The 111,753-nt window shown below is 66.6% G+C and carries 110 protein-coding genes and 1 tRNA gene (1 of these 111 cut by a window edge); 50 read left to right on the forward strand and 61 right to left on the reverse strand.

Annotated features, from left to right (window positions below; genetic code table 11):
• Positions 1–869, reverse strand: partial view of a tyrosine--tRNA ligase gene (gene tyrS, locus D573_RS0100410; protein WP_018937260.1) — the 5' portion only. It extends 337 nt beyond the left edge of the window; the window shows 869 of its 1,206 coding nt (coding positions 1–869); the start codon lies at positions 867–869; its stop codon lies beyond the left edge, outside the window.
• 139 nt (positions 870–1,008) lie between these two features.
• Between tyrS and D573_RS0100415 the strand changes: the two genes are divergently transcribed.
• Positions 1,009–2,145: an anhydro-N-acetylmuramic acid kinase gene (locus tag D573_RS0100415; protein ID WP_018937261.1), complete on the forward strand. Its 1,137-nt coding sequence runs from the start codon at positions 1,009–1,011 to the stop codon at positions 2,143–2,145.
• 89 nt (positions 2,146–2,234) lie between these two features.
• On the opposite strand, the gene erpA is transcribed toward D573_RS0100415, so the two are convergent.
• The 4 genes from erpA to argC all read right to left on the reverse strand — a co-directional run bounded on the left by erpA (position 2,235) and on the right by argC (position 4,940).
• Positions 2,235–2,609, reverse strand: a complete 375-nt coding sequence (gene erpA / locus D573_RS0100420) for an iron-sulfur cluster insertion protein ErpA (protein WP_018145294.1) — start codon at positions 2,607–2,609, stop codon at positions 2,235–2,237.
• 57 nt (positions 2,610–2,666) lie between these two features.
• Positions 2,667–3,101: a polymer-forming cytoskeletal protein gene (locus tag D573_RS0100425; RefSeq protein ID WP_018937262.1), complete on the reverse strand. Its 435-nt coding sequence runs from the start codon at positions 3,099–3,101 to the stop codon at positions 2,667–2,669.
• The gene (locus tag D573_RS0100430) at positions 3,098–3,760 is read right to left on the reverse strand and encodes a DUF6776 family protein (RefSeq protein WP_018937263.1); all 663 of its coding nucleotides are present in this window, start codon (positions 3,758–3,760) and stop codon (positions 3,098–3,100) included. The genes D573_RS0100425 and D573_RS0100430 overlap by 4 nt, the downstream gene beginning before the upstream one ends.
• Positions 3,761–3,884: 124 nt before the next feature.
• Positions 3,885–4,940: an N-acetyl-gamma-glutamyl-phosphate reductase gene (gene argC, locus D573_RS0100435; protein ID WP_018175876.1), complete on the reverse strand. Its 1,056-nt coding sequence runs from the start codon at positions 4,938–4,940 to the stop codon at positions 3,885–3,887.
• Between the two features lie 96 nt (positions 4,941–5,036).
• On the opposite strand from argC, the gene D573_RS0100440 reads away from it, so the two are divergent.
• Together D573_RS0100440 and D573_RS0100445 are read left to right on the forward strand one after the other, a co-directional pair.
• Positions 5,037–5,552, forward strand: coding sequence for a peroxiredoxin (locus D573_RS0100440; protein WP_018145290.1), 516 nt, complete (start codon positions 5,037–5,039; stop codon positions 5,550–5,552).
• Between the two features lie 46 nt (positions 5,553–5,598).
• Positions 5,599–6,111 carry a CopD family protein gene (locus tag D573_RS0100445; protein WP_018937265.1) on the forward strand — a complete coding sequence of 171 codons (513 nt, stop codon included), beginning with the start codon at positions 5,599–5,601 and terminating at the stop codon, positions 6,109–6,111.
• 46 nt (positions 6,112–6,157) lie between these two features.
• Here D573_RS0100445 and ptsP read toward each other — a convergent pair whose 3' ends face one another.
• Together ptsP and D573_RS0100455 are read right to left on the reverse strand one after the other, a co-directional pair.
• Positions 6,158–8,425: a phosphoenolpyruvate--protein phosphotransferase gene (gene ptsP / locus D573_RS0100450; RefSeq protein WP_018145288.1), complete on the reverse strand. Its 2,268-nt coding sequence runs from the start codon at positions 8,423–8,425 to the stop codon at positions 6,158–6,160.
• A gap of 20 nt (positions 8,426–8,445) precedes the next feature.
• On the reverse strand, positions 8,446–9,006 hold the full coding sequence (locus D573_RS0100455) for an RNA pyrophosphohydrolase (RefSeq protein ID WP_018937266.1): 561 nt from the start codon (positions 9,004–9,006) through the stop codon (positions 8,446–8,448).
• A 164-nt stretch (positions 9,007–9,170) separates the two neighbouring features.
• Here D573_RS0100455 and D573_RS0100460 point away from each other — a divergent pair, with 164 nt between their 5' ends.
• The gene (locus D573_RS0100460; RefSeq protein WP_018937267.1) at positions 9,171–9,836 is read left to right on the forward strand and encodes an HAD family phosphatase; all 666 of its coding nucleotides are present in this window, start codon (positions 9,171–9,173) and stop codon (positions 9,834–9,836) included.
• Between the two features lie 295 nt (positions 9,837–10,131).
• Here D573_RS0100460 and D573_RS0100465 read toward each other — a convergent pair whose 3' ends face one another.
• Positions 10,132–10,578 carry a hypothetical protein gene (locus tag D573_RS0100465; protein WP_018937268.1) on the reverse strand — a complete coding sequence of 149 codons (447 nt, stop codon included), beginning with the start codon at positions 10,576–10,578 and terminating at the stop codon, positions 10,132–10,134.
• A gap of 83 nt (positions 10,579–10,661) precedes the next feature.
• On the opposite strand from D573_RS0100465, the gene thiD reads away from it, so the two are divergent.
• The 5 genes from thiD to D573_RS14740 all read left to right on the forward strand — a co-directional run bounded on the left by thiD (position 10,662) and on the right by D573_RS14740 (position 15,043).
• Positions 10,662–11,450: a bifunctional hydroxymethylpyrimidine kinase/phosphomethylpyrimidine kinase gene (gene thiD, locus D573_RS0100470; RefSeq protein ID WP_018169057.1), complete on the forward strand. Its 789-nt coding sequence runs from the start codon at positions 10,662–10,664 to the stop codon at positions 11,448–11,450.
• Entirely contained in the window at positions 11,440–12,084 is a 645-nt protein-coding gene (gene thiE, locus D573_RS0100475; protein ID WP_018937269.1) for a thiamine phosphate synthase, read from the forward strand. Before thiD ends, thiE begins: the two co-directional genes overlap by 11 nt.
• An 87-nt stretch (positions 12,085–12,171) precedes the next feature.
• On the forward strand, positions 12,172–13,449 hold the full coding sequence (gene hemL / locus D573_RS0100480; RefSeq protein ID WP_018175881.1) for a glutamate-1-semialdehyde 2,1-aminomutase: 1,278 nt from the start codon (positions 12,172–12,174) through the stop codon (positions 13,447–13,449).
• A gap of 92 nt (positions 13,450–13,541) precedes the next feature.
• Positions 13,542–14,360, forward strand: a complete 819-nt coding sequence (locus D573_RS0100485) for a sulfite exporter TauE/SafE family protein (RefSeq protein ID WP_018175882.1) — start codon at positions 13,542–13,544, stop codon at positions 14,358–14,360.
• Positions 14,361–14,836: 476 nt separating this feature from the next.
• The gene (locus tag D573_RS14740; protein ID WP_155984851.1) at positions 14,837–15,043 is read left to right on the forward strand and encodes a hypothetical protein; all 207 of its coding nucleotides are present in this window, start codon (positions 14,837–14,839) and stop codon (positions 15,041–15,043) included.
• A gap of 237 nt (positions 15,044–15,280) precedes the next feature.
• Here D573_RS14740 and D573_RS0100490 read toward each other — a convergent pair whose 3' ends face one another.
• From D573_RS0100490 to aceE, 13 genes are all read right to left on the reverse strand, one after another.
• Positions 15,281–16,222 (reverse strand): AEC family transporter, encoded by a 942-nt coding sequence (locus tag D573_RS0100490; protein WP_018937270.1) that lies wholly within the window; start codon positions 16,220–16,222, stop codon positions 15,281–15,283.
• 184 nt (positions 16,223–16,406) lie between these two features.
• Positions 16,407–16,793, reverse strand: coding sequence for a thioredoxin (trxA, locus tag D573_RS0100495; protein ID WP_018145279.1), 387 nt, complete (start codon positions 16,791–16,793; stop codon positions 16,407–16,409).
• Positions 16,794–16,849: 56 nt separating this feature from the next.
• Positions 16,850–17,452, reverse strand: coding sequence for an LON peptidase substrate-binding domain-containing protein (locus D573_RS0100500; RefSeq protein ID WP_018937271.1), 603 nt, complete (start codon positions 17,450–17,452; stop codon positions 16,850–16,852).
• Positions 17,449–18,084 (reverse strand): flavin prenyltransferase UbiX, encoded by a 636-nt coding sequence (locus D573_RS0100505; protein ID WP_018937272.1) that lies wholly within the window; start codon positions 18,082–18,084, stop codon positions 17,449–17,451. Before D573_RS0100505 ends, D573_RS0100500 begins: the two co-directional genes overlap by 4 nt.
• Complete coding sequence (mpl, locus tag D573_RS0100510; protein ID WP_018937273.1) at positions 18,081–19,478, reverse strand: UDP-N-acetylmuramate:L-alanyl-gamma-D-glutamyl-meso-diaminopimelate ligase; 1,398 nt, start codon at positions 19,476–19,478, stop codon at positions 18,081–18,083. The genes D573_RS0100505 and mpl overlap by 4 nt, the downstream gene beginning before the upstream one ends.
• Complete coding sequence (locus D573_RS0100515; RefSeq protein ID WP_018937274.1) at positions 19,475–19,999, reverse strand: hypothetical protein; 525 nt, start codon at positions 19,997–19,999, stop codon at positions 19,475–19,477. The genes mpl and D573_RS0100515 overlap by 4 nt, the downstream gene beginning before the upstream one ends.
• A complete protein-coding gene (locus D573_RS0100520) occupies positions 19,996–20,787 on the reverse strand; it encodes a VacJ family lipoprotein (RefSeq protein WP_038039514.1) in 792 nt (263 codons plus the stop codon). Before D573_RS0100520 ends, D573_RS0100515 begins: the two co-directional genes overlap by 4 nt.
• A gap of 42 nt (positions 20,788–20,829) precedes the next feature.
• Positions 20,830–22,785 carry a diguanylate cyclase gene (locus D573_RS0100525; protein ID WP_018937276.1) on the reverse strand — a complete coding sequence of 652 codons (1,956 nt, stop codon included), beginning with the start codon at positions 22,783–22,785 and terminating at the stop codon, positions 20,830–20,832.
• A gap of 70 nt (positions 22,786–22,855) precedes the next feature.
• Positions 22,856–24,079, reverse strand: coding sequence for an argininosuccinate synthase (locus D573_RS0100530; RefSeq protein ID WP_018937277.1), 1,224 nt, complete (start codon positions 24,077–24,079; stop codon positions 22,856–22,858).
• A gap of 57 nt (positions 24,080–24,136) precedes the next feature.
• Positions 24,137–25,102, reverse strand: coding sequence for an OmpA family protein (locus D573_RS0100535; RefSeq protein WP_018937278.1), 966 nt, complete (start codon positions 25,100–25,102; stop codon positions 24,137–24,139).
• Positions 25,103–25,108: 6 nt separating this feature from the next.
• A complete protein-coding gene (gene lpdA / locus D573_RS0100540) occupies positions 25,109–26,896 on the reverse strand; it encodes a dihydrolipoyl dehydrogenase (protein WP_018937279.1) in 1,788 nt (595 codons plus the stop codon).
• A gap of 24 nt (positions 26,897–26,920) precedes the next feature.
• Positions 26,921–28,360 carry a dihydrolipoyllysine-residue acetyltransferase gene (gene aceF / locus D573_RS0100545; protein WP_081618712.1) on the reverse strand — a complete coding sequence of 480 codons (1,440 nt, stop codon included), beginning with the start codon at positions 28,358–28,360 and terminating at the stop codon, positions 26,921–26,923.
• Positions 28,272–30,935 (reverse strand): pyruvate dehydrogenase (acetyl-transferring), homodimeric type, encoded by a 2,664-nt coding sequence (gene aceE / locus D573_RS0100550; protein ID WP_018937281.1) that lies wholly within the window; start codon positions 30,933–30,935, stop codon positions 28,272–28,274. The genes aceF and aceE overlap by 89 nt, the downstream gene beginning before the upstream one ends.
• Before the next feature lie 297 nt (positions 30,936–31,232).
• On the opposite strand from aceE, the gene rnt reads away from it, so the two are divergent.
• Entirely contained in the window at positions 31,233–31,919 is a 687-nt protein-coding gene (gene rnt, locus D573_RS0100555) for a ribonuclease T (RefSeq protein WP_018145268.1), read from the forward strand.
• Positions 31,920–32,012: 93 nt separating this feature from the next.
• Here rnt and grxD read toward each other — a convergent pair whose 3' ends face one another.
• The 9 genes from grxD to D573_RS0100600 form a co-directional block, all read right to left on the reverse strand.
• Complete coding sequence (grxD, locus tag D573_RS0100560; protein ID WP_018145267.1) at positions 32,013–32,342, reverse strand: Grx4 family monothiol glutaredoxin; 330 nt, start codon at positions 32,340–32,342, stop codon at positions 32,013–32,015.
• 83 nt (positions 32,343–32,425) lie between these two features.
• Positions 32,426–33,520 carry a redox-regulated ATPase YchF gene (ychF, locus tag D573_RS0100565; RefSeq protein WP_018937282.1) on the reverse strand — a complete coding sequence of 365 codons (1,095 nt, stop codon included), beginning with the start codon at positions 33,518–33,520 and terminating at the stop codon, positions 32,426–32,428.
• Positions 33,517–34,146: an aminoacyl-tRNA hydrolase gene (gene pth / locus D573_RS0100570; RefSeq protein WP_018937283.1), complete on the reverse strand. Its 630-nt coding sequence runs from the start codon at positions 34,144–34,146 to the stop codon at positions 33,517–33,519. Before pth ends, ychF begins: the two co-directional genes overlap by 4 nt.
• 24 nt (positions 34,147–34,170) lie before the next feature.
• Positions 34,171–34,872, reverse strand: coding sequence for a 50S ribosomal protein L25/general stress protein Ctc (locus D573_RS0100575; protein ID WP_018937284.1), 702 nt, complete (start codon positions 34,870–34,872; stop codon positions 34,171–34,173).
• 139 nt (positions 34,873–35,011) lie between these two features.
• Positions 35,012–35,950 (reverse strand): ribose-phosphate diphosphokinase, encoded by a 939-nt coding sequence (locus D573_RS0100580; protein WP_196799408.1) that lies wholly within the window; start codon positions 35,948–35,950, stop codon positions 35,012–35,014.
• Positions 35,951–36,095: 145 nt separating this feature from the next.
• Positions 36,096–36,170: transfer RNA gene (locus D573_RS0100585), tRNA-Gln, on the reverse strand.
• A 119-nt stretch (positions 36,171–36,289) separates the two neighbouring features.
• Positions 36,290–37,177, reverse strand: coding sequence for a 4-(cytidine 5'-diphospho)-2-C-methyl-D-erythritol kinase (ispE, locus tag D573_RS0100590; protein ID WP_026287875.1), 888 nt, complete (start codon positions 37,175–37,177; stop codon positions 36,290–36,292).
• A complete protein-coding gene (gene lolB / locus D573_RS0100595) occupies positions 37,171–37,836 on the reverse strand; it encodes a lipoprotein insertase outer membrane protein LolB (protein WP_018937286.1) in 666 nt (221 codons plus the stop codon). Before lolB ends, ispE begins: the two co-directional genes overlap by 7 nt.
• The gene (locus tag D573_RS0100600; RefSeq protein WP_018937287.1) at positions 37,833–39,578 is read right to left on the reverse strand and encodes a tetratricopeptide repeat protein; all 1,746 of its coding nucleotides are present in this window, start codon (positions 39,576–39,578) and stop codon (positions 37,833–37,835) included. Before D573_RS0100600 ends, lolB begins: the two co-directional genes overlap by 4 nt.
• Positions 39,579–39,748: 170 nt before the next feature.
• Here D573_RS0100600 and hemA point away from each other — a divergent pair, with 170 nt between their 5' ends.
• Genes hemA through prmC form a run of 3 tightly spaced genes read left to right on the forward strand, consistent with a single transcriptional unit; the run spans position 39,749 to position 42,983 of the window.
• Positions 39,749–41,047 carry a glutamyl-tRNA reductase gene (gene hemA, locus D573_RS0100605; protein WP_018145259.1) on the forward strand — a complete coding sequence of 433 codons (1,299 nt, stop codon included), beginning with the start codon at positions 39,749–39,751 and terminating at the stop codon, positions 41,045–41,047.
• Complete coding sequence (gene prfA, locus D573_RS0100610) at positions 41,044–42,129, forward strand: peptide chain release factor 1 (RefSeq protein ID WP_018937288.1); 1,086 nt, start codon at positions 41,044–41,046, stop codon at positions 42,127–42,129. Before hemA ends, prfA begins: the two co-directional genes overlap by 4 nt.
• The gene (gene prmC / locus D573_RS0100615) at positions 42,129–42,983 is read left to right on the forward strand and encodes a peptide chain release factor N(5)-glutamine methyltransferase (protein ID WP_018937289.1); all 855 of its coding nucleotides are present in this window, start codon (positions 42,129–42,131) and stop codon (positions 42,981–42,983) included. Before prfA ends, prmC begins: the two co-directional genes overlap by 1 nt.
• Before the next feature lie 87 nt (positions 42,984–43,070).
• Here prmC and D573_RS0100620 read toward each other — a convergent pair whose 3' ends face one another.
• Complete coding sequence (locus tag D573_RS0100620; RefSeq protein ID WP_018175609.1) at positions 43,071–43,421, reverse strand: hypothetical protein; 351 nt, start codon at positions 43,419–43,421, stop codon at positions 43,071–43,073.
• A gap of 169 nt (positions 43,422–43,590) precedes the next feature.
• On the opposite strand from D573_RS0100620, the gene D573_RS0100625 reads away from it, so the two are divergent.
• Complete coding sequence (locus tag D573_RS0100625) at positions 43,591–44,346, forward strand: molybdopterin-synthase adenylyltransferase MoeB (protein WP_018937290.1); 756 nt, start codon at positions 43,591–43,593, stop codon at positions 44,344–44,346.
• A gap of 20 nt (positions 44,347–44,366) precedes the next feature.
• Here the strand turns inward: D573_RS0100625 and D573_RS0100630 are convergent, their stop codons facing one another.
• The 5 genes from D573_RS0100630 to gatC all read right to left on the reverse strand — a co-directional run bounded on the left by D573_RS0100630 (position 44,367) and on the right by gatC (position 49,125).
• Positions 44,367–44,783, reverse strand: a complete 417-nt coding sequence (locus tag D573_RS0100630) for a hypothetical protein (protein ID WP_018937291.1) — start codon at positions 44,781–44,783, stop codon at positions 44,367–44,369.
• Positions 44,784–44,948: 165 nt separating this feature from the next.
• Complete coding sequence (hslO, locus tag D573_RS0100635) at positions 44,949–45,845, reverse strand: Hsp33 family molecular chaperone HslO (RefSeq protein WP_018145251.1); 897 nt, start codon at positions 45,843–45,845, stop codon at positions 44,949–44,951.
• A gap of 30 nt (positions 45,846–45,875) precedes the next feature.
• Positions 45,876–47,309, reverse strand: coding sequence for an Asp-tRNA(Asn)/Glu-tRNA(Gln) amidotransferase subunit GatB (gatB, locus tag D573_RS0100640; protein WP_018937292.1), 1,434 nt, complete (start codon positions 47,307–47,309; stop codon positions 45,876–45,878).
• 11 nt (positions 47,310–47,320) lie between these two features.
• The gene (gatA, locus tag D573_RS0100645) at positions 47,321–48,775 is read right to left on the reverse strand and encodes an Asp-tRNA(Asn)/Glu-tRNA(Gln) amidotransferase subunit GatA (RefSeq protein WP_018169028.1); all 1,455 of its coding nucleotides are present in this window, start codon (positions 48,773–48,775) and stop codon (positions 47,321–47,323) included.
• A 62-nt stretch (positions 48,776–48,837) separates the two neighbouring features.
• Entirely contained in the window at positions 48,838–49,125 is a 288-nt protein-coding gene (gatC, locus tag D573_RS0100650; RefSeq protein ID WP_018169027.1) for an Asp-tRNA(Asn)/Glu-tRNA(Gln) amidotransferase subunit GatC, read from the reverse strand.
• Between the two features lie 141 nt (positions 49,126–49,266).
• On the opposite strand from gatC, the gene D573_RS0100655 reads away from it, so the two are divergent.
• The 5 genes from D573_RS0100655 (at position 49,267) to rnd (ending at position 53,388) form a co-directional block, all read left to right on the forward strand.
• The gene (locus D573_RS0100655) at positions 49,267–50,313 is read left to right on the forward strand and encodes a rod shape-determining protein (RefSeq protein ID WP_018142132.1); all 1,047 of its coding nucleotides are present in this window, start codon (positions 49,267–49,269) and stop codon (positions 50,311–50,313) included.
• 111 nt (positions 50,314–50,424) lie between these two features.
• Positions 50,425–51,375, forward strand: coding sequence for a rod shape-determining protein MreC (mreC, locus tag D573_RS0100660; protein WP_018937293.1), 951 nt, complete (start codon positions 50,425–50,427; stop codon positions 51,373–51,375).
• Positions 51,372–51,863 carry a rod shape-determining protein MreD gene (gene mreD, locus D573_RS0100665; protein ID WP_018169025.1) on the forward strand — a complete coding sequence of 164 codons (492 nt, stop codon included), beginning with the start codon at positions 51,372–51,374 and terminating at the stop codon, positions 51,861–51,863. The genes mreC and mreD overlap by 4 nt, the downstream gene beginning before the upstream one ends.
• An 81-nt stretch (positions 51,864–51,944) precedes the next feature.
• Positions 51,945–52,247: a DUF1244 domain-containing protein gene (locus D573_RS0100670; RefSeq protein WP_018937294.1), complete on the forward strand. Its 303-nt coding sequence runs from the start codon at positions 51,945–51,947 to the stop codon at positions 52,245–52,247.
• A complete protein-coding gene (gene rnd / locus D573_RS0100675) occupies positions 52,240–53,388 on the forward strand; it encodes a ribonuclease D (protein WP_018937295.1) in 1,149 nt (382 codons plus the stop codon). The genes D573_RS0100670 and rnd overlap by 8 nt, the downstream gene beginning before the upstream one ends.
• Before the next feature lie 28 nt (positions 53,389–53,416).
• Here the strand turns inward: rnd and D573_RS0100680 are convergent, their stop codons facing one another.
• Positions 53,417–53,857, reverse strand: a complete 441-nt coding sequence (locus tag D573_RS0100680; RefSeq protein WP_018145243.1) for a hypothetical protein — start codon at positions 53,855–53,857, stop codon at positions 53,417–53,419.
• A 110-nt stretch (positions 53,858–53,967) separates the two neighbouring features.
• Here D573_RS0100680 and D573_RS14005 point away from each other — a divergent pair, with 110 nt between their 5' ends.
• Complete coding sequence (locus D573_RS14005; RefSeq protein ID WP_081618713.1) at positions 53,968–54,531, forward strand: SprT-like domain-containing protein; 564 nt, start codon at positions 53,968–53,970, stop codon at positions 54,529–54,531.
• Here the strand turns inward: D573_RS14005 and D573_RS0100690 are convergent.
• Entirely contained in the window at positions 54,502–55,800 is a 1,299-nt protein-coding gene (locus D573_RS0100690; RefSeq protein WP_018937297.1) for a 3-deoxy-D-manno-octulosonic acid transferase, read from the reverse strand. The two genes, D573_RS14005 and D573_RS0100690, sit on opposite strands and share 30 nt — an antisense overlap.
• A gap of 20 nt (positions 55,801–55,820) precedes the next feature.
• On the opposite strand from D573_RS0100690, the gene lpxL reads away from it, so the two are divergent.
• Complete coding sequence (gene lpxL / locus D573_RS0100695) at positions 55,821–56,750, forward strand: LpxL/LpxP family Kdo(2)-lipid IV(A) lauroyl/palmitoleoyl acyltransferase (RefSeq protein WP_018937298.1); 930 nt, start codon at positions 55,821–55,823, stop codon at positions 56,748–56,750.
• A gap of 170 nt (positions 56,751–56,920) precedes the next feature.
• Complete coding sequence (locus D573_RS0100700) at positions 56,921–57,682, forward strand: FkbM family methyltransferase (protein ID WP_231362658.1); 762 nt, start codon at positions 56,921–56,923, stop codon at positions 57,680–57,682.
• Between the two features lie 162 nt (positions 57,683–57,844).
• Here the strand turns inward: D573_RS0100700 and D573_RS0100705 are convergent, their stop codons facing one another.
• Entirely contained in the window at positions 57,845–58,837 is a 993-nt protein-coding gene (locus D573_RS0100705) for a mitochondrial fission ELM1 family protein (RefSeq protein WP_018939156.1), read from the reverse strand.
• 28 nt (positions 58,838–58,865) lie between these two features.
• A complete protein-coding gene (locus D573_RS0100710) occupies positions 58,866–59,537 on the reverse strand; it encodes a 2OG-Fe(II) oxygenase (RefSeq protein ID WP_018937301.1) in 672 nt (223 codons plus the stop codon).
• Positions 59,538–59,804: 267 nt separating this feature from the next.
• Between D573_RS0100710 and D573_RS0100715 the strand changes: the two genes are divergently transcribed.
• Together D573_RS0100715 and D573_RS0100720 are read left to right on the forward strand one after the other, a co-directional pair.
• Positions 59,805–60,515, forward strand: a complete 711-nt coding sequence (locus D573_RS0100715; RefSeq protein WP_018937302.1) for an FkbM family methyltransferase — start codon at positions 59,805–59,807, stop codon at positions 60,513–60,515.
• A gap of 66 nt (positions 60,516–60,581) precedes the next feature.
• Complete coding sequence (locus tag D573_RS0100720) at positions 60,582–61,688, forward strand: glycosyltransferase family 4 protein (RefSeq protein ID WP_018937303.1); 1,107 nt, start codon at positions 60,582–60,584, stop codon at positions 61,686–61,688.
• A gap of 64 nt (positions 61,689–61,752) precedes the next feature.
• Here D573_RS0100720 and D573_RS0100725 read toward each other — a convergent pair whose 3' ends face one another.
• Positions 61,753–63,087: an O-antigen ligase gene (locus tag D573_RS0100725; protein ID WP_018937304.1), complete on the reverse strand. Its 1,335-nt coding sequence runs from the start codon at positions 63,085–63,087 to the stop codon at positions 61,753–61,755.
• Positions 63,088–63,225: 138 nt separating this feature from the next.
• Here D573_RS0100725 and D573_RS0100730 point away from each other — a divergent pair, with 138 nt between their 5' ends.
• Positions 63,226–63,633, forward strand: coding sequence for a DUF6165 family protein (locus D573_RS0100730; protein ID WP_026287876.1), 408 nt, complete (start codon positions 63,226–63,228; stop codon positions 63,631–63,633).
• On the opposite strand, the gene D573_RS0100735 is transcribed toward D573_RS0100730, so the two are convergent.
• From D573_RS0100735 to glnE, 4 genes are all read right to left on the reverse strand, one after another.
• Entirely contained in the window at positions 63,630–64,541 is a 912-nt protein-coding gene (locus D573_RS0100735) for a glycosyltransferase family 9 protein (RefSeq protein ID WP_018937305.1), read from the reverse strand. The genes D573_RS0100730 and D573_RS0100735 overlap by 4 nt on opposite strands.
• 74 nt (positions 64,542–64,615) lie before the next feature.
• Positions 64,616–64,840 carry a zinc-finger domain-containing protein gene (locus D573_RS0100740; protein WP_018145221.1) on the reverse strand — a complete coding sequence of 75 codons (225 nt, stop codon included), beginning with the start codon at positions 64,838–64,840 and terminating at the stop codon, positions 64,616–64,618.
• Between the two features lie 39 nt (positions 64,841–64,879).
• Positions 64,880–65,800 (reverse strand): branched-chain amino acid transaminase, encoded by a 921-nt coding sequence (locus D573_RS0100745; protein ID WP_018168999.1) that lies wholly within the window; start codon positions 65,798–65,800, stop codon positions 64,880–64,882.
• 12 nt (positions 65,801–65,812) lie between these two features.
• Positions 65,813–68,740 carry a bifunctional [glutamate--ammonia ligase]-adenylyl-L-tyrosine phosphorylase/[glutamate--ammonia-ligase] adenylyltransferase gene (gene glnE / locus D573_RS0100750; protein ID WP_018937306.1) on the reverse strand — a complete coding sequence of 976 codons (2,928 nt, stop codon included), beginning with the start codon at positions 68,738–68,740 and terminating at the stop codon, positions 65,813–65,815.
• A gap of 148 nt (positions 68,741–68,888) precedes the next feature.
• Here glnE and D573_RS0100755 point away from each other — a divergent pair, with 148 nt between their 5' ends.
• The 5 genes from D573_RS0100755 (at position 68,889) to D573_RS0100775 (ending at position 79,049) form a co-directional block, all read left to right on the forward strand.
• A complete protein-coding gene (locus tag D573_RS0100755; RefSeq protein ID WP_018937307.1) occupies positions 68,889–69,926 on the forward strand; it encodes a Fe(3+) ABC transporter substrate-binding protein in 1,038 nt (345 codons plus the stop codon).
• 203 nt (positions 69,927–70,129) lie between these two features.
• Positions 70,130–71,896, forward strand: a complete 1,767-nt coding sequence (locus D573_RS0100760; protein WP_018937308.1) for an iron ABC transporter permease — start codon at positions 70,130–70,132, stop codon at positions 71,894–71,896.
• Complete coding sequence (locus D573_RS0100765; protein ID WP_018649635.1) at positions 71,893–73,002, forward strand: ABC transporter ATP-binding protein; 1,110 nt, start codon at positions 71,893–71,895, stop codon at positions 73,000–73,002. The genes D573_RS0100760 and D573_RS0100765 overlap by 4 nt, the downstream gene beginning before the upstream one ends.
• 75 nt (positions 73,003–73,077) lie before the next feature.
• Positions 73,078–74,901 (forward strand): autotransporter assembly complex family protein, encoded by a 1,824-nt coding sequence (locus D573_RS0100770; protein WP_018937309.1) that lies wholly within the window; start codon positions 73,078–73,080, stop codon positions 74,899–74,901.
• An 8-nt stretch (positions 74,902–74,909) separates the two neighbouring features.
• Positions 74,910–79,049 carry a translocation/assembly module TamB domain-containing protein gene (locus D573_RS0100775; RefSeq protein ID WP_018937310.1) on the forward strand — a complete coding sequence of 1,380 codons (4,140 nt, stop codon included), beginning with the start codon at positions 74,910–74,912 and terminating at the stop codon, positions 79,047–79,049.
• Between the two features lie 300 nt (positions 79,050–79,349).
• Here the strand turns inward: D573_RS0100775 and D573_RS0100780 are convergent, their stop codons facing one another.
• From D573_RS0100780 to D573_RS0100800, 5 genes are all read right to left on the reverse strand, one after another.
• Positions 79,350–79,859 (reverse strand): thioredoxin fold domain-containing protein, encoded by a 510-nt coding sequence (locus tag D573_RS0100780; protein ID WP_018937311.1) that lies wholly within the window; start codon positions 79,857–79,859, stop codon positions 79,350–79,352.
• A 201-nt stretch (positions 79,860–80,060) separates the two neighbouring features.
• Positions 80,061–80,702: an OmpA family protein gene (locus tag D573_RS0100785; RefSeq protein ID WP_018937312.1), complete on the reverse strand. Its 642-nt coding sequence runs from the start codon at positions 80,700–80,702 to the stop codon at positions 80,061–80,063.
• Between the two features lie 449 nt (positions 80,703–81,151).
• The gene (gene groL, locus D573_RS0100790; protein WP_018175630.1) at positions 81,152–82,816 is read right to left on the reverse strand and encodes a chaperonin GroEL; all 1,665 of its coding nucleotides are present in this window, start codon (positions 82,814–82,816) and stop codon (positions 81,152–81,154) included.
• Between the two features lie 51 nt (positions 82,817–82,867).
• Complete coding sequence (groES, locus tag D573_RS0100795) at positions 82,868–83,158, reverse strand: co-chaperone GroES (protein ID WP_018937313.1); 291 nt, start codon at positions 83,156–83,158, stop codon at positions 82,868–82,870.
• Positions 83,159–83,310: 152 nt separating this feature from the next.
• Entirely contained in the window at positions 83,311–83,793 is a 483-nt protein-coding gene (locus D573_RS0100800) for an FxsA family protein (RefSeq protein WP_018937314.1), read from the reverse strand.
• Positions 83,794–83,999: 206 nt separating this feature from the next.
• On the opposite strand from D573_RS0100800, the gene D573_RS0100805 reads away from it, so the two are divergent.
• From D573_RS0100805 to ubiA, 7 genes are all read left to right on the forward strand, one after another.
• Positions 84,000–84,539 carry a thioredoxin family protein gene (locus D573_RS0100805; RefSeq protein WP_018937315.1) on the forward strand — a complete coding sequence of 180 codons (540 nt, stop codon included), beginning with the start codon at positions 84,000–84,002 and terminating at the stop codon, positions 84,537–84,539.
• Between the two features lie 36 nt (positions 84,540–84,575).
• Positions 84,576–85,952, forward strand: a complete 1,377-nt coding sequence (locus D573_RS0100810; RefSeq protein ID WP_018937316.1) for a TolC family protein — start codon at positions 84,576–84,578, stop codon at positions 85,950–85,952.
• Between the two features lie 38 nt (positions 85,953–85,990).
• Positions 85,991–86,788, forward strand: a complete 798-nt coding sequence (locus tag D573_RS0100815) for an efflux RND transporter periplasmic adaptor subunit (protein ID WP_018937317.1) — start codon at positions 85,991–85,993, stop codon at positions 86,786–86,788.
• Positions 86,789–86,791: 3 nt separating this feature from the next.
• Positions 86,792–87,133 carry a divalent-cation tolerance protein CutA gene (gene cutA / locus D573_RS0100820; protein ID WP_018937318.1) on the forward strand — a complete coding sequence of 114 codons (342 nt, stop codon included), beginning with the start codon at positions 86,792–86,794 and terminating at the stop codon, positions 87,131–87,133.
• Entirely contained in the window at positions 87,121–89,439 is a 2,319-nt protein-coding gene (gene dsbD / locus D573_RS0100825) for a protein-disulfide reductase DsbD (RefSeq protein WP_018937319.1), read from the forward strand. Before cutA ends, dsbD begins: the two co-directional genes overlap by 13 nt.
• A complete protein-coding gene (locus D573_RS0100830) occupies positions 89,436–90,002 on the forward strand; it encodes a TlpA disulfide reductase family protein (protein WP_038039521.1) in 567 nt (188 codons plus the stop codon). The genes dsbD and D573_RS0100830 overlap by 4 nt, the downstream gene beginning before the upstream one ends.
• A gap of 87 nt (positions 90,003–90,089) precedes the next feature.
• On the forward strand, positions 90,090–90,959 hold the full coding sequence (gene ubiA, locus D573_RS0100835; RefSeq protein ID WP_018937321.1) for a 4-hydroxybenzoate octaprenyltransferase: 870 nt from the start codon (positions 90,090–90,092) through the stop codon (positions 90,957–90,959).
• 19 nt (positions 90,960–90,978) lie between these two features.
• On the opposite strand, the gene D573_RS0100840 is transcribed toward ubiA, so the two are convergent.
• Positions 90,979–91,533, reverse strand: a complete 555-nt coding sequence (locus D573_RS0100840; RefSeq protein WP_018937322.1) for a ComF family protein — start codon at positions 91,531–91,533, stop codon at positions 90,979–90,981.
• A gap of 240 nt (positions 91,534–91,773) precedes the next feature.
• On the opposite strand from D573_RS0100840, the gene D573_RS0100845 reads away from it, so the two are divergent.
• Genes D573_RS0100845 through bioF form a run of 4 tightly spaced genes read left to right on the forward strand, consistent with a single transcriptional unit; the run spans position 91,774 to position 95,161 of the window.
• Complete coding sequence (locus D573_RS0100845; RefSeq protein WP_024327561.1) at positions 91,774–92,232, forward strand: hypothetical protein; 459 nt, start codon at positions 91,774–91,776, stop codon at positions 92,230–92,232.
• Complete coding sequence (bioB, locus tag D573_RS0100850; RefSeq protein ID WP_018937323.1) at positions 92,229–93,224, forward strand: biotin synthase BioB; 996 nt, start codon at positions 92,229–92,231, stop codon at positions 93,222–93,224. The genes D573_RS0100845 and bioB overlap by 4 nt, the downstream gene beginning before the upstream one ends.
• Before the next feature lie 12 nt (positions 93,225–93,236).
• Complete coding sequence (locus D573_RS0100855; protein ID WP_018937324.1) at positions 93,237–93,989, forward strand: class I SAM-dependent methyltransferase; 753 nt, start codon at positions 93,237–93,239, stop codon at positions 93,987–93,989.
• Positions 93,986–95,161: an 8-amino-7-oxononanoate synthase gene (bioF, locus tag D573_RS0100860; RefSeq protein WP_018937325.1), complete on the forward strand. Its 1,176-nt coding sequence runs from the start codon at positions 93,986–93,988 to the stop codon at positions 95,159–95,161. Before D573_RS0100855 ends, bioF begins: the two co-directional genes overlap by 4 nt.
• A gap of 343 nt (positions 95,162–95,504) precedes the next feature.
• Here bioF and radC read toward each other — a convergent pair whose 3' ends face one another.
• Positions 95,505–96,176, reverse strand: coding sequence for a DNA repair protein RadC (gene radC / locus D573_RS14565; protein WP_018168979.1), 672 nt, complete (start codon positions 96,174–96,176; stop codon positions 95,505–95,507).
• 57 nt (positions 96,177–96,233) lie between these two features.
• Positions 96,234–98,087, reverse strand: coding sequence for a dihydroxy-acid dehydratase (ilvD, locus tag D573_RS0100875; protein WP_018145195.1), 1,854 nt, complete (start codon positions 98,085–98,087; stop codon positions 96,234–96,236).
• Positions 98,088–98,168: 81 nt separating this feature from the next.
• On the opposite strand from ilvD, the gene D573_RS0100880 reads away from it, so the two are divergent.
• The 3 genes from D573_RS0100880 to argA all read left to right on the forward strand — a co-directional run bounded on the left by D573_RS0100880 (position 98,169) and on the right by argA (position 100,677).
• Complete coding sequence (locus D573_RS0100880; RefSeq protein ID WP_018937327.1) at positions 98,169–98,441, forward strand: heavy-metal-associated domain-containing protein; 273 nt, start codon at positions 98,169–98,171, stop codon at positions 98,439–98,441.
• Positions 98,442–98,443: 2 nt separating this feature from the next.
• On the forward strand, positions 98,444–98,917 hold the full coding sequence (locus D573_RS0100885; RefSeq protein WP_018145193.1) for a DUF192 domain-containing protein: 474 nt from the start codon (positions 98,444–98,446) through the stop codon (positions 98,915–98,917).
• 392 nt (positions 98,918–99,309) lie between these two features.
• A complete protein-coding gene (argA, locus tag D573_RS0100890; RefSeq protein WP_018937328.1) occupies positions 99,310–100,677 on the forward strand; it encodes an amino-acid N-acetyltransferase in 1,368 nt (455 codons plus the stop codon).
• A gap of 38 nt (positions 100,678–100,715) precedes the next feature.
• Here argA and dksA read toward each other — a convergent pair whose 3' ends face one another.
• Positions 100,716–101,141, reverse strand: a complete 426-nt coding sequence (dksA, locus tag D573_RS0100895) for an RNA polymerase-binding protein DksA (RefSeq protein WP_018175644.1) — start codon at positions 101,139–101,141, stop codon at positions 100,716–100,718.
• Positions 101,142–101,304: 163 nt separating this feature from the next.
• Here dksA and D573_RS0100900 point away from each other — a divergent pair, with 163 nt between their 5' ends.
• The 3 genes from D573_RS0100900 to murU are packed head-to-tail and all read left to right on the forward strand — an operon-like array spanning position 101,305 to position 103,754.
• Entirely contained in the window at positions 101,305–102,084 is a 780-nt protein-coding gene (locus D573_RS0100900) for a metallophosphoesterase (RefSeq protein WP_018175645.1), read from the forward strand.
• Complete coding sequence (locus tag D573_RS0100905) at positions 102,081–103,076, forward strand: aminoglycoside phosphotransferase family protein (RefSeq protein ID WP_018175646.1); 996 nt, start codon at positions 102,081–102,083, stop codon at positions 103,074–103,076. Before D573_RS0100900 ends, D573_RS0100905 begins: the two co-directional genes overlap by 4 nt.
• A 3-nt stretch (positions 103,077–103,079) precedes the next feature.
• The gene (gene murU / locus D573_RS0100910; protein ID WP_018175647.1) at positions 103,080–103,754 is read left to right on the forward strand and encodes an N-acetylmuramate alpha-1-phosphate uridylyltransferase MurU; all 675 of its coding nucleotides are present in this window, start codon (positions 103,080–103,082) and stop codon (positions 103,752–103,754) included.
• Between the two features lie 33 nt (positions 103,755–103,787).
• Here the strand turns inward: murU and D573_RS0100915 are convergent, their stop codons facing one another.
• The 3 genes from D573_RS0100915 to D573_RS0100925 are packed head-to-tail and all read right to left on the reverse strand — an operon-like array spanning position 103,788 to position 105,678.
• Positions 103,788–104,276: a DsrE family protein gene (locus D573_RS0100915; protein WP_018175648.1), complete on the reverse strand. Its 489-nt coding sequence runs from the start codon at positions 104,274–104,276 to the stop codon at positions 103,788–103,790.
• Positions 104,277–104,297: 21 nt separating this feature from the next.
• A complete protein-coding gene (locus tag D573_RS0100920; RefSeq protein WP_018175649.1) occupies positions 104,298–105,125 on the reverse strand; it encodes a hypothetical protein in 828 nt (275 codons plus the stop codon).
• The gene (locus D573_RS0100925; RefSeq protein ID WP_018937329.1) at positions 105,115–105,678 is read right to left on the reverse strand and encodes an RNA polymerase sigma factor; all 564 of its coding nucleotides are present in this window, start codon (positions 105,676–105,678) and stop codon (positions 105,115–105,117) included. The genes D573_RS0100920 and D573_RS0100925 overlap by 11 nt, the downstream gene beginning before the upstream one ends.
• A 141-nt stretch (positions 105,679–105,819) precedes the next feature.
• Here D573_RS0100925 and D573_RS0100930 point away from each other — a divergent pair, with 141 nt between their 5' ends.
• Genes D573_RS0100930 through D573_RS0100940 form a run of 3 tightly spaced genes read left to right on the forward strand, consistent with a single transcriptional unit; the run spans position 105,820 to position 108,737 of the window.
• Positions 105,820–106,275, forward strand: a complete 456-nt coding sequence (locus D573_RS0100930) for a hypothetical protein (protein WP_018175651.1) — start codon at positions 105,820–105,822, stop codon at positions 106,273–106,275.
• 3 nt (positions 106,276–106,278) lie between these two features.
• On the forward strand, positions 106,279–107,718 hold the full coding sequence (locus D573_RS0100935) for a glutamate-cysteine ligase family protein (RefSeq protein WP_018175652.1): 1,440 nt from the start codon (positions 106,279–106,281) through the stop codon (positions 107,716–107,718).
• Positions 107,719–107,726: 8 nt separating this feature from the next.
• A complete protein-coding gene (locus D573_RS0100940) occupies positions 107,727–108,737 on the forward strand; it encodes a M14 family metallopeptidase (protein WP_018175653.1) in 1,011 nt (336 codons plus the stop codon).
• A 34-nt stretch (positions 108,738–108,771) separates the two neighbouring features.
• Here D573_RS0100940 and D573_RS0100945 read toward each other — a convergent pair whose 3' ends face one another.
• The 4 genes from D573_RS0100945 to D573_RS0100960 all read right to left on the reverse strand — a co-directional run bounded on the left by D573_RS0100945 (position 108,772) and on the right by D573_RS0100960 (position 111,559).
• The gene (locus tag D573_RS0100945) at positions 108,772–108,981 is read right to left on the reverse strand and encodes a hypothetical protein (protein WP_018168968.1); all 210 of its coding nucleotides are present in this window, start codon (positions 108,979–108,981) and stop codon (positions 108,772–108,774) included.
• Positions 108,982–109,075: 94 nt separating this feature from the next.
• Positions 109,076–109,777, reverse strand: a complete 702-nt coding sequence (locus D573_RS0100950; protein WP_018937331.1) for a M15 family metallopeptidase — start codon at positions 109,775–109,777, stop codon at positions 109,076–109,078.
• Between the two features lie 41 nt (positions 109,778–109,818).
• The gene (locus D573_RS0100955; RefSeq protein ID WP_018937332.1) at positions 109,819–110,742 is read right to left on the reverse strand and encodes a nucleotidyl transferase AbiEii/AbiGii toxin family protein; all 924 of its coding nucleotides are present in this window, start codon (positions 110,740–110,742) and stop codon (positions 109,819–109,821) included.
• Positions 110,732–111,559, reverse strand: a complete 828-nt coding sequence (locus D573_RS0100960) for a type IV toxin-antitoxin system AbiEi family antitoxin domain-containing protein (protein WP_155984852.1) — start codon at positions 111,557–111,559, stop codon at positions 110,732–110,734. Before D573_RS0100960 ends, D573_RS0100955 begins: the two co-directional genes overlap by 11 nt.
• Positions 111,560–111,753 lie beyond the last annotated feature (194 nt).

Below are 111,753 nucleotides of genomic sequence, written 5' to 3' on the forward strand. Positions count from 1 at the left end.
TCGAACTTGATATCGCGCGGGTTGCGTTCGCCGGCCTCCGCTGCCCGCTGCGACTCGCGAACGTCCTGCATGGGACGCAGGCTGAGGAGCTCGAAGTACCGCCACATCAGATCATCGGAGATGGACATGAGCTTGCCGAACATGTCGTCGGGGGAATCCTGGACGCCAATGTAGTTGTTCAGCGACTTGCTCATCTTCTGGACGCCGTCGAGCCCTTCAAGGATCGGCATGGTCAGGATGACCTGAGGCGGTTGCCCCTCCTGCTTCTGCAGCTCGCGGCCCACCAGGAGGTTGAACTTCTGGTCGGTGCCGCCCAGTTCGATGTCGGCCTTCAGCGCCACCGAGTCGTAGCCCTGGATGAGTGGATAGAGGAATTCGTGGATCGCGATCGGCTGATGCTGGGTGTAACGCTTGTGAAAGTCGTCGCGCTCGAGCATGCGCGCCACGGTCTGGCGCGAGGCGAGCTGGACCATGCCTGCGGCCCCTAGCGGCTCCATCCAGGTGGAATTGAAGACGACCTCGGTCCGCTCAGGGTCAAGAATGCGGAATACCTGCTCGCGGTAGGTTGCGGCGTTGCGCTCGATATCCTCGGCGGACAGCGGCGGACGCGTGGCGTTCTTGCCCGAGGGATCCCCAATACGGCCGGTGAAATCGCCAATCAGGAACAGGATGTGGTGCCCCAGGTCCTGGAGCTGGCGCAGCTTGTTGATCAGCACCGTGTGCCCCAGATGCAGGTCCGGGGCGGTGGGATCGAATCCCGCCTTCACCCGGAGGGGGCGGCCACTCTTGAGGCGCTCGACAAGATCGTCCTCGAGCAGGATTTCATCGGTGCCGCGACGAATAACGGCCAGCTGGTCTTCGAGTTCCATGACACCCCTTGGTCGAGATCAGAGACCGGCCGGGCTGGCCGGTCGCGCGCAAGGATACCGCGACCCCCGAACGGACGCGAAATGCCGCGGTGGTCCAGAATGGACGCCGACCCATAATGCGCGCGCGAGGATCACCACTATGACGGAACGCTTTATCGGGCTGATGTCCGGCACCAGCCGGGACGGCGTGGACGCCGTGCTGACAGAGATCCACGGGACCGGGCCGGTACGCGTGGTGGATCACTGCCAGCTGAGGTACCCCGACGACCTCGCCCAGGAGCTGGCGACGGCGGCCACCACTGAAACCCTGCGCTACCGGCACCTGGGCGCGCTGGATGCGCGGCTCGGCATGCTGTTCGCCCGTACCGTGCAAGCCCTGCTGGACCAGACCGGTCTGGCGCCGAGCGCGATCCGGGCGATCGGCAGTCACGGCCAGACCGTACACCACGCCCCCGACGCCGATCCGCCCTTCACCTGGCAGATCGGCGATCCCTTCCGCATCGCAGAGGCCACCGGCATCGACACCGTGGCGCAGTTCCGGCCGCGCGATATTGCTGCCGGCGGCGAGGGGGCACCACTGGCCTGCGGATTTCACGCTACGCAGTTCGGATCCACGGACGAGACCCGCGCGGTCCTCAATCTAGGCGGCATCGCCAACATCACCTGGCTGCAGCCGGGTCAGCCCGTGATCGGCTTCGACTGCGGCCCGGCGAATACGCTGATGGACGACTGGAATCGGCGTCACCATCAGACGCCGTTCGATCATGACGGCGCATGGGCCCGCAGCGGCACGCCCGACCCCGAACTGCTGACCCGGCTGCTCCAGGATTCGTTCTTCCAGCGCCCTCCGCCAAAGAGTACCGGGCCCGAATACTTTTCGCCGGCCTGGCTCCGTGCCGGGGCTGGCGACCGCCTGGACCGAGCCCGGCCCGAGGACATTCAGGCCACCCTGGCAGAACTGACCGTGGAGGGCGTGCGGCACGCGCTGGAGCATCTGCACATGCAGCCGCCCGCCCGCTTGCTGGTGTGCGGCGGCGGCGCGCACAACCGCCACCTGATGAAGCGCCTCGCCAAGGCCCTGCCCGCGACCCTGGTGGAGACCACCGAACGCCATGGGGTCCCCCCACAGCAGGTGGAGGGTGCCGCCTTTGCCTGGCTGGCCGCGCGAACCCTTGCCGGCGAGCCCGGCAACCTCCCGGAAGTGACCGGCGCGCGCGGCCCACGCGTACTTGGGTGCATCATCCCCGGTGGCCCCCGGGCACCCGGGGGCCACTAGCGCGGGCCGTTCGCCCCGACCCGAAACAAATAAGGGCCCGATCCGGAATCCCGGATCGGGCCCTTTCTTAACCGCTTGTCAGCTTCTCTCTAGACCGAGAAGCTCGAACCGCAGCCGCAGGTCGTGGTGGCATTCGGATTGCGGATCACGAACTGCGCGCCCTCAAGACCTTCGGAGTAGTCGATCTCGGCACCCGCCAGATACTGGAAGCTCATCGGGTCGATCAGCAGGGTCACCCCACCATTCTCCACGAGGGTGTCGCCATCGCCGACGGTCTCGTCGAAGGTAAAGCCGTACTGAAAGCCGGAACAACCGCCCCCGCTGACGAATACGCGCAGCTTGAGGTTGTCGTTGTTCTCTTCCTCGATCAGCCCCTTCACCTTGGTGGCCGCGGCATCGGTAAAGATCAATGGGCTGGGCATTTCGATGTCCAGTTCCGCTTCGGACGTCATGGGCTCGGACATTCGGGGCCTCCTGTAATAATCATTTTCATTCACGCTACGGAAGACTGAGCCCCGGAGTCAAGAATGCTCATCTTCCGTGGGATTGGCCAGGGCCTGGGTCTCGCTCGTCCCGTCCAGCTCGCCCTCGAGGGGATGCTCCACCCGTTTGAGCAAGCCGTCGATCTGCGCGCCCTCTGCCATCTGCAGCACGGTGTAGTAGAGGTTACCGGCCAGACGGGCCGTCTCGCCAAGCTCCACGTGCTCTCCCACATGGACATCGCCACGCACCTCGCCGTTCATCAGCAGGTGCGGAACCGCGACATGGCCCTCGACCACGCCCCCACCCGCGACCACCAGAACGGCCGACGAATCGGTCGCGGCCCGGATATCCCCGATCACGCGGCCTTCGATATGCAACCCGCCTCCAAACTCGATATCACCGTGGACCACTGTATGGCGCCCCACCAGGGTATCCACTTTCCGCGCGCGGCGGCCTCGTTTGCGTCCCATCATTGCGTACTCTCCAGCAGGCGATCCCAGTCGGCCCATTCCGAAACCGGTTCAAGATCCTCGTCGTTCGCGGCGCTCGCCCTCAGCGTCAACCCGACCGGCTCGAAGCCCTCCGGAAGATGGATCCGGGCGCGCTGATTGCGCAACAACCGAAACCCCTCGACCAGGCGATCGTTCTCCAGCCCCAGCGCATCGGTCTCCAGGGTGGACAGCGCCTCTTCCCCGGTCGCATAGCCTTCGACCTCCAGCGCCCAGCGCAAATCCACCGAACGACTCAACCCCGGGCGGTAGAGCTGGAACACGACATCAAACACGCCCGACTGCCCCGTGCGCTGCAACTGCAGCGACCGGATGCCCAGGGCATCTTCACCCGCGCCCTCCGCAAGCCGCCGATAAAACGCCAGCTCCTCGCGCAACTCCAGCAACTCGGCCTCCTGGCGCTCGATGTCGCCGGAAAAGGCCGCGAGCTCCGCGGTCTTCATTTCCAGCTGCTGCTCGGCGTGGCGGCGCGCCTCCTCGGCAGCCTGGCGCGCGACGAGCGCCTGCTCCAGGTCATCCCGCAGGCCCTCGATACCGCGTTGCGCATCGACCGTGTCCCGTATGTCCTCGCGCCAGTTCTCGACCAGCCAGGCTCCGCCCGCCACCAACACCAGGATCAGCATCAGCAGCCCCGCGCGCCACCACCCGCCGCGGCGTCCCGACCCGCTGCGCCGCCGCGCGGGAATGCGCGGAATCCGGGGCAGACGTGGACGCGGGACACCCGTAGTCATGTGGCAGGCCAGGACATCAGGGGAAAACCGGCAGCCCGTCCAGACCGGCTGTCTCGGCCTGGCCGAACATCAGGTTCATGTTTTGCACGGCCTGCCCGGCCGCGCCCTTCACCAGGTTGTCGATCACCGACAGCACCATCAGCCGTCCGGAGTGCGGCGGCTGTGCCAGCGCAATACGACAAAGATTGGTGCCGCGCACGCTGGCCGTTTGCGGATGGGCCCCCGGCGGCATCACGTCCACGAACGGCTCGTCGCGATAGCGCTGCTCGAAACAGGCCTGCCAGTCCGCGTCCGCCACCTGCGGGCGCAGATAGAGCGTCGCGTGAATACCGCGCGTCATCGGCACCAGATGCGGCTGGAAGATCAGCCCGACCGACTGCCCGGCCACGCCACTGAGCGTCTGGTGGATCTCCGGCCAATGCCGATGCCCGCCACTGGCATAGGCGCGAAAATCTTCCTGCACCTCGGCGAAAAGCCCGCCGATCTGCGCCTTGCGCCCGGCCCCGCTGACACCGCTCTTGGCATCCGCGATCACGTCCGCGGGATCGATCAGACCGGCCTCCAGCAGAGGCAGAACCGCCAGCGACACCGCCGTGGGATAGCAACCCGGCACGGCGATCAGCCGCGCATCATGGATCTGCGCCCGGTTCAGTTCGGGCAGGCCGTACACGGCCTCGTCCAGATACTGCGGCGCACCATGCGCCTGTCCGTACCACTGCGCCCACAACTCGGGATCACGGATACGGAAATCCGCCGACAGATCGATGATGCGCGTGCCCCGCTCAAGCAGCGGCGCAGCCAGTCCATGCGCCACCCCATGCGGGGTGGCGAAAAAGACCACGTCGCACTCGCCCAGGGTCGCCTCGTCCGGGGCCTGGAAGACGGCATCCACCGCGCCGCGCAGGCTGGGGAACAAATCCGCCACGGGCGTGCCCGCCTCGCCGCGCGAGGTCACCACCTGAAGATCGGCCGCGGGATGCCGCGCCAGCAGGCGCAGGAGTTCCACTCCGGTGTAGCCGGTGGCCCCGACAACCCCGATGCGGATGGGTTTGCTGTTGGTTGCGTTCGTCATGCTGCGGCATGATACCGCCTTGGCCGGGACCACGGAACGCATGCGGTTTCGGCCAGTCCACAAATGCAGGCTATTCGATCAACGGATCACACCCCTATGAGCAAAGTCAGGATCGACCGCAAGGCCATCTTCGGAGGCATCTTCATCATCGCGCTGGTCGCCGTCGCCGCGACCATCTGGTTGACCGACGACGGCATGCGCCCGGCACCCGCCTTCGCCGCCACCACCCTGGACGGCGAGCCGGTAGCCCTGGAAGACTACGAGGGCCGGCCGGTGATGATCTCCTTCTGGGCAACCAACTGCCCGTCCTGCATCCGCGAGATCCCGGAACTGATCCACCTGCACGACACCTACGCCGACAAGGGCTTCGAGCTGCTGGCGGTCGCGCTGTCCTACGACCCGATCAACCGCGTGGAGGCCATGCGCGAAGACCGCGGGATGCCCTACAAGGTCATCCACGACAGCGACGACGCCTTTTCACAGGCCTATGGCGGCGTGCGCCTGACGCCGACCACCTTCCTGATCTCGCCGAATGGCCGCATCGTCTACCAGAAGCTGGGCGACCCGGACTTCGAACAGATCGAACGCCACCTGGAACGCTGGCTCTCCTGAGCCGCCCCGCGCAGGGACATCGCACCCGTTTCCGAGAAGGACCTCCATGCAAGCCTATAACTGGTTCCTCAGCCTGCACGTGATCTTCATGGTCACCTGGTTCGCCGGGCTGTTCTATCTACCGCGCCTGTTCGTCTATCACGCGATGACCGAGGACGCCCTCGGTCACGAGCGCTTCAAGGTGATGGAGCGCAAGCTGTTCTACGGGATCATGACCCCCGGCGCGCTGATCACCATCCTTTTCGGCGTGATCATGCTGGTGGATCGCTCGTTCTATCTGGCCGAGCCGTGGATGCACTTCAAGCTGACGCTGATTGCCGTCCTGGTCGCCTATCACGTCTGGTGCGGCAAGATCGTGCGCGACTTCCGCGATGACCTGAACCGACGCGATCACACCTGGTATCGCTGGTTCAACGAGATCCCGGTCCCGATCCTGGTGGGCGTGGTCGTGCTGGTGGTCAACCGCTCCATCGTGGATGCGCTCATCGCCATCGGCGTGGTACTGGGGATCTTCCTGCTGAGTGCGCTGATCGCACAGTGGCGGGCACGCCGCACCTGAGCTGCGCCCCTTGCCCCCCCCTGCCGGCCACGGGTGAGCGCCGCGGTCAGGTCTTGCCGGCGCGCACCAGCCCGCCCAGTCCGGCCTGGACCAGGGCATTGTTCAGCAGCGACCGGATCTGATCGGCGTTCTCCAGCAGCCGGCACTGCGCCAGCAAGGCCTCGGCGCGGTCGGTGGAGAAACTGCGGATCACCCACTTAACCCGCGGGATCGAGGACACGCTGACGCTCAGGCTGTCGATCCCCATCCCCAGCAGCAGGATCACCGCGGCCGGGTCGGCTGCCATTTCCCCGCAAACGCTGACCGGCTTGCCCGCCCGGTGCGAACCGTCGGTAATCGTCTCCAGCGCGTGGATGCAGGCCGGGTGCAGGGTGTCGTAGAGATGCGCCACACGGGCGTTGTTGCGGTCCACCGCCAGCAGGTACTGGACCAGGTCGTTAGTGCCCACGGACAGGAAGTCCACCCGCCGGGCAAGCATCTCCGACATGTACACCGCCGCCGGCACCTCGACCATCACCCCGATGCGCGGCATCGGGATGCGGAAACCCTCGTCCAGCAACTCCTCGCGCGCCCGGTTGAGCAGGGTCATCGCGCCCTTCAGCTCGTCCAGCGCCGAGATCATCGGGAACAGGATCTGCAGGTTGTCGTGGGAGCGACTCGCCTTGAGCATCGCCCGCAGCTGGGTCAGGAAGATCTCCGGGTGGTCCAGCGAGATACGGATCCCGCGCCAGCCGAGGAACGGGTTGTCCTCCTTCACCGGGAAATATGGCAGGGCCTTGTCGCCACCGATATCCAGGGTGCGCAGGGTCACCGGCATGGGGTCGAAGGAGGCCAGCACCTGCTCGTAGAGCTGGACCTGCTCCTCCTCGCCGGGGAAGCGGTCGCGGATCATGAACGGCACCTCGGTGCGGTACAGCCCGACCCCCTCGGCCCCGGACTCCAGCGACGGCTTGATATCCGCCAGCAACCCCGAGTTCGCGAGCACCGGCACCGCGACGCCATCGCGGGTCTCGGCCGGGTCCTTGGCCAGCGCACGCAGGTCCTCCGCCAGCTCGCGCTCCTCGCGCACCAGGCGCTCGAACTCCACGCGCAGCTCGGCGTTGGGGTTCACGAACAGCCGCCCGCGATAACCATCAACCAGGATCTCGCGCCCTTCCAGGCGCCCCACCGGGAGCTCGGACACGCCCATCACCGCAGGGATGTTGAGCGCCCGCGCCAGGATCGCGATGTGCGAAGAACCCGTGCCCTTGGCCGAGACCATGGCCCCCAACCGCTCAATCGGAACCTCCGCAAGATGCGAGGCGGTCAGGTCATCCCCGACCAGGATGCCGCCATCGGGAAACTCGTCCTGGCTGCGATCGGCCGGCAGCAGGTGCGACAGCACGCGGCGACCCAGATCGCGCACATCCGCCGCCCGCTCGCGCAGGTACGGGTCCTCCATGTCCTCGAATACCCGCACGCTCTCACGCACCGTGTCGCGCAAAGCCGCCGGGGCCCACTGCCCATTACGGATGCGCGTCTGGGTCTTGTGCACCAGAGAGTCGGAACCCAGCAGCATCAGGTAGGCATCGAACAGCACCTGCTCGTCCGGCCCCAGGGCCTCGCCCATGCGCTGCTTCAGGTCCTCGATCTCGGTGCGGGTCTCCGCCACCGCCTGCCCGAAATGCTCCAGTTCGTGATCCACCCCGGCGCCTTCGCGATCCGGGATGGAGTCCATGTCCGCCAGGCGGTAGGCCACCACGGCCCGGCCAATGGCCACGCCCGGCGAGCCGGCAATGCCGGTGGCCTCGACGTTCACATGCCCGATCAGCGGGGTCTCGGAGGAGATCTCGTCGTTGAACTCGGCATAGGCGATCGCCCCGGCCAGCTGCGCCGCCAGGGTGATCAGGAAGGAGACATGCTCGTCATCGAACTTGCGCGCCTGGTGCTGCTGCACGACCAGTACGCCCAGCAGGCTGCGCTGGTGGATGATCGGGACCCCCAGAAACGCGAGGAAGTGTTCCTCGCCGGTCTCCGGGAAATAACGAAAACGCGGGTGGTCCTGAGCGCTGTCAAGGTTGACCGGCTCGGCCCGCGAGGCGACCAGACCCACCAGACCCTCCGACGGGTCCATCTCGACCTGCCCGATGGACTCCTCGCGCAGACCCTCCGAGGCCATCAGCACCAGGCGCCCCGACTGCGGCGACTTCAGGTAGATCGAACAGACATCGATCTCCAGCGCCGCCTTCACCCGCGTAACGATGATATGCAGCGCTTCGAAGAAATCCGCGGCACCGTTCACTTCCTGCACCACACGGCGCAGGACCTCGAGCATCGAGGGCTGCTTCGGGACCGTCAACGCGAGGACACCGGCGAATGGGGCTGGGGCTGGGCCGGGCCACGGCGGCCAGAACGTCGCGCGCGCGCCTGTTCGAGTTCCGGGAACATCAGCGGCACCAGCTCGCACAGCGCACGGCGATAGACCTGGCGCTTGAAGTGCACGACCTCGCGTGCCGGACGCCAGTAGTCGATCCAGCGCCAATCATCGAATTCCGGGGTTTCCATCGCATCCAGCACCACGTCGCTCTCGTCTCCGACCATGCGCAGCAGGAACCAGCGCTGTTTCTGGCCGATGCAGACCGGGCGTTGATGGCGCCGGACCATGCGCTCCGGCAGGCGGTAGCGCAGCCAATGGCGGGTACTGCCCAGCACCTCGACGTGCCGGGGGAACAGGCCCGTCTCCTCGTGCAGCTCGCGAAACATCGCCTCCTCGGGCGTTTCTTCCGCATGCACGCCCCCCTGGGGAAACTGCCAGGCCGCCTGCCCGACCCGCTTGCCCCAGAACAGCTGCTGTTCCGCGTTGCACAGGATGATGCCTACGTTTGCGCGATACCCGTCACAATCAATCACTTGCATCAGCCAGACGCTTCTCTATTACTGGCATTGTTCCACAGCCGGTGCCCCGGCGGCAAAGCCCCTACCATGCCTCCGGTGCCGGTCCCAAAAGGGGCCTGTGGCTGCAGCCGACGACGCCCGCCGGTACACTCGCGTCCGATCCAAGCCAACCCGAGAGCACCCTCATGGCCCTGGCCCTGTTCGACCTCGACAACACCCTGCTCGCCGGCGACAGCGATCACGCCTGGAACGAGTTCCTGGCAGAGGTGGGCGCCGTCCACCCGACCTGTCACGCCGAGACCAATGACCGTTTCTACCAGGAGTATGTGGCGGGCACCCTCGACATCCACGAATTCTGCCGCTTCGCCTTCAGCCCGCTGGCCGAACACCCACGCGCGCAGCTCGAGGCCTGGAGGGAGCGCTTCATCGACACGCTGATCCGGCCAATGATCGCTCCCGGCGCCCCACCCCTGCTGGCCCGACACCGCGAGGCCGGTGACGAGTTGGTCATCATCACCGCGACCAACCAGTTCGTCACCCAGCCGATTGCCGACCTGCTGGGCGTGGACCACCTGATCGCGACCCTGGCGGAGGAAGGCGAGGACCGAGAATTTACCGGCGACCTGACCGGGGTGCCCTGCTTCCAGGAAGGCAAGATCGAACGCCTGCGCCAGTACCTCGCGGATCATCCGGATCCCGAGGACAGCATCGCGCAGGCCAGTTTCTACAGCGACTCGCGCAACGACATCCCGCTACTGGAACGTGTGGGGCACCCCGTCGCAGTGGACCCGGACCCGACCCTTGCCGCGCACGCTCACAACCAAGGCTGGCCAGTCATCTCGTTGCGCTAGGGAGCCGCTGATCCATTTGCACGTCCGCGTTGGCGCCCCATTTTTCCCGAGACAAGGCGCGGTGCGCAGTGCCGTAGCCACTCTACGGTCAAGCGGCGCAACGCAGAATCGGGGAAAATGGGGCGCCAACCCCTTGAGGGCTCGGCCGCCTTTGCCTTCTGGATTCGGCCCCGCTGGCGGCGCTGCGGCTCGCTCATGTAGCTCGGCTACACTTCGCTCACCGCGCCTTGTCAGCGAGTAAACTCGACTCGAGCGCGGACGTGCGAATGGATTAGCGTCTCCCTGGGCGACGGCGTCAGCTGAAGACGCTGGCGATCTGGGCAAGGCGCTGCCCCGCAGGGGTATCCGCCTTGCCGGCCGCCGCGACTGCATCGCGATAGCCGGCAACCAATTCCGGCACCACGGCCACCACCTGCTTGCGCCGCAGGCGCGCGGCACCGGTCACCGGCCAAGTCGCCCGGAAGTCGCAGTTGTCCAGCGCATCGCAGACCCACAGGCTCCATTCGTGGCGGGTCACGTCGATCTCGTGCTGACGGATCACCAGCCGATAGACATGCTCGGCCTGCATGTCTGCCATGCCGACGGCGGGCCCCACGCATTCCACCTGCAACTCGCCGGCGAGCCGGTTCAACTCCTGCTCCAGCGCGGCCAGGGCCTGATCGACCTCTGCGTTCAGCGTGCCACCCGCTTCGGCGGCGGCGACCAGGGGACGGAGGGACTCGACTTCGAACTCGCTGCTCATGCTGCGTACACTCCCGGGATGCGGAACAAGAACGCCCCGGGGGTGCCGGGGCGCGCGCAACCTTAGCACGGGAGCCCCCATTCATGAATCATCCCCCGATCGCGCTGACCATTGCCGGCTCCGACCCCGGTGGCGGCGCCGGCCTGCAGGCCGATCTAACCACCTTTACCCGCCTCGGCGTACACGGGGGTACGGCCGTGACCGCGATCACCGTGCAGGACACCCGCAACGTGCTGGACTTCAGCGTGCTGTCTGCGGAACAGCTGCGCGCCCAGATCGAGGTCACCCTGGCCGATCTTGCCGTCGCCGCAATCAAGATCGGCATGCTGGGCTCAGTGGAAAACGTAAAAATGGTCGCGGCGCTGCTGGCCGAGCACCCGCACATCCCGGTGGTGCTGGACCCGGTGATGGTCGCCGGCGGCGGCGGGGCGCTCGCGACCGAAGCCGTGGTGGACGCGACCCGCGAGGCCCTGCTGCCACGCGCCACCCTGATCACGCCCAACGGACCGGAGGCCGCGCGCCTGGCCCGAACCGACGATGCCACCCAGTGGGGCCAACGGCTGCGCGAACGGGGCGCGCGCAACGTGCTGGTCACCGGCGGCCACGAAGGCGGCGATCAGGACCCCATCATCAACCGCCTGTACCGCGAGGACGGGCACATGCGCGCCTTCGAACTGCCACGCCATCCGGCCGGCTTCCACGGCTCCGGCTGCACCCTGGCTGCGGCGATCGCCGCCTTCCTGGCGCGCGGCCGTGACCTGGAGCCGGCGGTGATCGAGGCCCAGGCCTTCATGAACGACGCGGTCGCGCGGGGCTACGCCCCCGGCCACGGCCAGCACGTCCCCAACCGGCTGTGCCCACATGGCGACTGAGCATCCCCCCCGCCTGCGCGGGCTCTATTTCATCACCCCGGCGGTCCCGGAGGACGCGAACCCACGCGCCACACACCTCGCCACTGCCAAGGCTGCGCTGCGTGGCGGTGCGCGCCTGATCCAGTTCCGCGACAAGACCCTCGCAGGCGCCGCACGCGAGGCCATCGCCCGCGAACTGGTCGCCCTTGCGCATGCGCACGGCGCGCTGTGCATCATCAACGACGACACCGAGCTGGCCGCGCGCGTCGAGGCCGATGGCGTGCACCTCGGGCGTGACGACCCGGACCCGGTCGCGGCCCGCGCGCGGCTCGGCCCCGGCGCGGTGGTCGGCGTCTCCTGCTACAACGAGCTCGAACGAGCCCGCTCGGCACAGGTGGCCGGCGCGAGCTACGCGGCCTTCGGCTCCGTGTTCCCCTCCCCGACCAAGCCCGACGCGGCACGCGCGGATCTCGAACTACTGCGCGAGGCGCGCACCACACTGGAGCTGCCGATCTGTGCGATCGGCGGGATCACGGCGGCGAACGCCCCCGAGGTCGTCGCGGCCGGGGCAGACCTGCTCGCCGTGATCCAGGGCATCAGCGCCGCGCCCGACCCCGAGGCCGCCGCGCGTCAGATAAGCGGACTGTTCGACTGATCCCTTTGCACCCGCCCGCAGCCGTCGCTATGGTTGCCGGGCTTCCCGAATTCATCGACCCGAATCCAACAATCACAGGACACCGTCATGCAGGAAACCGAGCGTCTGTTCGAGGCCGCCAAGCAGCACATCCCCGGCGGCGTGAATTCCCCCGTGCGCGCCTTCAAGGGCGTCGGCGGGACCCCGATCTTCATGGACCGCGCCAACGGCGCCTACATGTGGGACGCCGACGGCCAGCGCTATATCGACTACATCGGTTCCTGGGGCCCGATGGTGGCTGGCCACGCCCACCCCGAGGTGATCGAGGCGGTGCGCGAGGCCTGCAACAACGGCCTGTCCTTCGGCTGCCCCACGCGGCTGGAGAACGACATGGCCGCCAAGGTCTGCGAGCTGGTGCCGTCAATGGACCTGGTGCGCATGACCAACTCGGGCTCCGAGGCGACCATGAGCGCGATCCGCCTGGCGCGTGGCTATACCGGCCGCGACCGCATCGTGAAATTCGAGGGCAACTACCACGGCCACGGCGACTCGCTGCTGGTGAAGGCCGGCTCCGGCGCCCTGACCCTCGGCCAGCCCAGCTCCCCGGGCGTGCCCAAGGAACTGGCGGCGCTGACCAGCACCCTGACCTACAACGACCCGGACGGCGTGCGCGCGTTCTTTGCCGAGAAGGGTGACGAGGTCGCCTGCATCATCGTCGAGCCGATTGCCGGCAACATGAACTGCATCCCGCCGGAGCCGGGCTTCCTCGAGACCCTGCGCGAGGTCTGCGACCAGCACGGCGCGGTACTGATCTTCGACGAGGTGATGACCGGCTTCCGCGTGTCGAAGAACTGCGCCCAGGGCTACCTGGGCGTGACCCCGGACCTGACCACGCTGGGCAAGATCATCGGCGGCGGCATGCCGGTGGGGGCCTTCGGCGGCAAGCACGCCATCATGGAACACCTCTCCCCGCTGGGCCCGGTCTACCAGGCCGGCACCCTGTCGGGGAACCCGATCGCGATGACCGCCGGGCTGAAGACCCTGGAGATCCTGTCGCGCCCGGGCTTCCACGACGAGCTGGAGACGCGCACCAAGAAGGTCGTCGCGGGCTTCGAGGACGCCGCGCGCGAGGCCGGCGTGGCCGTGACCACCAACCAGGTGCCGGGCATGTTCGGGCTGTTTTTCTCGGAGCAGAAGGTCACCGACTTCGCCGGCGCCACGGCCTGCGATACCGCCGCCTTCGGCCGCTTCTTCCACGCGATGCTGGGCGAGGGGATCTACCTGGCCCCTAGCGCCTTCGAGGCCGGCTTCATGTCCAACGCCCATTCGGACGCCGACATCGACGCGACCATCGAGGCCGCCCGCAAGTCCTTCAAGGCGCTCTGAGCGCGCCCTCGCCTCTCCTGCGCAGTGAACCGGCGACCCCCACGGTCCGCCGGTCCGCTGCGCCCTGACCCGCTACTCGCCACTACGCACGAATGACCGAGACACTGATCCAGTCACCGCTGGCGCTGGGGCTCCTGTTTGTGGCGCTGGGCCTGGTCGCGGGCATCCCGGCTGGCATGTTCGGCATCGGCGGCGGGCTGATCCTGGTGCCAGTGTTCGTCGCCGTATTCAGTCTGCTGGCCTTCGATTCGGCCAGCCTGGTGCAGCTCGCGGTCGGCTCCTCGCTGGGCGCGATCATCCCCACGGCGATCCTGTCGGCGCGCGCCCACCACCGCCGGGGCGGCGTGGACGGCGCGGCGGTACGCCGTCTCCTGCCGGGCATCATCGTCGGCGCACTGATCGGCGCCTGGCTGGCCACGCGCATCGACTCCGACCACCTGGGGCGTATCTTCGGCGCCTTCGAGGTGGCGATCGGCATCTGGATGCTCCTGAACATCCAGCCACCGGAGGCCCCGGTACCCCGGCGCAGCGTCTGGCTGGGCGGCGGGACCCTGATCGGAGCCGTATCCTCGCTGATCGGCATCGGCGGCGGCACACTGACCACGCCGTTCCTGGTCAGTCAGGGGCTGGAGCTGCGCCGTGCGATCGGCTCGGCGGCGGCGCTGGGCGTGCCGATCTCCATTGGCGCCAGCTTGGTGTTCGCCCTGCCGCAATGGGCCGACCCGGCCTATCAGGCGCCGGAATGGGCCCTCGGCTATCTCTACCTGCCGGCCATCCTCGGCGTCGTGATCGGCACATCCATCAGCGTACGCGGTGGCGTCTGGCTGACCCATCACCTGCCGGTCGCCCACCTCCGCCGCGGCTTCGCCGGCATCCTGATCCTCGCCGGCATCCTCATGCTCATCCGCTAGCACTCGCCCCCGCCGGCTCTTCCCCCGCTGTAGGATGCCGATGAGCGAAGCGAATCGCATCGGTACAGCGATTGCCCCACAGCTTGAGGCTGGCCCTGGTTCGGCATCCGGTGTTTACGCCGGCTTCGGTCCACCACATGCCAGTGGGTGGCTGGCCCTGGTTCATCACCCGGTGTTTACAGTGCCTCCGGTCCACATACTGCCCGGCGCTGACTCGCCAGCGCGCCGCGAGGTACTTCTTTGCTCGTGCAAAGAAGTACCCAAGAAACACGCCCGACTGCCGCGACCCCGGCCCGCTGCGCGGGCCGGGGTTTCCCTCGCTCCTAGGCTTTTCGCGGGCGGCGCTGAACTCGCTACGCCTTCGGCTTCGCTCAGACATCCAGCGCCTTTTCTCCCGCGAAAAGCCTCTCCACTCGGCGCGACGACAACGGGGAGGCAGGTCCAAAAAACGGCTATACCAACGTTCTTGCCAGTGGATGATGGCTAGGTCTTCATACATCTTCGGCACGCTCGGCCTGCGGCCATGGCGTGCCGCGCCCGCGAAGCGGGCGCCGGGGGTGTTCGGGCGGCGATGCCTATGGTTAGGCAGAAGCGTGGGGATACGGTCGGTTTTGACCTTCCCCGCCCGTATGGAGCCCCTTGCGGAAGGGTGCTCGGGCCGGGAGAAGGCGCTGGATGTCTGAGCGAAGCGCAGCGTAGCGAGTTCAGCGCCGCCGGCCCGAGGGCCCTGGAGCAAGGTTCCCGGGCGGAATCCGGGGGCCCTTCTTTGGGTACTTTCTTGGGCAAGCAAGAAAGTACCTCGCGGCGCGCTCGCGAGAGAGCGCATGGCAGTATGTGGCCCGAAGGCACGTAAACACCGGAGGACAAACCAGGGCCAGCCTAACCGGCATGAGAAAACCGACCGCGCGGAGCCTCGACGGTCAGGCGATGAGACGAGTGGCGAGGGCGAACCACAGGGGCAGGGTGACCAACGACAGCGCCGTGGTCAGGGTGACGGCGGCCGCGTAGAGCCCGGTGTCCAGGCGGAAGCGATCACAGAACACCAGCCCCAGCACCATCGCCGGCATCGCCGCCTCCAGCACCGACCCGACCCCGGGCACCCCCTCGAGACCGGTCCACAACACCAGCCCCAGGGCAAAGACGGGGGCCAGGATCAACTGGACCACGGCCACCACCGCCAGCGGCCGGGCATCCCGCCCGCGAAAGCGATTGAACACCAGCGCGAGCCCCAGCGAGAACAACATCAGCGGGGCCACACTGTCGGCCAGGAACCCGAGAAAGACGTCCAGCCAGTCCAGCAGCGGCACGCCGGCGAGGTTCAAGCCCACACCGACGACCGCAGCCCAGATCGACGGCACGACCGCGAGGGCCCGGATCGGGCTCCCGCCCCCATACAAGCGCACCGCCTCAGGATCGCCGTAGCGCCGCGCCAGCAGCACCCCCAGGGTCAGGACCAGTGGGAGACAGGCGAACAGGTCGTACTGGATCGCCACCGCACGCCCGGCCTCGCCAAACAGGCTGTCGAGCACCGGCAGGCCGAGATAGGTCGCGTTGGGCCAGGCCGCCGCCAGCAGCATGGCCCCGATGGCAGCGCGCTCGGCCATGCAGACCCGGCAGGCCAGCAACGTGACCCCGACCATCGCCAGCACCGTGAGACCGGCCACCAGCGCGATGCGCAGAGAGTCCAGACCCAGCGGGGCAACCCACAGGACCTGAAGCACCAGTGCCGGCAACAACAGGTAGTACACCAGGGTGGTCAGGACCCGGCGTGTGGTGTCCGCGTCCAGGCCACCGGGCTGCAGGGCGCGCCAGACCACGCCCGCGACGATCAGCGCCCCCATCTGGGTCATCACGCTCAACATGGCAGGCGTCCGGCCTCGGGGCGCTGGGGCATAGTGACGGCATCCTTTCGCGCATGGCGCAGGGGTTTGCGGTCATTCTACGATCCTGGCACGCACCCCACACAAAAAAACCCGGCGGGGCGACGCCCCCGGCCGGGTTCGATCTCACGGGTTTGGCCCGCGAGAGACCGTTGTCAGAAGCGGCTTACGCGCCCCCGGCCTGCTCCTGTTCCTGCTGCTGGCGCTCGACGTCGGCACGCACCTGCTCCATGTCCAGCTCGCGCACCTTGCCCAGCACCTCGTCCAGCTGACCGGCGGACAGCACGCCCGGCTGGGAGAACACGATGATCTGCTCGCGGAAGATCATCAGGGTCGGGATGGAACGGATCTGGAAGGCGCCGGCGATGGCCTGCTCCTCGTCGGTATTCACCTTGGCAAAGACCACGTCGGAGTGCTTGCCGGAGGCCTCCTCGAAGGTCGGGGCGAACTGCTGGCACGGGCCACACCAGGGGGCCCAGAAGTCCATGATGACGATGTCATTCCCGGTAATAGTGGATTCGAACGTGTCCTGCGTGAGTTCCTGAACGGCCATGATGGCGGGCTCCGGTTAAAAATGTCCCCGAACCTTACCAGCCTCCGCGGCCGCTTTCAGGATTTCGATGCTGCGAGCATGGCCGCTCGCAGGCGTTCCAGACGCTCGATCGGGTCGTCGGCCTCCAGCAATTGCTGCTTGATTTCGAGGTCGATCGGGAGCAGTTCGGTCAGCCGCGCGGCAACCCAGGTCGAGTCGTCGAAGCGCCGTTCCAGGTGCGACCAGGGCGTACCCAGCTGGTCCAGCAAGCGCTCCAGCAGATCGGCCAGCGAGGCATAATCCACCGGCAGACTCACCTCGGGATACTCCGGCAAGGGCTCCACATCACCCAGCCACAGGCCGTCATCGGCGTGCCGGGCATTGTGGATGACCCGCCGACCCTCGCCCTTGACCAGGATCCCCAGCAACCCGTCGGGGCGCTGGTCCCAGTCCACGATGACCGCCTCGGTGCCGACACTGTAGAAACCCGCGGAGGGATCCGACTCGGACGGGAGTTCACCCGATTCACGTTCCGGTTCGGTCGCCACGATGACGAAGCGACCATCGCTGCGCAGGCAGCGCCGCACCATGTCCAGATAACGGGTCTCGAAGATCCGCAGCGGCAGCAACCCCTCGGGGAACAACACCGTGTTCAGCGGAAACAGCGGCAGCGTGGTCATGCATCCTCTCCCGGCTCCGGGGCCGCGCCCCAGCGCGGCACCAGGGCGTGCTCGACGTCGAGGTGATCCAGCACCCGCGCCACCATGAAGTCGATCAGGTCATCGATGGACTGCGGACGGTGATAGAAGGCCGGATTGGCCGGCATCACCACTGCGCCCATGCGCGCCAGACGCAGCATGTTCTCCAGGTGGATCTCGGAGAACGGCGTCTCGCGCACCACCAGCAGGAGCTTGCGGCGTTCCTTGAGCACCACGTCGGCGGCACGCTCGATCAGCCCGCGCGAGGCACCGGTCGCGATGGCCGACACGGTGGCGGTGGTGCAGGGGCAGACCACCATGGCCTCCGGCACGGCCGAGCCACTGGCGACCGGGGCGGTCCATTGCTCGGGCCCGTAACAGTGGATCTGATCGGGGGCCGCCTGATAGCGCTCAGTGAAGTAGCGCGCAATCTCCACCGGGCGGCCGGGCAAATTCAGGTCCGTTTCCAGCCCGAGGACGACCTGGGCCGGCTTCGACAGCATCAGGTGCACCTGGACGCCGGACTCGACCAGGCACTGCAACAGGCGCAAACCATAGGGCGCACCGGAGGCGCCGGTCAGGGCCAGTGAGATGCTGCGCGGGCGTTCGGTCATGCGGGCGTCCCCTGCAGGGCGTCAATCAGGCGCAGGTGCAACCCGTCGAAGCCTCCGTTGCTCATGATCACCAGCGTATCGCCGGATCGAACGGTGGCAAGAATCCCCTGCAGCAGGGATTCGATATCGCGCGCCACGGACAGGTGCTCGCCGAGTTGCTGTTGCAGGCCCTCGGTGGACCAGTCGATCTCCGGGGCATGGTACAGATGGACTGCGTCGGCCTGCGCAAGCGCCGTACCCAGGGCCTCGGCGTGCACCCCCATGCGCATCGTGTTGGAGCGCGGCTCGAGGATCGCCACCAGACGCCCACCCGGCGCCACCTGTCCGCGCAGCCCTTCGAGGGTCAGGCGGATCGCCGTGGGATGGTGGGCGAAGTCGTCGATCACCCGGATGCCGTCGATCTCGGCGCGCAGCTCCTGGCGCCGACGAACGCCGCGAAACGCCGGCATGGCGGCCAGGCCCGTAGCCAGAGGAACACCGGCATGCCGAGCGGCGGCCAGGGCCGCCAGGGCATTCGCCAGGTTGTGACGCCCGGTCAGCGACCATTCCACCCGCCCCTGTGCCACGCCATCGGCCAGCACCTCGAAGACCGAGGCCTCGGGGTTCAGGGCGCGCGCCGCCAGCGCGGGGGTCGCATTTCCAGTGTCGCCTTCAGGGTCGGTCGCGAGGCGCTCCACCGGCGTCCAGCACCCCATCTCCAGCACCCTCTCCAGTGCGGCATCACCGGCCGGCATCAGGATACGCCCCTGCCCCGGCACCGTACGCACCAGGTGATGGAACTGTCGCTCGATCGCGGACAGGTCGGGGTAGATGTCGGCGTGGTCGAATTCGAGATTATTCAGGACCAGGGTGCGCGGCCGGTAATGGACGAACTTGGCGCGCTTGTCGAAGAACGCGCTGTCGTATTCGTCGGCCTCGATCACGAAAAACGGAGCATTCCCCAGGCGCGCACTGACCCCGAAATTGCCGGGGACCCCGCCGATCAGAAAGCCGGGGCTCAGCCCCGCGTATTCAAGAATCCAGGCGAGCATGCTGGCGGTCGTGGTCTTGCCATGGGTACCGGCCACCGCCAGCACCCAGCGATCACGAAGGATGTGTTCGGCCAGCCACTGCGGGCCCGAGGTGTAGTCCAGCCCGCGATCCAACAGGGCCTCGACCACGGGCATGCCGCGGCGCATTACATTACCGACCACGACGGGCCCCGCGTCGGGCAGCGTGTCCGGGTCGTAGCCCTCGTGGTAGGCAATCCCGGCCTGTTCCAGCTGGTCGCTCATGGGCGGGTAGAGCTTCTGATCGGAACCCGTGACCGTATACCCCTGCGCGCGCGCCAACTGGGCCAGCCCGCCCATGAAGGTCCCGCCAATCCCGAGGACGTGGAGCTGCCCGCCGGTCACTGGAACAGCCCGATCGTGGTCTGGGTGGCCACGCTGGAGACCACGATATAGCCCAGCGCGATCAGCATTCCCACCAGACGCGAACCCAACCCCAGCGCCTGCTGCAGGATGTGACCAAAAACGAGCAGCAACCAGGCCAGGAGCACCAGCATCCCGAACACGACCCCGGTGGCGACCTCCTCCGGCTCGCGCGCCGGATCGGGTCCGCCCGCCAGCACCATCAGCAACGCCATCAACAAGCCCAGGACCGCGCCGGTCCCCGCCATCGCGGTGAAGGTCTGGCGCCAGCGATCCGATACGCCCTGCATGCTCAGCAGGATGGCGATAAAGGCATACAGGACCACCAGGTCCATCACGTTCAGTGCCAGCGCCTGGCCGAAGCCGTACAGCGGGATCCCGATCACCATGCCGGCGATCAGGGCGATCCCGACCCAGAAGATCAGCGTGCCGTTGTCCGCCGGCAGGTCCTGCGGACCGGCGTGCAGGCGCAGGATGTTCAGCATCGCGGTGAGGCCGTTCAACGGTCGCCCTCCTCGGCCTCCATGGCCTCCAGCGCCTCGAGTTCATCCAGCTCGTCCAGCATGGCATCGGCCTCGTCATCCGGCATGCCACCGCGCACCAGGAAGTCCCGGCGCTGCAGATAGCCCTGGCGCATCGCGATATAGGGGTCGTCGGACAGCTGATCCAGCATGCGCTCGGTGGAAATTAGGCCCGCGCGCATGTCGACCACTTCCAGTGCGATCAGGCCCACCCACCAGCCTGTATGGTCGTCGCGCAAATTGGTGTGATAGGAAATCGGATTAGAGTACCAATCCACCAGCCGCGCCGGGGCATCACGCGCGGTGCTGGGGCCAAGCAAGGGGATCTGGAAATAAGGACCACGCGGCACACCCCAGGCCCCCAAGGTCTGGCCGAAGTCCTCGTTGTTCTTGTCCAGTCCCATGGGCGAGGCGACGTCGATCAGCCCGAACAGCCCGAAGGTCGAATTGAACATGATGCGCCCAGTATCCGAGGCGGCGTTTTCCAGGTTGCCCTGCAACAAGTTGTTGAACAGGACCGTGAAGTCATTGAGGTTGGAAAAGAAGTTGCCCACCCCGGTCTGCACCGGTTGCGGCAGGCGCTGGTACTGCACTGCGGCCGGGCGCAGCAGCGACTCGTCGAAGTCCTGATTGATCTCGAACACCGCCCGGTTGTAGGACTCCCAGGGATCATCGGGGTGGCGGTCCTCGCTGGGCACCGTCGCGCAACCGGCCAGGCCAAGGAACGTCAGGGCCAGCAGGCTCGGGCGCAAACAGGAGACAACAGACATGTGATTCCTTAATTTTTCGATCCGGCGCCGAGCCAGGTACGCTCAGGCCCCGGTGATCGGGTAGATGTCCGCCTTGCGGGCAACCCCGACCTGACCGCGGCCCTGATCCTTGGCTTGATAACAGGCGCGATCCGCGGCGACAAAGGCCTCGTCCACCCCCGGCACGTCCGGTCCCAGCTCGACCACGCCCACCGAAGCGCCAATGGTGACTTCCCGGGCCTCCACCTGCAACGGCCGGTCGGCGAGGGCCGAGCAGATCCGCTGACCAAGGATACGCCCATACTCCGCGTTCGTATCGCGCGCGATCACGGCGAACTCGTCACCCCCAATCCGCGCCACGGCATCGTGACCACGGGTCAGCTGGCGCAGCACATGAGCGACCTGGCGCAGCAGTTCGTCGCCGACCCAATGGCCATGGTGGTCGTTCACGTCCTTGAAGTAGTCGAGGTCCACCAGCAGCAGGCTGGCCACCGCACGGTTGTCGCGGGCGGCATGCATGGCAATCTCCAGCTCGCGCTCGAAGGCGCGCCGGTTCAACAAGCCGGTGAGGCCATCGTGGCTCGCCTCGTGCACCAGGCGATCCACCAGCCTGCGTTCCTCGGAGACATCCGTCAGCACCAGCAGGGTCCGCACGGAACTGCCGGCTACCGGGTCAAGCGCAGTACGCGCGATACGCACGATCAATTCGTGACCGTCACGCCGAACCAGGCGGGCATCCGAACGCTCGCCGAGGGCCTGGTTCAGCGCTTCGCCCCGGGCATCCGCCGGCAGCAGAGGGCGGCCGGTACCCAGTTCGCGCAAATCGAGCAGTTGATCCAGGGAACAACCCAGAACCTGATCCCGGGTCAGCCCCGCCAGCTCGCGGGCCGCAGGGTTCACGTAGGAGATTCCGCCTCGTGCATCCAGGGTGATCACCGCATCCGGGATCGCGTCCATGCTGCGCTCGAGGTTGCGCCCGGAGCGACGCACCCGGGTGTGGACCCGCGAGACATACAGCAGCGCCAGCAGCGCGACCACTGCCAGCGCCGAGACCAGCCACAGGATGTTGTCACGCAGCCAGACCAGGATATCGAAGGGCTGCGGCGCATACAGGCCAACTCCCAGTTCGTACATCAGCCCGTGCACGTCCTCGTAGGACCGGGGTGCTGCCCAGCCGCCGATGCCGGCCGCCTGACTTGCCGGATGTTCCGCATCCAGCGACAGGGTCGCCAGCAGGATGGCGTGCGCCAGCCCGGTATCCAGGTCACCACGCATCGCCAGCGGCCACTCGGGGTACAAACGGGTACTGGCGCGGTAAGTGAACGACGGGAAGGCGCGCTCGCCGACCACCCGGACCTGCTCCACCCGTGGATCGCCACGTGCCTCCAGGTCCTCCAGGATGCCGGTCCGGAAGGTCGCGGCATCGACCTCCCCCTGCAGCACCCAGTCGAGGCCGCGGCCGACCGGAAAGCCGGTAAATACCACCGACGCCAGATCACTCTCGACGTCCAGCCCGGCGGCCTGCAATTCGCGCCAGGTCATCCACCAGCCCCCAAAGGCATCAGGATGCACCGCGGACAAGCGCTGCCCCCGCAGATCGTCCAGCTCCACCAGGTCATCCCGTTCGGCGCGGGCGATCACGACGGCCCCGAACCGGTCCTCGTCACGGCCCACCTGACGCGGCTGCATGGTCGCGATGCGCGATATCCCATGCTGCTGCTCCAACATCACGTAGGAACCGCTGTTGGTCAGGATCAGATCGAAGCGCTTGTCTGCTACGGCCGCCTGCAACCCGTCGTTGTCCACCGGCTCCAGCACGAAACGGGCCCCGTCGATCTGCTCTGACAGGTACTCGACGAATGGCGTCCAGCGTTGGCGTGCCACATCGTCGCCGCGGTGGGCGAGCACCCCGAAGACCAGGCGCTGCTCGTCCACCGCCGCCGTTTCCTCCGCGAACAAGGGCGCCGAGGGATACAGCAACAGAAAACCCACCAGGAACACCGCCAGGCCACCAGACATCCACGCGTTTCCCGGGCGCCGGAGCGGGGCAACCCTCAATGAGGAGCGCTGGCGGCCCGCCCCGCTCATTTCATGTCGGCTTGCGGTTGCGGCTGGCGGCGATACGCAGGCGCAGCGCGTTCAGGCGGATGAAGCCCTCGGCGTCCTTCTGGTCGTAGGCGCCGGCGTCATCCTCGAAAGTGGCGATGGCATCATCAAACAGGGTGTCCTCGGAGCGACGCCCCGCGACGATCACGTTGCCCTTGTACAGGCGCAGGCGCACCTCGCCGTTGACCACGCCCTGGGTGTCGTCAATCGCGGCCTGCAGCATGCGTCGCTCCGGGCTCCACCAGTAGCCGTTGTAGATGATGCTGGCGTAGCGCGGCATCAGCTCGTCCTTCAGGTGCGCGGCCTCGCGGTCCAAGGTGATGGATTCCAGCGCCCGGCGGGCACGCAAGAGGATCGTGCCACCCGGGGTCTCGTAGCAACCGCGCGACTTCATGCCGACATAGCGGTTTTCGACGATATCCAGGCGGCCGACACCGTGGGCCCCGCCGCGCTCGTTGAGCTTCGCGAGCAACTCCGCCGCGCTCAGGCGCTCGCCGTTGATCGAGACCGGATCGCCCTTCTCGAAGCCGATGGTCAGGGTCTCGGATTCGTCCGGCGCAGCCTCCGGGGAGACCGACCAGCGCCACATGTCTTCCTCGGCCTCGGTCCACGGGTCCTCCAGCGGGCCACCTTCGTAGGAGATGTGCAGCAGGTTGGCATCCATGGAGTACGGCGACTTGGTGCCCTGCTTCTTGTAGTCCACCGGGATGTTGTGCTGCTCGGCGTAGGCCATCAGGCGCTCGCGCGAGTTCAGGTCCCACTCGCGCCAGGGGGCGATCACCTTGATGCCCGGCTTCAGCGCATAGGCGCCCAGCTCGAAACGCACCTGGTCGTTGCCCTTGCCGGTGGCGCCGTGGGCGATCGCGTCGGCCCCGGTTTCCTCGGCGATCTCGACCAGGCGGCGTGCGATCAGCGGGCGCGCGATGGAGGTACCCAGCAGGTACTCGCCCTCGTAGATCGTGTTGGCGCGAAACATCGGGAACACGTAATCGCGCACGAAGGTTTCACGCAGATCTTCGATGTAGATCCGCTTCACACCTAGGGCCTCGGCCTTGGCGCGGGCCGGCTCGACCTCCTCGCCCTGGCCCAGATCGGCGGTGAAGGTGATGACCTCGCAGCCGTACTGATCCTCCAGCCATTTGAGGATGACCGAGGTATCCAGACCGCCGGAGTATGCAAGGACGACGCGCTTGATCGAGGAGCTCATAAGAATTTCTATCCTTTTCCTAAGGTAAAGATATAGTCGTTTTCGCGACCGGCGTCACTACCACGCCGGGGTCGCGGAGGGTGCGGCCGGATCCGGAACGGGGCCGGGGGCGCGGCCCTCGGACCCTTCCGTGTCGGCGACGGGGGCGTCACCCGCGTCGGCATCGCCGCTGTCCAGCCACCAGATATCGCTGCGCCGCGAGGCCTGGCGCGCGCCATCGGCGGCCGGGTCCACACCCGGGGCCTCGATCTCGACGCCCGCGGCCGGGACACCCGCTTCCACCAGGGCCTCACGCACCACCTCCGCACGATTGCGGCTGAGGGGGCGGTTGATCTCCAACGGCCCGGCGGCATCCGTCCAGCCGACGACCCGAACGCGCGGGGTCTCCGCATCCGCCAGGATGCGGGCCGCGCGCTCCAGAACCTCGCGTGCCTCGGGATCCAGACGATGGCTGCCGGTTTCGAAGTAAACGCTCCAGCGATCCAGCGCGCCCCCGTCCGGGCTCGCGGCAGGCGCGTCCTGCCCGCCATAACAGGCGCGGAAATCGCGCGCACGGAGGGCAAAACGAATGCCGCGAAAGTGCACCGAGTCGTCACCATCGGGAAAATCGATGCGCACGTCATGGCCTGCCAGCAGGCGGGCCTTCAGGAGTTGGGCCGATCCCTGAGGCACCCGGAACAAGCGATCGTCACGGGCCTGCAGCCGCAGATCCAGGGGCGACTGGGTCGTCGGACGCAGCCATTCCGGCGCGCCGGTGCGCAGCCGCGGCGTGACGCCCGCCGGCATCGCGTAGGGGGCCTGCCAGAAGACTGCGGTCAACAGGCCCGGCCGGGCCTCGAAACGCAGCGTACCGCCGTGACGCACGGTCTGCTGGATGCGACAGGTGGCTTCTTCCTCGGTCAGCTGCCAGTCACTACGCTCCAGCGGTTCGCTGTAGGGCGCAGCACCCGCCGTGGCCATACCCACCCCCAGCAGCACCAATCCCGGGAGTGCGCAACGCAGCCACTGGCGCAAGCGGGCCATGACCCGCTAGCGCTTTTTCGGCGGCAGAATATCGGTGATCGAGCCGTGCGCGACCTCGGCGGCGAAGGCCACCGTCTCGCTGAGCGTCGGGTGCGGGTGCACGGTCAGACCGATGTCTTCCATCTCGGCGCCCATCTCCAGCGCCAGCATCGCCTCGCCGATCAGGTCGCCGGCGGACGGGCCGACGATACCGGCTCCGATCACGCGGCCATCCGCGTCGAACAGCAGTTTAGTCAGGCCGTCCTCGGCACCCAGCGCGATCGCGCGCCCGGAGGCGGCCCAGGGGAACACGCCCTTGGTGTATTCGATACCGTCGGCCTTCGCCTGCTCCTCGGTCACGCCCATCCAGGCGACCTCGGGGTGGGTATAGGCCACCGAGGGGATCGCGCGTGCATCGAAGTGGACCTTGTGCCCGGCGATCACCTCGGCGGCAACCTTGCCCTCGTGAGTGGCCTTGTGCGCCAGCATCGGCTGGCCGACCACGTCGCCGATGGCGAAGATGTGCTCGACGTTGGTGCGCTGCTGGCTGTCGACCTCGATAAAGCCGCGCTCGCTCACCTGCACGCCGGCCGCCTCGGCCTTGATCTTCGCCCCGTTCGGGCTGCGGCCCACGGCGACCAGCACACGATCGAAGGTGTCTTCTTCCGGCAGGCCCTTGGCCTCGCCCTCGAACTGGCAGACGATCCCGGCCTTGGTGGCCTTGGCCTCGGACACCTTGCTCTTCAAGAAGATATTCTCGAAGCGCTTCTTCGCGCGCTTCTCGAACGGGCGCACGATGTCGCGATCCGCGCCCGGCATCAGGGTGTCCGAAAGCTCCACCACCGTGACCTTGGAGCCCAGAGACTCGTACACGCAGGCCATCTCCAGACCGATGATGCCACCACCGACCACCAGCATGCGCTCGGGGATCTCGGCCAGGTCCAGCGCGTCGGTGGAATCCATCACCCGCTCGTCGTCCCAAGGGAAGCCGGGCAGCTTGATCGCCTGCGAACCGACCGCGATGATCGCGTGCTCGAAGCCGATCACCTCGCGGCCGTCATTGCCCTCCACTGCGATGCTGTTGGCGCCGGTGAATTCGCCGACGCCCTGGACCACGCGCACCTTGCGCTGTTTGCACAGCTGCTTGAGCCCGCCGGTCAGCTTCTTGACCGTGCCGCCCTTGTAGCCGCGCAGGCCCTCCAGATCGATCTCCGGTTCGCCGAACTTGATACCCAGCGCGGCGAAGCGCTCGGCCTCGTGCAGCACCTCGCCGGCATGCAGGAGCGCCTTGGACGGGATGCAGCCGACGTTCAGGCAAACCCCGCCGATCTCCGGGTAGCGCTCGACCATCACCACGTCCAGGCCCAGATCCGCGGCGCGGAAGGCGGCGGTATAACCACCGGGGCCGGAACCCAGCACCAGCACCTGGCACTGGCTGTCGGTGTTCGGGTCAGCGGCCGCCTTGGGGGCCGCGGCCTTATTCGGCTCACTGGCGGCGCCGGATTCGGCCTTCGCGGATTCGGCTTTGGCATCACCGCCGGAAGCGCCCTGCTCCTCGGTGCCCGCAGCGTCGCCACTGGCCTCGAGATCGAGGAGCTTGCTGCCCTTGGACACCTTGTCCCCGACCTTCACGTGCAGCTTCTTCACCGTGCCGGCCTCGGGGGCGGGCACGTCGATGGTCGCCTTGTCGGACTCCAGGGTGATCAGCGGGTCTTCCGGCGCGATGTCGCTGCCCGGCTGTACCAGGATCTCGATAATCTCGACGTCCTTGAAATCCCCGATGTCCGGGACCTCGATGGTCTTGGTCTGGCTCATCCAATCGCTCCGGTTCGAATTCGGTTACAGCAGCATGCGGCGCATGTCGGACAACAGCCCGCTCAGCGTGGTGGCGAAGCGCGCGCCCAGTGCGCCGTCGATCACCCGGTGATCGTACGACAGCGCCAGCGGCAGGATCAGGCGCGGCTCGAACTCCTTGCCGTTCCAGACCGGCTTCATGCTGGAGCGCGACACGCCCAGGATCGCGACCTCGGGGGCATTCACGATCGGGGTGAACTGGGTCCCGCCGATCCCGCCGAGGCTGGAGATGGTCAGGCAGCCTCCCTGCATGTCCGCTGGCTTGAGCTTCTTGTCGCGGGCGCGCTGGGACAGGTCCATCAGCTCGGAGGCGATATCGACCAGGCTCTTGCGGTCCACGTCGCGCACCACCGGGACGACCAGGCCGTCCGGCGTGTCCACCGCGATGCCGAGGTTGTAGTACTGCTTGATGATCAGGTTCTCGCCGGTCGCGTCCAGCGAGGCGTTGAAACGCGGGTACTGCTTGAGCGCGGAGACCACCGCCTTCATCAGGAACGGCAGGAAGGTGACCTTCACGCCCTTCTTTTCGTACTCGGCCTTCAGCGACTTGCGGAAATCCTCGAGCTCGGTGATGTCGGCCTCGTCGAACTGGGTCACGTGCGGGACGGTGACCCAGTTGCGGTGCAGGTTCTTGCCGGTGAGCTTGTTGATCTTCGACAGCGCCTGGGTCTCGACCGGGCCGAACTCGGAGAAGTCGATCTCCGGCATCGGCTCGACCCCCAGCCCGCCACCGGCGCCCTGGCTCAAGGCGCGCTTGACGAAGCCCTGCACGTCCTCGCGCAGGATGCGCCCCTTGCGCCCGGAGCCGTCGACCTTGCTCAGGTCGACGCCCAGCTCGCGCGCGAACTTGCGCACCACCGGCGAGGCATGCGCCTTGCGGAAGGCCGACTCGTCACGGATGTGCTCGGTGGGCGACGGGCGCGGGTCGGCCCGGTCGGCGGCCTTCGGCGCCTCGGAGGGCTGCGGCTTTTCGGCCTCGGGGGCCGATTCGGCTTTGGCATCCGAAGAGGATGCTTCCTGCTTCGGCGGCTCGTCTTTCGCGGACTTGTCCTCGGCGGCACCCTCGTCGGAGGGTTCCAGTTCCAGGATCGGATCGCCCTCGTTGACGCGGTCGCCGGCCTTTACCTTGACTGCTTTCACGGTCCCGCCCTGCGGGGCCGGGATCTCGATGGAGGCCTTGTCCGATTCCAGCGTGATCAGCGGATCCTCGGGAGAAACGGTGTCCCCGGGGCTCACGATCACCTCGATGATCTCGACGTCCTTGAAGTCACCGATGTCCGGTACGTGCACGGTAGTCGTGTTGCTCATGTCTGCTCCTGCCTCGGTACCGGCGGCCTCAGGCCTGCAAGGGGTTGGGCCGTTCGACGTCGATCTTGTACTTCTTGATCGCCTCACTGACGGTCTTGGCCTCGACGGTCCCGGCATCGGCCAGGGCCTTCAGGGCCGTGACCGCGATGTGGTAACGGTCGACCTCGAAGTGCCGGCGCAGCGCCGCGCGGGTATCCGAGCGGCCGAAGCCGTCGGTGCCCAGCACGCGGTAGTCGGCCGGCACGAAGGCGCGGATCTGGTCGGCGTAGGCCTGGACGTAGTCGGTCGCGGCGATGACTGGGTCGTCCGAACCACCCAGGCACTCCTCCACCCAGGACTTCCGCGGCTTGGCCTCCGGGTTCAGGCGCGCATGGCGGTCGGCATCGCGGCCGTCGCGGGCCAGTTCGTTGAAGCTGATCGCGCTCCACACCTCGGCGGCCACGCCGAAGTCCTTGTCCAGCAGTTCGGCGGCGGCGATGGCCTCGCGCAGGATGGTGCCGGAGCCCAGCAGGCGCACCTTCTTTTTCTTGCGCCCGCCCGCCTGGAAGCGATACAGCCCGCGGCGGATGCCATCCTCGGCGCCCTTCGGCATGGCCGGCTGCGGGTAGTTCTCGTTCATCACGGTGATGTAGTAGAAGACGCTTTGCTGCTCCGCGTACATGCGGCGCATCCCGTCCTGCACGATCACCGCCAGTTCATAGGCGAAGGTCGGGTCGTAGGCGATGCAGTTGGGGACGTTGGCGGCCATCATCTGGCTGTGGCCGTCGTCGTGCTGCAGGCCCTCCCCGGCCAGGGTGGTGCGCCCGGCGGTGGCACCCATCAGGAAGCCGCGGGCGCGCATGTCCCCGGCCGCCCAGATCAGGTCGCCGACGCGCTGGAAGCCGAACATCGAGTAGAAGATGTAGAACGGCACCATTGCCACGCCATGCGTGGAGTAGGAGGTCGCCGCCGCGATCCAGGAGGACATGGAACCGGCCTCGTTGATCCCTTCTTCCAGGATCTGGCCCTTCTTGTCCTCCTTGTAATACATCACCTGGTCCTTGTCCTGCGGCTCGTAGAGCTGACCGACCGAGGAGTAGATCCCCAGCTGACGGAACAACCCTTCCATGCCGAAGGTGCGGGCCTCGTCGGGCACGATCGGAACCACGTTCTTGCCGATCTTCTTGTCGCGGGCAAGCAGGGTCAGCAGCCGCACGAAGGCCATGGTGGTCGACATCTCGCGCTCGCCGGAAGCCTCCAGCAGGCCGTTAAACGCATCCAGCCCGGGCACTTCGAGCGGCGTGGCCAGCGGCCGGCGCACGGGCAGATGCCCGCCCAAGTCGTTGCGCCGCGCGTTCATGTACTTCATCTCTTCGGAGTCGGGATCCGGCTTGATGTACTCGGCCTTCTCCACCTGCTCGTCGGACAGCGGGATATTGAAGCGGTCGCGGAACTGCTTCATGTCGTCCGAATCCATCTTCTTCTGGCTGTGGGTGCGGTTCTGGGCCTCGCCCGCCGCGCCCATGCCATAGCCCTTCACGGTGTGCGCGAGGATCACCGTCGGCTGCCCCGTGTGCTCGGTTGCCGCCTTGTAAGCCGCATAGACCTTGACCGGGTCGTGCCCCCCGCGATTCAGACGCCAGATGTCCTCGTCGGACATGTTGGCCACCATGCGCTGGAGTTCGGGATACTTGCCAAAGAAGTGCTCGCGCACGTAGGCGCCGTCGCGCGACTTGTAATTCTGATAGTCGCCATCGACCGCCTCCATCATGCGTTTTTGCAGCAGGCCGTCGGTGTCCTTGGCCAGCAGCGGATCCCAGTAGCGGCCCCACAGGACCTTGACCACATTCCAGCCGGCGCCGCGGAAGATCGCCTCCAGCTCCTGCACGATCTTGCCGTTGCCACGCACCGGGCCGTCCAGGCGCTGCAGGTTGCAGTTCACCACCCAGGTCAGGTTGTCCAGCTTCTCGCGCGAGGCCAGGGTGATCGCCCCCAGGGTCTCCGGCTCGTCCACCTCGCCGTCCCCGACGAAGCTCCACACACGGCGGTTCTTGGTCTGCGCCAGGCCGCGGTCCTGCAGGTAGCGCATGAAGCGCGCCTGGTAGATGCTCATGATCGGACCAAGTCCCATGGACACGGTCGGGAACTGCCAGAAGTCCGGCATCAGCCAGGGGTGCGGATACGAGGACAGGCCCTTGCCGTCCACCTCGCGGCGGAAGTGGTCCAGCTGCTCCTCGCTCAAGCGCCCTTCCATGAACGCGCGGGCGTAGATACCCGGCGAGGAATGGCCCTGGGCAAACAGCAGGTCACCGCCGTGGTCATGCGCAGGGGCATGCCAGAAGTGGTTGAAACCGACGTCGTACAGGGTCGCGGCCGAGGCAAAGGTCGCGATATGCCCGCCCAGCTCGGCGGAGGCGCGGTTGGCCTTGACCACCATGGCCATCGCGTTCCAGCGGATATAGGAACGGATGCGATGCTCCACCGCGCCATCGCCCGGATATTCCGGTTCGAGGTGGGTGGGGATCGTGTTCACATAGGCAGTGTTGGCGGAGTACGGGAGGTAGGCCCCGCTGCGGCGCGCCTTGTCGACCAGTCGCTCGAGGAGGGCATGGGCCCGTTCCGGGCCATCCGTCTCCAGCACGGAGGCCAGGGCGTCGATCCACTCCTGGGTCTCCTGCGGGTCGATATCGTGTTCGGTCGCGTTCGGGTCCATGCGCTCTACCCCTGAAAACGGGTTGGGAATCGGGTTGCCACTACGGGGCCGGGCCACCGGGCAGGCGGGCATTTGCTACCATGCGCCGGTGTTGGGCGGGCATAAAAGGCGCAAGTATCCCGACTGTCCCGCCAACAGGTCAAGCGAAAGCCCGCTATGGCGCCGATCGTCGGGGAAATCTGCGGGAACGTGCGCAAAGCGCGCGCAACCCGCCTGAACAGCCGGAACGCGGGACGATCCCCCGCCCGGCGCCGCCGACATCCCGAACCACCGCCGCACCCGAAACCGAGTACCTCAATGCCCGAAACTCTGCAGCTAGACCCCAATCACCGCCCGATGGCGAACCGCTTCCGCGGCTTCCTGCCGGTGGTCGTCGACGTGGAGACCGGCGGCTTCGACTGCCACCGGCATGCCTTGCTGCAAATCGCCGCGGTGTTTCTGCGCCGCGACGCGAACGACCACCTGGTGCGCGACCGCACGGTCAGCGTGCATGTGCGGCCGTTCGAGGGTTCGGAAATGGACCCGAAATCGCTGGAGGTCAACGGCATCGACCCCTACCACCCGCTGCGCGCGGCCTACCCCGAGGATCAGGCGATGGGCAAGGTGTTCAGCGAGGTGCGCCGGGAGGTGAAGGTCAACCACTGCAAGCGCGCGGTGCTGGTGGGGCATAACGCCCACTTCGACCTGGGCTTCGTGCACGCGACGGCCGAGCGCTGCGGCATCAAGCGCAACCCGTTCCACCCGTTCAGCAGCCTGGACACGGTATCCCTGGCGGCACTGGCCTTCGGCCAGACCGTGCTGGCGCGCGCGGCGGACGCCGCAGGACTGGGCTGGGACACCGAGTCGGCGCACAGCGCGGCCTTCGATGCGGAAAAGACGGCGGACATCTTCTGCCAGATCACCAACCGCTGGCAGGACGGGATCGGGGTGCCGCAAAACGCCCTGCGCCTGCCCGACCCGGAGGAGCTCCCGCCCGGGAGTTGAACGCAAAAAAAACCCGCCGCCCGAGCCGCCATAAGGGCGCCCGGGTGACGGGTTATATGCCGGACGACCGTATGGCCGCCGGACCAGTTCAGCCTAGCTGGCCGCGCGCTTGGCGTGGGCCTCGTCGACCATCTTCTTCAGCTCGCCGCTCTCGAACATCTCGAGGGTGATGTCGCAGCCCCCGACCAGTTCGCCGTCGATATAGACCTGCGGAAAAGTTGGCCAGTCGGCGAAGCGCGGCAGATTCTGCATGACTTCCTGATCCGCGATCACGTTCACGTAGCCAAATTCCTGGTCGCAGCGCTTGAGCGCCTCCACCGCACGGCTGGAGAACCCACACATGGGGAACTGCGGGGTGCCCTTCATGAAGATCACCACCGGATTGTCTTCCACCTGCTGGCGGATGCGATCCATTACGTCCATTACTGTACTCCCGAAATTTGGTGCCAAAACAGGGCGCAGCCGCGCATCGCGGCACGCCCCAAACTTATTTCCTAGTATAACGCTCAGACATTGAAGCGGAAATGTACCACGTCGCCTTCTCTCAGCACGTATTCCTTGCCTTCGAGGCGCCATTTCCCCGCGTCCTTCGCGCCCTGCTCTCCGTTGTATCCGACGAAGTCGTCGTACCCCACCACCTCGGCACGGATGAAACCGCGCTCGAAATCCGTGTGGATCGCCCCCGCCCCCTGCGGCGCAGTGGAGCCCTGGCGCACGGTCCAGGCACGCACCTCCTTCTCGCCCGCGGTGAAGAAGGTCTGCAGGTTCAACAGGCGGTAGGCCGTCCGGATCACCCGGTCCAGCCCCGGCTCCTCGAGACCCAGGTCGGCCAGGAACTCGGTACGCTCCTCGGGATCCAGCACTGCGATCTCGGCCTCGATGGCGGCGCAGACACTGACCACCTCGGCGCCCTCCTCGGCCGCCTTCGCCTGCACGGCCTCGACCATGGCATTGCCAGCGGACAGCGAGGCCTCGTCCACATTGGCAATGTACATCGCCGGCTTGAGGGTCAGAAGGTGCAGGTCGTACAGGGCCCGCCGCTCGTCCTCGTCCAGACCCTGCGCCCGTGCCGGAATGCCCTGATCAAGGCCCGCCGATACCTTCTCGGCCGCCTGCAATTGGGCGATGGCGGTCTTGTCCTGCGACTTGGCCGCACGCGCCAGACGGGAAAGCGCCTTGTTCACCGTCTCGAGGTCCGCCAGCATCAGCTCGGTGCTGATGGTCTCGATATCCGCCAGCGGATCCACCTTGCCGGCGACATGCACGATGTCGTCATCCTCGAAACAACGCACCACCTGTGCGATCGCGTCCGTCTCGCGGATATGCGCCAGGAACTGGTTGCCCAGCCCCTCGCCCTGGGCGGCCCCCGCGACCAGGCCGGCGATGTCCACGAATTCGACCGTGGTCGGCAGCGTACGCTGGGGCTTAACGATCTCGGCGAGCCGCGTCAGCCGCGGATCCGGGACCTCCACCACGCCCACGTTCGGATCGATGGTGCAGAAGGGGTAGTTCTCCGCCGCGATGTCCGCGCGCGTGAGGGCATTGAACAGGGTGGACTTGCCGACATTCGGCAGGCCCACGATCCCGCATTTCAGACTCATCGGGCTTCCTCGGAGTTCTTGGGGCCGGCCGGCTTCGACCCACCCCCATGCAGATTGCGCACGGCCTCGTCCCAGCGCCCGGCCACCAGGGCCGGGATCTGGTCCAGGGCCGTATCGATGGCCTCCTCGATGGCCCGGGCATCATCCCGCCCAGGGCGATCGAGCACGAACGGCACCACGTCGTCGCGATGCCCCGGGTGGCCGATCCCGACCCGCAGCCGGGCGTAGTCCGGCCCGCCCATGTGGCGGTGCAGATCGCGCAGCCCGTTGTGTCCACCATGGCCGCCGCCCAGCTTCAGCCGCACCACGCCAGGATCGAGATCCAGCTCGTCATGCACGACCAGGACGGCCGCGGGCGGGATGCGGTAGAAATCCGCGCACTTGCGTACCGGCAGGCCACTCTTGTTCATGAAGCTCATGGGCTTGAGCAGCCAGCAGTCGCCGTCCGGCAGGGTCAGACGTGCCGCTTCACCATCGAAGCGACTCTCGGGGCGGAACTCCGTGCCATGGCGGCGGGCCAGGGTGTCCACAAACCAGAAACCCGCGTTATGCCGGGTTTCGGCATAACGCGGGCCCGGATTCCCCAGCCCGACCACGAGACGGATCGGTTCGGGTTGGATCGCCATCAGTCAGGCGGCAAGCCGCAAGGCTTACTCCTTGTCCCCGGACTCCGACTCGTCGCCGGAAGCGGCCTCGTCGCCACCCTCGGCTTCTGCGCCACCTTCGGCTTCCGCGGCTTCGCCTTCGAGCTCTTCCTCTTCCGCCTTCGCGGAACGCGGCAGCAGCACGCTGACCACGGCGTAGTCGTATTCCTCGCCGTGCATCAGGGCCACGCTCTGCACGCCCTCCGGCAGCTTCAACTCGGAGATGTGCACGGTGTCACCGACATCCAGCTCGATCACATCGAGATCGATGGACTCGGGCAGGTCGCCCGGCAGACACTCGACCTCGAGCTCGTTGATCATGCGGCTGACCATGCCACCGCCCAGCTTCACGCCCTTGCACTCTTCCTCGTTGTGGAAGTGCAGCGGCACGCTGACGCGGATCGGCTGATTGGCGCTCACGCGCATCAGGTCGACGTGGTAGATGGTCGGCTTGAACGGATGGCGCTGCACATCTCGCAGGATCGCCTTCTCGGTCTTGCCGCCCAGCTTCACGCTCAGGATGTGCGAATAGAACGCATCTTCCTTGAGGTTGTGGACCATCGCATTGTGATCCAGCGTGATGGCCACGGCGTCCTTGTCCGCTCCGTACAGGATGGCGGGCAGCTTGCCAACGCGACGCAGGCGGCGGCTCGCACTCGAACCCTGTTCGTCACGCTTCTCGGCTTCAATGGTAAAGCTCATGCTCATTGCTACGGTCTCCAAAATGAAAGGCGCTTCACCCGAAGCGCCTTGAACACGCCCCGCCCGCGACCAGGCGGGGCGCTGAATGGGAGGCAAGCCTCCCGAAATCGGTTATCGCCGGTCCACAGCTCCAGCCCACACGGGCCTAGTCCATGAACAACGAGCTGACGGACTCCTCGAGGTTGATGCGGCGGATGGTCTCCGCAAGCATCTCCGCGACCGACAACTGACGAATCTTTTCGCAGGCCTGCGCATTGGGCTGCAGGGCCAGGGTGTCGGTCACCACCAGCTCGTCAAGCGCCGAACCGTTTATATTATCAATTGCCGCGCCGGAAAGCACGGGGTGCGTGGCATAGGCCATCACCGAGTGCGCCCCGTGTGCCTTCAGGGCCTTCGCCGCCTGGCACAGCGTCCCGGCGGTATCCACCAGGTCGTCGATGATGATGCAGGACTTGCCGCGCACGTCCCCGATGATGTGCATCACCTCGGACTCGTTGGCGCGCGGGCGGCGCTTGTCGATGATCGCCAGGTCGGCGTCATCCAGCCGCTTGGCGATGGCGCGTGCCCGCACCACCCCGCCGACATCCGGCGACACCACGGTCAGGTCGCCCGAGACATGCCGCCAGACGTCGCCCAGCAGCACCGGCGAGGCATAGATGTTGTCCACCGGGACGTTGAAGAAACCCTGAACCTGGTCGGCGTGCACGTCGATGGTCAGCACGCGATCCGCGCCCACCGCCTCGATCATGTTGGCGACCACCTTGGCCGAGATCGGCACCCGCGCCGAGCGCACACGACGGTCCTGGCGCGCATAACCGAAATACGGGATCACCGTGGTGATGCGTCCGGCCGAGGCGCGGCGCAGCGCATCCACCATGATCACCAGCTCCATAATGTTTTCGTTGGTCGGCTGCCCCGTCGGCTGGATCAGGAAGACGTCGCGGCCGCGCACATTCTCAAGCAACTCGACCTGCACCTCGCCATCGCTGAAACGCCCCACGATGGCCTTGCCCATCGGCAGCCCCAGGTGTTCCGCAACGGCCTGGGCGAGACGCGGGTTCGCATTGCCCGCGAAGATCATCATGCGATTCTTGTCGACCACGGTTCGTCCCGGTCTGGATGGAGTGGAGCGAGCGCGCTAGAACGCCCGAGCTCCAAATTATAGACCCCGGATCGGGACCGGGGTCTTGATGGTTTTGCTTCGCGCCCTTCTGGCGCGAAGCGGTTGTTGGCTGGGCCGGCAGGATTCGAACCTGCGCATGGCGGGATCAAAACCCGCTGCCTTACCGCTTGGCTACGGCCCAATATCTCCCTGAACTCTATTGTACTTCCTGACCGGCGCCGTGCCCGGCCCATCCCGCGGATCGGCGTTGCCGATCCGGGCCGGCAGGATGATGGCGCTACGCGCCACCCTTGCGTGGACTTATTCTTTTTCGGGGTTACCGCCGCACGGCGGTAACCAGGCCTGCAAGGGTGACGTGTTCTGCAACGTCGTCACCCAGCTTTTCCACGGGGCGGGCTGCGCGGACTGCGCTGCCCGGGCCGCCCCCTCATCGGGAAACATCCCGAACACACAGCCGCCACTCCCGCTCAAATGCGCCCGGGGGCTTTGATCCGCCAGCCAGGCCAGCGCGTGATCGACCTCCGGATAGCGCGCCCGGACGACCGGTTCGAACACGTTCACGAACCGCTCGGCATCGATCGCGGACGAAATTGTCTCGGTGGCGCAGTCGCGTGTCAATTCCGCACACCCGAACATGGCCCCCGTGGCAACCGAAACGCCCGGATCAATCAGCAGAATCCAGCCGGTGTCCGGGGCCACGGGCGCAAGTCGTTCTCCCACCCCTTCGGCCCAGGCGGCATGTCCGGCGACGAACACCGGCACATCGGCGCCCAGCTCCAGCCCGATCGCCGCCAGTTGCTCGACTGGACACCCCAGATCGAACAGGTAGTTCAGGGCCACCAGCGTGGTGGCGGCATCGGAGCTGCCGCCACCCAGGCCGCCGCCCACCGGGATCCGCTTGTCGAGGTGGATGCGCACGCCGAAGGACTTGTCCGCCACCTCGGCCAGGCGCCGGGCCGCCCGCAGGCAGAGGTTGTCCACCCCATCGATGGCCTCGCCGGCCATCTCGAAGCGCCCCTCGGGCAGGGGATCGAAGCGCAGACGGTCTTCCAGCCCGAGGAACTGGAACACCGTCTGCAGCTCATGATAACCATCCGGCCGGCGGCCTGTGATGTGCAGGAAGCGGTTGATCTTGGCCGGGGCCGGAAACGGCACCCCGAACCTCCCACCCGTCGCCGCACTCACCACGTCTCGTCCGGCCCTAGCTGCCAACGGCCGATGCGCGCGCGCAGCTCGACCTCGTCGCGCTCGAGCACCATCGCGACCGGCATGGGCACGCCGTTGATCTCTTCGAACTCGGTGTATTCGATGGCCCAGCCAGACTGCAGGATCTCCAGGGGGCGACCGTCCGCGTCGATATCCAGCTGGTAGGAGGCCTCGGGATGCAACAGACCGCGCACCCAGTAGATCATCCCGCTGACCGGGATGGATTCGCCCAGCACCCGGGCCACCAGGGTATCCGGGTCCTGCGCCTGGAAGCGCTCGCCGGACCGCGTGACCAGCAGCGCGCGCCCGTTATTCGAGAGCGTCAGACGCCCGCCGCCGCGCCCCATCGGGCCGGACAGGTCCAGCACATGCTGGCCTTCCTGCACCCGCCAGTTGAGCTGGGCCGACCAGTATTCCTCCCCGGAGGCCAGCCCCAGACGTGCCACCAGCCGCCAGCTGTCCAGTGCCGCCAGCTGCTCGGTGCGCTCCTCGAAGGCCGCCTCGGCCGCTGGCGAGGTGTCCGCCTCGGGCAGAGGGGCAGCACAGCCCGCGAGCAACAGCCCCCAGCCACCCACCAGCCCGGCCAGCCACCCCGCGCCCCGGATCCGTCGCGACTGTCGCGCCGTCCCGTGCCCGTTCATTCGATCAGATCGTTGCGCACGCGCTGCAGGCGCTCATGCCCGGGCTCGCGTTCCAGCGCGGCCTCGAGGACCTCCCGGGCTTCTTCACGCTCGCCACGCTCCCACAACACCACCGCCAGGTTGCTGGCGATCTCGCCGTCGTCCGACAGCGAGTAGGCACGCCGCAGCTGGGTCTCGGCCTCTTCGAGACGGCCCAGGCGGTACAGGACCCAGCCATAGCTATCGATGATCGCGGCGTCATCCGGCTCCCGCTCATAGGCGCGCAGGATCAATTCGTAGGCCTCGTCATAGCGATCGGTTCGATCCGCCAGGGTGTAACCCAGGGCGTTCAGCGCGGCGATATTCTCCGGATCGGACTCGAGGATCGCGCGGAAATCGGCCTCGGCCGCCGTAATGTCGTCCTCGCGCTCGTGGACCAGCCCGCGCAGGTACAGCAGCTGCGTACTGCCCGGAAACTGCACCAGGCCGCGGTTCAACCGGCTGCGGGCCTCGGCATACTCGCCCAGCTCGCGCAGGGCGTTCGCCTCGGCCAAATAGGCGCGCCGAGCCAGATCCTCATCCACGCCCTGCTGCATGGGGTCGAAAAGGTCACGAGCGGCCTCGGCCCCGTCGTGTTTGAGCGTCAGGCGCGCGCTGCGCAGGCGGGCATCCTCGGCATGGTCGCCTGCCTCCACGCGGGCGTAGGCGCCCAGGGCGGCCTCCGGCTCGTCGGCCATATCGTGCAAGCGCCCCAGGTAGTACGCGACGTCGTTCTCGCGCTCACCCATGGCATCCAGGCGTTCGAGGTAATCCCGCGCGGGGCCCAGTTGCTCCGCCTCCAGGTTCATCAGGGCAAGCGCCAACAGGAGCTGGGCATCCTCCGGCGCCATCTCCACCAGGCGGTCCATCTCCTCGCGGGCGAAGACGTCATCCTCCATCTCGGTCAGGACCCGCGCGTATCCCAGACGGGCCTCGCGACTGTCCGGGTGCGCCTCCACGGTCGCGCGCAGGGTCTCGACCGCCGCATCGTCATGCCCGGCCTCGCTCTGGGCCCGTGCATGCAGCAAACGCAGCTGGACCGATTCCGGGAAGCGCTCGGCGGCTCGCTCGGTCACCGCAAGCACCGCCTCACCTGGCTCGCCAAAGCGCAGCGCAGCCTCGGCCTGCACGCGATGCACGCCCACGTCGTCGCGGCGGCGCTCGGCCAGCAGGTGCATGGTCTCCATAGCCGCCTGCTGGTCCTGAGCCTGACCAATCACACCACCCAGGGTCGCGTAGGGGTCGCCGCCCTGCACCACGACGCGATTCATCAGCGAATCCAGCTGTTCGGCCGCCTGCCCGGCATCACCGGCGTTGATCCGCAGGACCGTCGAGACCTGGCTGGCATCGGTGCTCTCGGGGGCCAGACGCAGCCAACGGTCGGCCGAACGCTGTGCGTGTTCCGGCTCGCGCGCGAACAAGGCGATCCGGGTGGCACGCTCGGCGATGGCCGGATCGTCGCTCAGCAACGCCGCGGCTCCGTAATAGCGCGCCGCCTCGGCATGCTCGCCGGAGCGCACCGCGATCTCGGCGGCCAGGACGCTGAACATCAGCACAGCCTCCGGATCCTGGGTCTGCATCAAGGGCAGCACCTCGGGGCGATCCGACTCCGGCGGTTCGGAGGCGTCCAGCGGGGTATGCGCACAACCCACCAGGGAGAACACGGCGGTGAGCGCGAGCAGGCTTCGAATCATGTTGTGTCCAATCGGGATCATTGCGGCCATATCGGATGGGACGGGGCAGCGGCCCCCAGGGTTCCACAGCTCGGGTTCCACACAACGGGTATACGGAGACGTCCGGCCGGCGCGCGCCACCTCCTGCTAACCGTACAGCACAGTACACTATCGGGAAATTCGGCCACGCGCCCGCGTTTTCCGGCACAATACGCGCCAGCATGCTGTTCACTCTCGGGATCAATCACAAGACGGCTCCGGTCGCCATTCGCGAACGGCTCTCCGTCAACGAGCACGAACTCGGCGAGGCCCTGCACTCGCTGCGTTCCGGCGTGCTATTGCCGGAAACCGCGATCCTGTCCACCTGCAACCGCACCGAGGTGTACTTCCGCGAGGACGATCAGCAAAGCGAGCAGCGCGTCATCGACTGGATCGGCGGCTACCACGGCATCGACCGCGACGAACTGAAACCCTACCTCTACCTGCACCACGATGGCTCGGCCGTGCGTCACACTCTGCGCGTGGCCAGCGGGCTGGATTCCATGGTCCTCGGCGAGCCGCAGATCCTGGGGCAGATGAAGACCGCCTACCAGCACGCCCACAACGCCGGTACGCTCGGGCGCTCGCTGGAGCGTCTGTTCCAGCACGCCTTCGCCACCGCCAAGGACGTGCGCACCCAGACCGCCATCGGCCAGAGCGCGGTCTCGGTCGCCTTCGCTGCGGTGTCACTGGCACGCCAGATCTTCGGCGACCTGAAGCCGCTGACCGCCCTGGTGATCGGCGCCGGCGAGACCATCGAACTGGCCCTGCAGCATCTCTCCGGGGGCGGCATCGGCAACGTCATCGTCGCCAACCGCACGGTGGAGCGCGCCCGCGCGGTGGCCGGACGCTTCGATGCCGAGGCCATCAGCCTCGACCAGCTCCCCGATCGCATGGCCGATGCCGACATCGTCATCTCCTCCACCGCCGCACCCTTGCCGATCCTGGGCAAGGGTGCGGTGGAACGCGCGCTGCGCAAGCGCCGGCACAAACCGATGTTCATGGTGGACATCGCCGTGCCGCGCGACATTGAGCCCGAGGTCGGCCAGCTCGAGGACGTCTACCTCTACACCGTGGACGACCTGCAGGAGGTCATCGACGAGAACATGGCCTCGCGCCAGGCCGCTGCCGAACAGGCCGAAGAGATCATCACCCAGCGCGCCGGCGAGTTCATGCGCTGGCTGCGTGCCCGCGACTCGGTGGACAGCATCCGCCAGCTGCGCCAGCGCGCCGACAGCGTGAAGGCCGAGGCGCTGGCCAAGGCCGAAGCCATGCTGCGCGCCGGCAAGTCGCCCGAGGAGGCGATGCAGCTGCTGGCGCACAACCTGACCAACAAGCTGATGCATGCCCCCTGCAAGTCGCTGAACACCGCCGCGCACGAGGGCGATGCCCGCCTGCTGGAGGCCGCGCATCGGCTGTTCCAGCTGCCCGCCCCGGAAGACGACCCCGGCGACGATTCCGACTCCGGCGCCCGTTCGTGAAGACCTCGTTCCGCACCAAGCTCGAGGGCCTGACCGAACGCCACGCCGAGATCGCGCAGCTGCTGGCCACCCCCGACGCCGCCGAGGACCCGGACCAGCTGCGCCGCCTGTCACAGGAATACAGCCAGCTGGAACCGGTGGCCGAGGCCTGGAAGGCCTGGCACGACAACCACGCGGCGCTGGAAGAGGCGCGCGCGATGCTCGAGGACGACGACGCCGATCTGCGCGCCATGGCCGAGGCCGAGATCGAATCCCTGACCGAACAGACAGAGGCGCTGGAGGCGGAGCTTTACCGCCACCTGATCCCGAGCGACCCGCACGACAACGCCAACGTGTTCCTGGAGATCCGCGCCGGGACCGGCGGTGACGAGGCCGCGATCTTCGCCGGCGACCTGCTACGCATGTACACCCGCTACGCCGAAAACCAGCGCTGGAAGCTGGAGATCCTCAGCGCCAGCGAGGGCGAGCACGGCGGCTACCGCGAGGTCATCGCGCGCCTGGCAGGGCAAGGCGCCTACTCCCGGCTCAAGTTCGAATCCGGCGCTCATCGCGTGCAGCGCGTCCCCGAGACCGAATCCCAGGGCCGCATCCATACCTCCGCCGCAACGGTCGCCATCCTGCCGGAACTGGAGGAGGTCGAGATGCCGGAGATCAACCCGGCCGACCTGCGTGTGGACACCTTCCGCGCCTCCGGCGCCGGCGGACAGCACATCAACAAGACCGACTCCGCCGTGCGCCTGACCCACCTGCCCACCGGCATCGTGGTCGAGTGCCAGGAAGAACGCTCGCAACACAAGAACCGGGCCAAGGCGCTCACCTACCTGGCGGCGCGCATCTTCGAGACCGAGCGCGAGGCCCAGGCGGCCGCGCAGAGCGCCGAACGCAAGGGTCTGGTCGGCAGCGGCGACCGCTCCGAGCGCATCCGCACCTACAACTTCCCGCAGGGCCGGGTGACCGACCATCGCATCAACCTGACCCTGTACAAGCTGGAACAGGTGATGGCCGGTGACCTCGACCCGGTCATCGACCCGCTGATCCACGAATACCAGGCCGAGCAGCTCGCCACCCTCGCGGAGGCGTAATGGAGGCCCCACCCACGCTGGATACCCTGTTGCAGGGCCTGCGCACCCGCCTTCAGCAGGCGGGCGTCGAGAGCCCGGGGCTGGAGGCGCGCATGATCCTGAGTGCCACCACCGGCCGCGACACCGCCCAGCTGATCGCGCGCGGTAACGACCCCGCCAGTACCGCACAGGCCGCCCACGCCGAAGCGCTTTGCCAGCGCCGCTGCGCCGGCGAGCCCATGGCGCACATCCTGGGGCGCCGCGCCTTCTGGACGCTGGAGCTGGGCGTCTCCCCCGCCTGCCTGATCCCACGCCCCGAGACCGAGCTGCTGGTGGAACAGGCGCTGGCCGTGATCGACGAGTTGGACACCGACGCACCCCGCGTACTCGATCTGGGCACCGGCCCCGGCACCATCATCCTGGCGCTAAAAAGCGAACGCCCGGACATTCAGGCCTTTGCCAGCGACCGCAGCGAGGGTGCACTGCAGCAGGCGCAGACCAATGCGCACGCGCTGGGGCTCCCGGTTCAGCTCTGGCAGGGCGACTGGCTCGACGCACTGACCCCGCAGCTGCACTTCGACGTCATCACCTGCAACCCGCCCTACATCGACCCGGACGACCCGCACCTGACGCGCGGCGACCTGCGCTTCGAGCCACGCACCGCCCTGGCTGCGGCGGAACACGGCCTCGCCGACCTGCACCGGGTGATCGACAACGCCCGCCCCCACCTGAAGCCCGGCGGCTGGCTGCTCCTGGAACACGGCTTCGACCAGGGCGAACGCGTTCGACAACGGCTGCAGCAGGCAGGCTATCGGGACGTCCACACCCAGAAGGATCCCGCCGGCCACGAACGGACCAGCCTGGGGAGACACTGAACGACGTCAACGTGACGAGCATGCCCCGACCACAAAAAAGGCCCCGGCCAGATGGCCGGGGCCCAGCGTGTGACAGTCGCTCTCGGGTCAGAACGGCAGACGCAGGTGCAGGTTGACCGAACCGGCGGGGGAAGACCGGTGGCGGTAGCGGCTCGAACGATGGTCGTAGTAGTGATAGTGATGATGCTCGTGACCACGTGACTGCTTTTGATGGCCACGCCCACGACTCTTCGCACGCTTCGCCTGCTTGTGCCCCCGCGCGCCGGGATGGCCACGGTAGTCCTTGTGCCCGCTCGAATGGCCGTGACGCACGTGCTGCAGGGCACCCGCATCGAAGGTCGAGGCACCCGCCGCCGCGACCGGATGGGCCGCATGCGTCGGGGCGGACAGGGCGAATGCCAGCAGCGCGGCCGGCGCCAGAATGGCGAGTCGTTTCATGATGGATCCCTCCTTCCATCCCGGCCGCCTTGAGAGAGAATCGACGGCCCGGGGTTGTGGCAGGATTGCCAGGATCAAGCGTATGCAGCGTTCCTGAACGGTTCCTAACTGAGCCCGTCCACGAGCGTGACGCCGGTTACAATTTCGGCCTTACCCCGGAGATTGCCCCATGGATGACGACCAACTCCTGCGCTACAGCCGCCAGATCATGCTCCCCGGCGTGGGCATCGAAGGGCAGGAATCCCTGCAGCAGGCGCATGCAGTGATCATGGGGCTCGGCGGGCTGGGCTCACCGGTGGCGGCCTACCTGGCCGCAGCCGGGGTGGGCCGGCTGACGCTCGTCGACCCGGATCATGTGGAGGTGACCAACCTGCAGCGCCAGATCCTGCATACCGATGCGGACATCGGCCGCGACAAGGTGGCCTCGGCCGCCGATCGCGTGGCGGCCATGAACCCCCGCTGTCAGGTAGAGACGCGCGCCGAGCGCCTGGATGACGCGGCGATGACCCGGCTGTTCGCCAGCGCCAACGTCGTACTGGACGGGACGGACAACTTCGCCGCGCGCGGGGCCATCAGCCGCGCCGCACTGGCGGCCGGCACGCCGCTGGTCTCCGGGGCGGTAATCCGCTTCGAGGGACAACTGACCACCTTCGACTACCGCGATCCGGAGGCGGCCTGCTACCACTGCCTGTACGGCGAGGGGGGCGGCGACGAGGACACCTGCGCCGCCAACGGCGTGCTGGCCAGCCTGCCCGGTGTGGTCGGCAGCCTGCAGGCGACCGAGGCCCTGAAGCTGCTCATGGGGCTGCCGATCCTGAGCGGCCGGCTGCTGATCCTCGACGGGCTCGCCATGCAGTTCCGCGAGATCCGGCTGCGCCGCGACCCCGCCTGCCCCGCGTGCAGCCACCGCCACACCCCGGCCTGAAGCGAACGGATACGCGCGGATCAGGCACAGGAGCGGGGATGAAAGGGCAGAACCTTGCCGCGTGAGGGCGGTGGGGCAGCTTCGGCAATCGCCGCGCTCAGCTCCGCCTCCATCGCAGACAGCGTGCGGTTCATCACCATGCTGGCCATGGCATGGAACAGCAACAGCTCGCAGGCGACCGGGCGATGCAGGCTGCGCCGACCACGGGAATGGAAGGCCGTCCAGGCAACCACCGGCATATCGTTCAGCACCCGGTCCACGACGATCCAGGCATCGCGCTGGAGGATCAGGTCCAGTTGTTTGAGCCCCGACGGCGACAGGCGGATCTCCGGTCCCAGCCGAGCCAGGGCGCGACGCACCTGGTTGAAATAGCGCGCCTCCACCAGCCAGCCGGGGCGGACATCCAGGGTCGGGATTTCGGTGTGCCGGGAATACATCGCGCCCTCGTCTGCAGACTGCTGCAAGGTCAGTCTGTTCTATAGCAAGGCCGGGGGACGATGGGGACCACGGGTCCCTGCGGCAGAGTTGCCGAACGTCACGACAGGCTAACGAGGGGAGTCCGGGAAAGGCTTCGGGATCGGGGGCACCCCGGAAAGCCCTGTCTACTGGCGGGTGTCCGGGATCGGCGGCTGGGCAACCTCGGGCGCACAAAGGGCCTCGGCGTCGACCGGATCGAAGTGGTAATGCGCGTTGCAGAACTCGCAGGTCACCTCCACCGCGCCCTGCTCCTCGATGATGCTGCGAATCTCGTCACGCCCCAGACTGCGCAGGGTTTCGGCGATGCGCTCGCGCGAGCAGGGGCAGTGGAAAGTCACCGGCGTGCCGTCGAACAGGCGCACCCGCTCTTCGGCGAACAGCCGGCCCAGCAGGGCACCAGCGTCCAGCTTCAGCAACTCGTCGGCGGTGGTGGTCTCGGCCAGGATCGTGGCGCGGTTCCACTCCTCCGAATCGCGCGTCACCGCATTGCCACCCTCGGCCGGCAGCGCCTGCAACAGCAGACCGGCGGCGGACTGCGCCCCGCTCGCCAGCCACAACCGGGTCGGCAGCTGTTCCGAGCGCTCGAAGTAGACGTTCATCGCCTCCGCCAGCGAGTCGCCCTCCAGCTCCACGACGCCCTGATAGCGCTCGCTGCCGTCGCCCGGGTCCAGCGTCAGCATCAGCCGTGCGTCCTCGCCGGCGCATTCGGCCAGGGTCGCGCCCTCCGGCGGGGTCTCGCGAAAGCGCGCCAGGCCACGCAGCCGCCCCTGGCCATCGGCCTGGGCGACGATCATGTGCACCGGCCCGGGGCCGGTGATCTGCAGGATCAGCGAGCCGTCGAACTTGAGGGTGGCGGCGGTCAGGGCAACGGCCGCATAGGCCTGGCCCAGCAAGTCGCGCACCACGGGCGGGTACTCGTGCAACTCCAGCAGGGCCTGCCAGGAGGCGTCCAGGTGCACCCACTCGCCGCGTACCCCGGCCTCCTCCAGCATGAAGCGGTGGAGGGTATCGGTCTCACGCATGGTGGCAGGACTCCGAAATACGCAACGGCATCAACCGTCCAGCTTGGCCTTGAGGCGCTCGTTGACCTGGGCCGGGTTGGCCTTGCCCTGGGTCGCCTTCATCACCTGGCCGACAAAGAAGCCGAACAGCTTGTCCTTGCCGCCGCGATACTGCTCGAGCTGCTGCGGGTTGTTGGCCATGACCTCGTCGATGATGGTATCGATCGCGCTGGTATCGGTGATCTGCTTGAGCCCCTTGGCCTCGATCACGGCATCGGCGTCGCCTTCGCCGTTCCACATCGCCTCGAAGACTTCCTTGGCGATCTTGCCGGAGATGGTCTCGTCCTGAATGCGCGCGAGCAGGCCGGCCAGACCCTCGGCATTGACCGGGGCATCCGCCAGCTCGACCTCGGAGCGGTTCATCGCGGCGGAGAAGTCGCCCATCACCCAGTTGGCGGCCAGCTTGGGCGCGCCGCAACCGGCAGCCACGACCTCGTAGAAATCGCCCATGTCGCGCGCGGCGGTCAGTACGCCGGCGTCGTAGTCGGACAGGCCGTACTGTTCGACGAAGCGTGCCCGCTTGGCGTCCGGCAGCTCGGGCAGTTTCTCGCGCACGGAGTCGATGAACGCAGTGTCCACGACCAGCGGCAGCAGGTCCGGATCAGGGAAGTAGCGGTAGTCGTTCGCCTCTTCCTTGCTGCGCATGGAGCGCGTCTCATCGCGATCCGGGTCGTACAGGCGAGTCTCCTGCACCACCGAACCGCCGCCTTCGATCAGGTCGATCTGACGCTCGACCTCGAAGTTGATGGCGCGCTCGACGAAGCGGAAGGAGTTCAGGTTCTTCAGCTCCGCGCGGGTGCCGAACTCGGTCTGGCCCTTGGGCCGCACCGAGACGTTGGCGTCACAGCGGAAGCTGCCTTCCTGCATGTTGCCGTCGCAGATATCCAGATAGCGCACCAGCGAGTGCATCTTCTTCATGTAGGCGACGGCCTCCTTCGCGGAGCGCAGCTCCGGTTCGGAGACGATCTCGATCAGCGGGGTGCCGGCGCGATTGAGGTCGATGCCGGTCATCGCCTCGAAGCCCTCGTGCAGGCTCTTCCCGGCGTCCTCCTCGAGGTGCGCGCGGGTCACGCCGACGCGCTTGATGGTGCCGTCTTCCAGTTCGATATCCAGATGCCCCAGGCCCACGATTGGCAGTTCGAACTGCGAAATCTGGTAACCCTTGGGGAGGTCCGGATAGAAGTAGTTCTTGCGCGCGAACACCGAGCGCGGGGTAATCTCAGCATTGATCGCCAGGCCCAGCATCACGGCCCGCTCCACCGCACCCTGGTTCAGCACCGGCAGTACGCCGGGCATGCCCAGGTCCACCGGGCAGGCCTGGCGGTTGGGCTCGGCGCCGTAGGCGGTGGGCGCCCCGGAGAAGATCTTGGAGACGGTATTGAGCTGGGCGTGAATCTCCAGCCCGATGACGGTTTCCCATTCCATGTTCAGGGCCCTCAGGCGAAGGCCGCCGGCACGCGGGCGTGCCAGTCGGTCTCTTGCTGATACTGGTGAGCAACGCCCAGCAGGCGCGCCTCGTCAAAGTAGTTGCCGATCAATTGCAGCCCGACCGGCAGGCCGTCGATCTCGCCGGCCGGCAGCGACATCGCCGGCAGCCCCGCGAGGTTCGCGGCGATGGTGTAGATATCCGACAGGTACATGCTGACCGGGTCGGCCTTGGCACCCAGCGCGAACGGCAGCTCCGGGGTGGTCGGCGCGAGCAGCACGTCGACGTCCTCGAAGGCGCGGCGGAAGTCGTCGGCGATGATGCGCCGGACCTTCTGCGCCTTCAGGTAGTAGGCGTCGTAGTAGCCGGCGGACAGCACGTAGGTGCCGACCATGATGCGGCGCTTCACCTCGTCGCCAAAGCCCTCCCCGCGCGAGCGGGTGTAGAGGTCCATCAGGTCCTCGGGATTCTCGCAGCGGTAGCCGTAGCGCACGCCGTCGAAACGCGCGAGGTTGGAGGAGCACTCGGCCGGGGCGACCACGTAGTAGGCCGGCACCGACAGGTGGCTGTTCGGCAGGCTGACCTCGCGCACCTCGGCGCCGCGGCCCTTGAGCACCTCGATGGCGGCGTCGATCACGCCGCGCACTCGCTCGTCCAGTCCGGCCTCGCCGAAGAATTCCGTCGGCAGGCCGATGCGCAGGCCCTTCAGGTCCTGCTCCAGTCCGGCGGTGAAATCCTCTTCCGGGCGCTCGACGCTGGTGGAGTCGCGTTCGTCGAAGCCGGCCATGGCATTCAGCATCCGCCCGCAGTCCTCGGCAGTCGCGGCCATCGGGCCACCCTGGTCGAGACTGGAGGCGAAGGCGATCATGCCGTAGCGCGAGACGCGCCCGTAGGTCGGCTTGAGCCCGGTGATGCCACAAAATGCGGCTGGTTGGCGGATCGAACCACCGGTGTCGGTACCCGTGGCGCCCGGCACCAGGCGCGCCCCCACCGCGGCGGCAGAGCCACCGGAGGAACCACCCGGGACGCGTTCGGTATCCCAGGGGTTGCGAACGGGACCATAGAAACTCGTCTCGTTGGACGAGCCCATCGCGAATTCGTCCATGTTGGTCTTGCCCAGCATCACCGCGCCGGCGGCATTCATGCGCTCGACGACCGTGGCGTTGTAGGGCGAGACGAACGGATCCAGCATGCGCGAGCCGCAGGAGGTGCGCACGCCCTCGGTGCAGAAGATGTCCTTCTGCGCGACCGGCACGCCCAGCAGCGGGGTCTTTTCACCCTTCGCCAGGCGCGCATCGGCGGCATCGGCCTGCGCCAGCGCCTGCTCGGCGGTCACGGTGATGAAGCTGTTCAACTGCGGATCGAGACGCTCGATCCGGTCCAGATACAGCTGGGTCAATTCGCGCGAGCTGATCTCGCGGGCCTGGAGCTTGCGCACCCAGCCGGACAGGGTTTCCTGGGCCATGGTTTCGGGGACTCTTGCTGGCTAGAAGCGTGACGGGTTCAACAGAACGGCGACCGCGCGGATCATTCGATGACGCGCGGGACCAGGTACAGACCACCCTCGACAGCCGGGGCGATGGCCTGGAAGACCTCGCGCCGATCCGGCTCGGTCACCGCATCCGGGCGCAGGCGCTGCTCGGCGTCCAGCGGGTGGGCCATCGGCTCGACACCCTCGATGGCCGCACCATCCAGTTGTTCGACAAAGTCAAAGATGTCGCTCAGCCCACCCGCGAAATCCCGGGCCTGGTCATCGTTCATGGCCAGACGGGAGAGATGGGCGATGCGCCGGACTTCGGAGGTATCGACGGACATGGCAGGGTGGGTCCTGTAGCGTTCGGATTCATTGGGCGAAACGGAGCGCAAACTTACCACAAAGCCGTTGTTGCCCAAACCCCGGGCGCTTGCTAGAGTCGACGGCTTTCCCGCCCGCCCACTCAAGCAGGTTTCTTCTTCATGTTCAAACGCCTTCTGGGGTTGTTCTCCAACGACATCTCCATCGATCTCGGCACGGCCAACACCCTCATCTATATGCGCGGCCAGGGCATTGTCCTGAACGAACCCTCCGTGGTCGCGATTCGTCAGGACCGCGGCCCGGGCGGCCCGCGCTCCATCGAGGCCGTGGGGATCGAGGCCAAGAAGATGCTCGGCCGCACGCCGGAGCACGTGGTGACGGTGCGCCCGATGAAGGATGGCGTCATCGCCGACTTCACCACGACCGAGAAGATGCTGCAGTACTTCATCAAGAAGGTGCACGAGCGGCGGATCTTCCGCCCCAGCCCGCGCGTGCTGGTCTGCGTGCCCTGCGGCGCCACCCAGGTGGAACGCCGCGCGATCCGCGAATCCGCCTTCGGCGCCGGGGCGCGCAAGGTCTATCTGCTGCAGGAGCCCGTGGCCGCAGCCATCGGCGCCGGCATCCCGCTGGACGAGGCGGTCGGCTCCATGGTGCTGGACATCGGCGGCGGGACCTCCGAAGTCGCGGTGCTGTCGATGAACGGTATTGTCTATTCCGAATCCGTGCGCATCGGCGGCGACACCTTCGACGAGGCCATCATGGCCTATGTACGCCGCAACTACGGCGTACTGATCGGCGAGGCCACCGCCGAACGCATCAAGCACACCGTCGGCTCGGCCTATCCGGGCAAGGAACTGCTCGAGATCGAGGTCAAGGGCCGCAACCTGGCCGAGGGCGTGCCGCGCTCGTTCACCCTGAACTCGAACGAGATCCTGGAAGCCTTACAGGATCCGCTGTACGGCATCGTCTCTGCCGTACGCACCGCCCTGGAGCAGACCCCGCCGGAACTCGGCGCGGACGTCGCCGAGCGCGGCATTGTGCTGACCGGCGGCTCCGCCCTGCTGCAGCAGCTGGACCGGCTGATCATGGAAGAGACCGGCATCCCGGTGGTCATCGCCGACGACCCGCTGACCTGCGTCGCCCGCGGCGGCGGCCGGGTGCTGGAGATGCTCGACGAGAAACGGGTCGACTTCCTCGCAATGGAATAAGGCCGGACCACCCCGCCCGCGTCGCCACGGCGCGGGTCTGGTTCGGGTTACACTCCGGGCCGCAAGAGGTCGGCAAAGCCGCACGGGACGGGGTTCCGCAGCGGCTTTGCCTTGTCGACGCGATCCGGAACCGGAGGTCACGCCATCAGCAAGCCGCTGTTCAGACTGGGTGTCTCGCCCACTCTGCGCCTGCTCGCGGTGATCCTGCTGGGCCTGGCGCTGATGGCGCTGGATCACCGCGTCAACGAACTGCAGTTTGTCCGCGGCGCCCTGGCCACCGTCACCTACCCGCTGCAGGTCGCGGTGGATGCACCGGTCCGCGCGGTCAGCCGGGTGTTCGAGTCGTTCACCAGCCGCGAAGACCTGATCACCGAGAACCGCATCCTGCGCAGCGAGAATGCCGAGCTGCGCGCGCGTCAGCTGCGCTTCGAGGCCCTGCAGCTGGAGAACGACCGCCTGCGCGCCCTGCTGAATACCGCCGAGCAGGCCGAAGAGCGGGTCGAGATCGCCAAGCTGCTGGCCGTGGATCTCGACCCCTTTCGCCAGCAGATCGTGCTCAACAAGGGGCGCAATGACGATGTCTATGCCGGCCAGCCGGTCATCAATGCCGACGGCGTGATCGGTCAGGTTCTGTCGACCCGTCTGACCAGCTCGATCGCTCTGCTGATCTCCGACCCCAGCCACGCGCTGCCGGTACTGAGCGCGCGCACCGGGCTGCGCGGTCTGGTGGTCGGCACCGGCAACCCGCAACGCCTGGAGATGCGCCACGTCCCGCTGCAGGAGGATGTGGAGCCCGGCGACCTGCTGCTGACCTCCGGGCTGGGCGGCCGTTTCCCGGCCGACTACCCAGTGGCCCGGGTCACCTCGGTCGAGCGGCCACAGGGCCAACCATTCCTGAGCATCGAGGCCGAACCGCTGGCGGCCCTGGACCGCTCCCGCGAGGTCCTGTTGCTGTGGACCGACGGCGCCGTTTCAGCGATCGCCCCGCTCAATCTGGACAACGACCTGGAGGCGGCTCCTCCGAACGCGCTCGAATCAGAACCGGCCGAAGGGACACCGTGACCCGTGCCATCGGCATCCCCTGGCCGGTGGCGCTGACCCTGCTGGCAGCTCTGGCCCTCGCCATCGTGCCGGTCCCGGATATCCTGCGCCCGGCGCGCCCGGAGTGGCTGGCGCTCATCCTGATCTACTGGGCCATGGCCTTCCCGTCGCGCATCGGCATCCTGACCGCCTTCGTCGCCGGCCTGTTGCTGGACACCCTGCAGGGCCAGCTGCTGGGGCAGAACGCCATCGCCCTGGCAGTGGTCATCTACATCGTGCTGCAGATCCACCCGCGCCTGCGGGTCTATCCGGTCTGGCAACAGATGATGGTGGTCGCCATCCTGATGGCCCTGTTCAAGCTTCTGGCCCTGTGGCCACAGGGCATCACCGGATTTCCGCCGGGCAGCCTCTGGTACTGGGCGCCGGTCCTCACCAGCGCCCTGGTCTGGCCCCTGATCTTCTCCCTGCTGCGCGACCTGCGTCGGCGCTGGCTGCTGCACCTCACCTGAGGAAAACGCCGACCCCATCCCGGTCGAAGCAAACCGGGACTGTCACGCATACTGTGTCCGAACCAAAACAAGGAGCCTTGCATGGACCCGAACAAGCAAACCGAGATCGAAGCCGCCGTGTTGCGCCGCTTGCTGCAGCACCTGGACGAACGCAAGGACGTGCAGAACATTGACCTGATGAACCTGGCCGGCTTCTGCCGCAACTGCCTGTCCAAGTGGTACGTGGCGGCCGCCGAGGAGCGCGGCGAGTCCATCGACTACGAGGGCGCGCGCGAGATCGTCTACGGCATGCCCTACAGCGAGTGGAAGGAGCGCCACCAGAAGGAGGCGACGCCGGAGCAGAAGGCCGCCTTCGAGGCCAGCCAGAAATCGCCCCATGCATGATCACGGCCTGATCGAGACCCCGGAGGCCCTTCAGGGCTTCCTCGACACCATCGCCGGGACCGACTGGATCGCGCTGGATACGGAGTTCATGCGCGAGAAGACCTACTACCCGCGCCTGTGCCTGATCCAGCTGGCAACTCTGGACCAGATCGCCTGCGTCGACCCGCTGCAACTCGACATCAAGCTGCTGGAACCCCTGCTGTTCGATGCCGGCGTGACCAAGGTCTTCCACTCGGCCTCGCAGGATCTCGAGGTCCTGTATCGCGAACTCGGACGGGTGCCCGCCCCGGTGTTCGACACCCAGATCGCCGCCAGCATGCTCGGCCACGGCGAGCAGATCGGCTACGCCAACCTGGTCAAGGCGATCCTCGATCGCGACCTCGACAAGAGCCAGACCCGCACGGACTGGGCACGCCGCCCCCTAAGCAAGGAACAGATCCTTTACGCCGCCGATGACGTACGCTTCCTGGCCACCGTGTTCATGCGCCTGCTGCACGAACTGGAAAGCCATGACCGCATGCACTGGCTGCGCCCGGAGATGGAGGCCCTGAGCGACCCGGGCCTGTACGAACCAAACCCCGAGGCGGCCTGGCAGCGGGTCTCCGGGGCCAAGCGGCTCAAGCCGCGCGAGCGCGGCGTACTCAAGGCCGTGGCCGCCTGGCGCGAACGCGCGGCGCAGGCGAGCGACCGCCCGCGGCGCTGGATCCTGGCCGACGACATCCTGATCGATATCGCCCGGCGCACGCCGGAGGACACCGCCGCCCTGCACCAATTGCGCGGGTTCCCCGACGGCATGAAGCCGCCGCGTCAGGAAGAGCTGCTGGAGGCGATCCGCGAAGGCCAGGCCCTGCCCCGCGAGGAATGGCCACAACTACCGGACAAGGCGAAGCTAACCGAGGCGGAAGAGGTGCTGGCGGACATCGGCATGGCCCTGCTGCGCGAGTGCGCGCGACGCAACCAGATCACCGCCGGCGCGATTGCGCAGCGCAAGGATGTCATCGAACTCCTGAAGGGCGACGGCACAAGCGGCCGTCTGGGCAGCGGCTGGCGCCACGAGATCGCGGGAAAGACCATCGCCCGCTGGTTTGCGGGCGATGGTGAGCTGACACGTACGGAGGAAGGGCTGCAGATCCGCCCGTGATCGTCGCCCGGGCGGATCTGCGGCTGGGTCAGGCGGCCTTGTAGATCCCGCGGCGCGGCGAGGTCAGGCGACCCTGGCGCTTCAGGTAGGCCAGGGTCTGGCTGATGTTCTTGGTATCCAGACCGGCCTTCTCGGCCTGTGCCTTGATCTCCTTGATCCCCATCTCCGGCTGGGTGGCGACGATATCGCAAAGCTTCTGGCTGATGGACTCGCCACCGGCCCGGCGCCCGCGACGTCCGCCGCCCGCGGTACGGCCCACGCGCCCGCCCAGTTCACGGATCTGGCGCTCGAGCTCGCCGAGTTCCTTGCGATGCCGTGCCACCATTTCCTTGCGCTTTTCCATCAGCTTCTCGCGCTTCTCGCGGCGTTCGGCTTCCTTGCCCTCGGCTTCTTCCTTTTCCCGCTGGCGCGCGAGGGCGTACAGTTCTTCGGCCGACAGATCGGAGGCCTTCTTGTTATCCATGCTCATACAGAACTCCCGGGTTCTTAAAACGGATGCGATTACAGGTTAAGACCAAAGGGTTTCCGGCTATTCAGTCTAGCCTCTAACATTTGATCACCATAGAATAGTACCACCCCATGGATAAATGCTGTAACGATCATAATAAGGCGCACACGGCACAAGAGCGACCACACGCACTTTCTGGCGAAAACCGCACACTCATACGAGAAGAGGTCGCCCGATTGTATAACCAGGCCGCCGGCACGCGCGCATCCGATCCTCCCGCCGTTCACTTTGACTTGAAAGGCCGGGCGGCCGGCCAGTGGCGCCTGAGAAAGAACACGGAAACCCTGCGCTTCAATCCGGAAGCCTTCAGTCTGGACTGGAATCAACATTTCCCGGAAACAGTGGCACACGAAGTCGCCCACTCTCTGGTATATCGCACCTACGGCGCGCGCAGGGTTCGGCCCCACGGCCCTGAATGGCGGGGGTTCATGCAGGCGATGGGGTTTCAAAAGCCCCGGGTCACACATGCGACCGCGCTGACCACACGCAAGATGCGCCAATATAACTACGAGTGCGCCTGCGGCCCTCAACTACTGAGCGCGCGCCGACACTTTCTTATTCGCAAACGCGGCTACCACTACCAGTGCCGCCAATGCGGCGAATGGCTAAAGCACTCCGACGGCGGAGCGCCCTGAGGAGCCACCATCATTCCGGGCCGCGTGGCTGTTGATATAGTCAACCAGCCGCACCGTTGCCCCCTGATGCTCCGCAATAAAAGCGGCCGAACGGCGCCGCAAGGCCTCACGCCCAGGTTCATCCATTACCAGCAATGCCCGAAGACGGGTAATGGCCTCGTCGGCGTCGGCCGCTCGCCCCAGCACATTCGCAGCCTGCATGCGCTCCACCAGGAGTTCGAAGTTGTCCACGTGCGGACCCATAACAACCGGGCAGTGCCACAACACCGCCTCCAGCGGATTGTGCCCGCCCACCGAAACCAGCGACCCCCCTATGAAGGCCGCATCGGCCAGCCCGAAGAAGCGCTTCAGCTCCCCGAGGGTATCCAGGAGCCAGAAATGGGTGGCGGCGTCCGGCAGACCTTCACTGCGACGCACGAAGGTGTGACCGGAACGCTCCAGCAAGTCCGCCACTGCGGGAAACCGCTGCGGATGGCGTGGCGCCACCACAACCAGGAGGCGTGGATACTCGGTGCGCAGTGCGCGCAGTCCCGAGAGCAACTGGGCCTCTTCGTCGGCATGGGTGCTGGCAAGAACGACTACCGGACGCCCATCAACCACCGGGCGCAGGGACTCGACTTTCTGACGATCGGTTTCCTCGACGCGGATATCGAACTTGATGTCGCCGTTGACCGTCACGCGATCAGGCACGGCCCCGAGCGCGACGAAACGCTCGCGGTCCAGCGGATTGCGACAGGCAATCCAGTCAAATCCGTTCAATGCCGGCGTGATCAGCCGCGGGAGCCGCGCATAACGCCGAGCCGAACGCCCGGACATACGGGCGTTCGCCAGCACGACCGGGATACCCACCCTCCGGGCCGCCGCCAGCATATTCGGCCAGATCTCGGTCTCCATCACCACGATGCACTGCGGCCGCAGCGCTCGCAGGAAGCGCCCCTGTAGCCAGGGCAGATCCAGTGGCATGAAGCGATGCATGACGCGATCGCCGAGCCGCTCGGTCAGCATCGCGGCGCCGGTCGGCGTCGTCGTGGTTACCAGGATGCGACGCGGGCCGGGCGCCAGAAGCTGGCGAATGAGCGGTTCCGCCGCCAGCACTTCACCGACCGAAACCGCATGGATCCAGATCTCCGCCGGCTCCGGCGGAGGGGCCCACCCCATCACCTCGCCCGGACGCACACGCACCGATGCCCGACGACTGCGCAGTCCGTGGCGGATCAGCAGCAAGGGGGTCAGCAACGCAAGCAGCGCCGTGTAGACTACGCGGGTCATTCGCAGGGAGACTCCGATCCGTGACGGCCCGCCCCGAACATCCGAGCGCGACCGAACGCCCGCCCCGCGGCCCCGCCACCTGGCCCATGTGGGCGGTGATCGGCCTGGCTCGGCTGGTCATCCAGTTGCCCATCCGCTGGCAACAAGCGCTTGGGCGCGGCATTGGGCGGCTGTTCTACCGTTACGGCCGCAAGCGGCGCGCGATCGCCCGCACCAACCTCGAACTGTGTTTTCCCGGCCAGCCGCCGGAACGGCGCGAACAGTGGCTGCGCGAGCACTTCGAGGCGGCCGGAATGGGTGTCCTGGAAATAGCCATGGCCTGGTGGGGACGCGACGCGCAACTCAAGGGGCATTACACAATCCACGGGCTGGAACATCTGGACAAGGCACTGGAGCAAGGCAAGGGGGCCCTGCTGGTCAGCGCCCATTTCACCACACTCGAGCTTTGCGGGCGCCTGCTGGCGCTGCACCGGGAGTTTGCCGCGATGTACCGCCCCAGCGAACGCCCGCTGATCAACTACCTGTTCAAGGTCAATCGCAACCGCCACACGGCCGGCGTGATCGCACGCGACGACGTCAAGGGGCTGCTGCGCACCCTGCGCGAGAACATGCCCGTGTGGTATGCACCTGACCAGGCCACCAGCGGGCGCCAGACCGAGCTGGTCCCGTTCTTCGGCGAACCCGCGAACACGCAGACCGCCACGCATCGCATCGCCCGGGTCAGCGGCGCCCCGGTCCTCCCGTTCTTCGGCTACCGGCGCGAAGACGGCCACTACGTCGTGACCATCCACCCCCCGGTAGAGGGCTTCCCCACCGAGGACGCCCACGCCGACACCCTGCGCATCAACCACATCATCGAAGAAGCCGTGATGGATGCCCCGGGGCAGTACTTCTGGACCCACAAGCGCTTCAAGAAACGCACGGGCCTGCCCGACCCCTACGCGCCCTAGCGTGGAATCTCGAAGGCTGCCTCCGAGCAGGAGACAATAAGCCAGCCACAATGATCATGGCGAGCCGCCTGCCGTTATACTGCCCGGGCCATTGCAAGAGCCCCTCCGGAAGGCTCCAACTCCGGCACTCACCCGCAAAGGTGCTGGCCGTACTCCTTACCCAAACCCTAATGGATAACGAAGCGATGGAATTGCCCAAAGAGGCTGTTTACTCCCACTGGCGCCAGCGCTTTGCCTGGTGGCTGCATTATCTCAAGGCCCGCCAGAACCCCAAGGAGCGCCCACGAGTACGTCGCCTTGCAGGCTTCATTCCCGAGGGAGGGGTAATCTTTGATGTTGGCGCACACTTTGGCTATCTGGCCAAAGAGTTCGCCGTGATCCACAACGGCAGCTGCATGGTCCACTGCTTCGAGCCGGTACCATACACTCGCTCCATCCTCGAACGAGTGGTCGATAGATTCCAAAACGTCCATATCGAATCACGCGCGCTTTCAAATCAGGCGGGGCACATGAAGCTAAGCATTCCCATAAAGGAATCCGGGCGCTTGGGTATCGGACTTGCGCATTTTGGCGACGAGGTGCGGCGAGACTACATCGTGGAGCCCGTGGAAACCCTCACCCTGGATGCCTATGTAGCCGAGCAAGGGCTAGCGCGCCTCGACTTCGTCAAGATGGACGTGGAGGGGGCCGAATTCCAGATCCTCCAGGGCGCAGAAAAGACCTTGAAAGAGCTTCAACCTCATGTCTACTGTGAGCTGATTTCCACTTCCACCGCACGTATGGGGTACAAACCCGAGACAGTGTTCGATTTCCTAACCAACCTCGGCTATCGAGCCGCCGTGATCGAAAGGTCAGGAGAAAAGCGCCCCGTCGAGGGTTTGATCGAGGGAGAGGAGGACTACCTCTTCTACCCGGAACGAGCCGAAAAGTAGCCCGGGTGGCTCCGAAGCGCCTCCCGTACGACCTCTCTATTGGACACAAGCGGATAGACTGTCCAATTTCGGAGCTGGCATTTTTCTCCGGCCCTCAGTTTTCGTGGCCACAAGCCAAAAATTGACACTTCCGGAAAACCCCGTGGACACCCCACCTAAAAATCACGGCGAGAGAGACACGGATTCTGGTGCGGCACCAGCTTCTAGACCCAGTTCGCGGCGGATATCTGCCGCCACCTTCGGCGTGTCATTCACTGGCATGTAGGCCCACTGGTCAAGCGCGCCGGTGAATGGCCGGGTTACCCCTTCCGCCTCCAGGGCGGAATGGAAGGCCTGCAGGCGACGACCGAGTGGCCCCAGGGCCACCGTGTACACCGGCACACCGGTCGCCGCCGCTTCCGAGACCATGGATACAGAATCGGCACTGACCACGATATGGTCGGCCGTTGCCAGCATCGCCATGAAGGGGTTCTCTCCCTGCCCGTCCCAGACAAACCCCGGGACATCCGCCAACCCCTCCACCAGTCGTCGGGTACTGGCCTCGCCCGTACGTCGCGAAGGGGTCACCAGCACGCTACCCCCGGAGGCTCCGGCCGCCGAACGCAGGTCACGGATCAGGGCATCCAGCCGCTCCTGGCCCAGATCTCCCCGCTGGGTGGCACCCCCGATCAGCACCGCGATCCAGGGCCGGGGAAATGCAGCCCAGGCATCCCCCAGGTCCGCACGCGCCGCCTCCAGCCGCTCGGCCGTCACCCGGTGCAGGGCGCCGCGCGTCGCGATCACGTTCGGGCCGGTCAGCCCATCGTGGCGCGGCGGCACCACCCAGTCGAAATGCCGCGGGGCGATCTGTGGATCCTGAATATGCACGGTCATGATGGCACCCCCGCTGGCGCGCCTGAGTGCCACGGCCACCGTGGCACTGCGGCGCCCGCAGGAGATCAAGAGGCGCGGCCAGGGCGGCGCCAGGGAATCGCTATCGGAGGTGAGCCCTCGCAATACGCCGGGCGCGAAGGAGCCGCGCATCCAGCGCCAGGGCGGACGCAGCCCCACCGTCTTGTGCTCATAGGGCAGCCCAACAGCCTCGGCCAGGCCACGGACCTGACTGGTCATCCCGGCTTCGCCGGTCGTCAGTGTCCAGCAGTAAGCCTCGGTCACAATGAAGCGTTCGTCGCCTGGCCTGCGGTCACGCCGGCACGCGGCGCTGCACAGGTGTGTCGGGAGAGGCCAGCTCGTGGCGATTGCGCCACTCTTCGGTGACGTAGTTGATGATCAACGAGCGTCGCACACCTTCCAGGGGGCGCCGATTGTAGCCATGCCAGGTGTTGTCCGCGGGCACGAATACCAGCGCACTGTTATACGTGCCTGGCGCCGTCTCGTAGTGCGTGTCCGCATCCACGTAGACGTCCGTGCCCCAGTTCTCGTAGCCGGGGTCGGTGGACAGGTACAGCAGCATGGTGAATTTTTTCACGCCAAGATCGGTATGCGGTGCCAGCCAGAAACCCTCGGTATCCAGGCAATGCTCGATGCGCAGGTAGTTGCCGCTGACGTCCACGCCGCACACCTCGTAGATCGCATCCAGCACCTGCGGGCTCTCGAACGCCGCTGCAACGCTTTCGCACACATCGGAGGCCCGCCGGTTCTCGACGTCGAAGAAGCGCCGCGAGCTGTTGTGCGTCTCACGCTTGCCCTCGGTGTCACCAATCGCGGGCGGCTCGAACGGCAGCGCCTCCACCGCGCGCGCCGCCGCCTCGGGCAGTATCGCCTGCGGATACCACCGCCGATACGGATACGCCTCCGACCGCGCGCGCCGAAGCGACGCCTCGACCTGACTTGCTACTTCAGCGGCGGTATCCATTTCTTTTTCCACTAAATTCAACAACGCCGCACAGTGTAGTGCAAACCAGGGGGATTCCACAAAAAACAGCGTTCAAACAGGCTGCTAGACTGGCGACAATTCCGATATCGCACCCCCCAAAGATCCACCGTTACCCAGGCCAACGCCATGACACCTTCAGACGGGCCCTTATCGGACCCTGATACAACCCCGTTTGGCACATATCGCCCCAAGGGGTTTGCCCACGCCTTACTCTGGATCGTGCGTCTAGGGCTGGCACGAGGCACGTTGTCGCGCCAGCTCAGAAGATTCTGGAACAGCCGCCTTCCAACCACCGTCGATATCGAACGACGAGACATCCGGTATCGGCTCAACGTTCGGGACAATGTCACCGACGCGAAAATACTCCTTTCATCGAAGGTCTACGACCGCGAGGAACTGGAGCATCTCGCGAACGCATGCGATGACGGCACGTTCATCGATATCGGCGCCAACACCGGGTACTACAGCCTGCACGTGGCGGCCGCCGGGGCACGCCAGGTCCTAGCCATTGAGCCCAACCCTCCGACATTCCGTCGACTTCTGTTCAACCTGGAATGCAATCGCTTTGCCGAGGCGATTCAAGCCCTCCCGCTGGCCATTGGTCCAAACGGTACCGCCATGCTGCACTTGGCCGAAGGACTGGGTTCCGCCTCGCTCAATCCGTCGGAACAGTCACGGGGCAACACGGTTGAGGTCCAGACCGAGCCCCTTCTGGATGTACTCACCAATGCCGGAATCGAAAGCATCGACGGCCTCAAGATCGACATCGAAGGATACGAGTACCAGGCCCTGGAACCGTTTTTCCGGGACGCGCCTCCATCGCTGCATCCTAGATGCATCGTTATAGAAAGCTGTCACGGGCACATCTGGGAAAAAGACGTCCTGGCCCTGCTTCGGGAGCATGGTTACCAAATCCAGAGCCGCTCACGGTCCAACTCGATCCTGCACCTGAGTTAGACCCGACCTCGGGCACCAGAACAATTAGCGCAAAGAAACGCACTACTCCACGAGGAAGCCAGCCCCATGGCAACTATTCTGCAAGTCTTGCCCGCCCTGGAATCCGGCGGCGTGGAACGCGGTACCCTGGAAATGGCTCGTGCCATCCAGGCTGCAGGAGAACGCTCCCTGGTCATGTCCGGCGGGGGCAGCATGGCTCCTTCGCTAGAAGCCGAAGGGAGCCAGCACTTCACCTGGCCGGTGGGCAAAAAGTCCCTGCGGTCATTGCGCCTGGTGCGCCCGCTGCGCAACTTCATACGCGAACAGGAAGTAGACCTGGTACACGTCCGCTCCCGCGTACCCGCATGGATCGTATGGCGCGCGTTACAGGGCATGCCCCGGACTGAACGCCCGGCCCTGGTCACGACCTTCCACGGGTTTTACAGCCCCGGCCGATACAGCTCGATTATGACCCGCGGGGACCGCGTCATTGCCGTCTCTACGAGCATCTCGGCCTACATTCAGAAGCACTTTCCGGCATGCCCGACAGAACGTATTCGCGTCATCCATCGAGGCGTGGATCCCAGTGAGTTCCCTTATGGCCATAAGCCAGGCGATGACTGGATTGAGGGCTTCATCCAAACCCTTCCGGCGCACGCCCGCGATCGAGCGCTTATAACGCTCCCCGGTCGCATCACGCGATGGAAGGGGCAACTGGATTTCGTGAAGGTCATGGATTCCCTAATCAAGCGGAACCTCCACGTCCATGGCCTTGTTGTGGGAGGAACGGAAAGACGCCGCCAGCGCTACGAAGCCGAAGTGCGCCAGGAAATCCAAGAACGGGGACTGGAATCCCACATCTCCTGGCTGGGACAGCGTTCCGATCTTCGGGAGATCATGGCGATGTCGTTCGCGGTACTTTCGCTCTCGCGCGAGCCAGAGGCTTTTGGCCGGGTCTCGCTCGAAGCTCTATCCCTGGGGCGACCCGTGATTGCCTACGATCACGGAGGCGTGGGTGAGCAGATGGCCGCTTTGTTCGGCGAGGGAACAATCCCGCCATGCAGGCCCGAACTGGCAGCAGACAGGATATCTGATTGGCTGAAAGGCTCCGCCCCGCGGCCAGCGCATCTTAGGGGGTTTACGCTCGACGAGATGCAAGGACAAACCCTCGACGTCTACCGAGAGCTTCTTTAAGACAAGCCGGACTCAGAGGGTGGACATGTTGGTCACACGCGATCACGCCAGTCGGAGGCGCTGCTCATTCTTGGTGGCCACCCGCGCCAGGCCCGGTTCTCTCACCCATCCCCTCGCCGCCGCGCTCAGGCACGGGCCTCTGATTGCTTGATTGAATGAGCGGTGCCAGCGCGAGAGCGACCACCAGCCAGAGAACCGCTGTCGTGTATGAACTGTAGACAGTCCAGTGGACGTTGATGGGGTTAAGAGCCACAAAGATCGCCACACCGGCTACGAGAACATCAGGAGAATCAACGGCCCCATGCTCTCTCGCACGCCGCCACAACGCCGAAAGAATCCCTAGCAATGCCGCGAGGTAGGCGAACAATCCCACAGCCCCGGTCGAGACCAGGACATCAAGAAAATACAGATGGATATGCGCGAATGGCATGTCAGAGTAGCCTCGCGCCTCCGCCACCGGCTCGACCCCTCGCACACCCACGCCAAGGATCGGCTCATCCATCGCCACGCGCCAGGAAGCAAGCCAGATCGTCCCGCGCTTCGCCGTCGCCTGATCCAGACCCTCAAGACTGAACTCGGACATCTTGGAGATGACCACCAGCCGGTCCCGGGTTTCCGGTGACACCCACAGCGCCAACGCGACGCCCAGCACAAGCACCAGGGCGAAGGCTGACACGGTCCTAATTCGCAAGCGGTAGAACCAGATCAAAAAGGCGCCGTAGGCAACCAGCGTGATCAATGTCGCCAGCATGGCAGCCCTGGAACCCGAGAGGAGAATCGCGATGACCACGATCAGGGGCAATACCGCGGCCAGGCGATTGCGAGAAGCCAACCGGCGGGATGCCTCCAGGACGAACGGAAGCAAGTGGGCCAGCACAATGCCAAGGCGCATGTTCGGGTGAAACAGACCGTCGATCCGGCGCCCGTTGTACGGATAGCCCAGCACGTTTGCACCAGCAACAAACTGAAAAACCGCGTCGAGCGACCAGAATACGGCCAGCGCCAGCACAACGTATAACAGGGGAGTAGCCACATCACGGCGACGCGCAACCCACAGCAGAGGAAGTATCGCAATCGCGAACAATGGATAGGTCAGGGCTGTCCGGAGGGCTCGGTCGAAATCGACCGCCACGGTCAGTGACACCAACTGCGGCACCCAGAGCGCCAACAAGAGCAGCAATGCCCAGCGGATCCACCGCTCCGCCCACAAGCCGGGCAACCTGAGAGCGATCAAAACAAGACCGGCGAGAGAGAGTGCCGCCAGTGGGAAAAATGCCCCCGTCCCAAAAGGCAGAACAAACAAGGCCAGCCCCACCAACCCCAGCACAAGACCGAAGATCCAGCGCTCTTGCGCGCTATCCGCCGAATCGCCCCCAAGTGCCTTACCGAGAAAAGTCATGCCCACCCCTATCCGAAGGCGCGTGATCTTAGCGCAAATTGGCACTCGCGTGACCCAGCAGCTCGGCCGCCGAGCCGCACCATGACACGGCATACAACCCTGGGGGATAATTACCGATGCAAATGACTCGGGGGTCCCATGCAAAACCAAGCAGGTTCAGTCACGATCGAAGTAGGCGCAGGCGAGTTGCTGGACAAGATCACGATCCTGAAGATCAAGAATGAGCGCATCAGCGATGCCGAGAAACTCCGGAACATTCGCCATGAGCTGAATGTGCTCCAGGAAACCTGGGTGCAAGCCGGTTTGCACAGCCCCGAGGTCCAAGAGCTCGAGCGGGACCTGCGCGAAGTGAACTCCAAGCTATGGGACATCGAGGACGAGATCCGCGAATGTGAAGCGAAAAAGGATTTCGGTGAACGCTTCGTACAGCTGGCGCGGTCGGTGTACATCACCAACGACGAGCGCGCCCGGATCAAAAAGGCCGTTAATACACTCTGCAACTCGGCGATTGTCGAGGAAAAATCCTATTCGGACTACAAAAGCTAGGCGGGCCGAAGGTCCGCGAGCACTTCCCGCAACACGGTCTCCATCGGGAGTTCCTTCAGGTCGTCCGCCTCGATAGCCCGGAAGTTGGCGCGGGACAGCCCCGTACGCACGGGCGATGCATGCGCCCCGAACAAGGCAAGCCCGGGCTTGCCGAGACAGGCCGCAACATGCGTCGGCCCGGTGTCGTTCCCGACCACATAGGAGGCACCCCGCATCACACCCGCCAATCCGAACCAGTCGAGCACCTCGTCGTTAGTGCCAAACAAGGGCGTCGCGGATATCGATCGGCAGAGCTCGATCTCATCGGGCCCGGGGACAGTGACGACTTGATAGTCCGTCCGGTTGGCGATCGCGGCTGCCAGGGTCGAGTAATAGGGCCAGCGTTTCTCGGGATGGCTGGCGGAGGATCCGGGGATAAGAACCAGGTACTTTCCGGTCACGCCACCTGCCTGAAGGATGGGCGTGACTTCATCCGCCATCCAGCCAATGTCGGGCTCAAGGGTATGGGACGTGTCCAACCCTGCCCTCGCAAGCTGTCGCTGGAACGCGGACAGGGCCGACTCTTCGCCACGCTTGCGCTCGCCGAAAACCCAAGCGGCGCGATTCAGGATGTAGCGGCGATAGATCGACGTTCGGCTGGAATTCTGCAGGTCGTAGACGAGATCAAAACGCTCACCCCGCAGCATCCGCGCCAGACACCACCATCGCAAGGGCTCACGCGCCTTGGGCCGAGTTTCGGTCAACACGCGATCCACGTGTGGGCAGCGCTCGAAGATCGATCGGTACGGCGGCGTCGTCAACACGACGAGTTCATCGCCCGGGTGATGCTTCCGGATATCACGTAGCGCTCCATCCACCTGGACAACATCGCCGAAGGCGCCGTGTTTGATTACGAGGATTTTGGCCATACGGCTTTCGCCCCACTCCCCCGAGTCAATTGGAGCGGTGGGATTTGGATATCAGATCAAGAAGACCTGACAATTCAGTCGTCGTCTTTCAGGATGAACTGGGTGCCGCAGTAGGGGCACAGGTAGCGGCCGTCGGGGGTCTCGTCGATCGGGAGAAAGACGCGCGGGTGCGAGGACCACAGCGCCATCGTCGGCGTGGGGCAGTGCAGCGGCAGGTCCTTGCGCGTGACGGTGATTTCAGTCTGCGCGTTCGCGGTCGGGTACTGATCCTGGTGGTGGGCGGTATCGGGGTTCACCATGGTTTTTCTCGCATCCGGTTGACGGAAAATTTGGGCGTCTCAGACGAAGGTCAGCCAGCCCTCATGGCGGCTGTCCCGGCCCTGTACCACATCGAAGTAGCGCGACTGCAGGCGCTCGGTGATGGGTCCGCGGGTGCCGGAGCCGATCGGGCGGTCGTCGACCTCGCGGATCGGGGTCACCTCGGCGGCGGTACCAGTGAAGAAGGCCTCGTCGGCGATGTACACCTCGTCGCGGGTGATGCGCTTCTCGATGACGTCCAGGCCCTCCTCGTGCGCCAGCTCGATGACCGTGCGGCGGGTGATGCCGTCCAGCGCGGAGGTCAGGTCCGGGGTGAACAACACGCCGTCGCGCACGATAAAGATGTTCTCGCCGCTGCCCTCGGCCACGTAGCCCTCGGTATCCAGCAGCATGGCCTCGTCGTAGCCGCAGCGGGTGGCCTCCTGCAGGGCCATCATGGAGTTCATGTAGTTGCCGTTGGCCTTGGCCTTGCACATGGTCACGTTGACGTGGTGCCGGCTGAAAGAGGAGGTGCGAATCCGAATCCCCTTCTCGATACCCTCGTCGCCCAGGTAGCTGCCCCAGTGCCAGGCCGCAACCATCGCATGCACCAGGAGGTTGTCGGCGCGCAGGCCCATCCCTTCGGAGCCGAGGAAGCACATCGGACGCAGGTAGGCGCTTTCCAGCCCGTTGTCGCGCACGGACGCGATCTGGGCATCGTTCAGCACCTCGGCGGTATAGGGGATGGTCATGCCGAGAATCTTGGCCGAGTTGAACAGCCGCCGGGTGTGGTCCTGCAGGCGGAAGATCGCGGGGCCGCGCTCGGTCTTGTACGCGCGCACGCCCTCGAACACCCCCATGCCGTAATGCAGCGTGTGGGTGAGCACGTGGGTCTTCGCCTCGCGCCAGGGCACCATCTGCCCGTCCAGCCAGATCACCCCGTCGCGGTCGGCCATCGACATTGTCTTGTTCCTCTATGTGGTCTCGTTCGCGGCCGATTCCGGCTCGCCGAACAGGTCATTCCAGGCATCGATCACGCCATCGCGCACGGCGCAGAGCTCGTCGTCGGGCTTCTCGACCCGGGCGTCCAGGCCGGCCAGCGTCAGGCGGTGGATGCGGTTGCGCAGATCGCGGTAGGCATCCGCCAGCGCCTCGCTCAACGCCGCGTCGATCACGCCCTCGCGCCCCAGTGCATCCAGCGTGCGGATCTTGTCCGGCCAGTCACACACGGCGGGATGATCGTGAGCAGATACCAAAACCCAGTATTGAACCATGAATTCGATATCAGTGATACCGCCCCGGTCGCGCTTGAGATGGAAGCCGTGGCCCCGCTTCGAGGCATGCTCGGCCAGCATGCGGTTGCGCATCTCGACCACCTCGGCGCGCAGTGCATCGGTATCCCTTTCACGAGTCAGCACCTCGCGACGCAGGGCATCGAACTGCTCGCCCAGTTCGGCATCCCCGGTCACGAAGCGCGCACGCACCAGCGCCTGATGCTCCCAGGTCCAGGCCGACTCGTCCTGGTAACGCCGGAACGCCTGCAAGCCGCTGACCAGCAGACCCGCGGTACCACTGGGGCGCAACCGGGTATCCACCTCGTACAGGCGGCCCGCCGGGGTAAAGGCCCCCAGCAGGTGCACCACCCGCTGGGCGACGCGGGCGAAGAATTCGGTGTTGTCGATCACCTTGGGCCCCGCGGTCTGCGCCTCGTCGCCCTCGCTGTCGTGCAGGAACACCACGTCCAGGTCCGAACCATAGCCCAGCTCGAAGCCACCCAGCTTGCCGTACCCGATCACCGCAAAGCGCGCGACGCGGCGCGCATCCGTGGCCCCGCACTGCGGCTCGCCGTGGCGCTCCACCATCTTGTCCCAGGCCAGCTGCAGCACCCGCTCCAGAAGCACCTCGGCCAGCCAGGTCAGATGGTCGGAGATCTTCATCAGCGGCAGGAAGCCCATGATGTCGGCGGCCGCCACGCGCAGCGTCTGCACCTGCTTGAACTGGCGCAGCCGGTCCAGCATCTGCTCGTGGTCCTGCCCGGGGAACTGCGCCAGCTCGGCCTCCAGCTCCTCGCGCAGCCCGTCACGATCGGGCGGCGCGTACAGCGCGCGCGGGTCCAGTAGCTCGTCCAGCAGCACCGGGTGGCGGGTCAACTGCTCGTTGATCCACGGGCTGGCGGCCACCAGCTTGACCAGCTGCGACAGCGCCAGGGGGTTTTCCACCAGCAGCGACAGGTACACCGAGCGCCGGGCAATCGTGCGCACCATCTGCAGCGCCCGCGGCAATACCGCATCCGGCGCGTCCATCTCCGCGATCGCCCCGATCAGCAACGGCATCAGGCGGTCCAGGCGCTGGCGCCCGGTCACGCTCATCGCGCGCACGCCCGGACTCTCGCGCAGATCGGCGATCCCGCGCAGAGCCTCGTCCGCATCCTGAAAGTCCATCGCCTCCAGCACCGCCCGGGCATCCGCCTCCGGCAGCGAGCCCTGCCACAGACGATTGAGCTGCTGCTCGCGCCCGGTCTCGGGCGAGGCCTCCATGGCCTCGCCGTCCGCGCGCTGCGGGGCACTGAATACCTGCTCGAAGTGAGCATGCACCCGCCGCTGCTCGCGCAACAGCGCCATCTCGAAGGCCGCCTCGTCGTCGAACCCCAGCGACAGCGCCAGTCGATGCCGGTCCTGACCATTGGAGGGCAGACGGTGGGTCTGCTGGTCATTCAGCATCTGCAGACGGTTCTCTACCCGGCGCAGGAAGCGATAGGAACGTTCCAGCTGCTCGACGGCGTAGCCGGGCAGCAGGTCGCGCTCCTGCAATGCCGTCATCACGCCCAGCAGGTCACGCCGCTGCAGCCCCTGGTCGCGCCCCCCGCGGATCAACTGGAACGACTGCGCGATGAACTCAATCTCGCGGATCCCGCCCTCGCCGTGCTTCACGTCCTCGAATCGACCGCGCCGCGCCGACTCGTCGTTAATCATCTGCTTCAGTTCGCGCAGATTGGCCAGCGTGCCGTAGTCCAGATAGCGCCGGTAGATGAACGGGCGCAGCCGGCGCATCAGGCGCGCCCCGGCCTCCGGGTCGCCCGCCAGCGGACTCGCCTTGATCAGGGCGTAGCGCTCCCACTCGCGGCCGTGGGCCTGGTAGTAGTCCTCCATCGCGTCGAAGTGCATCACCAGCGGTCCGGAATCCCCGAACGGGCGCAGGCGCATGTCCACGCGATAGCAAAAGCCGTCCGCAGTCACGTCCGACAGCGCTGCAATCAGCTGACGCCCCAGGCGCTGGAAGAATTCCTGATTCTCGATCACGCGCTTGCCATCGGTCTCCCCCGCCTCCTCGAAGGCGAAGATCAGATCGATATCGGAGGAGAAGTTGAGCTCGCTGCCACCCAGCTTGCCGAGGCCCAGGACCACCATGGACTGGGCCTCGCCCGCGGGGCTGCGCGGCTGGCCGTAACGCTCCTGCAAATGGCGGTCCAGCGATTGCAGGCCACCCTCAATGAGGGAGCGGGCCAGACGGCTCAGGTCGTGCATGACCTCGTCGAGGTCGGCGTGCCCGGCCAGGTCGCGCCAGGCGATGCGGATCATCTCGCGATGCCGCGTTTCGCGCAGCGCGTGACGCAGCCCGGCATCGTCGGTCACGGCCTCCAGGCGCGCCTGCAGCGTGCGCTCGAAGTCCGCATCGTCACACGCCGGTATTTGGCCGTGTGGATCCAGCGCCTCGAGCAAGTACTCCGGATGCTGACGCACTGTCTGCACCAGGTAGTGGCTGAAGGCGAACGGGGCCGGCGTCGACACCAGGAAGGTGTCCGGCCAGGCGAGCTTTTCGTCCAGCTCGGCCAGCAGATCGCGGACCTCCTGCTCCAGCGGCGGCGACAGGCGAGCGGGGGATTCGGGCAGGGGCTTGTCCATGTGCCAAGCGTATCAGCGTTGCGGCCCGGGGAGACCACCCCATGGCACGTACCAGCCGCGGGGTATTGACTTGGATGAGAACACAAATAACAATCGTTCTCGTCTACCCGGCTATCCGCCGCATGAATCCACACGAGGACCGCTCGCCATGAACTTTCGCCCGTTTGCCTGGCTGATCGCCACGGCCGCCGCCATCGCCGTCAGCATGCCCCTGGTCAGCTGCAGCCCCGCCGACCAGGACGAGGTCAACCTCTATTCGGCGCGCCAGGAAAACCTGATCAAGCCGCTGCTGGACGACTTCACTGATCAGACCGGCATCCCGGTCAACCTGGTGACCGGCGGGGCGGACAGCCTGCTGCAGCGCCTGCGCCACGAGGGCCGCAACTCACCCGCCGATCTCTTCATCACCGTGGACGCGGCGCGTCTGCACCAGGCCAGCGAGGCCGGCGTGCTGCAGGCGGTCGAATCGGACGTGCTGCGCGAGAATATCCCGGAGCGCTACCGCGACCCGGACGGACAGTGGTTCGGCCTCTCGTCGCGCGCGCGCCCCATCCTCTACCACAAGGACCGCGTGGACCCGGCGGAACTCTCCACCTACGAGGCCCTGACCGACGCGCAATGGGAGGGCCGGATCTGCATCCGCTCCTCCAGCAACGTGTACAACCAGTCTCTGGTGGCCGCGATGATCGCCACCGAGGGCGCCGAGGCCGCCCAGGACTGGGCCGCCGGGATCGTGGCCAACATGGCGCGCCAGCCGCAGGGCGGTGACCGCGATCAGATCCGCGCCGTGGCCGACGGGGTCTGCGACGTCGCGATTGCCAACACCTACTACCTGGGCCTGATGCTGGACGGCGAGGGCCGTGATCGCGAAGTCGCCGAGCAGATCGGGGTGTTCTGGCCCAACCAGGACGGCCGCGGCACCCACGTGAACATCAGCGGTGCCGGCGTCACCGCGCATGCCCCGAACCGGGACAACGCGATTCGCCTGCTGGAATTCCTGTCCTCCACCGAGGCGCAGGAGTGGTACGCCGAGGTCAACCAGGAATACCCGATCCGCGACGACGTACCGGCCAGCGACATCCTCCAGAGTTTCGGCGAATTCCAGTCCGACGACATCGAGCTCTACCGTCTGGGCAACCACAACGCCGAGGCCGTACGCATCATGGACCGCGTCCGCTGGCGCTGATGCTCGTCCACGACACCCCACTCACTCTCGCCCCCGGTCCTCCGGGGGCGTTCTGTTGGGCACCACAGAACGCGGGGAGGGCACAGGGCCGGGCATAAGGCGCGGTGTAGCGACCGGGGTCGCGGCACATGGCCTCGACAATCCGCCAGTCACAAGGCGGCCATAGTGGTATTCGAAACAAGAACCTTTATTATTCGCAATCCATGACCGCCCAGACCACCAACCCGCCCGCGACGCCTGCGAATCCTGCGGTTCGCCAGCGCCTGCCGTTCAGCCCGTGGTCGGCGGTCGCCATCGTCGTAGCGCTGACACTCGCCCTGCCGATCCTGGTCATCTTCGGGCACGTGTTCATCCCCGCCGGCGAGGTCTGGACCCACCTGCGCGAGACAGTCCTCGCGGACTATGTCGTCAACTCCCTGGCCCTGCTGATTGGCGTCGGGATCGGGGTGCTGGTGATCGGGGTACCGGTTGCCTGGCTGGTCAGCGTGTGCGAGTTCCCCGGCCGTTCGATCTTCCAGTGGGCGCTGATGCTGCCGCTGGCCATGCCGGCCTACATCATTGCCTACACCTACACCGGCATGCTGGATTTCAGCGGTCCGGTACAAAGCCTGATCCGTGAACTCACGGGACTGGGTTACGGCGAGTACTACTTCCCCGAGATCCGCTCGCTGGGCGGCGCCATGGCCATGCTGACACTGGTGCTCTACCCCTATGTCTACCTGCTCAGCCGCGCCGCCTTCCTCGAGCAGTCGGTCTGCGTACTGGAGGTCTCCCGCACCCTCGGCGCCGGTCCCTTCGGCGGCTTTCGCCGGGTCGCCCTGCCGCTCGCGCGCCCGGCCATCATCGCCGGGTTGACCCTCGCGCTGATGGAAGTGCTGGCCGATTACGGCACGGTCGCTTACTTCGGCGTGAGCACCTTCACCACCGGCATCTTCCGCACCTGGTACGCCCTGGGCGACCCGGCCGCAGCGGCCCAGCTCGCGGCCGTGCTGCTGACCTTCGTATTCGTACTGATCGTGCTGGAACGCTGGTCGCGGGCCAAGGCGCGCTTCCATCACACCAGCCGCCGCTACTCGACCCTGCCGCGTTACCAGCTACGCGGCTGGAAGGCCACCGCGGCCTTCCTCGGCTGCCTGTTTCCGGTCCTGCTGGGCTTCCTGCTGCCGGCCCTCCAGCTCGGACTGTGGACCGTGCAGACCACCGAACAATGGATGAACCCGGCCTTCGGGCGGCTCGTATTCAACAGCTTCTGGCTGGCCATCTCCGCGGCCGTGATCGCGGTCGTCCTGGCCCTGGTCCTAGCCTATGCGCGGCGCATGGAGGGCGGGCGTTTCACCGCGGCTGCCGTGCGCGTCGCCGGGATGGGCTACGCGGTACCCGGCATCGTGATCGCGATCGGCGTGATGATCCCGTTCGCCGCCTTCGACAACGCCCTGGACGGCTTCATGCGCGACACCTTCGGGGTATCCACCGGCCTGTTGCTGTCGGGCACGCTGTTCGCCCTGCTGTTCGCCTATGCCGTGCGCTTCCTCGCCGTCTCGCTGCAGACGGTCGAGGCCGGGCTGGGCAAGATCCAGCCGAGCATGGACGATGCCGCCCGCTCGCTGGGGATGCGTCCACTGCAAACCCTGACCCGGGTACACCTGCCGATCATGCGCGGCACCCTGCTGACGGCATTGCTGCTGGTATTCGTCGATGTCCTGAAGGAGCTTCCGGCGACGCTCATCCTGCGCCCGTTCGACTTCAACACCCTCGCGGTGCGCGCCTTCGAGCTGGCCAGTGACGAGCGCCTGGCCGAATCCTCCAGCGCCGCCCTGGCCATCGTGCTGGTCGGGCTGGTTCCCGTTATCCTGCTTTCCGTGACCATCGGCCGCTCGCGCCCCGGCCAGCAGGGCCCGACCCGCGCGGCGGACGAAGAATCGCCGCAAAAACCCCTCGCCATGCCCGCAGGCACGACGAATACGCCATGACCCAGCCCATCGAAACCACCCTGCAGGTGCCCCATACCCCGCTGATCGCCCTGGATCGAGTGGATATCGGCTATGACGGTACCGCCGTGGTCCATCAGGTCTCCCTGGCCCTGCCCAAGGGCCAGATCGGCTGCCTGCTGGGCCCCTCCGGCTGCGGCAAGACCACATTGCTACGGGCGATCGCCGGCTTCGAGCCCCTGATGGCGGGGAGCATCCAGCTGGACGGGCGCAGCGTCAGCGATGCCCGCAGCACGATCCCGCCGGAGAAGCGCGGGGTCGGCATGGTGTTCCAGGATTTCGCCCTGTTCCCGCACCTGAGCGTGGCCGACAACATTGGCTTCGGCATCCGCCACTGGAGCCGCAAGGATCGTGACGAGCGCATCCGCTCGCTCCTCAAGCTGGTGGGGTTGCCGGGCTATGGCGAGTCCTACCCGCACGCCCTGTCCGGTGGCCAGCAGCAACGCATCGCCCTGGCCCGGGCCCTGGCCCCGCGGCCCAAGCTGCTGTTGCTGGATGAGCCATTTTCCAGCATGGACGTGGAGCTACGCAGCGAACTGGCCCGCGAGGTCCGGCGCATCCTGCGCGCGGAGAACACCACCGCCATCCTGGTCACCCACGACCAGAACGAGGCCTTCGCCTTCGCCGATCGCATCGCGGTGATCCACCAGGGCCGCGTGGCCCAGTGGGACACTGCCTACAACCTCTACCATCGCCCGGCGGACCGCTTCGTCGCGGACTTCGTCGGCGAGGGTACGCTGATCCCCGGCATGGTCTGCGCCGAGCACGTGGTCGATACCGCCTTTGGCCAGATCGAGGGCACGCTGTCGGAACAGCTGCCGCCCGGCACCGCCGTGGACGTCCTCGTGCGTCCGGACGACATCGCGATCGACAACGAAGCGGGCACCATCCGCACCGAGATCCTCGACAAGGCCTTCCGCGGGGCGGACTTCCTCTACACCCTGCGCCTGCCGGACGGCCTCAGCGTGCTGTGCATGGCGCCCAGCCACGACAATTTCGTCATCGGCGAGCACGTGCGCCTGCGCCTCGACTTCACCCACCTGGTAGTGTTCTCGCGCGGCAGCGGGGTCGACTGCCCGGCCTCCTGACCCTGGCGCGCTCCGCAGCCCGCCAGGGTCGTTGGTGCAGGCCCAGCGGGAACTCGCGTGATTTCGCGCGTTCCGATGTCGACACGCTCCCCTTTCCGCAACCGCTATCATCGTTTCATGACCCACGCTCGCGCCCCTGTTGTCCGCCGCCCGGCCCGCACCGGGCTGGGCGTGGTTGCGATGCTGCTCGTCGCACTGGCGGGCATCCCGGGGGCGGCCGGTGCGCAGGACGGCTCCACCCCCGGCTTGCAGATCGAGGGGGGTACCGACGCTCAGCGCAGCAATATCCGCAACAGCATCAACCTGGCTCGCCACCCCTGCGACTTGCCCGGGTTTCGCGAGGGCCGCGTGTTGCGCGACACCGAGGCGCGCGCCACCGATGCCCTGCGGGCGATCGGCTTCTACGACCCCGAGCTGGATCTCGATTTCGAACGCCACGAGGCCTGCTGGGATATCCGCATCACCCTGGACCCCGGCCCGCCGACCACGGTGGAGCAAGTGGACCTGCAGATCACCGGCGAAGGAGCCGGCGATCTCGGCTTCGAGGCCGTGCTCAGCCAGACCGAGATCCGCGAGGGCGACACCCTGCGCCATGATCGCTACGAGGCCCTGCGCAACCGCATGACGCGGATCGCGTCGGATCGCGGCTATTTCGACGCCGATCTCCACACCCGACGCCTGGAAGTGGACCGCGACACCCGCAGCGCGACCATCCGCCTGCACATGGATACCGGCGATCGCTACCGCGTGGGGCGGGTCCACATCGACCAGGACATCCTCTCCGAGGACTTCGTCCAGCGCATGGTGCCGTTCGCGGCGGGTGACCCGTACAGCTCGGCGCAGATCATCGCGCTGCAGCGCAATCTGAACGACAGCGGCTACTTTGGCGGCGTCCGTGTGCGCCCGCAACGCGACGCGGCAGAGGGACTGCAGGTCCCGATCCTGGTCGAACTGGAACCGCGCAAACGCCACAGCTACGAGGCCGGCATCGGCTACTCCACCGATATCGGCCCGCGTATCCGGCTGCGCTACGAACATCGCTACGCCAACCGGATCGGCCATCGCTACCAGGCCGAGATCGAGGCGTCGCCGGTGCGTTCCGGGATCGGCTACAACTACGAGATCCCGCTGCGCGACCCGCTGCGCGAACGCCTGAACCTGTTCACCACCTATCGCACGGAAGACACCGACACCCAGCAGTCCGATCGCTTCCAGGTCGGCGCCAACCGGGTCCTGCAGCGCCGCAGCGGCTGGCAGACCACCGAGGGGCTGCGCTACGAATACGAGGACTACACCGCCGGCGAGGATGACAGCGGCCGTAGCCGGTTGCTGATTCCGTCCTACCGCATCAGCCGCATGGACGCGGACGATCCCATGACCCCGCGCCGTGGCTACCGCTTCGAGACCACCGTGCAGGGCGCACGCGAAGAGATCCTGTCCAGCACCTCCTTCGCCCAGGTCCTGGCCAGTGGCAAGGTGGTTCGCGGCATCGGCACCGGCCGGGTGCTGGCCCGAGTGGATGCTGGCTTCACCGACGTGGACTCGGTCAGTGACCTCCCCAGTTCCCTGCGCTTCTATGCCGGTGGCGACGCCAGCATCCGTGGCTACGGCTACCAAAGGGTGGGGCCGCGCAACGAACACGGCGACGTGATTGGCGGGCGTCACAAGGTGGTAAGCAGCCTTGAGTACGACTACCCGGTCGTCGGCAACTGGAGCGCCGCGGCCTTCGTCGACGCCGGCAACGTCGTCAACGAGTGGGACGAGTTCGACCCCGTCTACGGCGTCGGGATCGGTGTGCGCTGGCGCTCCCCGGTCGGCCCGCTCCGCGTGGACCTGGCCCACGGGCCGGACTCGGACGATGACTTCCGCATCCACTTCTCCATGGGTCCGGACCTTTGAGACCCCTGTTGCGCGGCACACTGTGGGGGCTCTCCACGGTCCTTACCCTGGTGATCATCCTGCTGGGCACCCTCGGGGCCCTGCTCGCGACCGAATCCGGCACCCGCTGGCTGGTCGAACAGGGCGAGCGACTGGCCCCCGTCGAACTGCGCATCGACCGGATCGAGGGGACCCTGTTCACCGAGTTGCACCTGCACGGGCTGCACCTCGCGCTGCCCGACGGCCCGGTGATCGACCTGCCCGCCGGCCGCGTCGGGATCAGCGCCCGTAGTCTGCTCCGCGGCGAGCTGAACATCCGGATACTGGCCGCCACCGGGCTGCGCGTGGACCTGCCACCACCCGACCCGGATGCGCCACCCGCAGACGAACCGTTCGCCCTGCCCGATTCTTTCCGGCTGCCGCTGGCGGTGCGCCTGGGCCAGCTCCAGGTGGAGGACCTGGGGATCCTGCTGGCGGGCGAACCCCTGGCCTCGGTCACCCGACTGACGGCCGATGCACGGGCCAGCGGCTCACGCATCGAGCTACACGCCCTGGAGCTGGACATGCCAGAGATCCGGGCCCGGCTGGCCGGATCGCTCGAAGCCGATGGTGACTACCCCGTGCACCTGCGGGGTCAGTGGCAAGCGCCCCTGCCCGTGGCCCTGGCCGAGGGCCTGGGCACGGACGAGGCGCGTGGCGAGCTGGAGATCACCGGGGCCTTGCGCGAACGTGTGCAGCTCGAACATGACCTGAGCGCCGGGATCGAGATGAACCTGCAGGCCACCGGTCGCGAGTTGTTTACCACCCCGGCGCTGGAATTGGCGGCGCAGTGGCAACCCTTCACCTACCACCTCGATCCCGAGCAGGACATCGCCCTGGAAGCCGGCCGCCTCGACCTGCAGGGGACTCCGGAGGACTGGGCGCTGAGTCTGCAGACCGCGGCCACCCTGACGCCCTGGCCACGGCTTGTACTGAACACCCGGGCGCACGGGGACCTCGAATCGCTGGAGATCGAAGCCCTGGATATCGAGTCCGAGGCCGGGCGGGTCACGCTCGCCGGGCCCGTTCGTTTCGTCGACGCCCTGGATTGGGACCTCACCCTGGAGGCCGAGGACCTGACCACGTCCGGAATGGGTTTGGAGTTCGATGCCGCGGTCGAGCGCCTGAAGGGACGGTTGCAGGGCACCCTGCCGCTGGGAACCGACACCCCGCCTTTGGCGGCCCTGGACGCGAATATCACCCTCGACGAGCTGACCGGGCACTACGAGGGGGAACCCATCACCGGCAGCCTGAACGCCTGGCTGGTTGATGGTCAGGCGCGGATCGAGGACACGCACCTAACGATCCGCGATACCGCGCAGCTGGACCTGAACGGTTCGGCCACGGGCCTCGCGGGCGACCTGAGCGATCCCAACCACCGCGTCGTCTTCGACCTCGGGCTGGATCTGAAGGCCCCGGATCTGGCGCGCCTGCACTCGGAGCTGGACGGGCAGATCGAGCAACTGCGACTCGTGCTGGACGGCAACTACACCCCCGCCAGCGGCGCCCTGAGCGCGCAGCTTGGCCTGGACCCATTGCGCGCCCGACTGCGCGGGATCGACATCACGGGCGATGCACTGATCGCGCTGACCGAGACGGGTGGCGAGATCGAGCGGCTGCAATTCGCCACCGACACAGGTGCCCGGCTCGCCCTGAATGGGGATCTCGACTGGTCCGAGGGCCTGCGCTGGGACCTCGCGCTGGAAGGCGACGGGCTGGATCCGTCGCTGGTGGTCGCCGAGGCCCCCGGCCAGATCGCCCTCTCCCTGCTCAGCCAGGGGCACCTCGACGCCGACGGCACCCCCCGCGTGCAGGCCCAACTCCAACGGCTGGAGGGTACGCTGCGCGACCAGCCCGTATCCGGTCAGGGCCAACTGCAGCTGGAGGGAGAACATCTGCGAGTGGACCAGCTGGACCTGGCGCTGGGCCGGAACACCCTGACCGCCCACGGCGAATGGGCCGAGGCCCTGGATTTCGAACTGCGCCTGGATGCCCCGGAGCTGGATCGGCTCTGGCCCAACCTCGCCGGCCGACTGGAGCTCGACGCACACATCACCGGAGAACCCGATCGGCCGCGCGTGGCGGCACGCGGAACCGGTGCGGGGTTGCGGCTCGCGGATATCACCCTCGAGCAACTGGAGCTGGGGGCCGACGCAGGCCTCGAGGTCGCCGCCCCGGCCGAGATCGACCTGCGCCTGACCGGCCTCGGGCTGGCCGACGGCACACGCGTGGAGACCCTGCGCCTGGGGGCCTCCGGTCGCATCGACGGGCATCGCGTGACACTGGCGGCCGATGCCGGGGATCTGGGCTCGCTGGATCTGGCGCTGCAAGGCGAACTGAACCCCGACACCCTCCACTGGCGCGGCCAGATCGCACGGCTGGATCTGGACCAACCCGCGGGGGGCCCCTGGCAACTGACCGAACCGGTCGCACTGGAAGGCGGGCCGGAAGATGCACGGCTGGAGCGCCTGTGCCTGGCACGCGACGACGGACGACTGTGCGCCGAGGGGGATTGGGGTGCGGCGACAGGGGCCGAGTTCGCCGCCGAGGCCCGGGCGGTGGACCTGGCCTGGCTGGAACCCTTCCTGCCGCCGGAACTCGCTATCGCGGGCCAGCTGAATGCTGACGCCAGCGGCCGTATGGAAGCCGATGGCACCGTGACGGCCGACCTGACCGTGACCCCGACCGATGGCCACCTGGTCGTGCGCGACGAGGACGGAGACCTGGAGGAGGTGCCCTACCGCGATGTGCGGCTGACCGCCCGGGTGCGCGATCGCGACGTGGACGCCTCCCTGCGGCTCGACTTCCTGGATGGCGGGACGGCGCGCAGCGATATCCAACTACGCCCGGACGGCGACGACCTGCGTATCGACGGCGACTTCGAGGCGCACCTCGATAACCTGTCCTGGCTCGCGGCTCTGAGCCCCGAGATCCAGCGCCTGCGTGGCTCGCTCAACGCCCGTCTGGATTTCGGCGGACGACTGGACGCGCCACTGGTGGAGGGCGAAGTGGCGTTCCGCGACGGCGGGGTCCTGATCCCCGAGGCCGGCATCGATATCGTCATTCCCGAGATCATGGCCCGGGTGGTCTCGGCCGAACAGCTGACCCTGACCGGCCGCCTGGAGTCCGGGGACGGCGGCATCGACCTCGACGGTCGCGTGGACCTCGGCGACGCCGGGCCCCGTGCCGAGCTGAACCTGACCGGCGAGGACTTCCTGGTGGTTAATCGGATCGACGCCGAGGCCCGCATCACGCCGGACCTGCAGCTGGTCTTTACCCCCGACGACGGCATCCGCGTACGCGGCGAGGTCTTCCTGCCCTGGGCGCGCATCCGGCCGCCGGACCTGCCACCGGGGGCAATCCGCGTCTCCGGCGACGAGATCATCGTTGGCGAGGAGATCACGGAGGCACAGGGGCTCAAGACCGACATCCGCATTCGGATCCGCCTGGGCGATGACGTGCGCTTCGACGGCTTCGGTCTGACTGCACGCTTCGCCGGCGAGGTGGATGTCGAGGAGGTCACCGGGCAACCAACCCAACTGTTCGGCGAGATCACGATCCCCGAAGGCGAGTACAGCGATTACGGCCAGGACCTGCGGGTGGAACGCGGCAGCCTGGTCTTCCAGGGGCCGGCGGAGAACCCGGAACTGGACCTGCGCGCGGTACGCACCGTGCGCGAATACAACGTGACCGTCGGGCTGGAGATCCGCGGCACGCCGGACAACCTGAGCTCGCGGGTGATCTCGGACCCGCCGATGGACGAGACCGAGGCGATGTCCTACCTGCTGACTGGACGCCCCCTATCCGGCGCCTCGCAATCCGATGGCAACATGATCGCTGCTGCCGCAGCCGCCTACGGGCTGGAACAAGGGGCCGTGATTACCGAACGCATCGGCCGCGAACTGGGCCTGGACGAGGTGGAGCTGGACACCGAGGGCGGGCTGGACGAAAGCGCGCTGACACTGGGCCTGTACCTCTCGCCGCGCCTGCTGCTGCGCTACTCCATCGGGCTGTTCGACAACACCTCGAAGGTCCTGCTGCGCTACGAACTGACCCGCAACCTGAGCGTCGAGACCGCCTCCGGGACGACGGAACAGTCAGTGGACCTTATCTATCGATTCGAGCGTTAGGGAGACGCTGCGGACTAAGGATCAAAGGCCTTTTTCACCACGAAGCACACGAAGGTACGAAGAAAGATCCATGCCGGTTTAACCACAGAGGACACGGAGGCGCTCAAACCTGCTCTCGGTGGTGAAGTATCGCTTCACCTGGAAGCTCTTCCCAACGGTGGCGCTGAACCGCTCGTCATCGCGAGGAGCGAAGCGACGTGGCGATCTGCATGGAAGTCACCCGAGCGAGCCCTAGGCTTGGCGCTCTGAGCCGAAAGCGAAGGGGCTTATCGTTTTCTGCGGGCGCCTGGGATCGAGCGGCTAGCTTGAGGTATCGCGAGCGCCGTTGCGTGCGGCGTCGATGCGTACCCGGATCTGGCTGCGGTAGAGCTGTTCGTTGGGGATGCCCACCAGGGGACGCCCGACCGGCTGGCCCTCGGCATCGAACGCCATGATCGTCGGCACCACCCGCACGCCGTAGGCACGACCCAGCTCACTGCCCAGCTTGGTCGTGCCATCGAAATCGCGCACCTCCTGGCGATCCAGCATGACCTTGCGGATGTTCACACCCTGGAGAGCCGGGTCCTCGGTCATCGGGCCAAGATAACGCTGTTCGGCACGATCACAGTAGGGACAGCTACTCGACGCGAACATGATCACGGTCGCCTTGCCATCACCCTGGGCGCTCAGCGCCTGGAGGTCCGTTGAGCGTTCGACGCCGCCCGCCGCGACCGCAGTGGCCAGCAGCATGCCGACCAAAAAGGCCCCGGAGCGCAGCAGCATCGGGCCGAACGGGGAGCGGGGAAGGTTCGTATTCAGGTTCATGGTCATCATGGATCCTTGGGTGTTTGGAACCAGTCTAGGGCTGCCACATTAACGCAGGCTGAAGGGCCCGCAATCGCGCCTCCGCCTCCGGCCGGGCCGAAGGTCCGCCGAATGGCGCCCGCGAGTTGCCCACAAAAAAGGCCCCGCCGGAGCGGGGCCTGATTCCAACGCGCCGGCGAACCGGCGGTCAGGGTCTTGCCGGCGACCTTAGTCGGCGCGCTTGCGCACGTCGGAGGTCACTTCCACGCGGCGGTTGGCTTCGCGGCCTTCCTGGGTGGAGTTGTCGGCGGTCGGACGGTCTTCACCGTAGCCGACGGTGCGGATGTCACTTTCACGCACGCCTTCGCTGGCAAGGAAGTCGGTGACTGCCTGGGCGCGACGCTCGGACAGGCCCTGGTTGTAGTCGGCCGGGCCGATGGTGCAGGTGTGGCCTTCGACCAGCACCGAGCTGTACTCGGCGTCGTCGGAGGTCAGGCTGCGGGCCAGATCACGCAGGGCGGAACGACCTTCGGAACGCAGGTCTGCGCTGTCAAAGTCGAACAGGGCCTGGGCGCTCAGCGTGGTGGTGGTGAATTCCGGCTCCGGCTCCGGCGCCGGGGCGGCGGCGGGCTCGGGCGCGGGGGCCTCGGCGGTTTCTTCGATGTAGCCCGCGCAATGCGGGAACTTCACGTTTTCTTCCGTCCAGGAGCGCGTACGCACACATTCACCGGAGCGATCGACCACAACCTTGCCGCTACGGTCGGTCACGTTGGCGGCCGGCGGTTCCTGCGCCACAACCTGCCCGGCGGCGCCGAGCACCAGCGAGGCCACGGAAGCGGCCAGAAGATTCTTAACGAGCTTATGATTCATTGCAAAGCCTCCTTGTAAAAACAATAGACGTCGGACCCGGGTTGAACCGCGCGACCACCATGGTACGCGCCGCGACCGCAATCCAAAGCAGCGAGCTCCTTGCGCCAAGCCCCCTACAGTACCCTGATAGTGGCACACAAGTTCGGGTTTTGCACGCATCGGAACGCAAATTATGTGTCGACATCACAACATCGTCACATTCCGTAAATTTCCGAATATCCAGTGACTTTCGACTGCCCTGTTTCGATATTGCAACAGACAGAACCCGAATCGCACAGAGACATTCCGGCAAGCTGTACTCCGGAAGACACACAACCCTGCTAAGGGTTCCTGAAACCGCGGATTTGGCACCCGAACTCGGACCCCAGGAAACGGTACCGGTCAGACAAAAAGACCCCGCCGAAGCGGGGTCCCTAGGTACATCAACGATGCACGGGTAAAGCGGCGAATTACATCATGCCGCCCATGCCACCCATGCCGCCCATGCCACCCATACCGCCCATGTCGTCGCCACCGGCGCCGCCACCGTCATCCTTCTTCGGGATGTCGGCAATCATGGCCTCGGTGGTGATCAGCAGGGCAGCGACCGATGCGGCGTTCTGCAGCGCGGAACGGGTCACCTTGGTCGGGTCCAGGATGCCCATGTCGATCATGTCGCCGAACTCGCCGCTCGCGGCGTTGTAGCCGTAGTTGCCCTTGCCTTCCAGGACCTGGTTGAGGACCACGGACGGCTCGTCACCGGAGTTGTAGACGATCTGGCGCAGCGGCTCTTCCATCGCACGACGGCAGATGTTGATACCGGCGGTCTGCTCGTCGTTGTCACCCTTGAGCTTGGTGATCGCGGCGCAGGCACGCAGCAGGGCCACGCCACCGCCGGGTACCACGCCTTCTTCCACCGCCGCACGCGTGGCATGCAGGGCGTCTTCGACGCGGGCCTTCTTCTCTTTCATTTCGATCTCGGTGGCAGCACCGACCTTGATGACGGCCACACCGCCGGCCAGCTTGGCCACGCGTTCCTGCAGCTTTTCCTTGTCGTAGTCGGAGCTCGCTTCCTCGATCTGCGCACGGATCTGGTCAACGCGGCCCTTGATGTCCTTGTTGGACCCCATGCCGTCGATGATCGTGGTGTTCTCCTTGGTCACCTGCACCTTCTTGGCGCGGCCCAGGTCTTCCACCGTGGTCTTCTCCAGCGACAGGCCAACCTCTTCCGAGATCACCTGGCCACCGGTCAGCACGGCGATGTCCTGCAGCATGGCCTTGCGGCGATCACCGAAGCCCGGGGCCTTCACGGCGGCGACCTTGACGATGCCGCGCATGGAGTTGACGACCAGGGTCGCCAGGGCTTCGCCTTCGATGTCCTCGGCGATGATCAGCAGCGGCTTGTTGGCCTTGGCCACGCCTTCGAGGATCGGCAGCAGATCACGGATGTTCGCGATTTTCTTGTCGAACAGCAGGATGTAGGCATCCTCCAGCTCGGCACTCATGTTCTGCTGGTTGTTGATGAAGTAGGGCGACAGGTAGCCGCGATCGAACTGCATGCCTTCGACGACATCCAGCTCGTTTTCCAGCGAAGAGCCTTCCTCGACGGTGATCACGCCTTCCTTGCCGACCTTGTCCATCGCATCGGCAATGATCTCGCCGATCGCGGTGTCGGAGTTCGCGGAGATCGAGCCCACCTGGGCGATCGCCTTGTGCTCGGTGCACGGCTTGGAGAGCTTCTTCAGCTCTTCGGTGGCGGCCTTCACGGCCTTGTCGATGCCGCGCTTGAGGTCCATCGGGTTCATGCCGGCGGTGACCGCCTTCATGCCCTCGCGGACGATGGACTGGGCCAGCACGGTCGCGGTGGTGGTGCCGTCACCGGCGGTGTCGGAGGTCTGCGAGGAGACTTCCTTGACCAGCTGGGCGCCCATGTTCTCGAACTTGTCTTCCAGCTCGATTTCCTTGGCCACGGACACGCCGTCCTTGGTCACGGTCGGGGCACCAAAGGCCTTGTCCAGGACCACGTTGCGGCCCTTCGGACCGAGGGTGACCTTCACGGCGTTGGCCAGGGTGTTCACGCCCTTGGCCATGCGGGTACGGGCGTCGGTACCAAAGCGTACTTCTTTAGAGCTCATGATTCGTTCTACTCCTGAAAATTCGTGTTAGACGGTCGCGGTTCGGGGCGTTCAGCCCTCGATGACGGCCATGATGTCGTCTTCGCGCATCACGAGGACTTCGTCGCCATCGACCTTGACCTCGGTGCCGGAGTACTTGCCGAACAGGACCGTGTCGCCGGCCTTCACGTCCAGGGGACGGGCTTCGCCGTTATCCAGGATCTTGCCGTTGCCTACTGCAACCACTTCGCCACGGATTGGCTTCTCGGCCGCGGAATCCGGGATCACGATGCCGCCGGGGGTGGTGCGTTCTTCTTCCATACGCTTCACGATGACTCGATCGTGCAAAGGACGCAGGTTCATGGCGCGAACTCCTTAATAGAAAGTCTCAAACAGGAAAATTGGTTTGTCGGGCGGGCACCCTGTTAGCACCCACCCCTGACGAGTGCTAATAATAGGGGCACACAAGGGCGAGTCAAGAGCGCGCGTTACGAAAGCGGGGCCAGAAACGTGAATCAGCGACGGTCGTCGTGGTCCAGACGGTCGTCGGGCGCCTCGGGGCGGTCGTCGTGGTGGCGGAATTCGCCCTCGATGGTACCGCCGCCCGGCGGCCCACCAGGGCCACCGGTCCGCGTGCGGACCATGCCGCGGCGCAGGATGCCGGCGGCCGCCCAGCGCCGCAGCGGCGGAATCAACAGCACGAAGCCGGCGGCATCGGTAAAGAACCCCGGCAGCAACAGCAGCACGGCGGCCGACATCAGCAGCCAGCCCTCGACCAGCCCGCGCGCCGGAACCTCCCCCCGCGCCAGGCTTTGTTGCAGCCGTCGCCAATGGTAGAAGCCCTGCAATCGGAACAACATCAGCCCGGCCGCCGCCGTGACGATCACCAGCACCACCGTCATCAGGGCGCCCACGGCATCGCCCACCCAGGCGAAGCCGAAGATCTCGAGCAGCACCAGACCGAGAAAGACAAACAGGGGAAAGAGGGGGTTGCGCATCGAAGGGTTCCGCAGATCAGGCCTGTTTATTGGAACATGCGCCCCGGGTGGTGTCGATTGGAACCTCGCTGATGCGCGGACACTCCGATATCCAGGCACTCGCGGGGAGCTCGCCCCTTTGTCCTTGCACGACAAAGGGAATTAAGCCAGTCTCCTGCACGTCATTGGTGCATACGGCTATCTACATATTCGGAGAGTGACGGCTCATGTTGCGTAATCCAATCCTGATGCTGGCCCTGCTGGCCTTCCTTGTCCCCGCTCTGGCAACCGCCGCGGTCGAAGACCCGCGCGATCCGACACACCACTTCTTCGACCCGACCTTCGGCGAGTTCCCCGAAGAGCTGGAAGACGCGCGCGCGGCCGGCAAGAAAGGCATCCTGATCTTTTTCGAGATGGCCGACTGCCCGTTCTGCCACCGCATGAAAAACCAGGTACTGAACCAGCCCGAGGTCCAGGAATATTTCAGCGAGCACTTCCGGGTGTTCAGCGTCGATGTCGAGGGCGCCATCGAGATCGTCACCTTCGAGGGCGAGACCAAAACCCAGATGGACTGGGCCACCCGCGACTACCGGGTGCGCGCCACACCGGTGTTCCAGTTCTTCAACCTGGAGGGCGAACCCATCGCCCGCTTCATCGGGGCCACCCGCGACTCCCGCGAATTCCTGCAGCTGGGCGAGTTTGTCGCCGAGGGGCATTACAAGGACCAGAACTTCCCGCGCTTCAAGCGCGAGCAAGACGGTCGCTAAACCCATCTTCTTGCCACTCCCGAGGATCGACGCCTGATGTCGCCGATGCACCCCCGCTCGTCCTGCACCGGACGCCGGCGGCCCCTGGCTCGCCTGCTACTGACCAGTCTGCTCCTGTGGCCCCTGGCCGGGCCGGCGACCGCCCAGGAAGCCGGCGGCGCAACCGGCCTCGGCCCGCTGCCCAACCCGATGCGGGTGGGTGACGCCCTGGAACGAGTCGACGCCCTGCACCCCCGGGTGCGCCAGGCGCGCGCCGACCGCGAACAGGCCCGCGCCGCCCTGGAGGCGACTCGTGCCGAGCGTGATGCGCGCGTGGATGCGCGGCTCGAGGCCCGCTGGATCGAGCCCAACGACCTGATTGCCGACCGCAGCCGCAACGACTCCCGCGCCTCCATCGTCGCACGCAAGCTGCTGAGCGATTTCGGGCAGTCGCATGCGCGCGAATCCGCAGGCGAACAGCGCCTCGAGGCCGCCCGCCAGCAAGAGGAACTGACCCACGCCCGTCACCGCATCCACGTCCTCGAGCGCTACTTCGAGGTGCTGCTGGCAGATCTCGCCTTCGCCCGCGACACCGAGGCCATGGCCGCCGCCTACGTATCCAAGGAACGGGCCGAGGAGCGCAACCAGCGTGGTCAGGTCTCGGACATCGAGGTCTTCCGCCTGGAATCCGAGTACCAGACCCTGCGCGTGCAACGTACCCGCGCCCTGCAGGACCAGGCCCGCACCCGGGCCGCGCTGGCCGAAGCCCTGAACCGCCCGGACCGGCGCGTGCGTACCGTACTCGCCCCCATGCTGCCCCTGGATCTGCCCGAGCTGCCCGAACTGGATGCGCTGCTCGCCGAACTCGACAACACCAGTCCACGCCTGATGGCCGAGCGCCGCCACGTCGAGGCCGCCAGCCGCGAGGTGGCAGCCTCGCGCGCGCAGCGGCGCCCGCGCCTGTACGCCGAGGCCGAATCCGGCTGGTGGCACCGCGACCTGGGCGGCAGCGATCGCAACCCGTTCGCCGCCGGCCTGGTCCTGGAAATCCCACTGTACGAGGGCCGCCGCCACGACAGCCGGGTGGGCCAGGCCGTCGCCGCCCGTCATCGGGCGGAGGCCGAGCTGGGCGAGGCCCGCATCGAGGCGCGCAACCGCCTGCGCGAGCTGTACGACGAGATCCGCGTACTACGAACCCAGCGCGACGAGGCCGCCTGGCGCATGGACTACCGCGAGCTGTACATCGACCGCGCGCGCTACCTGTACGACATCGAGGACCAGGCCGACCTGGGCGATTCGATGGTCCAGCAAAGCGCCGCGGCGCACTTCAATGCAAGCACCGAATTCCAACTGGCCCTGGCCTACGAGCGCCTGGCCCTGCTGAGCGGGCGCGACGAACTGAGCCCGTTCCGCGCCACGGACGAAAACCCTTGAGCCGCCCAACCACCGGCGACCGGACGGGAGACCTGACCATGCCCCGCGTATTCCATGTCCCATCCCTACTGACCACCGGCGGCCTGCTGGCCCTGCTCGCCCTGGCACCCATGCCTCTACTGGCCGAGGAAGGCTTCGCGGCCCAACTCGACTGGGGCGAGCGCCACCGCATTACTGCCCCGATCGCGGGCCGCATCGAGGCAATCGAGGTCCGCGCCGGCGACCGGGTCGAGGCCGACGACGTCCTGTTCCGGCTGGATACCCGGCGCAGCGATGCCGACCTGCGCGCCGCCCGCGCGACAATGGAACGCCTGCAGATGGAGCTGGACGAAGCCGAGCGCGAGCGCGACAAGGCCGAGGATCTCTACGACCAGACCCTGATCGCCGCCCGCGAACTGGAGTTGGCACGTATCGATTACGCGACCGTCGCGGCCCGCCTGGCCGAGGCCCGCGCCCAGCGCGACCGCATCCGCGCCGATCTCGAGGACGCGACCATCCGCGCCCCGGCCAGCGGGCGCCTGGTGCGCATCGACGCCAACACGGGGCAGTACGTCAATCCGGCGTTGCTGCCGCCGGTCCTGGCGATCCTTGGCACCATCGACCCGATGCGCGCCGTGGCCACCGTCCCGGCTGCCACCGCCGCCGACCTGGAACCCGGGGAGACCGTTACGGTCGTAGTCGGCGACCAGCGTCTTTCCGGCACCATTGCGACCATCGGCTGGGAGCCGACCGGCGAAGAGCCCGAGCGGGGTTACCGCGTCGAGGTCGAATTCTCGCCGATGGACGACACTCCACTGCGCCCGGGTCAGCCCGCACGGATCGAACGGGACTCCTGATACATGAGCAATGAGCAATCGCCATCCAGCGCCCGCGCCTGGCTGGTCATTACCACACTCGACGACCCGGACACGGCTGACAGCCTGGCCGGCGCCCTGGTGAAGCAGGGTCTGGCCGCGTGCGTGCATATCCTTCCACCCGGACGCTCGGTCTACATGTGGAAAGGGAATATCGAAATCGACTCCGAAGTCACTCTACTGATCAAGACCTCGCCCGCGCGCCTGAACGATCTTCAGACCCAGCTGGCTGAACAACACGCCTACGACACACCCGAGATCATCGCCCTGCCGATTGAACGCGGGCTGCCCGATTACCTGGACTGGATAACGCAATGCACCTCATGAATCCGCGCACCTGGCTGGCAACCCTGCTGGTCGCACTCCTGCTGGCCCCGGGACTGACGCACGCCCTCTTCGAGGACGACCTGCTGGACCCGGATGACGCCTTCGCCCTGAGCGCCGAGGCGATCGACGCCGACACGGTACGGCTGACCTGGGACATCGCGGACGAGTACTACATGTACCGCGAGCAGTTCGACTTCACCCCGGAAAGCGACGGGCTGGAACTGGGCGAGGCCGAGATCCCGGACGGCGAGGTCAAGGAGGACGAATTCTTCGGGCGCGTCGAGACCTATCGCGGCCAGGTGCAGGTGGAGCTGCCGATCAAGGCGGCCGACAGCACCAGCATCGAGCTGACCGCGCGCTCGCAGGGCTGCGCGGACCTGGGCGTGTGCTACCCGCCGCACTTCCAGACCGTATCCATCGAGCTGCCCGGCCTGCCAAGCGGCAATGGCGAGACCCGCGCGGACGAAGATGCCGGGGAAGAACGCAGCGCGCTGGGTGACCTGGGCGGCCTGTCCGGCGACCTCGGCGCCGCCGATGACCTGCTGGAACCGGAGAAGGCCTTTGCCGCCTCGCTGGAGGCGATCAGCCAGAACGCGGCGATCCTGCGCTTCGACATTGCCGAGGGATACTATCTCTACCGTGAGCAACTGGATGTGCGCATCGCCGAGGGCGATGGCATCGAGCTGGGGCCGGTCAACCCACCGGACGGCGAGCTCCAGGAAGACGAGTTCTTTGGCGAGAGCCAGGTCTACCGGGGCCAGGTCGAGATCCTTGTTCCGGTCCTGCGCGACGCGGATGACGTCGCCGACATAACCCTGGCGATCGACTACCAGGGCTGCGCCGACGCCGGCGTGTGCTACCCGCCGCTGACCCAGGAGGTCTCGGTCTCCTTTGCTGCCGATCTGGCCGCCGAGGCCGACACCGACGCCCTGCCGGAAACCGGCGACGGGGCTGCGGAAGACGACGAGGCCGCGGCACCGGTCACCCAGCAGGACCGCATCGCGGCCCAGCTGGCGGATGGCCAGATCTGGCTGGTGGCCCTGGCCTTCTTCGGCTTCGGGCTGCTGCTGACCTTCACCCCCTGCGTGTTCCCGATGATCCCGATCCTGTCGAACATCATCATCGGGCAGAAGAACCTGACCACACGCAAGGCATTCCTGATCTCGCTGGTATTCGTGCTGGCCATGGCGCTGACCTACACCATCGCCGGCGTATTCGCGGGCCTGGCGGGTGCCAACCTGCAGGCGGCCTTCCAGAACCCCTGGATTATCGGGACCTTCGTGGCCATCTTCATCGCGCTGGCGATGTCGATGTTCGGCTTCTACGAGCTGCAGATGCCGGCCGGCGTGCAGAGCAAACTTTCGCAGATCAGCAACAAGCAGGAAGGCGGCACCTACGTCGGCGCCGGCATCATGGGCTTCCTTTCCGCCCTGATCGTCGGCCCCTGCGTGACCGCACCGCTGATCGGCGCGCTGCTCTACATCAGCCACACTGGCGATGCAGTGCTGGGCGGGATCGCGCTGTTCGCGCTGAGCATGGGCATGGGTGCGCCGCTGCTGGTCATCGGCACCTCCGCCGGTCGCCTGCTACCGAAGGCCGGTCCCTGGATGGATACCATCAAGGCGGTGTTCGGGGTCGGCCTGCTGGCCATCGGCATCTGGCTGCTCGAACGGGTGATCCCGGGCGAGGTCGCGATGTTCCTGTGGGCGATCCTGCTGATCGTGACCGCCGTCTACATGGGCGCGCTGCGGACCCTGCCGGACAATGCCTCCGGCTGGTACAGCCTGTGGAAGGGCCTGGGTGTGGTGATCCTGATCTACGGCGTGCTGCTGATGCTCGGCGCGGCGACCGGCGGCAAGGATATCTTCCGCCCGCTGGCCACGTTCAACCAGCCCGCGGTGACGTCCACCGGCGAGCAGTCCGGGCCGACCGAGATGGCGTTCACCTATGTCGACAGCCTGGAGGACGTGGAGCGCGAAGTCGCACGGGCCCGCGAAAACGGTCAGCCCGTGTTCCTCGACTTCTACGCCGACTGGTGCGTGGACTGCGTGCGGCTGGACCGCACCACCTTCCAGGACCCGCGCGTGCTCCGAGCGATGGGCGACGTGCACCTCCTGAAGGCCGACGTGACCGACAACACCTCCGAGCACCGCGACCTGATGCGTCACTTCAACCTGTTCGGGCCGCCGGCCATGATCTTCTATGACACCGACGGCAACGAGCTGCGCAACTACCGCAATGTCGGCTACCTGAATGCCGACCGCTTCCTGGCACACGTGGAAAGCGCCATCGGGGTGACGCCATGAAAATCCGCACGCACACACTCGCAGGGGTGGTGGTCGCCACGGCCAGCGCCCTGATCCTGACCGCCTGTGGTGACCCGGAACCCGAGATGGACGCCGGAGCAACCTCTGCCAACGCGGCCACCGAGGTCGCCGCCGAGGAGACCCAGGGCAATCAGCGCATCGACTTCACCCTGCCCGACCTCTCCGGTGAAGAACGCCAGTTCAGTGAGTGGGACGGCGACCTGATCGTGCTGAACTTCTGGGCCACCTGGTGCCCGCCCTGCAAGAAGGAGATGCCGCTGTTCCAGGACACCTTTGATGCTAACCGCGAGGATGGCTTTACCATCGTCGCGGTCGCCGTGGACGAACAGACAGCCACGCAGCATTTCGTCGACGATTTCGGCATCGAATTCCCGGTACTGATCGGCCAGGACGACGCGGTCGCGATCGGCCGAGAATACGGCAACCGCATCGGTGCCCTGCCCTACACCGTACTGATCGACCGCGAAGGCACCATCCTCGACACCCATCATGGCGAGGTGGAACCGGCCGACCTGGATGGATGGTTGGAGGCGCACCTGTAACGCCCCCACAAGGACGCCAAGGGAGACGCTGATCAACTCGCACGGCCGCGGGACCCGTCCGCAACAAGGCTGGTAAGCTTGGCCGCCATGACCGAGCGCGAACGCCTGTGGGAACTCGCCCGCCTGATCCGGCTGGATCGCCCGGTGGGCATCTACCTGTTGCTGTGGCCCACCTTCTGGGCCCTGTGGGTGGCGGCCGAGGGCTGGCCGCCGGCCTACCTGATCTTCATTTTTGCCGCCGGCGTGGTGCTGATGCGCTCGGCGGGCTGCGCGATCAACGACTACGCCGACCGCGACTTCGACAGCCATGTGGCGCGTACGCGCGACCGGCCGCTGGCGCTCGGCACCATCACCCCGCGCGAGGCGCTGGGAACCTTCGTGGCTCTCAGCGTGGTCGCCTTCGTCCTGGTGCTGTTCACCAATGTACTGACCATCCTGTATTCCCTGGTGGCGGTGGCACTGGCCGGCACCTACCCGTTCTCCAAGCGCTTCCACCACTTCCCGCAGGTCCATCTCGGCGCCGCCTTTGCCTGGGCCGTGCCCATGGCGTTCACCGCCGTCACCGGCGAGCACCCGCCCGAAGTGGCCTGGCTGTTGTTCGTAACCGTGCTGGCCTGGACGGTGGTGTATGACACCTTCTATGGCATGGTGGATCGCGAAGACGACCTGAAGATCGGGGTGAAATCCACGGCCATCGCCTTCGGCGAACTCGACCGCCTGATCACCGGCGGGCTGCAGGTGCTCGTGTGGCTGGGGCTTTATCTCGTCGGCCAGCACGCCGATTTCGGTGGCTACTACACCGCCGGGCTCGTGGTGGTGGCAATGCTGATGTTCTACCAGCAGTTCCTGATCTTCGAACGCGAACCCGCCGACTGTCTGCGCGCCTTCAAAAACAACCACTACCTGGGCGCCGTCATCCTTCTGGCGATGATCGCCGACCACCACCTGGGGGCCTGAATCCCGCGCCCGCACACCCTCAGGCGCGCGCGAGGACCAGTCCCCCCACCCGTGCGGCACCCTCGCGGCGCAGCACTTCGGCCAGTGCGGCCAGCGTCGCGCCCGTGGTCGCCACGTCATCCACCACCAGCACATGCTGCCCGGCGAGGCTCGAACCGTCCCAGGCAAACGCACCGTGGACATTGCGCCGCCGCGCCTTGCGACCCAGCGCCTGCTGCGACTCGGTCGCGCGGATGCGCCGCAGGCCGCGGGTATCCAGCGGGACATCCAGCACCCCCGCCACACGCCGCGCCAGGTAGTCCGACTGATTGAAACCCCGCTCGCGCAGCCGCCTGCCATGCAGCGGCACGGGGAGCACTAGATCGGGCAGATCGCCGTTCTCGCCCACCAGACGGCCCGCTACCTGCTCCGCCAGGGCCGCGAGGATGCGTTCGGCCCGTGCATTGGCGCCGTGCTTGTAGGCCAGGATCAGCTGATCCAGCGGCCAGGCATAGGCCCAGCCGGCATGCAGTGCATCCAGGACCGGCGCTCGGCGGATGCAAGCCGGGCACACGCCGGCGACCGGCAGGGGCAACGCACAGGTGGGGCAGGGGTGCGCGAGCGGCGCAAGATCCGCCCGGCAATCCGCGCAGATCGCCGGACCGGGGGCCAGGCACAGTCCGCACTGACCGGGGTACAGGGCCTCCCCCAGCCAGTCGACACAGGCCGCAGCCCGGGCCCTCAAGCGCGCGGCCGGAGACCGCCTGGAAACGGGTCGCAATGAAGGGTCCGGGGCCATAATGGTATGCTCTGCTTTTTGCATGCAGGGTAGACCATGGCCACCAGGACCGTCTCCGGACGCAGCTCGCGGCGCGCCGCGTCGATGTTCGATATCGGCAACCTGATCAGCGTGTCGATTGCCGGCATCCCGCTGTTCCTGGTGAGCAGCGAGGGCGTCGGGGTCGGTTTCATCATCGCCGCGATCATGGGCATCGTGCCGCTGGTACTGTGGTTTGGCGGCTCGATGCTGGTCTACGCCCTGAACAAGCACCACCCCGATCCCCGCGTCGGCCACTTCACGCAGTGGGCCGCCTATCGCTACTACGCCCTGATGGGCCTGTTGATCGGGGTCGCCACCTTCTTTCCGCCGGATCTGAACTACTACCGCGCCTACTGGGCAATCGCCGCGGCCATCCTGCTGCCGTGGACGATCTACGCCCTGTTCAATATCTATCGCGAGCCCTGGACGGACGTCGAGATCCCCGCCGAAGCCGACAAGGAACATCATCTATGAGCACGCCCCGCCACGACTGGAACACAGATGAGGTCGAGGCCCTGCTCGACCTGCCGCTGAATGACCTGATCTTCCGCGCGCAGACCGTCCACCGCGAGCACTTCGACCCGAACGCGGTCCAGGTGAGCACGCTGCTGTCGATCAAGACCGGGGCCTGCCCCGAGGACTGCGCCTACTGCCCGCAAAGCGCGCACCACGAGGTCGAGATCGAGCGCGAACGCCTGCTGCCGCTGGACGAGGTGCTGGAGGCGGCCCGCAACGCCCGCGCCCAGGGCGCGACCCGCTTCTGCATGGGCGCGGCCTGGCGCAACCCCACCGACAAGAACCTGGAGCGCGTGATCGAGATGGTCCGCGCGGTGAAGGACGAGGGCCTCGAGACCTGCATGACCCTCGGCATGCTGAAGGCCGAGCAGGCCAAACGCCTGTCCGAGGCGGGACTGGACTACTACAACCACAACCTCGACACCTCGCCGGAGTTCTACGGTCACATCATCTCGACGCGCACCTACGACGATCGCCTCGAGACCCTGGAGCACGTACGCGAGGCAGGCATGAACGTCTGCTGCGGCGGCATCCTCGGCATGGGCGAGTCGCGCCGCGATCGCGCGCGCCTTCTGCAGCAGATGGCGAACCTGCCAAAACACCCGGAGTCGGTGCCGATCAACCAGCTGATCCAGGTCGAGGGCACGCCACTGCACGGCATCGAGCACCTGGACCCGCTGGAGTTCGTGCGTACCATCGCGGCCACCCGCATCCTGATGCCGGCCTCCTACGTGCGCCTGTCCGCCGGGCGCACCGAGATGTCCGACGAGATGCAGGCCCTGTGCTTCCTCGCCGGTGCCAACTCGCTGTTCTATGGCGACACCCTGCTGACCACGCCAAACCCCGGCGAGAACCACGACCTGGCACTGTTCGAGCGCCTGGGCCTGCGCCCGGAGACTGGCCCGGAATCCCCCGCGCAATCGGACCAGCCGGCGTCCGCGTCGGCCTGAGCCAGACCGGCGGTGAGCGGCGGCTTCCCCGACCATTTCTCGGCGGTGGCTACCGACTACGCCCGCCATCGCCCGGACTACCCCGCCGAGCTGTTTGACTGGCTGGCGGCGCGTACCCCGCGGCACGAGCGCGCGTGGGACTGTGCCAGCGGCAACGGTCAGGCCGCGCGGGGTCTGGCACCGCATTTTCCGCAGGTCATCGCGACGGATGCTGCCCCGGCACTGCTGACCACCCTGCCCGAAAATACCGGGATCGACCGTGTCGCCTGTGCCGCCGAGGCCTGTGCCCTGGCCGATGGCTCGGTCGACCTCGCCTGTGTGGCCCAGGCCGCGCACTGGTTCCGCCACCCCGAGTTCCACGACGAGGTCGCCCGCGTCCTGCGCCCGGGCGGACTCCTGGCGATCTGGGGCTACGGCGTGCTGCGGGCCGAGGACCCGGCACTGGACCGCCTGCTGATCGACTTTCACGATGCCACCTTGGCCCCCTGGTGGCCGGAAGAGCGCCAGCACATCCGCAACCACTACCGCGACCTGCCGTTTCCCTGGCCCGAGATCGAGGCGCCCGAGTTTCGCATCACGCGCGAATGGGATCGCGCCTCCCTGCTGGGCTATCTCGGTACCTGGTCCGCGATCCGCCGCGCCCGCGCCGCCGGCCAGGACCCGCTGGCCGCGCTAGCGCCGGCCCTGCAAGCACTGTGGTCCAACCCGAGCATGCCGGCACGGGTGCACTGGCCGATCTTCCTGCGCGCGGGCCTGCGCCCATGAGCGACTCACTCGATCACTACCTGGAGCAACGCCTGAGCACTGTGCGCGACGCCGGGCTATGGCGCCGCACCCGCATCCTCGGCGGCCCACAGCGGCCCGAACAGATCATCGACGGCCACCGCGTGATTGCCTTCTGCTCGAACGACTACCTGGGCCTAGCCGGTGACCCGGCGGTCGCCACCGCCGCCCGCAAGGCGCTGGATCAATACGGCGTCGGCGCGGGTTCGGCCCACCTGATCAACGGCCACACCCGCGCCCACGACGAGCTGGAACAAGCCCTGGCCCACTTCACCGGGCGCGCTCGGGCACTCGTCTTCTCCACCGGCTACATGGCCAACCTGGCCCTGGTCCAGGCCCTGGTCGGGCGCCACGACACCGTCTTCGAGGACCGCCTGAACCACGCCTCGCTGATCGACGCCGTGCGCCTGTCGGGCGCGCGCAGCCAGCGCTACCGCCACGCCGAGCCCGAACACCTGCGCGAGCGCCTGGAGAAGGCGCCCGCGACCGGCCAGCGCCTGATCGTCACCGACGGCGTGTTCTCCATGGACGGCGATATCGCCCCGCTTCCGGAACTCGCCGCCCTGGCGCGCGCATACAATGCCTGGCTGATGGTGGACGACGCCCACGGCCTGTCGGTGCTGGGCGACACCGGCGGCGGCACCTGCCAGCACTTCGGTCTCGGCAGCGACGACGTACCGATCCTGATGGGCACCCTGGGCAAGGGCTTCGGCACCGCCGGGGCCTTCGTGGCCGGCTCCGAACGGCTGATCGAGACCCTGATCCAGACCGCGCGCCCCTACATCTACACCACCGCGATGCCGGCCGCCCTGGCCGCCGCCACCCTGGCCTCGGTGCATATCGCCGCGTCCGCCCACGACCGCCGCGCGCACCTGCAGAACCTGTTGCGACGCTTGGGCGACGGGCTGGATCGCCTCGGCCTGCCACACCCACCGCCCCTCACACCCATCCAGCCTGTCACCCTGGGCACCGCCACTCGCGCGAGCGCCGTCGCCGAGCGACTGTTCGAGGCCGGCTTCCTGGTCCCCGCGATCCGCCCCCCGACCGTCCCGGAAGGCGAGGCCCGCCTGCGCATCACCCTGTCCGCCGCCCACACCCAAACGCAGGTCGACGCACTGCTGCAGGCACTGGAACGCGCCCTCGATCAGACCTAGACGTGACTCTGCGCAAACGCCGCAACCGCGACCTCGACAACGGCAGCTGCAGCTGCAGCTGCAGCTTCGAGATGACCATCGACGGCCAGAGCCACACCGGCACTACCTGCCCAGACGAACCCGGCCACAGGGACATCCGCGGATAGACCCAGTTGCAGACTATCCACCAACCGTCATTGCGAGGAGTAAAGCGACGAAGCAATCGCCATCCGGATGCCCCCGGGCAGAATATTGGCAGATTGCCTTCCCCGGCAGATTGCTTCGTCGCCTTCGGCTCCTCGCAATGACGACTTGGTCGTCTCACCGCATTGCAACGCAGACGTGCGACTGGGTCAGCCTCCCCCTACAGCTCGCCGCGTTCGGCGAGGGAGACGGCCTCGTCGGCGACGATCACGTGATCGAGGACGCGGATGTCGACCAGCCCCAGGGCGTCGGTCAGGCGGCGGGTGATGGCGACATCCGAACGCGACGGCTCGGCCACGCCCGAGGGGTGGTTATGGGCCAGGATCACAGCCGCCGCGTTGTGGTGCAGCGCGCGCCGCACAACCTCGCGCGGGTGCACGGAGGCACCGTCGATGGTGCCGCGAAAGAGCTCCTCAAAGGCGATCACGCGGTGGCGGTTATCGAGGAACAGCACGCCGAAGACCTCGAAGGGATAGTCGCGCAGACGCGCCGCCAGGAACTGCCGGGTGGTCGCGGGCGAGGTCAGTGCATCGCCGCGCTCCAGATCGGCCGCCAGGTGGCGGCGCCCCATCTCCAGCACGGCCTGGAGCTGGGCGTACTTGGCATCCCCCAGCCCCGGGGCGGCGCAAAACCCCGCCTGATCCGCCTGTAATAAAGGCCGCAGCCCGCCGAAGCGGCTGAGCAGGTCCCGCGCGACATCCACCGCGCTCTTGCCGGCCACGCCGGTGCGCAGAAAGATTGCCAGCAACTCCGCATCCGAAAGCGCGGCCGCGCCGCGTTCGATCAGCCTCTCCCTCGGGCGCTCGGCCGCGGGCCAGTCGGTAATCGCCATCACCACCTCCCTGTGGTTGCGTTACATGCGTTCGCTTGTTTCGGTTTGGGCCCTGGGCTAGTCCTCGAAGCGGGAGATGTCGCGCACCGCGCCGTAGGCGGCGGAGGTCGTCATCAGGGCGTAGGCGCGCAAGGCCTGGGTGACGGCCCGCTCCCGCGACTCGGGCTTCCAGGCCTTCGCGCCACGGGCCTCCATGGCCTCGCGCCGTGCGGCCAGCGTGGCGTCGTCGACGTCGATGCGGATCTCGCGACCGGGGATGTCGATCACGATGGTGTCGCCTTCCTCGATCAGGCCGATCGCACCACCCTGCGCCGCCTCCGGCGAGACGTGACCGATCGACAGCCCGGAGGTGCCGCCGGAGAAGCGCCCGTCGGTGACCAGCGCACATTCCTTGCCCAGGCCCTTGGACTTGAGATACGACGTCGGGTAGAGCATTTCCTGCATGCCCGGGCCCCCCTTGGGGCCCTCGTAGCGGATGATCACCACGTCGCCCGCCTGGATCTGGTCACCAAGAATGGCCTCCACCGTCGCGTCCTGGCTCTCGAAGACACGGGCCGGACCCGAGAATTTCAGGATGCTGTCGTCCACCCCGGCAGTCTTCACGATGCAGCCATCCGGGGCCATGTTGCCGTAGAGCACGGCCAGGCCACCGTCCTTCGAGTAGGCATGCTCGATGTCGCGGATGCAGCCGTTCTCGCGGTCGATGTCCAGGCTGTCCCAGGTCTTGTCCTGGCTGAACGCGACCTGGGTAGGCACGCCGCCCGGGGCGGCCTGGTAAAGCGTCTCGGCCTCGGCGGCGTGGCGCATCACGTCCCACTGTTCCAGGGCCTGGCCCATGGTGTCGGCGTGCACGGTGGGAATGTCGCGGTGGAGCAGCCCGCCGCGATCCAGCTCCGCGAGGATGCCGACCACGCCACCGGCGCGGTGGACGTCCTCCATGTGGTAGAGCTGGGTGGCCGGGGCGACCTTGCACAGGTTCGGCACCTTGCGCGACAGGCGGTCAATGTCGGCCATGGTGAAGTCGACCTCGCCCTCGCGCGCGGCCGCCAGCAGGTGCAGCACGGTGTTGGTGGAGCCGCCCATCGCGATATCCAGGCTCATCGCGTTCTCGAACGCCTCGAAGGTGGCGATGGAACGCGGCAGCGCGGATGCATCGTCCTGCTCGTAGTAACGCTTGGCCAGTTCGACCACGCGCCGGCCGGCCTGCTCGAACAGGCTCTTGCGCCCGGCGTGGGTGGCCAGCAGCGAGCCGTTGCCCGGCAGCGACAGCCCCAGCGCCTCGGTCAGGCAGTTCATCGAATTGGCGGTGAACATGCCGGAGCAGGAGCCGCAGGTGGGGCAGGCGGAGCGCTCGATGGCCTCCACTTCTTCATCACTGGCACTGGAGTCGGCGGCCTTGACCATCGCGTCCACCAGGTCCAGGTGGATCACCTTGTCGCTGCCCGGGGCCTGCACCTTGCCGGCCTCCATCGGACCGCCGGAGACGAACACCACCGGGATGTTCAGGCGCATCGCGGCCATCAGCATGCCAGGGGTGATCTTGTCGCAGTTGGAGATGCAGACCAGGGCATCGGCGCAGTGTGCGTTGACCATGTACTCGACCGAGTCGGCGATGATCTCGCGCGAGGGCAGCGAATAGAGCATCCCGCCGTGGCCCATCGCGATCCCGTCGTCCACCGCGATGGTGTTGAACTCCTTGGCCACGCCGCCGGCCTTTTCCACCTCGCCGGCCACCAGCTGGCCCAGGTCCTTCAGATGCACGTGCCCGGGCACGAACTGGGTGAAGGAGTTGGCAATGGCGATGATCGGCTTGCCGAAGTCGCCATCCTTCATGCCGGTGGCGCGCCACAGGGCGCGGGCACCCGCCATGTTGCGGCCGTGGGTAGTGGTGCGGGAACGATAGGCGGGCATGTATATTCTCGTGAACGATTACGGTGAACGCAGATCGTACATAATGAGTCGTACAAACCCCAGTACCCCGGAGCACCTGCAATGAAAATCGAAGTCGAGAACATCAAGTGTGGCGGCTGCGCCAGCTCCATCCGCAAGGGCCTGCTGCAGGTCGAGGGCGTCACCGACGCCGAGGTGGACGTGGAAGGCAGTGCGGTTGATATCGAGGCGCCCGACAGCGCCCGCGAGGCGGTCGCCGCCAAGCTCGCCAGCATGGGCTACCCCGAGGTCGGTTCGGTCTCCGGCCTGCGCTCCGCCAGCGCCAAGGCAAAGTCGTTTGCCAGCTGCGCCGTGGGGCGCATGAGCGGCGAATAGGCTTGATCAATACGTCGCGGGGGCGCGCGCAGCCCGGCCTTGTCGGGCTGGTGCTGCTGTTCGTCCTGGGCACGGGGCTGGCGCAGGCCGAAAGTGGGCTGCCGACCGCCGAACTGCAACTCGGCGAACAAGCCCTGACGATCGAGATCGCCGCGACCGACCGTAGCCGCCGGATCGGGCTGATGCACCGCGACCACCTGCCCGCCGACCACGGCATGCTGTTCATCTGGCCACGACCGGCGCACTACGGCATGTGGATGCAGAACACCCGCATCCCGCTGGACGTGGCCTTCATCGATGCCGACTTCACCATTACCAACATCGCCAGCATGACGCCCCACTCCACCCGCATACACGAGGCGAAACGGCCGGTGCGCTACGCCCTGGAGGTCAATGCCGGGTGGTTCAAGGAGCACGGCATCGCGCCCGGCGCCTCCGTCCCGGACCTCGAACGCCTCGTGGGCGAGACCGACTAGGGAAACACTGATCAATGTACACACTCGCGTTGGCACCCCAGGTTTTCCGAGACAAGGCGCGGCGTGCAGCGGGTAGTGGTTCTACCCGCAAGCGGCGCAACGCAGGATCGGGGAACCTGGAGTGCCAACCCCACAATATAACGAAGGGGCTCGAGTCGCTTTTGCGCGCGCACGGCGTTGCGGCTCCCTTGTGCAGAATGACTGCACGGCAGTCACCGCGCCTTGTTCGCGCGCAAAAGCGACTCGAGCGCGAGGGTGTACATTAATCAGTGTTTTCCTAACACCCCTTCCCGCAGGATCGGGCCAGCAGGCCTGACTGATCCCACGTGTACATTGATCCGTGATTCCCTAGACTGTCTGCTCAAGGACATCATCAGGAAACGGACACGCCCGTGACCGCCACATCCAACCCAGCCGCCCGCAATCACGCGCCCTCGCGCCGAGCCCCGCAGCCCGGGGAGCTCGCCTGGTTCCGTGATGCGGTGCCGTACATCGCCGCCCACCGCGGGCGCACCATGGTGATCGCGCTCGCAGGCGAGGCCGCCCAGGCGCCGGAGTTTCCGGCACTGATGCGCGATATCGCCAAACTCAATGCCCTGGGTATCCGGGTCGTTCTGGTCTACGGGGCGCGCCCGCAAATCGAGGCCCGGATGAGCGAGCGCGGACTGACCCCGGCCTACGCCAACGGGTTGCGCGTAACGGATGGCGCAGCGCTGGAAGCCGTGCTGGATGCGGTCGGTCGGCTGCGCCTGCAGATCGAGGGCCTGCTCTCGCGCAGCCTCGGCCAGCCGGGTACCGGCAACGCACGCCTGCGCGTGGCCAGTGGCAACTTCGTCACCGCACGGCCATTGGGCGTGCGCGACGGCGTGGACTTCCACTACACTGGCGAGGTGCGCGGGGTGGACACCACCGCACTCGCGGCCCTGCTGGACCGCGAGCAGGTGGCCCTGGTCTCCCCGCTCGGCTATTCCCCCACCGGCGAGGTGTTCAACCTCTCCGGCGAGGATGTCGCCACCCAGGTCGCGATCGCGCTGAATGCCGACAAGCTGATCTTTCTCACCGAGGCCGGGGTGTTGCGTGATCCCGAACACGGCGTGCTGGATCAGCTCACCGTGCCGGCCGCCCAGAAGCTGCTGGAGACCGCCACCGACCTGCCGCAGGAACTGGCCAACCATCTGAAGAGCGCGCTCGACGCCTGTCGCCAGCGCGAGATCCGGGTGCACCTGATCGACCGTCGGGACGACGGTGGGCTCCTGACCGAGCTGTTCACACGTCTGGGAATCGGCACACTGGTCTCGCGCGAGCCACTGGAACGGCTGCGCCCGGCCACGCTCGACGATGTCGGCGGCATCCATGCACTACTGGAACCGCTGGAGGCCGAGGGCATCCTGGTGCATCGCGCGCGGGAGCACCTGGAGCTGGAGATCGACCGCTTCCAGGTGCTGGAGGCCGACGGCCTGATCATCGGGACCGCCGCACTCTACCCGTTCGAGGCGGATGCCGCGGAGATCGCCTGCCTGGCCCTGCACGCGGATTACCGCGGGAGCGGCCGCGGCGACCGTTTGCTGCAGGCGATGGAACACCTGGCGCAGGAACAGGGAATCCGGCGGGTATTCGTGCTCACCACACGCACCGCCCAGTGGTTCCAGGAACGCGGTTACACGCCAGGCAAGGTGGACGATCTGCCCGTCAGCCGGCAGACCCGCTACAACCAGGCGCGCAACTCGCGGGTGTTTACCCGAACCCTGACGGACGCATAACCCCACACCCTGAGCGGCGCGGGGTTCGTTCTCGGCGGCTATTGCGCGTAGCGATCCTCTTCGCGCTCGTGGGCCTCCTGGGCCGCCACGCTCAGGGTGGCAATGGGGCGCGCCTCCAGCCGGGCGATGCCGATCGGTTCACCGGTCTCCTCGCAATAGCCGTATTCGCCCTGCTCGATGCGCGCCAGCGCCGCGTCAATCTTGTTCAGGAGCTTGCGGTACCGATCCCGGGTTCGCAGCTCCAGGCCGGCATCGGTCTCGTGGCTGGCGCGGTCATTCGGGTCCGGCTCCTGCCAGCTCTCGCTGCGCAGGTGCTCCAGAGTCTGCTCCGATTCCTCGATCAGCTCGGCACGCCAGGCCTCGAGCTTGGCGCGAAAGTAGTCCAGTTGACGCGGATTCATGTAGGGTTCGTCCTCGGACGGACGGTACCCGGAATCCGGGCGGGTCTTGGCTTCTTGGCTCATCTTGGACCCCTCGCCAGGCCCCCTCTCGCCCCATGCGGGAGGGCCCCGGCGCATTGCACGGTACACCCGATCGAGTATAGGGCAATAACCCTGCCGGGCGGCAAACGCGAAAGCGCGCCCGAACGCACACAACCGGCACCATACGGAAAACGACACCGGCCGCATGCAGCACATCCTTCAGATCAGCGACACCCACCTCGGCCGGGAGCCGGGCCCCATTCGACCGGGTTATCCCGACAGCGACCGCCAGCTCGCCCGCGTGCTCGAGGCCCTGCGCCGGAACGAGGCCCGGCCGGACCTGCTATGGCTCACGGGCGACCTGGCCGAAGATCCGGATCCGGCGGCCTACACGCGACTCCTCGCAATGCTCGACGAACACGTGAAAGGCTGGCCGCTCGCCGGCCTGGCGGGCAACCACGATGACTGGACCCTGCTGCACCGCGCCTTCACGGGCGCCGGACACGCCCTGGACGGCCACCGGCTGCTCGGCGACTGGCTGCTGGTCGGGATCAATTCGGCGGTTGCGGGGCAGGCGTCCGGGCGCATCGAGCCGGCCGAGTTGTCGCGCCTGGATCAAGTACTGACCGCACACCCCGATCACTGGGGCATGGTCGCCGTTCACCACCCGGTCGTGCCCGTCGGCAGCGCATGGATGGACCGGATCGGCCTGACCAATCCCGACGACCTGTTCGCGATCCTGGATCACCACCCGCGCGTACGCGCCTGCCTGTTCGGCCACATCCATCAGGATTTCCGCGCCGAGCGCCAGGGCGTCGAACTGCTGGGCTGCCCCTCCACCTGCGTCCAGTTCGCCCCCGGCTCCGAACAGTTCGCGCTGGATACCGAACACGCCGGCTACCGCGTATTGGCACTGCATGCCGATGGCCGCATCGATACCCGCGTCGAGCGTCTATCCGACGAATTTCCCGAGGCCCGCGCATGATCCCGGACGATCGCCGCAGCGAGCAGCTCCAGGCCTGGCTGAAGGACCAGCCGGGCAGGTTTACCGACCTGGCACTCCTGCGTGCAGATGCCAGTTTTCGGCGCTATTTCCGCCTGTGCCGCGACGACCAACCGGTGGTGCTGATGGATGCGCCACCCGAGCGCGAGGCCACCGAGCCGTTCGTGGAGATTGCGCGACTGCTGGAATCGCTGGGGCTACGCCCGCCGCGCATCCTTGCGCACGATCCAGCCACCGGCTTCGTGCTGCTCGAGGACCTCGGCGACCGAACCTTCACCCGGGCCCTCGCCGAGGGGGCCGCGGAAGGCCCGTTGTACGACCGCGCCATCGACACCCTGATCCAGCTGCATCGCGCCTGGCCAGCGCAGGCCGCGAAGGCCCCGGACGTCCCCGCCTACGACACCCCGCGCCTGCTGGACGAGGCCGCGCTGTTTGCCGACTGGTACTGGCCGGAACAACACGGCACCCCGATGAGCGCCTCCCTGCGCAACGGATTTCTCGCAGCCTGGCGGGAGGCGCTGGAAGGCCTGCCCGTCCTGCCCGGGACACTGGTGCTACGCGACTTCCACGTGGACAACCTGATGCTGCCACCCGGCGAGCATGGCGATTGTGCCGTCCTGGATTTCCAGGATGCCGTGATCGGCAGCCCCGCCTACGATGTCGTCTCGCTGCTGGAAGACGCCCGGCGCGAGGTGTCACCCGCCACCGTGGAGCGGGCATTGAAGCGTTATGCCGCGGGAACGGCCTGGGACCCCGAGATCTTCATGCAGCACTACCGCGTCCTCGGCGTCCAGCGCACCACCAAGATCCTCGGGATCTTCGTGCGCCTGGCGCGCCGGGATGCCAAACCACGCTACCTGGAACACCTGCCGCGCCTGCATCGACTCCTGGCGCAGGGGCTGTCACAGCCGGCGCTGGCACCGGTGGCGGGCTGGTTCCAAACCCACATGCCCGAACGCATGCGGGAGGATTAAGCCATGCGCGCAATGATCTTGGCCGCCGGGCGCGGCGAACGCATGCGCCCGTTGACCGACCACTGCCCCAAGCCGCTGCTGCCTGTCGGTGGCCGGCCGCTGATCGGCTACACGCTGGATCGTCTGGCGACCGCCGGGTACCGCGAGGTAGTCATCAACCTCGCGCATCTGGGCGAACAGATCCGCGCCACCCTGGGTGAATGCCAGACGGGCCTCGCCATTCGCTACTCACCGGAGCCCGAGGGTGCCCTGGAGACCGCGGGCGGGATCCGCCAGGCCCTTCCCCTTCTGGGGGAGGAGCCGTTTCTGGTGGTCAATGGCGATGTCTGGTGCGACCACCCGCTGACACCCCCGGCGACGATGAACACAGCCACCGACCGACCGCTCGCGCACCTCGTACTGGTGGCCAACCCCGACCATCACACGCAGGGCGATTTCGCCCTGGACGGGGAGCGGGTGGCCCTGGCGGGGAACGAGTTGCTGACCTTCAGCGGCATCGGCTGGTACGACCCGGCGCTGTTCCGTGATCTGCCACCGGGGCGCCGGGCCCTCGGACCCTTGCTGCGTCAAGCCATCGAGGCCGGCCGGGTCACCGGCGAACACTACACCGGCGCCTGGCGCGACATCGGCACACCGGAGCGCCTGGCGGCGCTGGACACCGAGCTTGGGGGGCGCTGATCACCCAACGCAGGGGGGATGCGGCCGCCCCGGTCAGGGCTTGATGTAGGTGTAACCGGAGCGTTGCAGGCGGGTCAGTTCCACGATGCCACTGGGAACCACGTCCCTGTCCGATACCTCATGCAGATCGCTGCGTTCGAGCCCGCGCGATTCCAGCGAGTTGCCACACACCAAAAAGCGCACATCCTGCAGCTTAAGGGTATTCACGGTACTGCGCAGGTCCGGATCGGTACGGGCGTGCTGCAGCAGACTGATGCCGCTGCCATGAGTCAACACCTTGATCCTGAGCGAAACATCATCGGGGCTACCGTCGATGTGATTCTGCAGGTTGCGCAGGGCGTTCAGGTGGAGCTCCAGGTCGTCGGTGTTGATGTGATAGACCACCCGCAGCGGCTCTTCGGCCGCCGGCGCCTTGGCGACGGCGCCCATCAATACAGCAGTCGCGCCGCCTGCCGCCAGCATCAACAAGAGCGCCCCGGCCAGGAACCAGCCGGGGCGCAGCACTTGTGGGTCGACTTGCATCGAGACTCCGGCCGTGCCGAATCAGACCTTGATGTAGATCCAGCCTTCCGCCTGACGGCGGGCCGCCTCGGCGACGCCGGAATCGATCAGTTCAGCCTGTGGCAGGATATCCACCTTCTGGCCTTCCTCGCGCGCCAGGCGGTTGAGGGTCTGGGCACAGGCGGTAAAGCGCAGCGTGGGGTACGCCTCCGCCATGCTCGCGACGCGTTCCGGATAGGGTGCGCTGTCGGTTCGCAGCATGCCCATCGCGTTGTTGTGCACCACCACCTGCACGTTCAGGTCGCGCCCGACCGTGGCCGCCTCGCGATACATGCTCTCGATGTCGTCCAGCAACTCGGCCATCGCACGGGTATCCGCCTCGTTGATGTGCAGCAGAATCTGATCGGTTTCGGTTGCCGAAAACACCTGCTGCGGGGCCGCGGCCCCGCCGGGCGCGTTATCGCTGGCAGCCATTTGCGCCAGGGCCCCGGACTCCTGGCCGGCCGCAGCAGCATGGTCGCCCCCGAAGAAACCGGCATCGCGAGTGATCTCGTATCCACCCAGCGAACCCACGACCAGCGCGAGCACGCCGGCCGCCACCGACGGGAACCAGGCCGAACGTCCACCACGCGATAACCGGCAACGGCCACCGGTGGTGCCGGCCGCGCGCCCGGCCGGGACGTCTTCGTAGGCCATGTTCACCAGCTCCTTGAGCTGGTGCATGTCGCAGACTTCGCGACTCAGATGCTCACTGGAGGCGATCGTCTTCAACGTAAACAGACGATCCTCCGGCGAGAACTCGCCGTCCACGAAGGCATTGAGAATCTCCTCGCTGGGTCGATTCTTTGCACTCAGTCGTTCATTCGACATGCCGATTCCTCACTACCTTGAGATAGGGTGTATCGGCCGCTGTCCCCGTGTCGGCCTGCTGCTCCAGCAGCACCTTCTTCAACCGCGCCCGAGCCCGGCTCAGGCGACTCATCACGGTGCCGATCGGTACGTCCAGCACCTCCGAGACCTCGGAGTAGGCAAAACCCTCCAGGTCCACCAGCGCGACCACCTGCCGGTGATCGGTACTCAGTTCGGCCATGGCCCGGTGAACATCCGCGACCATGCGATTGCGCTCGGTCTGCTGCTCCGGGCAGTCCTCGCAGGACAGCTCCATGCTGTCCACATCCACCGTGTCCTTCTGCCGCCGGCCCCAGTCGCGGTAACAGTTGGTCATGATGCGGAACACCCAGGCCTTCAGGGCGTTCTCGTCCTGCAACGACTTCAGCCGGGTCAGGGCCTTCATCATTGCCTCCTGCACCAGGTCATCCGCCAGCGCGGCGTCGTGACACCACGCGAATGCCATGCGGTACATCTGTGGCCGCAGGTCGCACACCTTCTGACGCAGCCTGCGCTGCGCGAACCAGGTCGCCATGTTGTCGATTCCTCCATCCGCAGGCCGTACATGCGGCCTTGCTTGTTCTTGTACCCTGTAGGACGCTACGGGGCGCGAGGCTATTCCGGCCCCTCCACCGCAGACGCCGCACATCCCAGGCTTCGTCGATCAGGATACCCAATGCCATTCGATCCGCAACAACTGGAGCGCTCTTTCGCCTTTGACCCCGATACCGTGCGGGATCTGCGCGAACGCTGGGCGCGCCTGATCACCGATGCCGTCTGGAGCGAGCTCAAGACCGGCACCATCGGCGCCGTCCCGCGCCTGCGCAAGCGCCTGCTGGAACTGGGCGAGAACCTGCGCTCCATGCTGTCGGACCGCGCCTGGATCCCGCACGAGCGCGAACGCGTCAAGGGTGCGATGGCCGCCAGCCTCAACCTGCGTGACAGCCTGCAGCAGACCGACCGCGCTGCCAAGCTGCTCAATGGCGGGGCGGACTTCGAAGTCTTCGAGGCCGACTATCTCGCCTTCCGCAAGAGCCTGCTGGCCTTCATCGAGCACCACGAACAGATCTGGGGCGATCTTCTGGAGAGCCTCTATGACGACGCACCGGACGACGACCGGGACGAGGACTAACCCTTGGGCCGCGAGATCCGCGAGGAGCACTTCGGCGCGGCGGACTTCAACCGCTTCCACCAGGCCCTCGCGGACGAGACCGCCCAGCTGCTGGACTGGCTGCGCACGCAACCGCCCGAGGACCCCGCCCCACCCCCGCGGCTGGGCTTCGAGATCGAAGCCTGGCTGTGCGACACCCAGGGGCGACCGCTACCGGTCAATGACGCCTTCCTTGCGGCGATGGACAGCCCGCTGGCCACCCTGGAACTGGCGCAGTTCAATGTCGAACTGAACAGCGGCGTCTTCCGCGCCGGTCCCGGCTGCTTCAGCGCCATCCTCGACGAGTTGAACGAGACCCTGCGCCGGGCGCGCCGGGCGGCCCGCCACGCCGGCGCGGAACTGCTGATGGCCGGCAGCCTGCCCACCCTGGAACCGGACGACCTCGGGATCCACCACATGTCGCAGCAGGCCCGCTACCGGGCCCTGAACAGCGCGATCCTGGAACAACGCGCCCAGCGCCCGCTGCAGGTGGACATCGTCGGTCACGAGCACCTCCAGCACCGCCATGCGGACGTGATGCTGGAGGCGGCGGCGACCTCCTTCCAGGTGCATATCGAGACCCGCCCCGAGGTCGCCCACCGCGCCTACAACGCCTCTCTGGTGGCTGCGGCACCGGTGCTGGCCGCCGCCGGCAATACGCCCTACATCTTCGGCCACGACCTCTGGGCCGAGAGCCGCATCCCGTTGTTCGAGCAATCGGTGGAGGTCGGCGGGTTCGCCAACTCGGCGCGTGGCCCGATCCGCCGCGTGACCTTCGGCACCGGCTATCTGCACGCATCCATCGGCGAGTTGTTCACCGAGAACCTCGAGCACTTTCCGGTGCTGTTGCCAGTGGCCCTCGACGAGCCGGCCGATCAACTGGCCCACCTCGCCTTCCACAACGGCACCATCTGGCGCTGGAACCGGCCGATCGTGGGCTGCGATGCGGATGGCCGACGCAGTCTACGCCTGGAGTTTCGCTGCCTGCCGGCCGGCCCGTCGCTGATCGACATGCTGGCCAACACCGCTTTCGCCCTGGGCCTGATCGAGTACCTGGTGGCCGAATCGCCCGATGGAACGCTGGAGACCCCGTTTTCCGAGGCCCGCGACAACTTCTACAATGCCGCCCGCTACGGGCTGGACGCCCGCCTGCGCTGGGGCCATCGCGACCCCGTCCCGGCGCCACGCCTGATCACGCGGGAGCTGCTCCCCCGGGCGGCCGAAGGTCTGGAGCGCCTGGGCATCGACCGTAGCGAACGCGACAACCTTCTTGGCATCATCGCCGCGCGCGTCGCCAGCCGCCAGACCGGCACGCACTGGCAACGCGACTGGGTCGCGCGCCACGGCCGCGACTGGCCGGGCCTGGTCCACGCCTACCGCGGCTGGCAGAACACCGGCGCGCCGGTTCACACCTGGGGACTTTGAGGAAACCCGTGACTCTCTCGATCAACGAATACTTCGAACTACCCGACGGCTTCCTCGAGGCCACGCCCGCCACCCTGCACCAGTGCGTGCCCGGGCCGGCGCTAATCCACCTGGAAGGCCAGCGCGAGCCTGCGGTGGCCGTGGTCCTTCTGCTGCACGGAAACGAGCCGGTGGGCCTGCACGCGGTGCAGCAACTCCTGCGCCACTACACCGGGCGCCCGCTGCCGCGCGCGCTGACCCTGGTCGTGGGCAACCCACAAGCCGCTGCGCTCAACCAGCGCCACCTGGACGACCAGCCGGACTTCAACCGCATCTGGCCGGGGACCGAGCAGGGCGGCTCGCGCGAGGCCGACGTCTTCGCCGAACTCTGCCAGCGCCTGGAAGGACGCGGCCTGTTCGCCGCAATCGACCTGCACAACAACACCGGGCGCAATCCCCATTACGCCTGCATCAACCGTCTGGAGGCGCCGTTCCTCAATCTGGCCGCGCTGTTCGGACGCACGGTGGTCTACTTCACCCGGCCGCGCGGGGTCGCCTCCATGGCACTGGCGCGTATCGCACCGGCCGTCACAGTGGAATGCGGCCACCCCGAGGACGCGGCCGGCGTGGACCACGCGCGCGAGATGATCGATGCAGTGCTACACCTGGACCACTTCGCCCAGGAGCCGCCGCGGACGGGCGCCATCGAGATCTTCCACACCGTGGCCCAGGTACGGGTGCGCCCCGGACTACAGGTCGGACTGGACGCGCAGCACGACGTCCGCCTGGAACCCGACCTGGACGGCCTGAATTTCCAGCTACTGCCCGCCGGCTCGCGCCTGGTGAATGTGCACGCAGACGCCCAGGACCCGCTGATCGCGATCGCCGAGGACGGTTCGGAGGTGACCGGGGAATATCTGGAGCGGGCCGGTCAGGAGATCCGCCTGAAGCGCCAGGCGATGCCGTCCATGCTCACGCTGGACACCCGCGTGATCGCCCAGGACTGCCTGTGCTACCTGATGGAGCCGCTGACGCTCTGATCCCGCCGCTGTTCGCGACGGATTCGAATCCGGCTCAGGCGTCGCGTTCGACGCGCTCGAGAACCTGGGCAACGTGATCGCCCTTGCGGTAATTCGGGAGGTCGCGCTGCATGTCCGCCAGCGCCTTGTCACGCTCCAGCGCACTGTCATACCAGCGATAGGATTCCCAGTCCGCCCCCAGCAGGTGCGGCATGGAAAGGGTGCTGCCTTCCGGCAGGCGAATGCGGATTCCGTAACGTTTCATGGCGTTCATCCGAGGTTGGTCCCAGTGAGCCGGGCCGGCCGGCGCGCAGTCTAGCCGAGCCCCGAACAGGCGGCAATAAAGCCCTCCGGCGCGCCTATTGGCCCCGGCCGACCACAAAATCGAAATAGTGATCCGGAAAGGGCTCGTCCGCCAGGGTGAAATGCCACCACTCCTGCTCGTAGGGCTCGAAGCCCGCCTCTACCATCAGCCGCTGCAGAAGCATGCGGTTGGCCCGCTGCTGTGCGGAAACACCGTCATCCCCGGGCCAGGAGCGCGGACTGAACCGGTCAAAGCCGGTGCCCATCTCCAGAGCCTCGCCGGAATCGCGATCAATCAAGGTCAGATCGACCGTCGAGCCACGCGAGTGACTCGACCGGGCCGCGATATAGCCATGCTCGAACAACTCGTCCTTGGCAACTTCCGGGTAATACTGTGCCTGCATGCGGGTATCGCCGAGGTCCTCCGCCCAGCGCACGAAGTGCGCGACGGCCCGCGCGGGCCGATAGCAGTCGAATACCTTGAGACCAAGCCCGAACGCCGCGAGACGTTCCTGCACCCGGGCGAGGGCATGGGCGGCCGGGGACGTCAGGATGCAAACGGGGGCCTCGTAACCATCGATCGGTTCGCCCACGAAGTTGTCGTCGCCAAAGTAGTGGATCTCCTCGACCAGGTCCGTTACCACGTCACCCGCCGCAACAAACCCTGCCGGGCGCCCATCATCCGCGACCGTGGCCCCACTTGCCGCCATTGCGACCAGCAGCCCAAGCCCCGCCAGATTCGTCCGCTTGCTGCGCATCCGGCCCACCCTGCTCGCTACCAAACCCACGGTCCGACAGACTACGAGATGCCGCAGAGATGTTCGAGAGCCGCGCGCTGCGCGGCATGCTTGGCTGCGTTCTCGTTCGCAAGTTTTTTCAGGTTGAGGAGTTTCCAGCGGACGGCTGGAAGGGTTTGTGCCTGCGGCAGGCCGATCGCTCTGAAATCAGGTTCGCCGTCATGCAGGCTCAGTAGGAATTGCGCTGTGTTGCCGCGCAGGCGACCGCGGATATCGGCGATAAGCCGGACTCTGGTCGCTTCGAGCTCGTCGAGGGTGATCGGGCTGGTCGTCATGCCGACGAATTCCCTGGCATAGGGTTCGTTCAGATCGCTCAGTCCAGGCGCGAGCAGTTCATGCACCGGACGCGGCGAGCTGGCGACATAGACCAGGAAGGTACGGAACAGCGCGTCGGTCAGCCCTTCGTGTTCGTAGAGCAGCTTGATATCGAACAGGTCGCGGGGGTGTTGGCGATCGACCGCCGCATGGAGTTTGCCGCCGAACAAATCCTCAAATGACACGACCTGGACAGCGGCATAGCCGAATTCATCTTCGACCGTTGGGGATACGGCGCGGCGTTCAGGATCGTGCACGACGCCGCGCGTGACGGGTGAGATTTCGATTTTGACTTCGGCGCCGTCGAGCCGTACTCGGACACGGGTGGCGCCGCCACCGCTGCCTTCGATACGTTGCGCCCGGAGACGCGGAATGCCGGCGTTGGCCGCGTCCATGATCCTGCCGAGCGTCGCGTTGATCTCCCTCAGGCTTTCCGCTCGGTCTCTGACCGGCAGGTAGGTCAGGTCAATATCTACCGACAGGCGCGGCATGTCGCGGTAGAACAGGTTGATGGCAGTGCCGCCCTTGAGCGCGAACACGGGTTCCGCCGCGATGAAGGGCAGCAGGCGCACCAAAAGCGCTACCTGTGCACTATAGGCGTCACGGGCCATCGGCATCTTCCGTTGGGGTATCGACGAATTCCGGCGGGACCACGATGCGGTAGCGCGGATGGATCTTGCCGCCCGTTATCAGGGCGCGGTCACCCGTACCGAGGTTGAAGTCGTCGGGGTTAATGCGCTCGCGCCAGGCATGTTTGTGGCGGTCGGCGAAGACGAAGAATAGACGTCTGAGCTTGATCTTGCGGCAGCTCTGCAGCAGCGCCGTAAGCTGGCGAGGCCGCATCGTCGCCAGCCCCTCGAACATCATGTCAAGATTATGGAAACTCTCTTGCGTGGGCAGCTCGTCAAGTGCTTCGAGGATCGCGCGCTCCGGCGAGGATATTCGGAGCGCCCAGCCCCAGGGCAGAGTTGGGGCATTGCCGTTTTTGTATTCCGTCAGACCAAGCGACGGGTCATCGAACAGGGACAGGGGGCGGCTTATGAGTGGTGCGTCGAGGGTGAGGCGCGAAAGCCAGGTTGGTGTGTCACTGCCGTAGAGCCACACGGGCGGATGCGCACCCAGCGGGAGATAGTGCCGGTAGCCCTGGAGGTCAAGGGCGGACATGCCGCCGACATGGACGTGATAATCCATGATTTTTTGGAGAGATAGGACGCAACTCTTCCAGTCTGGAGGGACTGACTGCGGCGAGGGGCGACGGAAAACACCACGCTCCAACCGCTCCAGCCAGCCGCTATCTACATATTTCCGGGTGAGGAACCGGCTGACGCCGTGGTTCTCCAGCCAGCGCGCATCCACCATAAAGCCGGCGGGAACAGCTTCTAATACACTCTTTAGCTTGTCCGATCTTTGCGCACCCATAGTGCACATTATAGAGAAATCTCGAAGATTGCAGCAAGACTACTTCGGGATTTCAAAATTCAGGGTGCTATAAGTGCACTAATTAGGATAATTCGAAAGCGCTATGTCACGCGTTTTGTCTCTGACAAGGTTTCGTAGGTTCGCGCAGCATTCGGCGAAATCGGGTCCTGCTGCGGATTCCGGCCCATCGTGACCGCCCATTC

This window comes from Thioalkalivibrio sp. AKL9 (assembly GCF_000377825.1).
Lineage (GTDB): Bacteria > Pseudomonadota > Gammaproteobacteria > Ectothiorhodospirales > Ectothiorhodospiraceae > Thioalkalivibrio > Thioalkalivibrio versutus.

What these genes read in the sequence shown, in the direction of transcription:
- D573_RS0100415 (WP_018937261.1), top strand. Translation starts at nt 1,009, where the DNA reads ATGACGGAACGCTTTATCGGGCTGATGTCCGGCACCAGCCGGGACGGC.
- erpA (WP_018145294.1), bottom strand. Translation starts at nt 2,609, where the DNA reads ATGTCCGAGCCCATGACGTCCGAAGCGGAACTGGACATCGAAATGCCC.
- D573_RS0100425 (WP_018937262.1), bottom strand. Translation starts at nt 3,101, where the DNA reads ATGATGGGACGCAAACGAGGCCGCCGCGCGCGGAAAGTGGATACCCTG.
- D573_RS0100430 (WP_018937263.1), bottom strand. Translation starts at nt 3,760, where the DNA reads ATGCTGATCCTGGTGTTGGTGGCGGGCGGAGCCTGGCTGGTCGAGAAC.
- argC (WP_018175876.1), bottom strand. Translation starts at nt 4,940, where the DNA reads ATGACGAACGCAACCAACAGCAAACCCATCCGCATCGGGGTTGTCGGG.
- D573_RS0100440 (WP_018145290.1), top strand. Translation starts at nt 5,037, where the DNA reads ATGAGCAAAGTCAGGATCGACCGCAAGGCCATCTTCGGAGGCATCTTC.
- D573_RS0100445 (WP_018937265.1), top strand. Translation starts at nt 5,599, where the DNA reads ATGCAAGCCTATAACTGGTTCCTCAGCCTGCACGTGATCTTCATGGTC.
- ptsP (WP_018145288.1), bottom strand. Translation starts at nt 8,425, where the DNA reads ATGCTCGAGGTCCTGCGCCGTGTGGTGCAGGAAGTGAACGGTGCCGCG.
- D573_RS0100455 (WP_018937266.1), bottom strand. Translation starts at nt 9,006, where the DNA reads ATGCAAGTGATTGATTGTGACGGGTATCGCGCAAACGTAGGCATCATC.
- D573_RS0100460 (WP_018937267.1), top strand. Translation starts at nt 9,171, where the DNA reads ATGGCCCTGGCCCTGTTCGACCTCGACAACACCCTGCTCGCCGGCGAC.
- D573_RS0100465 (WP_018937268.1), bottom strand. Translation starts at nt 10,578, where the DNA reads ATGAGCAGCGAGTTCGAAGTCGAGTCCCTCCGTCCCCTGGTCGCCGCC.
- thiD (WP_018169057.1), top strand. Translation starts at nt 10,662, where the DNA reads ATGAATCATCCCCCGATCGCGCTGACCATTGCCGGCTCCGACCCCGGT.
- thiE (WP_018937269.1), top strand. Translation starts at nt 11,440, where the DNA reads ATGGCGACTGAGCATCCCCCCCGCCTGCGCGGGCTCTATTTCATCACC.
- hemL (WP_018175881.1), top strand. Translation starts at nt 12,172, where the DNA reads ATGCAGGAAACCGAGCGTCTGTTCGAGGCCGCCAAGCAGCACATCCCC.
- D573_RS0100485 (WP_018175882.1), top strand. Translation starts at nt 13,542, where the DNA reads ATGACCGAGACACTGATCCAGTCACCGCTGGCGCTGGGGCTCCTGTTT.
- D573_RS14740 (WP_155984851.1), top strand. Translation starts at nt 14,837, where the DNA reads ATGATGGCTAGGTCTTCATACATCTTCGGCACGCTCGGCCTGCGGCCA.
- D573_RS0100490 (WP_018937270.1), bottom strand. Translation starts at nt 16,222, where the DNA reads ATGTTGAGCGTGATGACCCAGATGGGGGCGCTGATCGTCGCGGGCGTG.
- trxA (WP_018145279.1), bottom strand. Translation starts at nt 16,793, where the DNA reads ATGGCCGTTCAGGAACTCACGCAGGACACGTTCGAATCCACTATTACC.
- D573_RS0100500 (WP_018937271.1), bottom strand. Translation starts at nt 17,452, where the DNA reads ATGACCACGCTGCCGCTGTTTCCGCTGAACACGGTGTTGTTCCCCGAG.
- D573_RS0100505 (WP_018937272.1), bottom strand. Translation starts at nt 18,084, where the DNA reads ATGACCGAACGCCCGCGCAGCATCTCACTGGCCCTGACCGGCGCCTCC.
- D573_RS0100520 (WP_038039514.1), bottom strand. Translation starts at nt 20,787, where the DNA reads ATGTCTGTTGTCTCCTGTTTGCGCCCGAGCCTGCTGGCCCTGACGTTC.
- D573_RS0100525 (WP_018937276.1), bottom strand. Translation starts at nt 22,785, where the DNA reads ATGTCTGGTGGCCTGGCGGTGTTCCTGGTGGGTTTTCTGTTGCTGTAT.
- D573_RS0100530 (WP_018937277.1), bottom strand. Translation starts at nt 24,079, where the DNA reads ATGAGCTCCTCGATCAAGCGCGTCGTCCTTGCATACTCCGGCGGTCTG.
- D573_RS0100535 (WP_018937278.1), bottom strand. Translation starts at nt 25,102, where the DNA reads ATGGCCCGCTTGCGCCAGTGGCTGCGTTGCGCACTCCCGGGATTGGTG.
- lpdA (WP_018937279.1), bottom strand. Translation starts at nt 26,896, where the DNA reads ATGAGCCAGACCAAGACCATCGAGGTCCCGGACATCGGGGATTTCAAG.
- aceF (WP_081618712.1), bottom strand. Translation starts at nt 28,360, where the DNA reads ATGCCGGGACCGTCGAGGCCAAGACCGTCAGTGAGGCGATCAAGAAGT.
- aceE (WP_018937281.1), bottom strand. Translation starts at nt 30,935, where the DNA reads ATGGACCCGAACGCGACCGAACACGATATCGACCCGCAGGAGACCCAG.
- rnt (WP_018145268.1), top strand. Translation starts at nt 31,233, where the DNA reads ATGCCCGAAACTCTGCAGCTAGACCCCAATCACCGCCCGATGGCGAAC.
- grxD (WP_018145267.1), bottom strand. Translation starts at nt 32,342, where the DNA reads ATGGACGTAATGGATCGCATCCGCCAGCAGGTGGAAGACAATCCGGTG.
- ychF (WP_018937282.1), bottom strand. Translation starts at nt 33,520, where the DNA reads ATGAGTCTGAAATGCGGGATCGTGGGCCTGCCGAATGTCGGCAAGTCC.
- pth (WP_018937283.1), bottom strand. Translation starts at nt 34,146, where the DNA reads ATGGCGATCCAACCCGAACCGATCCGTCTCGTGGTCGGGCTGGGGAAT.
- D573_RS0100575 (WP_018937284.1), bottom strand. Translation starts at nt 34,872, where the DNA reads ATGAGCATGAGCTTTACCATTGAAGCCGAGAAGCGTGACGAACAGGGT.
- D573_RS0100580 (WP_196799408.1), bottom strand. Translation starts at nt 35,950, where the DNA reads ATGATGATCTTCGCGGGCAATGCGAACCCGCGTCTCGCCCAGGCCGTT.
- lolB (WP_018937286.1), bottom strand. Translation starts at nt 37,836, where the DNA reads ATGAACGGGCACGGGACGGCGCGACAGTCGCGACGGATCCGGGGCGCG.
- D573_RS0100600 (WP_018937287.1), bottom strand. Translation starts at nt 39,578, where the DNA reads ATGGCCGCAATGATCCCGATTGGACACAACATGATTCGAAGCCTGCTC.
- hemA (WP_018145259.1), top strand. Translation starts at nt 39,749, where the DNA reads ATGCTGTTCACTCTCGGGATCAATCACAAGACGGCTCCGGTCGCCATT.
- prmC (WP_018937289.1), top strand. Translation starts at nt 42,129, where the DNA reads ATGGAGGCCCCACCCACGCTGGATACCCTGTTGCAGGGCCTGCGCACC.
- D573_RS0100620 (WP_018175609.1), bottom strand. Translation starts at nt 43,421, where the DNA reads ATGAAACGACTCGCCATTCTGGCGCCGGCCGCGCTGCTGGCATTCGCC.
- D573_RS0100625 (WP_018937290.1), top strand. Translation starts at nt 43,591, where the DNA reads ATGGATGACGACCAACTCCTGCGCTACAGCCGCCAGATCATGCTCCCC.
- D573_RS0100630 (WP_018937291.1), bottom strand. Translation starts at nt 44,783, where the DNA reads ATGTATTCCCGGCACACCGAAATCCCGACCCTGGATGTCCGCCCCGGC.
- hslO (WP_018145251.1), bottom strand. Translation starts at nt 45,845, where the DNA reads ATGCGTGAGACCGATACCCTCCACCGCTTCATGCTGGAGGAGGCCGGG.
- gatB (WP_018937292.1), bottom strand. Translation starts at nt 47,309, where the DNA reads ATGGAATGGGAAACCGTCATCGGGCTGGAGATTCACGCCCAGCTCAAT.
- gatA (WP_018169028.1), bottom strand. Translation starts at nt 48,775, where the DNA reads ATGGCCCAGGAAACCCTGTCCGGCTGGGTGCGCAAGCTCCAGGCCCGC.
- gatC (WP_018169027.1), bottom strand. Translation starts at nt 49,125, where the DNA reads ATGTCCGTCGATACCTCCGAAGTCCGGCGCATCGCCCATCTCTCCCGT.
- D573_RS0100655 (WP_018142132.1), top strand. Translation starts at nt 49,267, where the DNA reads ATGTTCAAACGCCTTCTGGGGTTGTTCTCCAACGACATCTCCATCGAT.
- D573_RS0100670 (WP_018937294.1), top strand. Translation starts at nt 51,945, where the DNA reads ATGGACCCGAACAAGCAAACCGAGATCGAAGCCGCCGTGTTGCGCCGC.
- rnd (WP_018937295.1), top strand. Translation starts at nt 52,240, where the DNA reads ATGCATGATCACGGCCTGATCGAGACCCCGGAGGCCCTTCAGGGCTTC.
- D573_RS0100680 (WP_018145243.1), bottom strand. Translation starts at nt 53,857, where the DNA reads ATGAGCATGGATAACAAGAAGGCCTCCGATCTGTCGGCCGAAGAACTG.
- D573_RS14005 (WP_081618713.1), top strand. Translation starts at nt 53,968, where the DNA reads ATGGATAAATGCTGTAACGATCATAATAAGGCGCACACGGCACAAGAG.
- D573_RS0100690 (WP_018937297.1), bottom strand. Translation starts at nt 55,800, where the DNA reads ATGACCCGCGTAGTCTACACGGCGCTGCTTGCGTTGCTGACCCCCTTG.
- D573_RS0100700 (WP_231362658.1), top strand. Translation starts at nt 56,921, where the DNA reads ATGGATAACGAAGCGATGGAATTGCCCAAAGAGGCTGTTTACTCCCAC.
- D573_RS0100710 (WP_018937301.1), bottom strand. Translation starts at nt 59,537, where the DNA reads ATGGATACCGCCGCTGAAGTAGCAAGTCAGGTCGAGGCGTCGCTTCGG.
- D573_RS0100720 (WP_018937303.1), top strand. Translation starts at nt 60,582, where the DNA reads ATGGCAACTATTCTGCAAGTCTTGCCCGCCCTGGAATCCGGCGGCGTG.
- D573_RS0100725 (WP_018937304.1), bottom strand. Translation starts at nt 63,087, where the DNA reads ATGACTTTTCTCGGTAAGGCACTTGGGGGCGATTCGGCGGATAGCGCG.
- D573_RS0100730 (WP_026287876.1), top strand. Translation starts at nt 63,226, where the DNA reads ATGCAAAACCAAGCAGGTTCAGTCACGATCGAAGTAGGCGCAGGCGAG.
- D573_RS0100735 (WP_018937305.1), bottom strand. Translation starts at nt 64,541, where the DNA reads ATGGCCAAAATCCTCGTAATCAAACACGGCGCCTTCGGCGATGTTGTC.
- D573_RS0100740 (WP_018145221.1), bottom strand. Translation starts at nt 64,840, where the DNA reads ATGGTGAACCCCGATACCGCCCACCACCAGGATCAGTACCCGACCGCG.
- D573_RS0100745 (WP_018168999.1), bottom strand. Translation starts at nt 65,800, where the DNA reads ATGTCGATGGCCGACCGCGACGGGGTGATCTGGCTGGACGGGCAGATG.
- glnE (WP_018937306.1), bottom strand. Translation starts at nt 68,740, where the DNA reads ATGGACAAGCCCCTGCCCGAATCCCCCGCTCGCCTGTCGCCGCCGCTG.
- D573_RS0100755 (WP_018937307.1), top strand. Translation starts at nt 68,889, where the DNA reads ATGAACTTTCGCCCGTTTGCCTGGCTGATCGCCACGGCCGCCGCCATC.
- D573_RS0100760 (WP_018937308.1), top strand. Translation starts at nt 70,130, where the DNA reads ATGACCGCCCAGACCACCAACCCGCCCGCGACGCCTGCGAATCCTGCG.
- D573_RS0100765 (WP_018649635.1), top strand. Translation starts at nt 71,893, where the DNA reads ATGACCCAGCCCATCGAAACCACCCTGCAGGTGCCCCATACCCCGCTG.
- D573_RS0100770 (WP_018937309.1), top strand. Translation starts at nt 73,078, where the DNA reads ATGTCGACACGCTCCCCTTTCCGCAACCGCTATCATCGTTTCATGACC.
- D573_RS0100780 (WP_018937311.1), bottom strand. Translation starts at nt 79,859, where the DNA reads ATGACCATGAACCTGAATACGAACCTTCCCCGCTCCCCGTTCGGCCCG.
- D573_RS0100785 (WP_018937312.1), bottom strand. Translation starts at nt 80,702, where the DNA reads ATGAATCATAAGCTCGTTAAGAATCTTCTGGCCGCTTCCGTGGCCTCG.
- groL (WP_018175630.1), bottom strand. Translation starts at nt 82,816, where the DNA reads ATGAGCTCTAAAGAAGTACGCTTTGGTACCGACGCCCGTACCCGCATG.
- groES (WP_018937313.1), bottom strand. Translation starts at nt 83,158, where the DNA reads ATGAACCTGCGTCCTTTGCACGATCGAGTCATCGTGAAGCGTATGGAA.
- D573_RS0100800 (WP_018937314.1), bottom strand. Translation starts at nt 83,793, where the DNA reads ATGCGCAACCCCCTCTTTCCCCTGTTTGTCTTTCTCGGTCTGGTGCTG.
- D573_RS0100805 (WP_018937315.1), top strand. Translation starts at nt 84,000, where the DNA reads ATGTTGCGTAATCCAATCCTGATGCTGGCCCTGCTGGCCTTCCTTGTC.
- D573_RS0100810 (WP_018937316.1), top strand. Translation starts at nt 84,576, where the DNA reads ATGTCGCCGATGCACCCCCGCTCGTCCTGCACCGGACGCCGGCGGCCC.
- D573_RS0100815 (WP_018937317.1), top strand. Translation starts at nt 85,991, where the DNA reads ATGCCCCGCGTATTCCATGTCCCATCCCTACTGACCACCGGCGGCCTG.
- cutA (WP_018937318.1), top strand. Translation starts at nt 86,792, where the DNA reads ATGAGCAATGAGCAATCGCCATCCAGCGCCCGCGCCTGGCTGGTCATT.
- dsbD (WP_018937319.1), top strand. Translation starts at nt 87,121, where the DNA reads ATGCACCTCATGAATCCGCGCACCTGGCTGGCAACCCTGCTGGTCGCA.
- D573_RS0100830 (WP_038039521.1), top strand. Translation starts at nt 89,436, where the DNA reads ATGAAAATCCGCACGCACACACTCGCAGGGGTGGTGGTCGCCACGGCC.
- ubiA (WP_018937321.1), top strand. Translation starts at nt 90,090, where the DNA reads ATGACCGAGCGCGAACGCCTGTGGGAACTCGCCCGCCTGATCCGGCTG.
- D573_RS0100845 (WP_024327561.1), top strand. Translation starts at nt 91,774, where the DNA reads ATGGCCACCAGGACCGTCTCCGGACGCAGCTCGCGGCGCGCCGCGTCG.
- bioB (WP_018937323.1), top strand. Translation starts at nt 92,229, where the DNA reads ATGAGCACGCCCCGCCACGACTGGAACACAGATGAGGTCGAGGCCCTG.
- bioF (WP_018937325.1), top strand. Translation starts at nt 93,986, where the DNA reads ATGAGCGACTCACTCGATCACTACCTGGAGCAACGCCTGAGCACTGTG.
- radC (WP_018168979.1), bottom strand. Translation starts at nt 96,176, where the DNA reads ATGGCGATTACCGACTGGCCCGCGGCCGAGCGCCCGAGGGAGAGGCTG.
- ilvD (WP_018145195.1), bottom strand. Translation starts at nt 98,087, where the DNA reads ATGCCCGCCTATCGTTCCCGCACCACTACCCACGGCCGCAACATGGCG.
- D573_RS0100880 (WP_018937327.1), top strand. Translation starts at nt 98,169, where the DNA reads ATGAAAATCGAAGTCGAGAACATCAAGTGTGGCGGCTGCGCCAGCTCC.
- dksA (WP_018175644.1), bottom strand. Translation starts at nt 101,141, where the DNA reads ATGAGCCAAGAAGCCAAGACCCGCCCGGATTCCGGGTACCGTCCGTCC.
- D573_RS0100900 (WP_018175645.1), top strand. Translation starts at nt 101,305, where the DNA reads ATGCAGCACATCCTTCAGATCAGCGACACCCACCTCGGCCGGGAGCCG.
- D573_RS0100905 (WP_018175646.1), top strand. Translation starts at nt 102,081, where the DNA reads ATGATCCCGGACGATCGCCGCAGCGAGCAGCTCCAGGCCTGGCTGAAG.
- murU (WP_018175647.1), top strand. Translation starts at nt 103,080, where the DNA reads ATGCGCGCAATGATCTTGGCCGCCGGGCGCGGCGAACGCATGCGCCCG.
- D573_RS0100915 (WP_018175648.1), bottom strand. Translation starts at nt 104,276, where the DNA reads ATGCAAGTCGACCCACAAGTGCTGCGCCCCGGCTGGTTCCTGGCCGGG.
- D573_RS0100920 (WP_018175649.1), bottom strand. Translation starts at nt 105,125, where the DNA reads ATGTCGAATGAACGACTGAGTGCAAAGAATCGACCCAGCGAGGAGATT.
- D573_RS0100925 (WP_018937329.1), bottom strand. Translation starts at nt 105,678, where the DNA reads ATGGCGACCTGGTTCGCGCAGCGCAGGCTGCGTCAGAAGGTGTGCGAC.
- D573_RS0100930 (WP_018175651.1), top strand. Translation starts at nt 105,820, where the DNA reads ATGCCATTCGATCCGCAACAACTGGAGCGCTCTTTCGCCTTTGACCCC.
- D573_RS0100945 (WP_018168968.1), bottom strand. Translation starts at nt 108,981, where the DNA reads ATGAAACGTTACGGAATCCGCATTCGCCTGCCGGAAGGCAGCACCCTT.
- D573_RS0100950 (WP_018937331.1), bottom strand. Translation starts at nt 109,777, where the DNA reads ATGCGCAGCAAGCGGACGAATCTGGCGGGGCTTGGGCTGCTGGTCGCA.
- D573_RS0100955 (WP_018937332.1), bottom strand. Translation starts at nt 110,742, where the DNA reads ATGGCCCGTGACGCCTATAGTGCACAGGTAGCGCTTTTGGTGCGCCTG.
- D573_RS0100960 (WP_155984852.1), bottom strand. Translation starts at nt 111,559, where the DNA reads ATGTGCACTATGGGTGCGCAAAGATCGGACAAGCTAAAGAGTGTATTA.